The following is a 113865-nucleotide window of genomic DNA, read 5'->3' as shown; positions in this document are numbered from 1 at the left end:
GCCCCGGTGGATCTACCTGGCGGTCGGCGGGCTCGCGCTGATCGGGCTCGCCGCCACGTACGAGCGGCGGCGGCGGGACCTGGCCCGGCTCCGGGCCGCGGTGGGTCGGATGAGCTGAGCGCGCCGGGCCGGCTGGTAGGGCTTCCCCTACCTCCGATCGGGGGGTTTTCAGGGTTACTCAGCGCAACCGTTCTGCGGAGACTCGGTGGTGGGGGTCGTTCCGCTCGGCGCGGCCCGAACCGAGGGACGGGAGCGGGAGACGATGCTCGGAGCGGTGGCGGATCCGCCGGTACGGCGGGGCAGTGACTACGCGGAGTTGTCTCGACGGATCAGCGGGGCCGGGCTGCTGGAGCGGCGGCCGGGCTGGTACGCGGTGCGGATCGGGCTCACCCTGGGCGCTTTCCTGGCCGGCTGGGCGGCGGTGGTGCTGGTGGGGGACAGCTGGGCCCAGTTGCTGGTGGCCGCCGGGCTGGCGGTGGCCACCACCCAGGTGGCGTTCCTCGGCCACGACGCCGGCCACCGGCAGATGTTCCGCCGGCGCGGACCGAGCGAGCTGATCGGCCTGCTCGCCGGCAACCTGGCGGTGGGGCTCAGCTACGGCTGGTGGGTCGACAAGCACAACCGGCACCACGCCAACCCGAACCACGAGGACGAGGACCCGGACGTCGGGGCGGGCGCGCTGGTCTGGACGTACGAGCAGGCCGTCGCGACGCGCGGTTTCGCCCGGTGGCTGGCCCGCCGGCAAGCCTGGCTGTTCTTCCCGATGCTGCTGCTGGAGGGGCTGAACCTGCACGTGGCGAGCGTCCGGGCGATCGTGGGACGGGAACCGGACGGCCGGTACCGGACCCCGATGCGGCACCGGGGGATCGAGGCGCTGCTGCTCGCCGCGCACACCGCCGGCTACCTCGGCGTGCTGCTGCTGGCCATGTCGCCGGCGAAGGCGCTGCTCTTCGTCGCCGTCCACCAGGGACTGTGGGGTCTCTACATGGGCTGCTCGTTCGCGCCGAACCACAAGGGCATGCCGATGCCGACCGCGGCGGACCGGCTCGACTTCCTGCGCAAGCAGGTGCTCACCTCGCGCAACGTCCGGGGCGGCCGGTTCGTCGACCTCGCGCTGGGCGGGCTCAACTACCAGATCGAGCACCACCTGTTCCCGAACATGCCCCGGGCGAACCTGCGCCGGGCGGTGCCGATCGTGCGCGCGTACTGCGCCGAGCGGGGCATCGCGTACGCGGAGACCGGGCTGGTCGAGTCGTACCGGCAGGCGCTCGCGCACCTGCACGAGGTGGGCCGGCCGCTACGCGGCTGAGACGCGGACGGGGGCGACGCCGAGCGGCGTCGCCCCCGTGCGTGCGGGGTCGGATCAGGCGCCGAACGCCTTGATCAGCTCCTCCGGAGCCTCCTGGGTCTCGCTCGCCGCCGGCTTGCGGACGCTCACCGGGGTGCCGAAGTCCGAGTAGGTGGTGGTCATCGTGCCCAGCGACTCGTGCAGCACGCTGACGTCGATGGCGATCTCGGTGAGCCGGCCCTGGTCGTCCACCTTGGCGGTGAACGGCACGGCCTTGGCCTTCTCGCCCAGCGCCGCGATGTCCTTGTCCTTGGCCATCGTGCGGGTGTAGTCGAGCGTGCCGGCGTAGTTGCCCTCGCTGGTCTCCTCGACCTGGGCGACCGCGTCGATCAGCTTCTTGGCGCCGCCCGGGTCGCCCTCCGGCATCAGGTTGAGCTGGCCGCTCTCGCCGAGCTTGGTGGCGTCCATGTGCAGCCACTTGTTCGGCAGCCCGGCCATGCCGCTGACCTTCAGGTACGCGTCGTCGCCGACCATCACGACCCGGAACTTGCCCGCCGTGCCCATGTTCAGCGTCATGTCACCGGTCTTGGTGGACGGGTCCAGGACGCCGCCACCGTTCATCACGGACGACTTCAGGTTCATCCGGACGCTCTGCTCGTTCAGCTTCTGCGCGGCGGCGCTCAGCTCGCCCAGCGCGTCGGCCGGGGCGCTGCTCGCCGGCGCCGCGGTGGCGCCGTTGCCGGCCGGTGTGTCCTCGCCCGTCTTGTTGCCGCAGCCGGTCAGTGCGAGACCGAGCGTGGCGACGAGCGCGACCCCCGTGGTCGCCAGCCGTCGAGTCTTCATGCTGGATGTCTCCTCGTGTTGGTTGGGCCGGGGTGATGACGACTGTCGATCCCCTGGCCGGGCCGTTGGTCAGCCTAACCCGTGCCCTCCACAGCCCGGCGTCGATACCCGCCCCACCCCCGCGGGGCGCGTCGCCATCCCCGCCGCACCCGCCCGGGTGGCGGCCCGGTCGCGCGGGGCCGCCACACCCCGCCCCGCTGGTCGGCGTCGTCCCGATCTGCCCCGGTAGGGTCACCCCATGGCAGACGTGCTCACCGCGGAGGCGGTGCGAGACGAGCTGGGTGCGCTGGCGGACTGGTCGGGAGACCCCGCCGGCATCACCCGCACCGTGGAGCTGGCCAGCTTCCCGGACGCCATCGCGGTGGTGGACCGGGTCGCGGCGACGGCCGAGGAACTCGACCACCACCCCGACATCGACATCCGCTGGCGGACCCTCACCTTCCGCTGCGTGACCCACTCCGCCGGCGGCGTGACGGTGCGTGACCTTGAGCTGGCCCGGCGGATCGACGAGATCGTACGGAGCGCCCGATGAGATTCGAGATCAGCAAGGTGCTGGACGCCATCGAGGGCCGGGTCTGCACCGACCCGTCGTTGGCCCGCGCGGTCGTCGACCTCGCCGAGGTGATCCGCTACCAGGACCTCGACGGCGGGCGGCCGGCCAGCCTGCTGCGCCTCGGCATGGTCATCGACGCGCTGGCCCGGCAACTGGAGGAGGACAGCGTGCCGGTCTACGCGATCGTGCACCGGGCGCTGCTCTCCGACGCCGACCTCACCTCCAACGAGCGGATGGTGGTCCGCCGCTGGGCCGACGACGGGCTGGTCGAGGTGCTGGACAATCCGGGCGACCGGATGTTCGAGGTGGCCGACCTGCTCGGCCTGCCGGTGCTCACCCGGGCCCGGGCCGACGGCCTGCGCGGGCGGTACCCGTGGCTGGCCGAGCAGCCGGGCCGGGTGCTCGCCCCGGTGCCCGGTCCCGGCGGGCCGGCCTTTGTGGCCCACGTCGGCAAGGGGGACACCCCGGTGGCCGGCGAGCGGTCGCCGGTCGGCGTCAAGCTGCTCGCCCGCCAGTGGCGCTGCCCGGAGCCGGGCTGCGCGCTCTTCGGCGGCGGTGGGGGCGGTGGCGCCTTCGCCGACCTGGCCCGGGTGGACCGCAGCCCGGCCGGCCAGCCGCCACCCTCGCTGCGCGGCGGGGCGCCGACCTGCCCCCGGCACGGCGCCCGGCTCGGCGACGCCGGCCCGCGGCCGCGTACCGAGGTGCTCGCGGTCCGCATCGGCGGGCTGATCCGGCGTCGTTTCGTGCTCAGCGAGGAGCAGCCGGTGGTGGTGGGCCGCGCGCCCGAGCAGAGCGACGGGATCACCCTGGGTCAGTGGCTCAACGACGAGGCGCGGCGCTGGATCAGCCGCAGCCACGTGCGGTTCGAGCTACGGGTCGGCGAGGTGATCGTGACCGACGTGAGCACCAACGGCTCCGGCATCCGGCCGGGCGGCTCGATGGCCGAGTCGGAGCGGATCGCGCTCTCCCCCCAGCAGTCCCGGGTGCTCGACGCCGGCGACATGGTCGAGCTCTACCCGGGGGTCCAGGTGGGCCGGCCCGGCGAGCTGCCGGCCGGCGCCCCGTACACCCCGACCTCGGTGATGGCCGAGGCGCCGACCATGGCGATGCGCCTGCCGCGCGCCTGACCGCCGGGCCGCCGCGCCGGGTGGTCGCGGGGGCGCCGTGACGACGGCGGGCGCCGGGACCGTGGTCCCGACGCCCGCCGCTGTCGTACGTGAACTCAGCCGGCCAGGACGGCGGCGAGCTGGGCGATCGCGTGGTCGATCTCCTCCTCGGTGACCACCAGCGGCGGGGCGAGCCGGATGGTGGAACCGTGGGTGTCCTTGGCCAGGACGCCGCGCTCGGCCAGCCGCTCGCACGCCTGCCGGCCGGTCATCAGCGCCGGGTCGATGTCGAGCCCGGCCCACAGGCCCCGGCCCCGGACGGCGACCAGGCCCTTACCGATCAGCCCGCGCAGGCCGGCGTGCAGCCGCTCGCCCAGCTCCGCCGAGCGGAGCTGGAACTCGCCGGTGGCCAGCAGCCGGACCACCTCGGTGGCCACCGCGCAGGCCAGCGGGTTGCCGCCGAAGGTGGAGCCGTGCTGACCCGGCTTGAGCACGCCGAGCACGTCGGCGTCCGCGGCCACCGCGGAGACCGGCACGATCCCGCCGCCGAGCGCCTTGCCTAGCAGGTACATGTCCGGCGTGACGCCCTCGTGGTCGCAGGCGAAGGTGCTGCCGGTCCGGCCCAAACCGGACTGGATCTCGTCGGCGATGAAGAGCACGTTGCGCTCGGTGCAGACCCGGCGGACGCCGGTCAGGTAGCCCTCCGGCGGCACCACGACGCCCTGCTCGCCCTGGATCGGCTCGAGCAGCACCGCCACGGTGTTCTCGTCGATCGCCGCGGTCAGCGCCGCCAGGTCGCCGTACGGCACGACGGTGAAGCCCGGGGTGTACGGCCCGAAGTCGGCGCGGGCGTCCTCGTCGGTGGAGAAGCTGACGATGGTGGTGGTCCGGCCGTGGAAGTTGCCCTCGGCGACCACGATGTTGGCCTGCCCGGCCGGCACGCCCTTGACCTGGTAGCCCCACTTGCGGGCGACCTTGATGCCGGTCTCCACCGCCTCGGCCCCGGTGTTCATCGGCAGGACCAGGTCCTTGCCGCAGAGCTCGGCCAGTTCCCGGCAGAAGTCGGCGAACTGGTCGTGGATGAACGCCCGGCTGGTGAGGGTGAGCCGGTCGAGCTGGGCGTGCGCCGCCTCGATCAGCTTGGGGTGCCGGTGGCCGAAGTTCAGCGCCGAGTAGCCGGCCAGGAAGTCGAGGTAGCGGCGGCCGTCCACGTCGGTCAGCCAGGCGCCCTCGGCCGAGGAGATCACCACCGGCAGCGGGTGGTAGTTGTGCGCGGTCCAGCGTTCCGCGTCCCGGACCGCTCCCGGCGTCCGCAGCATGTCGTCGACGATCACTTGCTTGCCTTTCCCTGACGGAGTCGCAACGTGCAGCACTTCGGTCCACCGCCGGCCTTGCGCAGCTCGGACAGGTCGACACCGATGGTCTCGTAGCCCCGGTCGCGCAGCTTCGCGGCCAGGTCGGTGGCCTGGGCGGGCAGCACCACGTGCCGCCCGTCGCTGACCGCGTTGAGCCCCAGCACCTCGGCGTCGGCCATGGTGGCGTGCACCGCGTCCGGGAAGAGCCGGCGCAACACGGCCTGGCTGCCGGGCGAGAACGCCTCCGGCAGGTACGCCACGGTCCGCTCGTCGAGCACGGTCAGCGCGGTGTCCAGGTGGTAGAAGCGCGGGTCGACCAGCTGCATGGTGATCACCGGGTAGCCGAAGACCTCCTGCAACTGGGCGTGCGAGGCGTGCGCGGTGCGGAACCCGGTGCCGGCCAGCAGCAGGTCACCGGCGAGCAGGATGTCGCCCTCGCCCTCGTTGACGTGCTTCGGGTCGTACATCTCGAAGCCGGCGGCCTCGAACCAGGCGCGGTAGGCGGGGGCCTCGTCGGCGCGCTGCGGGTCGCGGAACTGCACGGCCATCGCCTTGCCGTCGATCACCGTGCCGCCGTTGGCGGCGAAGACCATGTCGGGCAGGCCGGGCAGCGGAGCGATCTCCTCGACGGTGTGGCCCAGGTCGCGGTAGACCTGCCGGAGCGCCTCCCACTGCCGGATCGCGAGGTCGGCGTCGACCGGCGCGGTGGGGTCCATCCACGGATTGATCGCGTAGTCCACGGCGAAGTACGTCGGCCGGCACATCAGGAAGCGCTGGCTGGTGGCGTCCATCGTCATTGTCCTGCTCCCAGGGGTCGGGCGCGCCCGGCCACCTTCGGCCCACGGGCTGGCGCCGTTGCTCAACGTTATGCGGCGCCGCCCGGAAGGATCCACCGTCGAGGCTTGCACAGCTCGGTTGTTCGTTGCGTCTGACCCCTGTTCGACGGCAGATCGTTGCGTTCACGCCTGCCGGAGCCGGACGGCGCCCCCACGCCACGGGACGGGTCCTGGAAACGCTTCGGGGGCGGCGAGACCGCCGCCCCCGAAAGAGGGTGCCCGGCTGGTGAACCACCAGGCTGGTCGGGCTGCCACCGGTGAACCACCGGTGAGTCGGCCGGCGCACCGCCGGCGAGCCGGACAGTGCCCGCTAGAAGCGATCCACAAACTGTGAGTCAAGCCACTCCCGGAACCGCTGCACCCAGTCCCCGTCGGTGGTCGGCCAGTCGAACTGGCCGGTCATCGCCAGCACGCCGAGGACCACCGCGCCGAGCCCGAAGGCGACGCCGAACAGCGCGTCGGTCTTGCCGGCGATGTGCCGGCGGCGGGTGGCGACCAGACCCAGCACGGCGAGCACCGCGCCGACCGCGCCGAGCCCGATGCCGTACCCGGCGAGGGTGCCGGTGAGCACGAAGAGCGCCCCGGCCACGCCGACGATCAGGCCGAGCGTGGCGAGCAGGCTGGCCCGCGGCTTCGGGCCGGCGACCACCGGACGCTCCGCCCGGTCGGGCACCCCGTCGCCGTCCCGGTCGACCCCGGCGGGCCGCACCGCCGTGCCGTCCCGGTCCCGGTCCCGGTCCCGGTCGACGGTGCGCTCCAGGGTCGGGTCGGCCGGCCGCCGGGTGTCCTCGTCGGTCGGTCGCCCGGTGGCGGCCCGGGCGACGGCGGCCCGCTCCGTGGCCCGGCGCTCGGCGTCCGCGTCCCGGTCGTCGACCGTGCCGGTGGCCGCACCGCCGCGGTAGGTCGTCGCCCCGTCCCGGTCGCTCACCGCCGACCGGTTCGATCCGTCGGCGCCGTCGAGCCGGCCGGCGGAGTTCGACGGCCGGTCGCCGGCAGCGGCGGTATCCCGGTCGTCCAGGTTCTCGTCCCGCTGCGGCGCCTCCGACCGGCGCGACAGCGAAGGAATCTTGACCACAACACACCTCCTGGTGAATGCGTGGTCGCCGAGGTGACGGACGGCATCCACGCGGTATCCCTCCGGGATACCCAGCTGGCCGTTTTCCGACACCGAGCGCTGGTCAGCCGGTTCGGGCCCGCCCCCACCGGTTCGCTCGCCGGCCGGGGCTAGGGTTGGTGGTCGTGCCAGAGGGACACACCATCCACCGCCTGGCGGCCCGCCACGCCGACCTGTTCGCCGGCGACAAGGTGCACGCCACCAGCCCGCAGGGCCGGTTCGCCGAGGGCGCCGCCCGGCTCACCGGCACCGTGCTGGAGGCCACCGAGGCGTACGGCAAGCACCTGCTGCACCACCACGCCGGCGGGCTGACCCTGCACGTGCACCTCGGGCTGTACGGGAAGTTCGCCGACGGCGCGGAGGAGCCGCCGGAGCCGGTCGGCCAGGTGCGGCTGCGGCTGACCAGCGACCGGCACTGGCTCGACCTGCGCGGCCCCACCGCCTGCGAGCTGCTCACCCCGCCCGAGGTGGCGGCGCTGCGCGACCGGCTCGGCCCGGATCCGCTGCGCGCCGACGCCGACCCGGAGCGGGCGTACGCCCGGATCTCGCGCAGCCCGACGCCGCTGGCGGCGCTGCTGCTCGACCAGTCGGTGGTGGCCGGCACCGGGCTGATCTTCGTCACCGAGGCGCTGTTCCGGGCCGGACTGTCGCCGACCATGGCCGGCCGGGAGCTGACCCGGGCCGGCTGGGAGCGGCTCTGGGCGGACCTGGTGGCGCTGATGCGCCGCGCCGTGCTGAGCGGCCGGATCGACACCGTCCGGGACGCCCACCTGCCCGAGGTGATGGGGCGGCCGGCCCGGGTGGACCGGCACGGCGGCGAGGTGTACGTCTACCGCCGCCCCGGCGCGCCCTGCCACGTCTGCGGCACGACGGTGAGCCGCGGCGCGCTGGCCGGTCGCAACCTCTACTGGTGCGCCACCTGCCAACCCGCCTGACCCGCCCCGGCTGGTCAGTCGCCGTCGAGCAGCCAGCGGACCACCTCGACCTGGCGGGGGAAGACCTGGTCCTCGCCGATGCTCCAGGCGAGCGTCTGCCCGATGGTCCAGCCGCGTACCCGGTCCCGGTCCAGACCCAGCTCCGCGCTGAGCCGGTCGAGGCGGTGGCGGACGGCGGCGGGGGAGTGGCCCAGCTCGCCGCCCCGGACCATCGGCGCGACCCCGAACTCCCGCTCGCCGGCCAGCGGCTTCGGGTCGATGACCAGCCACGGTTCCCGGGTCGCCCGGAGCACGTTGCCGGCATGCAGGTCCTGGTTGACCAGCACCTGCTCGCCCTGGCTCGGGACCAGCTCGGCCAGCAGCCCGAGCGCCGCGTCGAGCAGTCGCCGCTCGTACGGGCGGCCGGTGCGCGCCCACTTCACGGGCAGCCGTTCCGCCCAGCCGGCCGCCTCCTCGGCCAGCGGGGTGAACGGCGCCCCGGCGGGGCGCCAGAGCCGGGGCAGCATCCCGACCACCACGTCGAGCGCCTGCTCGGACGGCACGGCGTGCAGCGGCGTGCCGGGTACGCAGCGCTCCACCAGCAGCGCCCGCCGGGCCGGGTCGTGCCCGAGCAGCCGGACCGCCCCGTCGCCCGCCCACCGGTCGAGCGCGGTCGCCTCGTGCACGCTGTCCGGGTCCGGGTACTGCAGCTTGAGCACCGCCGGTGTGCCGTCGGGCAGCTCGGCCGGCAGGGCCAGCGAGGCGAACGCGTACGGGAAGGGCGGGCCGACCCGCAGCGACCACCGCTTTACGCAGGCGGCCAGCAGCTCGGGCAGGGTCGACAGCCACCGCCGTCCGGCCGGGGTGCCGCGCACCCAGTCCAACCCGTCCGGTATCCGCAGCGCCCCGTCCACCGGGTCATCCTGGCCGGGACCGCCCGGACCGGACAACTGGTTCCGGCCGCCGTACCTCGGCGGCCGGCTGTGGTAGCGGGAGCGGCGTGACGAGAAGGACTGGGTGCATCTGTTGTCGCTGGAGCGACCACAGATGCACCCAAACGTGCGGACCGGCGGTCAGGGGATCCAACCGGCTGCCGACAGGGCGGCGCGGAGTTGTGCCGCCACCTCGTCCGGGCGGTGCCGGACGTCGATGGCGGTGAACCGGAGGATCCGGTCGCCCTCGATCCACACCTTGTTCTGCCGCCGCAGGTCCGCCGCCCAGTGCCGGACGTCCATGTGGTGTGCCCCGTCGACCTCGACGTGCAGCCGCCACCGCCGCCAGTACGCGTCGAGGTAGCGCACCCGTCCGTCGGCGTCGCGGCGGCGCACCTGCGTCTCCGGAGGCGGCAGCCGGTGCCGCCGGCAGAGCCGGACGAAATCGATCTCGGAGAGCGCCTCGGCCCCGCCGGCGACGTCCCGTACGGTCGCGGCGATGAGTCGCCGACGGCGGATCCGGGGCAACCGCTCCAGCACCGCGCCGATCTCGGCCGGCGTGACGCGGCGCTGCTGACATCCGGCGGCCAGGATCTGCTGCGCCAGCTCGTCCGAGCGGGCCCACTGTGCCGCGTCCACCAGCGACCGGGCCAGGCCGGTACGGTCGGGTCGGCCCCATTGACGGTCCTCGTCGGACAGGTGCCGGACCCGCCGGACCCATACCGCCGGCAGGCCCGGCGGCAGCCGGCGGGGCAGCTCCGACGCCCGTCGCTGGTGGGGGACCAGCACGTCGACCACGTCGTGACGCCAGGTGCCGCGCAGGCCGGCGGCGGTCGCGGCGGTCAGGCCGGCGAGCACAGCGCCCGGACCGGCCGCGAGCACCGCCACCCACCACTGCTGGTCCCGGCTGAATCCGGCATCGGTGGGTACGGCGCACAGCACGCCCCGGCAGATCCGCTGCCAGCGCCCGGTGGCCACCAGATGACGCACCCTCGCCGGGCTCAGCTCGGCGGTGGCCTGTGCCCAGGTGAGCATCCCCGACTGCTCGAACAGCAGCCACCGCAACGCCGACGCGTCGTCCCCCGGTATTCGCACCGGCTCATTGCACCGGCGTGTGGGTGCACCTGTTGTCGCGCCAACGACAACAGGTGCACCCAAAGCCGACAGCGCCGGTGCAGGCCGGCGACGGCCCCGGATCAGCGCCCGGAGCCGACCAGGGCGTCCACGGCCTTGCGGGCCGCGATCAGCACCGGGTCCCAGACCGGCGCGAACGGGGGCGCGTAGCCCAGGTCCAGCGCCGTCATGTCGTCCACCGTCATCTTGTTCCAGAGCGCCACGGCGAGGGTGTCGATCCGCTTGGCCGCCTCGGACCAGCCGACGATCTGCGCGCCGAGCAACCGGCCGCTGGGCTTCTCGGCGATCAGCTTCACCGTCATCGGCCGGGCGCCCGGGTAGTAGCCCGCGCGGTTGGTCGACTGGGCGATCACCGAGACGAACTCGAAGCCGGCGGCGACGGCGTCCCGCTCGCGCAGGCCGGTGCGGCCCACCTCCAGGTCGCAGACCTTGGTCACCGCGGTGCCGATCACCCCGGCGAAGGTGGCGTAGCCGCCACCGATGTTGATCCCGGCGACCCGGCCCTGCTTGTTGGCGTAGGTGCCCAGCGGCACGTGCACCGGCATCCCGCTGACCCGGTGCAGCGTCTCCACGCAGTCGCCGGCCGCCCAGACGCCCGGCACCCCGGGCACCCGCATCCGGCGGTCCACCCGCACCCCGCCGCTGGGGCCCAGCGGCAGGCCGGCGGCCCGGGCCAGCGCCACGTTGGGGCGTACGCCGAGACCGAGGACCACGACGTCGGCGGGGATCGGCCCCTCCTCGGTGACCACCGCGGACACCCGGCCGTCCCGCTGCTCCAGCCCGCTCACCGACAGCCCGGTACGGATCTGCATGCCCAGCGCGCGCATCGCGTCGACGACGAGTTCGGCCATGTCGGGGTCGACGGTGGACATCGGCTGCTCGTCCCGCTCGACCAGGGTGACCGAGAGCCCGCGCTGGATCAGCGCCTCGGCCATCTCCACCCCGATGTAGCCGCCGCCGACCACCACCGCGCGGCGCGGCGCCGGGTCGGCGTCCAGCCACTCCAGCAGCGCCGCCCCGTCGTCGAGGGTCTGCATGCCGAACACCCCGCCGACGTCACCGCGGGCCCAGTCCGGCCGTACCGGCTCCGCGCCGGTGGCGTACATCAGGATGTCGAACCCGGTGCGGTGCTCACCGCCGCGCTCCAGGTCGCGGGCGACCACCTCGCGGCGGTCCAGGTCGATGGCGGTCACCTCATGCCGGAGCCGCACGTCGATGTCGTACGACTCGCGGAACGTCTCCGGCGAGCGGGCGATCAACTGGTCCCGTTCCGGCACCACGCCGCTGACCCAGTACGGGATGCCGCACGCCGAGTACGAGGTGAAGTGGCCCCGCTCGAAGGCCACGATCTCCAGGTCGTCGCGTTTGCGGCGGCGCCGGGCCTGGGACGCCGCCGCCATGCCGGCGGCGTCCGCCCCGATCACCACGAGCCGTTGCGCCACGCGCCTCATCCTGTCACGAACCGTTCAGCCGCGGGTTTGCCGCGCGACGTCCGCCACCACGTCGGCCAGTTGGCCGGTGCGGGCGAAGACGGCCCGTTGCCGGGCGGCGCCGCTGCCGTGCCGGCGCAGCGCGCCCAGCAGGTCGGTCACCTCGGCCAGGTCGCCGTGCCGCTCCAGGGCCGGGCGGACCCGCGCCACGAGGTCGTCCAGCAACTGCCAGGCCGGGCGCAGCTCGCCGTCGGTCAGGTCCACCCCGTCGCCCTCCAGCCCGTCGTGGGCGGCCCGCCAGTGCGCGCCGACCAGGAGGTGGTGATCGGCGCGGATGGCCGGGCGGCCGGCCGCGATGTCCTCCATCGCGGTCGCCACCAGGGCCCGGACCAGCGCCGCGACCAGCACCGCGTCGTCCACCGACGGGCAGACGTCACCGATCCGGATCTCCACCGTGGGGTACTTCGCGGAGAGCCGGGCGTACCAGTAGAGCATCCCCTCGTCGAGCATCACCCCGCTGGCGATCAGTTGGCGGATCAGCCGCTGGTAGTGCTCGTGGGACTCCAGGTAGGGGGTGGGCGCGACCGACGGCCAGCGCTCCCACTCCACCGAACGCCAGCTCGCGTACCCGGTGTCCTCGCCGCGGGCGAACGGGGAGTTGGCGGTCACCGCGTGCAGCGTGGGCAGCCAGGGCCGGACGTGGTTGAGCACCTGCACGCCGGTCTCCGCGTCGGGCACCCCCACGTGCACGTGCATGCCGTTGTTGCCGGGGCCCGGGACCAGCAGCCGGAACCGTTCGATCATCCGGTCGAACCGGGGCTTGTCGACCACCGGCGGCACCGGCCCGTCGACCGGCCCGGTGCCGATGGCGAGCAGGCGTACGCCGGCCCGCTCCGCCGCGTCGGCGAGCGCGGCGCGCAGCAGGCTCAGCGAGTGCCGGATCGAGCTCAGCTCCAGCCCGGGCGGGCTGCCGATCTCGATCTGGCTGGTCTGGAACTCCCGCTCCACCTGCCCGCGCAGCTCCGCCGGCACCTGGTCGAGGACCAGGTCGACGGCGGGCACCGCGGTCCCGGTGTGCGGGTCGACGAGCAGGAACTCCTCCTCGACGCCCACCGTCAGCAGGTCGGTTCCCTCCGCCGCCGCGCCCGGGGCCGTCGCCACCTGGCCGCTCATCGTGACCACCATCCGTTTCCGCACCGTCGACGGCCGTCCGGCCGCCGTGCCGGCAGTGGTTACCCACCGTGGTCACGGCCGGAAACGCCGCCCCGGGCGCGTCGGCGGCGTGTCGCGGCCACCCGCGGGAGAGCGCGCCGCGATGGCCGGCGGCGGGGTGACAACGGGTCCTAGGCTGAGCCCGTGCCGGGAGCGTTCGGATTGGTGCTGGGGACGTGGGCGTACGCCCTCGCCGAGCTGACCCTGCTCGCGGACCGCCCGGCCGAGCTGCTCGCCGGCGCCGCGCTGGTGCTGCTGACCGCGCTGCTCGCCGTGCACGCCGTTGCCGGCGCCGGCGCACCGGCGGCCTTCGGGCGGGCGACAGCGCTGCGCGCCCGGGCCCGGCGTCGCCGGGTGCCCCGCCAGGTCGACCCCGACGCGCCCGGCCGGCCCCGGCCGCGGGCGCCCGGGGTGTGCCCCTCGGCCGCGTAGCCGCCCGCCGCGCGGCCGATTCCGCAGTCATCCGCGCCCGACCCGGACCAGTCCGGCGGGCGCCCACCCGGAATCGACCGAGGGGTCCCACCATGCTCGCCTTCGCACCGCTGCACGATGCCGTCGGCGCCGCCGGCGCTGCCCTGTCCTGGCTCGCCGGTTTGCTCGAACCGCTGGCCGGCGGCGCGGCCACCGCGGCCGCCATCGTCCTGCTCACCGTCGCCGTCCGGCTGCTGATCTCACCGCTCACCGTCGCGCAGGTCCGCGGCGAGCGGCGCCGCGCGGCGCTCGCTCCCCAGGTCCGCGACCTTCAGCGACGGTACGCCGACGATCCGGCCCGGTTGCAGTCCGAACTGTTCGGGCTCTACCGCTCGGCCGGCGCCAGCCCGGTCACCGGCTGCCTGCCGGCGTTGCTCCAGGCGCCGTTCCTGCTGGTGATGTACCGGCTCTTCACCACCACCGAGGGCGGCACCGGGCTGCTCGACGAGCGGCTCGCCGGGGTGCGGCTGGGGCACCACCTGACCGACGGGCTGGCCGGCGCGGCCGGGCCGCTGTTCGCCGTCCTGCTGGCGCTGCTGGTGGTGCTGGCCTGGTGGATGTCGCGCCGGATCCGGCGCACGGCCGCCGAGACCGGGACGGTGGCCGGCGCCCCGGCGGCGGGGCCGGGCGCGGCGACCCTGGCCCGGCTGCTGCCGCTGCTGCCGTACGCGACGGTGCTGGTGGCGCTGGTGCTGCCGCTGGCCGCAGTGATCTACCTGGTCACCACCACCGCCTGGTCGGCGCTGGAGCAGGCGGTGCTGCGGCGGCCCCGGCCGGCGCCGGCCGGGGCCGACATCGATCGACGTTGACAACTTCGTCCGATGCCCGTACAACTCCTGAGAGAGCGCTCTCTCGCCCCGTCCCCGCAGAGAGGCATGCCCATGCGACCTGCCCCGGCGGCTCCTGCCGCCCTGCCCGCACGACGCCGGCTCCCGCTGGCGTTGGCCCTGCTCACCGCCACCACCACCGTCCTGGCCGGGGTCACCGTGACCGCGAACGCCGCGGTGCCGCCACCGCCCTCGGGCTGGAGTCTGGTGTGGAGCGACGACTTCACCGGCGCGGCCGGCACGCTGCCGTCCGCCAGCAACTGGATCATCGACACCGGCACCAGCTACCCCGGCGGGCCGCCCAACTGGGGCACCGGTGAGATCCAGACGTACACCAACAGCACCGCCAACGTCAGCCACGACGGCGGCGGCAACCTGCGGATCACCCCGTTGCGGGACGGCTCCGGCCGGTGGACCTCCGCGCGGATCGAGACCGTCCGCAGCAACTTCAAGCCGCCCTCCGGCGGCGTGCTCGCCATCGAGGGCCGGATCCAGATGCCCAACGTGACCGGGGCGCAGGCGGCCGGCTACTGGCCGGCGTTCTGGGCGCTCGGCTCGCCCTACCGCGGCAACTACCAGAACTGGCCCGGGATCGGCGAGTTCGACGTGATGGAGAACGTCAACGGCATCAACTCGGTGTGGGGGGTGCTGCACTGCGGCGTCGCCCCGGGCGGGCCGTGCGACGAGTTCAACGGCATCGGCGCGTCCCGGGCCTGCCCCGGCAGCACCTGCCAGTCCGCGTTCCACACCTACCGGTTCGAGTGGGACGCCTCGGTCAGCCCGCAGCAGCTGCGCTGGTACGTCGACGGGCAGCTCTACCACACGGTGAACCAGTCCCGGGTCGGCGAGCCGTACTGGTCGCAGATGACCAGCCACGCCGGCTACTTCCTGCTGCTCAACGTGGCAATGGGGGGCGCGTTCCCGAACGGGGTGGCGGGTTCCGCCACGCCGACGGCGGCCACCGTCCCGGGCCGGCCGATGCTGGTCGACTACGTCGCCGTCTACAGCCGCGGTGGTGGCGGCACCCCGCCGCCGACCACCCCGCCGCCGGGCGGGACGCGGGACGCGTACGCGACCATCCAGGCGGAGTCGTTCAACGCCCAGAACGGCGTCATCGTCGAGGCCTGCGCCGAGGGCGGGCAGAACATCGGCGCGCTGCGCACCGGCGACTGGGTGCGCTTCGACGACGTCGAGTTCGGCGCCACCCCGCCCCGCGACTTCCTGGCCCGGGTCGCCTCCGGCGCGGGCGCCGGGGTGAGCGGCCTGGTGGAGGTCCGGGTGGACAGCCCGACCAGCCCGCCGATCGGCAGCTTCGCGATCGCCAACACCGGCGGCTGGCAGAGCTGGCGCTCGGTCCCCGGCAACGTCGCCGGGGTCACCGGCCGGCACACCGTCTACCTGACGTTCAGCAGCGGCCAGCCGAACGACTTCGTCAACGTCAACTGGTTCACCTTCCGCCGCTGAGCCGCACCGGGCCGGGCCCATGGCATGGGGCCCGGCCCGGTGCCTCGCTGCCGGCCGGGCGGCGCCCACTCTGGACAAGAACAGTTAACAGTCTTAATAATAAGCGCCAACGTTGATGGCTGTTGATGTCGCCCGGGTGTGGAGGATGCCGTGAAACGTTCCAGAGCTCTGGTCTTGTCGCTGGTCACCGCGCTGACCGCGGCGGTGGGGGCGGTGTGGGTCGCGTTGCCGGCGTTCGCCGCCGGGGCCACCGCGAGCTTCGTGAAGACGTCCGACTGGGGGTCGGGCTGGGAGGGGAAGTACACCATCACCAACGGCGGCGGCTCCACCGTCAACGGCTGGAGCGTCAGCTTCGACCTGCCGGCCGGCACCACCCTCGGCAGCTACTGGGACGCCCTGCTGACCTCCTCCGGCCAGCGCCACACGTTCACCAACCGGTCCTGGAACGGCAGCATCGCGCCCGGCGCCTCGGTCTCCTTCGGCTTCCTGGGCAGCGGCCCCGGCGCCCCGACCAACTGCCTGCTCAACGGCGCGCCCTGCGGCGGCGGCACCCCGACCACCCCGCCGCCGACCACCACCCCGCCGCCGACGACCCCGCCGCCGACGACGCCGCCCCCGACCACGCCGCCGCCGACCACCGGCCTGCCGAAGCACATCCTCACCGGCTACTGGCACAACTTCGACAATCCGGCGGTCGAGCTGCGGCTGCGCGACGTGCCCGCCGAGTACGACGTGGTCGCGGTCGCCTTCGCCGAGGCCACCGCCACGCCCGGCGCGGTCACCTTCGCGGTCGACCCGGGGCTGTCGGCGGCGCTCGGCGGCTACACCGACGCCGACTTCTCCGCCGACGTGCGCACGCTGCAGAGCCGGGGCAAGAAGGTGATCATCTCGGTCGGCGGCGAGACCGGCCGCGTCGCGGTCAACGACGCCGCCTCCGCGGTCGCCTTCAGCAACTCGGTGTACGCGCTGATCCAGCGCTACGGGTTCGACGGGGTCGACATCGACCTGGAGAACGGCCTCAACCCGACCTACATGGCCCAGGCGCTGCGCTCGCTGCGGTCACGGGTCGGCGCCAACCTGATCATCGCGATGGCCCCGCAGACCATCGACATGCAGTCGCCCGGCGCCAGCTACTTCAAGCTGGCGCTGGACATCAAGGACATCCTCACCGTGGTCAACACCCAGTTCTACAACTCCGGGGCGATGCTCGGCTGCGACAACAACGCCGCGTACGCCCAGGGCACGGTGAACTTCATCGTCGCGCTGGCCTGCATCCAGTTGGAGGCCGGGCTGCGCCCGGACCAGGTGGGCCTGGGCCTGCCGGCCGGCCCGGGCGCGGCCGGCGGGGGAGTGGTCGCGCCGAGCGTGGTCAACGCCGCGCTGGACTGCCTGACCCGGGGCACCAACTGCGGCAGCTTCCGCCCGCCGCGCACCTACCCCGGCCTGCGTGGCGCGATGACCTGGTCGGTCAACTGGGACGTGACCAACAACAACGCCTTCGCCCGTACCGTCGCCCCACACCTCGACACGCTGCCCTGACCCGGAGCACGCGGGAGCGCTGCCCCGCGGCCGGTCTCCGGTCGCGGGGCAGCGCGCCCGATGGGTTCAGCGGGTGGCGTCGGCGGGGTGCCGGCGGGAGCGGCGACGCCGGGTCTTCTTCACCACCCACCAGGCGATCATGACCACGAAGACGGCGATGATGCCGTAGTCGAACCAGTTGCTGTACTTCTCGATCTGCTGCCAGCGGGAGCCCAGCGCGAAGCCGAGCCCGACGAAGAGCGAGTTCCAGATGCCGCTGCCCAGCGTGGTGAGCACGACGAACTCGGTCAGCGGCATCCGGTTGGCCCCGGCGGGGATGGAGACCAGGCTGCGGACCACCGGCACCATCCGGCCGAAGAACACCGCCCACCGGCCGTGCCGCTCGAACCAGCGGTCCGCCTTCTCCAGGTCGTCCAGGTCGACCAGGGGCAGCCGGTCCAGCCAGCGCTTGAGCCGGTCCTCGCCGACCCCCGCGCCCAGCCAGTACAGGACGAGCGCGCCGAGCAGCGAGCCGGCGGTGGCGGCGAGCACCACCAGCACGACGTTGAACCGGCCTTCGCCGGCCAGGTAGCCGGCCATCGCCAGGACGATCTCGCTCGGGATCGGCGGGATGATGCTCTCCAGGGCGACCAGCAGGGCCACCCCGAGGGCACCGGCCGCGTCGATCACCCCCGCCACCCAGCCGGTGAGCCCGCCGAGTCGGGTCGGGTCGACGTTCTCGGCGAGTGCCATGAGGATCCTTTCCGCCGGCCGGGAAGGGGGATCCGGTTTCTCTACCCGATGCCCCGGCGGTCACACCTCACCGTGACCGCGCCCACCACCGCCGGTTTCACTCCGGGTGCAGCGCGGCGTCCGCCGGGCCCCGGCGCCAGCCGGTGAACCGGACCCGCAGCCCGGCCCGGGTCGGCGCGCAGCAGTACGGCCCGGCCGTCGCCGCCGCCTCCGGCGTCAGCGGGGCGAGCCGGACCAGCCGCCACGGCTGCCCGCCCGCCCGGGCCCGGACGGTCAGCGCGTCGCCGACCCGGCTGGCCCGGACGGTGATCTCCCGCCCGACCCACTCCGGCACCGGGGCGACCGACCAGTCCGAGAACTCCCGGGTCACCACCGCGCCGACCTGCGGCTGGCCGTCGCTGACCTCCACCCCGGCCTTGACCCAGGTCCGCTCGTCCACCCGGACCAGCACGCCCGCCTGGTCGAACTGTTCGGTGTAGTCGAGCCGGAAGCTCACCTCCACCGCGCTGCCGGCGGGGAACGGGGCGAGCAGCGCCGGGGCGTCGTCGTGCACGAAGCCGTAGCTGGTGTGCCGCCACAGGTCGCTGCCCTCGGCCGGCTCGACGACCAGGTCGCCGCCCGGCTCCTCGGTGGACCGGACGGGCGGGTTCAGCCAGTCCCCGGTGGACCAGTCGACCGGGACGAGGGTGGAGTCCATGACCGGCACCGTACCGCCGGACGGGGGCGCGGTGCGGGCCCGCCGGGGTTTGCCGGGTGGACGGATCGGAGAAGGTAGTCGGGCATGGCTGACCGGTGGTACTCGGAGGCGGTCGTCTACTGCCTCGACATCGACACGTACGCGGACTCCGACGGCGACGGCGTCGGCGACATCCGGGGGCTGCTCGGCCGGCTGGACTACCTGGCCCGGCTGGGCGTGACCTGCCTGTGGCTGCACCCGATCCACCCGTCGCCCAACCGCGACGACGGCTACGACGCCACCGACTTCTACAACGTGGATCCCCGGTTCGGCACCCTCGGCGACTTCGCCGAGCTGCTGCACCAGGCGCAGAACCGGGGCATCCGCGTGATCATCGACCTGGTGGTGAACCACACCTCGGACCAGCACCCGTGGTTCCAGTCCGCCCGATCCTCGCCGGACTCGCCGTACCGGGACTGGTTCGTCTGGTCCGAGCACGAGCCGGACGACCGCCACCAGGGCATGGTCTTCCCCGGCGAGCAGAACGAGACCTGGACCTACGACAAGACCGCCAAGGCCTGGTACTACCACCGGTTCTACAAGTTCCAGCCGGACCTCAACTTCGCCAACCCGCGGGTGCGCGAGGAGGTCAAGAAGATCATGTCGTTCTGGCTCCAGCTCGGCGTCTCCGGGTTCCGGATGGACGCGGTGCCGTTCATCATCGAGCTGACCGAGCCGGGCAACCCGAACTCGCCGAAGGACTTCGAGTTCCTCACCGAGCTGCGCCAGCACGTGCAGTGGCGGCGCGGCGACGCCGTCCTGCTGGCCGAGGCGAACGTCGAACCCGACCAGCTGCCGACCTTCTTCGGCGACGCCGGCGGCTCGGCGAACCGGCTGCACATGCTCTTCGACTTCATGCTCAACGGCCGGCTGATGCTGGCCCTGGCCCGGCAGGACCCGGAACCGATCATCGAGGCGCTGCGGGACACCCCGGCCCTGCCGGAGGGCGGGCAGTGGGCCACCTTCCTGCGCAACCACGACGAGATCGACCTCTCCCGGCTCACCGCCGAGCAGCGCAACCAGGTGTACGCCGAGTTCGGACCGGACGAGAACATGCGCATCTACGACCGGGGCATCCGCCGCCGGCTCGCCCCGATGCTCGGCAACGACCGCCGCCGGATCGAGCTGGCGTACTCGCTCCAGTTCTCGCTGCGCGGCACGCCGGTGCTGCGCTACGGCGAGGAGATCGGCATGGGGGAGGACCTCTCGCTGCCCGGCCGGGAGGCGATCCGCACCCCGATGCAGTGGTCGTACCAGCCGAACGCCGGGTTCTCCACCGCCGACCCGGAGAAGCTGGTCCGCCCGGTGATCGACAAGGGCGACTACCGCTACGACCAGGTCAACGTGACCGCCCAGCGCAGCGACCCGAAGTCGCTGCTGGCCTGGTTCGAGCGCATGATCCGTACGCTCCGGGAGGCCCCGGAGGTCGGCTCCGGCTCGACCACCCACATCGACGTGCCGATGCCGCCCGGGGTGCTGGCGCACCGGGCCGACGGCCCGACCGGGACGATGGTCTTCCTGCACAACCTCGGCACCGCCGACGCCGAGGTGGACCTCGGCATGCTGGCCGCGGAGGCGGACCTGCCGATCGACGTGCTCGCCGACCGCAACTACCAGCCGGTGGGCAAGCTCGACCGGCTCAAGCTGGCCGGCTACGGCTACCGCTGGATCCGGCTGTGCCGCGGCCGGGGTCTCTGACGGCGGGCCGGGCCCGGCCGAACGGGTCGGGGCCGGCCCGCGTACGCCTGGGTTAAGCTCCTTCGATCGAGCCCAAGTTACCGGGAGGTAATCATGTCGGAGGAGCCCCGCGTCGCCATCGTCACCGGAGCCGCGCGCGGTATCGGCGCGGCCACCGCGCGCCGGCTGGCCGCCGACGGGATGGCGGTCGCCGTGGTCGACATCGAGGAGTCGGCGACGAAGGAGACCGTGGACGCCATCGCCGCCGCCGGTGGCCGCGCGCTCGGCGTGGGCGCCGACGTGGCCGACCGGGCGCAGGTCGAGGCGGCCGTCGAGCGGGTCGCCGCCGAGCTGGGCGCGCCGACCGTGCTGGTCAACAACGCCGGCGTGCTCCGCGACAACCTGCTGTTCAAGATGACCGACGGCGACTGGGACACGGTCATGGGCGTGCACCTGCGCGGCGCGTTCCTGTTCAGCCAGGCCGCCCAGAAGCACATGGTCGACCGCAAGTGGGGCCGGATCGTCAACCTCTCCAGCACCTCGGCGCTGGGCAACCGGGGGCAGGCGAACTACTCCGCGGCCAAGGCCGGCCTGCAGGGCTTCACCAAGACCCTCGCCATCGAGCTGGGCCCGTTCGGGGTGACCGTCAACGCGGTCGCGCCCGGCTTCATCGTCACCGACATGACCGCGGCCACCGCGGCCCGGATGAAGGTGGACTTCGAGGCGCTCCAGCAGCACGCCGCCGCCGAGATCCCGGTGCGCCGCACCGGTCGGCCGGAGGACGTCGCGCACACCATCTCGTTCCTGGCCAGCGAGGGCGCGTCCTTCGTCTCCGGCCAGGTCATCTACGTCGCCGGCGGTCCCAAGGACTGACCCCCCGGATGCCACGAATGGCCACGCTCCCCGGCGGAGCGTGGCCATTCGGCCTTCCTTGATGGTCAGGCGGGGTCGTGGCGGGTGCGCCAGAGCCAGAGCAGGCCGAGCACCGGGAGCACCAGCGGGATGTAGCCGTAGCCGCTGCCGAACTGCGACCAGACCGTCTCGTCGGGAAAGAGCTCCGGGTCGACCAGGCTGAGCACGCCGACACCGACCACCCCGACCAGCTCCACCGAGCAGCAGGCCAGCGCCAGCCGCCGGCCGGCGGCGCCGGCCCGGGCCAGCCCGACCGCCGCCACGATGTAGACCAGCGCGGCCAGCGCGGAGAGCAGGTACGCCACCGGCGCCTCGCCGAACTTCGTGGCGATCTGCAACCCGGCGCGGCTGGTCGCGGCGATCGCGAAGAGCAGGTAGACGGCGATCAGCAACCGGCCGGGGCCGGTGTTGGTGCGGTTGCGGGTCGCGGTGCGCGCCTCACCCACCGAGCACCTCCCAGGTCTGCTGGAGCCGGACCACCACGACCGGCGTGACCAGACAGACCGCGCAGACGATCGCCGACCCCCAGCGGGTCGGCTCCATCCGGGCCAGCACCCAGGCCAGCGGCGGCAGGCAGACCAGCGTCACCAGGTAGCCGGCGAACGCGCCGGGCTCGCCGGGCCGGTCCCCGCCGCCGAGCGCGACCAGCGCCACCACCGTCAGCGCGAGCAGCGCCACCTCCAGCACGGCCAGCCCGATCAGCTGTACGCGGTCCGGCGCGCGGTGCCGCAGCGTCGCGACCAGGGCCCAGGCCGCGACGAGCAGCGACAGCACGATGGCGGCGGTGGCGAGGATCCCGTCCACCGGCGAGCCGGCCGCGGCGGCCGCGGTCATCGGCGGGTGCTCGATTCGGTCACCGGGACAGCCTACTAACCCCTGTAGTACTGACTGCCGTCACGGTCGCCCGTCGTGGGTGTCGAGGGGGCGGGCGGTGGGCGCGGCGACTAGCGTGGACCAGGGCCGCGGGGCTCGCCGCGGCCGGCGACGACACCGGGGGTTCTCGTGCTGCGGTTCGGCTTGTTCGGCACCGGTCACTGGGCGGCGGAGACGCACGCCGCGGCGCTCGACGCGCACCCGAAGGCCACCCTCGTCGGGGTCTGGGGGCGCAACCCGGAGAACGCCACGACCCTGGCGAACCGGTTCGGGGTGCCCACCTTCGACGACGTCGACGCGCTGATCGACGCCTGCGACGCGATCGCCGTCGCCCTGCCGCCGGACGTGCAGGCCGGCATCGCGGCCCGGGCCGCCACCGCCGGCCGGCACCTGCTGCTGGACAAGCCGCTCGCGCTCAGCCTGGCCGACGCCGACCGGGTGGTCGAGGCCGCCCAGCAGTCCGGGGTGGCCTCGGTGGTGTTCTTCACCCAGCGCTACCACCCGAACGTGACGGCGTTCCTCGCCTCGACGGCCGCGGCCGGCGGCTGGCAGCACGCCCGGGCCACCATGTTCGCCTCGATCTACCAGCCCGGCAGCCCGTACGGGGAGTCGCTGTGGCGGCGGGAGCACGGCGCGCTGTGGGACATCGGGCCGCACGCGCTGTCGATCCTGCTGCCGGTGCTGGGCCGGGTGGACCGGGTGGCGGCCGCCGACGGCCCGAGCGGGATCGTGCACCTGCTGCTGACCCACGCGGGCGGGGCCACCAGCACCGTCTCGCTCACCCTGGAGGGGCCGGCCGAGGCGATCACCCGCGAGTTCGTCTTCTACGGCGAGAACGGCATCGAGACGCTGCCGCCCGGGCAGGGGAGCGCGGTGGAGGCGTACGGGGTGGCTATCGACCAGCTGCTGGAGGAGATCGAGGCGGGCACCCGGGACCACCGCTGCGACGTCCGCTTCGGCCGCGACGTGGTCGCCGTCCTCACCGCCGCCGAAACCGCCCGCCGCAACTCCTGCACCGTAACCGTCCCCGCCTGACAGTGAGGATGTAGGTGGGGTCGCCCGCCCCGGCGGGTCGCGTCACCGACGTCATGATCGACCGGGGAGAAGTCGGTGGTGGGGTGGGCAGGGTGGGGGTTAGGGTGGCCGGCATGTGTACGCATGCGCTGATCGAGGGGGTCGGTGCGCCGGCCGCCTTCGGGCCGTTGCTGTCGGCCCGTCCGCGAGTCCGGCGTCCGGCCCTGGCCGGCCGGGACGCGACCCGCGCCTGATCGATCCTCCGCACGCTCCGGCACCCACCCGGGAGCTACCCGCGCCGTCGGGTGCCGCTCGGGGTGACCACCTCCGCTCCACGCGGCGGGGTGACCGCCTTCCCCGGCAGGGTCCGGGAGCGCTGCTGTCCGCGCCGAACCGTCCCGCGTCACCGCACCAGGGCCGTCCGAGTCCCCGACCGACCGGACAGGCTCCGCTCTCGCGTGCCCGCCTGTCCGTACCGTCGCCGACCGGCGACAGACAGGACGACGACCCGTGGCGCCCCGCCGCACCCGAGCAACCGAACGCGACCGGTCCCGTCGCGTGCTCTCCCAGAACTTCCTCGCCGACCCGGCCGTGATCGCCCGGCTGGTCCGGGCGGCCCGCCCCGACCCCGACCGGCTCGTGCTGGAGGTGGGCGCGGGTCGGGGCCAACTGACCCGGCCGCTGGCCGCCCGCTGCCGGCACCTGATCGCGTACGAGGTGGATCCGGTCGCCGGCGCGGAACTGGCAGCGGTCTGCGCGGCCCTGCCCGGCGTGACCCACCGGCAGGCCGACTTCCTGGCCACCGACCCGCCGCCGGAGCCGTTCGACGTGATCGGCAACATCCCCTGGTCGCTCACCTCGGCGGTGGTCCGCTGGTGCCTGGCCGCGCCCCGGCTGCGCGCGGCGACGCTGCTCACCCAGCTGGAGTACGCCCGGCGGCGCAGCGGCGACTACGGCCGGTGGACCCGGCTCACGGTGCTCACCTGGCCCGAGTTCGGGTGGCGGCTGGCGGGGCGGGTGCCGCGCACCGCGTTCCGCCCGGTACCGCGGGTGGACGCCGGCATCCTGCGGTTGGAGCGGCGGCCCGAACCGCTGCTGGCCCCGGCCGCGCTGCCCGCGTACCGCCGGATGGTGGAGACCGGGTTCGACGGCGTCGGCGGCTCGCTCGCGGCCTCGCTGGCGCGGCACCACCCGCGGGCCCGGCTGGCCGCGGCGCTGCGCGCGACCCGGCTCGACCCGGCCACCCCGGTCGGGCACGTCTGGCCGGAGCAGTGGCTGGTGCTGTTCCGCCTGCTGCACGCGCGCTGACCGGCGACCCGGCCGGCCCCACGGGCACGTCGTGGGGCCGGCCGGCGTCAGGCCAGCGTGTTCAGCGCCTCGCTGAGCTCGGCCGGGTCGTCGAACTGCTCCGCCGGCAGCGCCCGCAGCATCTGGAGCATCTCGGTGCTGGCCCCGTTCTCCTGACCCCAGCGGACCAGGTCCTCGCGGGAGACCGGGTAGTCGAGCCCGGCCAGGTACTCCTGCAACTGCACCCCGGTGACGGTCATGTCCGCCGCCTACCCGGCCAGGGGCCCGACACACCACCGGCCGGGCGGCTGGCCGGGCGGTTTGCCCGCCCGACCCGCCGGGTAGCCGCTCACATGCTGGTTCAGCGGCTCGGCGCACCGAGCGACTTCGACCCGTTGCTGGAACGCGTCCGGGACGCCCGGATAGTGATGATCGGCGAGGCGACCCACGGCAGTTACGACTACTACCGGCTCCGTGAGCAGCTCACCCGGCGGTTGATCGCCGAGTGCGGGTTCTCCTTCGTGGCCGTGGAGGGGGACTGGCCGGACTGCGACCGGGTGCACCGTTCGGTCACCGGCGCGCCGGGCGGCGCCGCCGAGCCGGTGGCCGCGCTGGATCGCTTCGAGCGCTGGCCGACCTGGATGTGGGCGAACGCCGAGGTGGCCCGCTTCTGCCGGTGGCTGCGGGCGTGGAACCTGGAGCGCCCCGAGCCGGCCCGGGCCGGCTTCCACGGCCTGGACGTCTACAGCCTGTGGGAGTCGATGCAGGCGATCTTCGACTACCTGGGCGAGGAGGACCCGGCGTCGCTGGAGGCGGCGCAGGACGCGTACCGCTGCTTCGAGCCGTACGGCAAGCGGGTCGAGGAGTACGGGGCGGCCAGCCGGTTCGTCTCCGCCCGGTGCGAGGACGAGGTGGTGCGGCTGCTCGCGCGGACCCGGGAGCAGGCCGCCACGGACGGCGCGGACAGCTTCTCGGCCTGGCAGAACGCCGAGGTGATGGCCGGCGCCGAGCGCTACTACCGGGCGATGGTCGCCGGCGGCCCGGAGTCCTGGAACATCCGGGACATCCACATGGCGGACACCCTGGACCGGCTGCTGGAGCGCTATGGTCCGGACGCCCGGGGCATCGTCTGGGCGCACAACACCCACGTCGGCGACGCCCGGGCCACCGACATGGCCGCCGACGGGATGGTCAACATCGGCCAGCTGGGCCGGGAGCGGCACGGCGCCGACGCGGTGGTGCTGGTCGGCTTCGGCAGCTACCGGGGCACCGTGGTCGCCGCGCCCCGCTGGGGCTCGCCGGCCGAGGCGATGGTGGTGCCGCCGGCCCGCGCCGGATCGATCGAGCGGCGGCTGCACGAGCTGCTGCCGGAGCGGGCGGTGCTGGTCTTCGGTGGGGACGACCAGCCCGGCTGGGTCACCGACTCGGTGGACCACCGGGCGATCGGGGTGGTCTACGACCCGTCCTTCGAGTCGTGGGGCAACTACGTGCCGACCCGGCTGGGCCAGCGGTACGACGCGTTCATCTGGTGCGACGAGGCGACCGCCCTGCACCCGTTGCCCGCGCTGAGCGCGCCGGGCGAGATGGAGACCTACCCGGCCGGCGTCTGACCGGGCGGACCCCACCTCCGGCGGCTACCCGGCGGACGATCCGGCCGGCGGGGGCGCGGCGCGCAGCGCGCCGGCCCGGGCGGCGGCCAGCGCGGCGTCGGCGGCCCGGTCGGCCACCGCCGCGTCGACCGGCTCGCCGCTGACGAAGAGCCGGTAGTAGAGCGGGGCGACGGCCACCCGGACCACCTCGGCGGGATCGGTGTCGGCGGGCAGTTCGCCCCGCGCCATCGCGCGCCGCACCACCGGCGCGGACTGTTCGTGCCGGGCGGCGAAGAAGGCGTGCAGGGCGCGCGCGGCGGCCGGGTTCTGCACCGCCGCCGAGACGAAGGCGGTGGCGACCGGCCCGCTCTCCGGGTCGGTGAAGCCGGCCAGCACCTCCCGGGTGAGCGCCCGCAGGTCGGTGTCCAGGGCGCCGGTGTCCGGCACCGGCCACGGTTCGCCGCTGGCCAGCTCCAGGGCGTCGGCGATCAGCCCCTCCACGTTGCCCCACCGCCGGTAGACGGTGGTCTTGTGGACCCCGGAGCGTTCGGCGACCGCCTCGACGGTCAGCCCCTGGTAGCCCTTCTCACCCAGTTCCGCCAGGGTCGCCGCGCGGACGGCGGCCCGGACCCGGGCGGTACGGCCGCCGGGGCGGGTGGCGCGATCAGGGCGATCCCCGTGCTCGGCGTGCTCGGCGTGGTCGGTGTGATCGGCGTGGTCGGCAGGCAAAAGCAACTCCAGTTGCATTACGACGCGGACGGTGGCATGCTGATGTTATCGCAACCAGAGTTGCGTTTACGTACACGCCGCGCCCCGCGCGGAGAGGAGTCGCATGACCGCCGCCATCCCGGACCCGATGACCCGCCACCCGCTGCCCGGCTTCGACCGGGTCGCCTTCCTCAAGCCCGTGGTCACCTCGCCGACCATCGAGGTGGGGGAGTTCACCTACTACGACGACCCCGCCGGCCCGGACGACTTCGAGCGCACCAACGTGCTCTACGCGTACGGGCCGGAGCGGCTGGTCATCGGGCGGTACTGCGCCATCGCCGCCGGCACCCGGTTCCTGATGGCCGGCGGCGCCCACCCGACGGTCGGGGTCTCCACCTTCCCGTTCGCCATGTTCGAGGGCGCCTGGCGGGACGCCACGCTGGATCTCGCCATGGGCATGCCGAGCCGGGGCGACACGGTGGTCGGCAACGACGTCTGGTTCGGCTACGGCTGCCTGGTGATGCCGGGCGTGCGGATCGGCGACGGGGCGATCATCGCGGCCGGCTCGGTGGTGACCGCCGACGTCGAGCCGTACACGGTGGTCGGCGGGAACCCGGCGCGGCTGATCCGGCGGCGCTTCGACGCGGACGACGTACGGCGGCTGCTCGACCTGGCCTGGTGGGACTGGCCGGTGGAGCAGGTGGCCCGGCACGCCCGGACCATCATGGCCGGCACCCCGGCCGACCTGGAACGCGCGGCCCGCGGCTGACCCCCGCCGCCCTCACCCCGCCCCCGTGCCGACCGCCGGCCCCACGCCGCCGCGTCCCCGGCAGCACCCGGCCGCGCGCCGCGGATTCACCGAATCAGTGGCTTCGGGGTGCGAAATGGCCACTCTCTCGGCGAAAGAGTGGCCATTTCCAGGGTGGCGGCGCGGGGCCGCACGGGGTCAGCCGCGGGGGGCGGCCGGGGCGGGCTCGGCCAGGTGGGCGCGCAGGCCCTCGCCCTCGATGTCCACGTTCGGCAGGGCCCGGTCCAGCCAGCGCGGCAGCCACCAGGCGCCCCGGCCGAGCAGGGACATCACCGCGGGCACGATGGTCATCCGCACCACGAACGCGTCGATGGCCACGCCCACCGCGAGCGCGAAGCCCATCGACTTGATCACCGGGTCGTCGAGGAACACGAAGCCGCCGAAGACCGAGATCATGATGAGCGCGGCGGCGGTGACCACCCGGGCCCCGTGCCCCATCCCGTTGATGGTGGCCTGCTGCGCGGTGTCGCCGTGCACGAAGTCCTCCCGCATCCGGGAGACCAGGAAGACCTCGTAGTCCATCGCCAGGCCGAACAGGATGCCGATCAGCAGGATCGGCAGGAAGCTGACCAGCGGACCGGGCGTGTCCAGGCCGACCAGGTCGGCGAGGTGACCCTGCTGGAACACCGCCACCGTGATGCCGAACGTGGCGGCCACCGTGAGCAGGAAGCCCAGCGCGGCCTTGACCGGCACCAGCAGCGAACGGAAGACGAGCATCAGCAGCAGCACCGAGAGCCCGACCACCAGCAGCAGGTAGACCGGCAGGGCGTCGGAGAGCTTCTCGGAGACGTCGATGCCGATGGCGGTCGCGCCGGTCAGCAGCACGTCCACGTCACGGAACTCGCCCACCGAGCCGCGTACGTCGTTGACCAGGGTCTCGGTGGCCTCGTCGGTCGGTCCCGTCTTCGGCACCACGCCGAGCAGTGCGGTGCGGCCGTCCGGGCTGAGCTGCGGCGGGGCCACCGCGAGGACGTTGTCGGTGCGCTGGAGCAGCGCGGTAACCTGCGGGATCGCGGCCGACGTGGCCTGCTGGTCGTCCCCGGCGACCACCACCGCGAGCCGGCCGGTGAACCCCGGCCCGAAGCCCTCGGTGATCAGGTCGTTCGACGTCCGGGCGGGCGAGCCGGCCGGCGCGGTGCCCGCGTCGGGCAGGGCCAGCCGCATGTCCGGCGCGGGCAGCGCGAGCAGGCCCAGCCCGAGCAGCCCGACCAGGATCACCGGCACCCGGAACCGGGTCACGGCGCGCGCCCAGCGGAAGCCGAAGCCGGACCGGTCCTCGGCGGCCCCGGCGAGGGCGTCCGCCCGGGTCCCGGCGTCGTCCGCCCGCTCCCCGGCCGACACCGCGGCGCGCAGCTTGCGGGGGAGCACCCGGGGGCCGGCGAAGCCGAGCAGGGCGGGCTGGAGAGTGATCGCGACCAGCACGGCGACGGTGACCGTGGCGGCGGCGGCCAGACCCATGACGGTCAGGAACGGGATGTTCACCACGGCCAGGCCGGCCAGCGCGATGACCACGGTGGCGCCGGCGAAGAGCACGGCCGATCCGGCGGTGCCCACCGCGCGGCCCACCGCCTCGTCCGGTGGCAGCCCCTCGATCAGGTTCTGCCGGTAGCGCGAGGTGATGAACAGCGAGTAGTCGATGCCGACCGCGAGGCCGAGCATCAGGGCGAGGATCGGGGCGGTGCTGCTCAGGTCGACCACGCTGCTGATGGCGAAGAGGCCGGCCATGCCGACGCCCACGCCGATCAGCGCGTTGAGCATCGTCATCCCGGCCGCCACCAGCGAGCCGAACGTGACCACCAGGACGATCGCGGCGACCGCCACACCGATCGCCTCGGTCGAGCCGACCTCCGGCACGCTGCTGAGCACCTCGCCGCCGGGCGCGACCTCCCAGCCCTGGGCCTCGACCCGCTCGCCGACCTTCTCGTACGCGTCGCGCTGGGCGTCGGTCACCTCGTCGGCGCCGGTGGCGAACTGCACCTGGACCAGCGCGTACCGGCCGTCGGGGGAGACCGCCCCGACCTGGAACGGGTCGACGGCGCCGACCACGCCGGGCAGCGTCGCGGCCTCCTGGGTGAGCTCCTTCACCACGGCCTGCCCCTGTGGGCCGCCGAGCGCGCCGTCGGCCGGCGCCTTGACGGCGATGGTGCCGGTCGCGCCGCTGGCCGCCGGGAACTGCTCGGCGAGCAGGTCGAGGGCCTGCTGGGATTCCGTGCCGGGCATGGTGAAGTTGTCGGCGATCGGGCCGCGCAGGGTCCCGGCGGCCAGGCCGAGACCGACGAGCACGACGAGCCAGATCGCCGCGACGAGTCGCCGCCGGCGCATCGAGCCCCGACCGAGCCGGTAGAGCAGGGTGGCCATGAGTTCCTTGTCCTCGTCTCGTGGATGGTTGGGAACGAGTCAGTCGACGGGCTCCAACGCCCGCCGGACGAGCGCCAGCAGCGCCGGGCGCAGTTCCTCGTCGGGGATGTCGGCGAACTCGCCGCACGCCTCGGAGATGCCGGCGAGCACCACCAGCGCCGCGATCCGGGCGGCGGGGCGCTCCGGGTGCCCGGCGAGCGCCTCGATCAGCCGCTCCGAGATCCGCTGGATGTGCGCGAAGGCCGGCTGCTGGAGCAGCTCCGGGAACTCCCCCCGGAGCAGGGCGATCTCGCGCCGGAACCGGACCGCGAGATCGACGAAGCCCTCGCCGGCCACCCGCTGGGCGGCCGCGCCGCTGTGCGCGGCGATCCGCTCGTCGAGCGCCTGGAGCATCCCGATCGCCGGAGCCATCAGCTCGGTGAGGATGGCGTCCTTGTTGGCGAAGTGGTAGAGCACTGCCGCCTTGGAGCAGCCGACCTCGCCGGCGATGTCCTGTAGCGAGGTGCCCCGGTAGCCGCTGACCGCGAACCGCCGCGCCGCCGCGGCCAGGATCTCGTCCCGCGTCTCCGGTACCACCCGCGCCATGCCGGTCACCCCCCGAACCAGCATGCCTGACCGATCGGTCAGATGCTGACCGATCGGTCAGATCGATCCGGTGGCGTTCGCCACAGGCCGCCGGTTCGGCTCGCCACCGCACCGGCCCGCCCGTCGCCGCCGGCTCAGCTCGGGGCGCCGTGCTCCCGGTCGTACGCCGCCCGCGCCTCGGCGATCGCCGTGCGGTGCCGCTCGGCCCAGCTGGTGAGGCTGACCAGCGACTCGTAGAGCTCCAGGGCCATCGGGGTGGCGGTGTACTCCACCTTCGGCGGCACCGTCGGGTACACCCGGCGGTGCAGCAGCCCGTCCCGCTCCAGGTTGCGCAGGGTCAGCGTGAGCATCCGCCGGCTGATCCCCTCCACGCAGCGCTCCAGCTCGGTGAAGCGCACCGGGCCCTGGGAGGCCGCGACCAGGATGCCGATGCTCCACTTGCCGCCCACCCGGTCGAGCACCTCACGGACGGTGCACGCCCTGGCCTGCCCGGGGGTGAACGGTTCGGCGCCGGCGGCGCACGCCTGGCCGAGGTCGTCGCTCACGGACACATCGCTGTTCCCCTGGGACATCAAAGTGCCTCCTTACGCTCCGCCTCATAGTCACAGAGGATGGCATCGGTAACAAACCATGCACCTAGGGGGATCCCGATGACCCGTCCCGTCCCGTCCCGCTGGCCGGCGCTGCTGGTGCTCTGCGCCGGCAGCCTCATGATCATCCTGGATGGCAGCATCGTCGCGGTGGCGCTTCCCGCGATCCAGCGCGACCTCGGCTTCACCGCCACCGGGCTGGCCTGGGTGGTCAACGCCTACCTGGTCGCCTTCGGCGGGCTGCTGCTGCTCGCCGGGCGGCTCGGCGACCTGCTCGGCCGCCGGCAGGTCTTCCTCGCCGGCGTGGCGCTGTTCACCCTGGCCTCGCTGCTCTGCGCGGTGGCGACCGGGCCGGCGGTGCTGGTCGCCGCCCGCTTCGCCCAGGGGGTGGGCGGGGCGCTCACCATGGCGGTGAGCCTCGGCATGATCGTCCGGCTCTTTCCCGAGCCGGCCGAGCGGGCCCGGGCGATCGCGGTGTTCAGCTTCACCGGGGCCGCCGGCTCCTCGATCGGCATGCTGGCCGGCGGCGTGCTCACCGACCTCGCCGGCTGGCCCGCGATCTTCCTGATCAACCTGCCGATCGGCCTGGTCATCCTGGTCGCCGCGGTGCGCCGGATCGCGCCGGACCGGGGCGTCGGGCTGCGCGCCGGCCTGGACCTGCTCGGCGCGGTGCTGGTCACCGCCGGGCTGATGGCCGCCGTGCTGGCGATCGTCGGCACCGGCGAGCACGGCTGGACCTCGGCCCGCACGCTCGGCGCGGCCGGGCTCGCCGCCGCCCTGCTCGGCGGCTTCGCGCTCCGGCAGCGGACGACCGCCACCCCCTTGCTGCCGCCCCGGCTGCTCCGCGCGCCCGACCTGGTCGCCGCGAACACTGTCCAGTTCCTCATGGTCGCCGCGTTCTTCGGCTTCCAGTTCCTGCTCGCCCTGGACCTCCAGCTGGTGCTCGGTTTGGACGCGTCCGCCACCGGGCTGGCCTTCCTGCCCACCCCGGTGATGATCGCGGTGGTCTCGCTCGGCCTCGCCGGCCGGCTGATGGCCCGGTTCGGCGCCCGGGCCGTGCTGCTCACCGGGCTGGCGCTCGCCGTGGTCGGGTTCCTGCTGCTGTCCCGGCTGCCGGTCGACGGCAGCTACCCGGTCGACGTGCTCCCCGCGCTGCTGGTCTTCGGCGCCGCCGGCGGGCTGACCCTGCCGGCGGTGACCACGCTGGCCATGGCCGGCGCCGCCGAGGCCGACGCCGGCCTCGCGTCGGGGCTGGTCAACACCACCCAGCAGGTCGGCGGCGCGCTCGGGTTGGCCGCGCTCGCCACCCTGGCCGCCACCCGTACCGACGGCCTGCGCTCCGCCGGCTGGGCCGAGACCGCCGCCCTGGCGGCCGGCTACCGGACCGCCTTCGGCGTGGCCGCCGCCCTGGTCACCGCCGCCCTCCTGGTCGCGGTCGCCACCCTGACCCGCCGACCCGCCCCGCCGCCGCGGCCCGGCCCGGACCCGGCGGACCCCCGCGATCTTGCACTTCGCGCCCCGGCATCTCGGACGAAGGTCGCTAACTGAGGACCGCAAGTGCAAGATCGCGGGGGACTGGGGCGCGGGATCAGCTCGGCTCGGCGGCGTGCAGGACGGCGAGCAGCGCGTCGAGGGCGGCGGAGTAGGCGTGGCCGGGCGGGGTGGCGTAGCCGACCACCAGGCCCGGTGGGTAGCTACCCGGGCGGTGCCGGTGGGCGGCCAGGCCGCCCAGGGCCAGCCCGTGCCGCGCCGCCCCGGCCAGCAGTTCCGCCTCGCCGGGGCCGTCCGGCGGCAGGTGCAGCAGCGCGTGCAGGCCGGCGGAGACGCCACCCACCCGGTACCGCCCGCCGGCGAGCCGGTCGAGCAGCAGGTCGCGGCGGCGGCGGTAGTGCCGGCGGACCGCCCGGATCTGCCGGTCGTAGCCGTGACCGGTGATCAGGTCGGCGAGCGCCAGCTGGCCGATCGTCTCCGAGTGCAGGTCCAGGTGCCGCTTCGCCTCCACCACCGGCTCGACCAGCCGGGCGGGCAGCACCAGCCAGGCCAGCCGCAGCGCCGGCCCGAGGGTCTTGGCGGCGGTGCCCACATAGGCCACCTGCTCGGGTGCGGTGCCCTGCACCGCACCCACCGGCTGCCGGTCGTAGCGGAACTCGCCGTCGTAGTCGTCCTCGACCACCAGCGCGTCCCGGTCCCGCGCCCAGCGGGTCAGCGCGTGCCGGCGCTCGGGCGCCAGGGTCACCCCGGTCGGGTACTGGTGGGCCGGGGTGACCACCGCGGCGGCCACCCCGGCCAGCTCGCCGGCGCCGAGCAGGTCGGTGCGGGCGCCGCGGTCGTCGACCGGCAGCGGCAGCACGGTGCCGCCGTGCCGGCGGGCCACCTCCCGGTGGAAGGCGAGCCCCGGGTCCTCCATCGCCAGCACCGGCCGGCCCGCGTCGCGCAGCACGCCGACCAGCAACGCCAGCGCCTGCACGTACCCGGTGGTGACGACGATCCGGTCGGGGTCGGCCAGCACCCCCCGGGCCCGGCCCAGGTAGCCGGCGAGCGCGCTGCGCAGCTCGATCCGCCCGCGCGGGTCGCCGTAGCCGTAGGCGGTCGCCGGGGCGGCGGCCAGCGCCCGCCGGGTCGCGCGCAGCCAGGCGGTCACCGGGAAGGCGGCCACGTCGGGGCTGCCCGGGCGCAGGTCGTGGCGGGGCGCGGCCGGGCCCGGCGGGGCGGCGGCCGGCGGGGGCGCGGCGCGCAGCAGCGGGCTCACCTCGGTGCCGGCGCCCACCCGGGCCACCAGCCAGCCCTCGGCGACCAGTTGGTCGTACGCCGCGCTGACCGTGCCCCGGGACAGGCCCAGCTCGGCGGCGAGGGTGCGGGTGGCGGGCAGCCGGGTGGCCGGGGCCAGCCGCCCGTCCCGGATCGCCTCCCGGAGCGCGCGTTCCAGCCCGGCCCGGCGGCCGGCCGTCGCGTCCAGCTCCAGGTGCAGGTCGACCCCGAAAGCGGCCCAGTCCATCGGCACGGAATTGGAGCTTAGAGCGGGCCGCCGACGGGTCGAGAATCGGCGCATGACCGCCACCCCGACGGGTCGGGCGGCGGCGCTGCGCGCGCTGCACCGCCCCGGTGACCCGCTGATCCTGCCCAACGCCTGGGACGCCGGCTCGGCCCGGGCCGTGGCCGCCGCCGGTTTCCCGGCCGTGGCGACCAGCAGCGCCGCCGTCGCCGAGTCGCTCGGCCACACCGACGGCGAGACCACCCCGGTCGACGAGCTGTTCGCCGCGGTCGCCCGGATCGCCCGGGCGGTCGCCGTCCCGGTCACCGCCGACCTGGAGCGGGGGTACGGGCTACGCCCGGCCGAACTGGTCGAGCGGCTGCTCGCCGCCGGCGCGGTGGGGCTGAACCTGGAGGACTCCGACCCGCGTACCGGGGTGCTGGTCGACGTCGGCGCGCAGGCCGACCTGCTGGCCGAGGTGCGGGCCGCGGCGGACGCGGCGGGGGTGCCGGTGGTGCTCAACGCCCGGGTGGACGTCTTCCTCCAGCCGGCCGGGGATCCGGCCGAACGGTTGGCCGAGGCGGTCCGCCGGGGCCGGCGCTACCTGGCCGCCGGCGCGGACTGCGTCTACCCGATCCGGCTCGCCGAGCCCGCCGAGGTGCGCAGCTTCGTCGACGCGGTGGGCGGGCCGGTGAACGTGCTCGCCGGTCCGGGTACCGCGGCGCCGGCCGGGCTGGCCGCGCTCGGGGTGGCCCGGGTGAGCTACGGCCACCACCTGCACGCGGCCGTCGCGGCGCGTACCGCCGAACTGCTGGCGGCGGTGCGGGCCGGCGCGGACCCGTTCGGGTGACCCGCCCCGCCGCGTCCGGTTGACCGCCGGGCGCCGGGCCGGGAAGGTGAGCTGATGAGCGGGGCTGACGAGAACCGAGCCGGGGTGGCGCTGACCAATCTGGACCAGGCGCTGTTCGACGGGGCCGACGCGACCAAGCGGGACCTGGTCGACTACCTCGACGCGGTCCGCGACCGGCTGCTGCCGCAGCTGCGGGACCGCCCGCTGTCGGTGATCCGGGCGCTGCGCGGGCAGGCGCCGTTCATGCAGAAGAACCTGCCGAAGTACACCCCGGACTGGGTGCGCCGCACCTCGGTGTGGGCCGAGGCGTCGCACCGCGAGGTCTCGTACGCGCTCTGCGACGATCGCCGTACCCTGCTCTGGTTCGCCAACCAGCGGGCGATCGAGTACCACCCCACCCTGGCCACCGTGGCCGACCTGCACCGGCCCACGCACCTGGTGCTCGACCTCGACCCGCCGGAGGGGGACTCGTTCGCCCTGGCGGTGGCCGCCGCCCGGCTGGTCCGGCAGGCGCTCGCCGACTGCGGGCTCGCCGGGGCGGTCAAGACCAGCGGGGCCAAGGGGGTGCACGTCTTCGTGCCGGTGCGGGCCGGCGCGTCCGCGGTGGACATGGCCGCGGCGACCCGGGCCGTCGCGGCCCGCGCCGAACGGCTCGACCCGGCGCTGGCCACCACCGCCTTCATCCGCGAGGACCGGGGCGGCAAGGTCTTCGTGGACTCCACCCGCGCCGGCGGGGCCACGGTGGTGGCCGCGTACAGCCCGCGGCTGCGGCCGGGGGTGCCGGTGTCGTACCCGGTCGGCTGGGCCGACCTGGGCGACGTCACCCCGGCCGACTTCACCATCCGCACGGTGCCCGGCCTGGTCGCCGACCGCGACCCGTGGGCCGAGCAACTGCCGGCGCCGCAGGCGCTCCCGGCGGACCTGGTCGCCGAGGGCCACACCATCCCGGTCGCCCGGGTCCAGGCCATGCACGAGGGCAAGCGCCGGGCCCGCGCCCGCCGCGCCGCCGGCTGAGCGACCCTGGTCCGTCGCCGGTCGCCGGTCCCGGCGTGGCGGCGGCCGGTTGGCGGGTCACGGGTGGCGCGCCGCCTTCGTATCCTGGGCCGATGCCGCACGACACGGTGTTCGCCGAGCACCGCCCGCTCCTGGTGGCCGTCGCCTACCGGGTGCTGGGCCGGGCCAGCGATGCCGAGGACGTGGTGCAGGACGCCTGGCTGCGCTGGAGCGGTGTCGACCTCGAACAGGTCGAGGACCCGGAGGGCTACCTGGTGCGGGTGACCACCCGGCTGGCCATCGACCGGCTGCGCAGCGCGGTCGCCCGGCGCGAGTCGTACGTCGGGCCGTGGCTGCCCGAGCCGGTGCTCACCGCGCCCGACGTCGCCGACGACGTGGCCCGGTCCGAGTCGGTGTCGCTGGCCATGCTGCTCGTCCTGGAGTCGCTGTCGCCGCTGGAGCGGGCGGTCTTCGTGCTGCACGAGGCGTTCGGCTACGCGTACAACGAGATCGCCGGCATCGTCGACCGGAGCCCGGAGTCGGTACGCCAGACGGCGGTCCGGGCGCGCGAGCACGTGAGCAGACGCCGCCGGCGCTACGACACCGACCGGGCGACCCGGCGCAAGGTCACCGAGTCGTTCCTGGCGGCCAGCACCGGTGGCGACCTGACCGCCCTGATGGCGGTCCTCGCGCCGGACGTCCGGTTGGTCTGCGACGGTGGCGGCCTGGCCCCCGCGCCGCGCAGGGCGATCGACGGCATCGAGCTGGTGGCGCGGGCGCTGGTCACGTTCGCCGGACGCATGCCGGAGTCGCCGCGGGTGGTGATCGCGGAGGTGAACGGCGGTCCCGGCGCGATCATCTACTCCGCCGAGACCCCGGTGGCGGTCATCGTGCTGCACCTGGTGGACGGGCGCGCCCGGGAGATCCATCTGGTCAGCAACCCGGAGAAACTCACCGCCGTCGGCGGGATGTGACGCCGGTCACGCCACCTCACGCGCCGGGGCGCGCCCTCGTCCGTGGGGCATGACGAACACACGGCAGACGCGAATCGTGGTTATCGGCGCCGGATACACCGGCATGCTGGCGGCGCTCGGCGTGGCCCGCCGGGCCCGGGGTCGGGTGACGGTGACCCTGGTCAACCCGTGGGAGCGGTTCACCGAACGGCTGCGGATGCACCAGCTCGCGACCGGGCAGGCGCTCGCGCGGCACCGCATCCCGGAGCTGGTGGCCGGCACCGGGATCACCTTCGTCCAGGGCTGGGCGACCGGCGTCGACACCGCCGCGCGCACGGTCCGGGTGTCCGGCTCGGACGGTGAGGTCGCGCTGGACTACGACACCCTCGTCTACGCGATCGGCAGTGCCACCGACACCGCCCGCGTTCCGGGCGCCGAGCACGCCTTCACCCTGAACAGCCCGGCGGAGGCGCGGCGGATGGCCGCGCACCTCGCGGCCGCGGGCCGGAGCACCTTCCTGGTGTGCGGGGGTGGGCTGACCGGAATCGAGGCGGCGGCCGAGATCGCCGAGTCCTACCCGGACGTCACGGTGACGCTGCTGACCCGGGGCGAGCCGGGCGCGATGATGGGCGACCGGGCCCGCGGCTATCTGCGGGCGTCGCTCGACCGGTTGGGCGTGATCGTCCGCGCCGGTGTCGAGATCGCCAGAGTGCTGCCGGAGGGCGTGGAACTGGCCGGGGGCGAGGTCGTGCCGGCCGACGGCACGCTGTGGACGACCGGGGTGCGGGTGGCGCCGCTGGCCACGAAGGCCGGGATCGCCACCGACGACACCGGCCGGATCGTCACCGACGCCACCCTGCGCTCCGTGTCGCACCCGGAGATCTACGCCGTCGGCGATGCCGCCGCGGTCCGGCAGGCGTACGGCGTCCTCCACGGCACCTGCCAGAGCGGCCTGCCGACCGCCGCCCACGTCGCCGGGAACATCGCCCGCCAGGTGCGCGGCAAGGCGCTCCGGCCGTTCCGGTTCGGCTACCTGCACCAGCCGGTCAGCCTCGGGCGTCGGGACGCGGTGATCCAGTTCACCCACCCCGACGACACGCCGCGGCGGTGGCTGCTCACCGGTCGGGCGGCCGTGCTCTACAAGGAGACCGTCAGCAGCAGCCCGATCACGACGTACGGGCTGGCGAAACGGATCGGCATCCCGGCCCGGATGCTGAGCACCAGCGGCGGCCGGCGCAACCGACCGGTGACGGCCCGGGTCCGGTGACAGACGCCGGACGGAATGCGCCCGGCGGCGCCTTCGACGGAGGGTGGCGTCACTCGGCTCCGGCGCTGGGCGTGGCGGGGGTGGGACGACCACCGCGTTGATCGTCAATCGTCGCGAGGGCGACCGGGATCACGCGGTGTCGCAGCTGGGCGCGAACGGGTGGCGGGGCACCCTGGGCGAGCCAGTGGCGTGTGTCGCTGCCGGAAACCCTTCGACCGGGGACGACGATCATGAAAGAGTCGCTCTCTCGCAAAAGGACAGAGGAGAGATCATGCGAACTCGCGCACGGGTGGGCATCGTCGCGGCGCTGGCCACCGCGCTGGTCGGAGGGACGTCCACCGCCGCCTACGCCGACTACCACACCTACGGTTGCCGGGCCGGGTACAACGACGCCGGCGGCCGGGACTGCTGGACCATGTTCTGGGACGAGGGTGTCGTTCTGGGTGAAGGCACCTTCTACGCCTACGGCGAAAGGCTGACCGCGTACGACACGACGGCGGACGGCCGGGGCATCTACGTGGGGGCCACCTGGTGGGAGGGCAGCACCCGGCACGAGAACGGCTTCAGGTTGACCACCGGCGCGGGCACCAACCGCAGTCTGGACCTGGGAAACATCCCCGAGGGAACGAGCGTGACCGTCACGGCGTGCCAGACCGACAACGGAAACCTGTACACCTGCCGCACCCAGACGGCAATCGCCTAGTCCCCCGACGGGCACTCGGTTCGGAGTCGGGCGTGGGCGCTCCGCGTACCCCCGCCCCGCCCGACGCCGAAGCCAGGTGACGCAGGAGCATCAGTCGCATCACGATCGCACGGCGGCCCTGCCGAGCCCTACAGCCACTGCTCGTCCTCACGCTCCAGGTCGGGGGTCGGCCCGCGGAGCGTCCACCCCGGCTCCAGAGCCCGGGTGCTCCGAAACCCGCGCTCCGCTGCGACGCCTCCACGTCCGTGGCCGGGGGCGTGGAGGATCGTGTAGCGCGGCGGGTCGAACCGTCGGTCGTCGAAGCCGCTGCCGAAATGTGCCTTCGGCGACAGGAAGACGGCGACCCCGCAGGCCAGGAAGAGCGTCACCACGACGATCAGCCACCGAGGGTCGGACGCGGCACGATGAAGGCCCCTGACCGGTTTCCCTGGTCAGAGGCCTTTTCGTGCTGATTGTCAAGGGTGCCCCCGGCAGGATTCGAACCTGCGCCCCCGCCTCCGGAGGGCGGTGCTCTATCCCCTGAGCTACGGGGGCTCAGCGACTGGAGAAGACTAGCAAACCTCCTCCGCGAACGGCGAATCGGTATCCGGGCCGCGCGTCGCGCCGGTCCGGACGGGGTCTCCAGCGGGCTCGCATTCGGTGCGGGTGCCCGCAGCCACGGGGGAAACGCGTCCCCGTGGCGTCGGCCGCCCGACCAGCCCGGAGCACCCGACGTCGGCGAGATCGCGCCCGACCGTGACCGGCGGGCCGCGGACGCTCCCGTCCGCCTCGGCGGGAGGTGGACGGGAGCGTCCGCGGCGGTCAGGCGGCGACGGCGCGACCGCAGCTCGGCAGGGGGTGCAGCACGATCCGGCGCGGCAGCCGGCGGGGCCACTCGTTGCGGGGCCACGAGCCGTCCACAATGAGATGCACCGTCCGCTGCTCCTCGCCGCTGAGCCGGAGCACGAACTCGCGGGGCAGTGGCGGGTCGACCGACGGTGTCGTGATCATGAAGCGCACCCGGCCGCGGGACGAGACCGCGGAGATCACGTCGGCCGCCGGCATGGTGCCGCGCAGCCGGACCCGGCCGATCCAGTAGACCTCGGCGAGGTGCTCCTGGGCCGCCCGGGTGATCGCCGGGTACTCGCTGCGTACCCACCGCTCGACCGCGCCCACGCAGAGCCCGCAGGCCCGCTCCCGGGGCTCCCGCGGACCCAACCCCCAGGCCCGCAGGTACGCCCCGACCGCGCCGGCGTCCAGCGACAGGTCGAACCGGCGCTGGATGAGCGTCTGGAGGCTCTGCCGCGTCCACAGCTCCTCGTCCAGGCCGAACTCGTCGGGGTGGACGCCCCGCAGCAGGTCGATCAGTTCGAGTTCCTGTTCGCGGCTGAGCGTTCCCGGCTCGCCCGGCCGCTGTCCGCGACGGGCGGCTGCCACCGCCCCGTCACCGCCGATGGTGTGGCGCCGGCACCAGCTGGTGACCGACCGCCGCGCGTCTCTGAGTGCAACCCCCACGTCCTGCGCAACGAGCCCGAATCGCAACTGGTCACGATATGTGTGGAGAAAACTCCCTTAGCCACGCAATCGCCCACACGCCCTAAACAGGGGCTAAACGCCCATATCTACCCTGACCTGCCCAGTCGAAGAACGAGCAAGAGGTTCGCGTCGGCCGGCGGGCCGGTGACGACGCGAACCTCTTGCTCGGCAGGCAGGGCGGGGGTGGTCAGCCGTTGAGGCGTTTGAGGGCGTTCTGCAGGTTGGTGAGGTCGGTCTGCTGGGTGTTCTTCATGGTCTGGGCGGTGCGGACCACGTCCGGCTCGTCGGTGGTGTCCAGCACGGCGTCGATCATGTGGATGCCGCCCAGGTGATGCTTGATCATCATGTTCAGGAAGCGGACGTCCAGGTCACGCCCCTGGGCCGCGCGCAGCGCCGCCATCTCCTCCGGCGTCGCCATCCCCGGCATCAGCCCGTTCTTCACGGTCATCGCGCCGTCGGGCATCCACGACATCGGCGGCCGCGAGCCGGTCGGGTCGAGCCCCCAGGACCGCAGCCAGGACTGCATCGCGCCCATCTCGCCCTGCTGGCCGAGGGCGATGTCGCCGCCGATGCTGCGGACCTCCGGGTCGGTGGCCCGCTGGAAGGCGATCAGGCCCATCTCCACCGCCTGGGCGTGGTGGGTGGTCATGTCCCGGGCGAAGCCGGCCTCCACCGACGCGTCACCGGGGCGGGTCAGCCGGGGGGTCAGCAGGCCCCCGGCGTAGCCGAGGAGCAGCCCGACCACGACGGCGAGAGCCAGCGCGGCCACGCCCCACCGGCGTCCGGTGTCCGGACGCTCCGGCGGGGTCGGGTCGCCGAGGCTCGCGGTCTCGGTCGTGGTCGGTGCGCTCATCGTCCCCTCAGCCCTGCGGCGTCGTCGCGCCGTCGCGCGGCGTGGTGCCGGTCGCGGTGATGCCCTGGTTGCACAGCGCCGTCGGCCCCTCGATCGAGGCGTTCACCCGCAGCGTCTTGATGAACTCGTCGATCCGGCTGTCGTCGGCGTTGTCGACCTTGAGTTGGTAGCCCCAGGCCTGCAGCGAGATCGGCTTGTCCAGGCCCTCGTACGGGCTGAGCATGGTCTTCTCCACGCCCTCGACCTTGCTGCGCAGCTTGGCCACCTGGTCGGCGGGCAGGTCCGGCCGGTAGGTGATCCACACAGTGCCGTGCTCCAGGCTGTGCACCGCGTGCTCGTTGGCGATCGGGGCGTCGTAGACGTCGCCCATGCAGTTCTGCCAGGAGGCGTTGTGCGGGCCGGCGACCGGCGGGCTGATCTCGTACTTGATCGGGCCGGCCTGGTGGTTGCTGCCCTTGACCAGTTCCTTGTCCAGTTCGCGGTAGTTCACGATGCCGGAGATGTCGGCCGCCCGGTCCTCCCACGGCTTCGAGCCCTGGAACGCCGCCCAGGCGCCGTAGCCGATGATCGACGCGGCGAGCACGCCCACGGCGACGAAGAGCGCGATCGGGCCCCAGGACCGACCCTGGCTGACCTTGACCGGGGTGACCGGCTTGCGGCCCTTGCCACCGGCGCCCGGACGGGGACCGGTCGACTTGCCGGAGCCGGCCTTGCCGCCGGCCGGCTTGCCGGCAGCGGCCGGCCGGGCCGCCGGCTTCTTGCCGGTGCTGACCACGGTCGGACGGCGCTGCTCGCCGCCCGGGGTGCTGATGCTCATCGTGCCTCGTCAGGTCGGTCGGTCAGGGGAGCCGGCGGTGGAAGTTCACATGCTGGGTCGCCGCCGCGGGGACCGAGTCTACCCCCGATAACATGGTTCGGTGACTCCCGCAGAACTCGCCGAGGTCGTCCTCTCCGCAGCCCACGCCGTCTTCACCGAGCGGGGCCTGGATCGCTCCGCCCTGCCGGAGCGGACGGCGGTGGAGCGACCCCGCAACCCCGAGCACGGCGACTACGCCTCGACGCTGGCGTTGCAGCTCAGCAAGAAGGTGGGCGTCCCGCCGCGGGAGCTCGCCGCCGCCCTCGCCGAGCAGCTCGGCCGGGCCGCCGGGGTCAAGTCGGTGGAGATCGCCGGCCCGGGCTTCCTCAACATCCGGCTCGACGCCGCCGCCGCCGGCCAGCTCGCCCGCTCGATCGTCGAGGCCGGCCCGGAGTACGGCCGCAGCGACCGGCTCGCCGGGCAGAGCATCAACCTCGAGTTCGTCTCGGCCAACCCGACCGGCCCGGTGCACATCGGCGGGGTCCGCTGGGCCGCCGTGGGCGACGCGCTGGGTCGGCTGCTGCGCGCCACCGGCGCCCGGGTCGGCACCGAGTACTACTTCAACGACGCCGGCTCCCAGATCGACCGGTTCGCCCGCTCGCTGCTCGCCGCCGCCCGGGGCGAGCCGACCCCGGAGGACGGCTACGCCGGGGCGTACCTCGGGGAGATCGTCGCGGCGGTCCAGGCCCGCCGGCCGGACGTGCTCACGCTGGACGACGCGGCCGCCCAGGAGGTCTTCCGGGTCGAGGGCGTGGCGCTGATGTTCGACGAGATCCGCTCGTCGCTGCGCGACTTCGGGGTCGAGTTCGACACCTACTTCAACGAGAAGGACCTGCACGACCGGGGTGAACTCGACCTGGCGCTGAGCCGGCTGCGGGAGCAGGGGCACGTCTTCGAGACCGAGGGCGCCACCTGGCTGCGCACCACCGAGTTCGGCGACGACAAGGACCGGGTGCTGCGCAAGTCCAACGGCGAGTGGACCTACTTCGCCGCCGACTGCGCCTACTACCTCGACAAGCGCGAGCGCGGCTTCGACCGGGTGGTCATCATGCTCGGCGCCGACCACCACGGCTACATCGGCCGGATGAAGGCGATGGCCGCCTGCTTCGGCGACGACCCGGAGCGCAACCTGGAGATCCTCATCGGCCAGCTGGTCAACCTGGTCCGCGACGGCGCCCCGATGCGGATGAGCAAGCGGGCCGGCACGGTGGTCACCCTGGAGGACCTGGTCGACGCGATCGGGGTGGACGCCGCCCGCTACGCGCTGGCCCGCTACTCCAGCGACTCGCCAATCGACATCGACGTGGAGCTGTGGACCCGGGCCACCCGCGACAACCCGGTCTACTACGTGCAGTACGTGGCCGCCCGGACGGCCAGCGTCGGGCGCAACGCCGCCGAGGTCGGGCTCACCCGGGGTGACGCGGCCGCGTTCCGCCCCGAGCTGCTCGACCACGAGAAGGAGAACGAGCTGCTCAAGGCGCTCGCCGAGTTCCCCGCCGTGGTGTCCACCGCGGCCGAGCTGCGCGAGCCGCACCGGGTGGCCCGCTACCTGGAGGACCTCGCCGGGGCCTACCACCGGTTCTACGACAACTGCCGGATCCTGCCGCGCGGCGACGAGGAGGTCACCGACCTGCACCGGGCCCGGCTCTGGCTCAACGACGCGACCCGCACGGTGATCGCCAACGGGCTCAACCTGCTCGGCGTCTCCGCGCCCGAGAGGATGTGACATGCGAGCGCGAGGAGTGAGCTTGCGAGCCCCGCAGTCGCGAAGCGGAGACGAGTGATGCGGGCCCACGAGGCCGGTGCGCTGCACGGCGACATCGGCAACCGCGGTCCGGCCTGGCTGCGTACGCCGGCCGACGTCAACGACCTGGTGCCGCAGCTGTGGCCGCGCAACGTGGCGCGCGGCGCGGACGGCACGCTCGCCGTGGCGGGCCTGGACGTGCGCGCCCTGGCCGCCGAGTTCGGCACCCCGGTCTACGTGCTGGACGAGGACGACCTACGCTCGCGCTGCCGCGACTTCCGGGCCGCCTTCCCGGACGTCGACGTCTACTACGCCGGCAAGGCGTTCCTCTGCCGCGCGGTGGTGCGGATGATCGACGAGGAGGGCCTGCACCTCGACGTGTGCAGCGGCGGCGAGCTGGCCACCGCGCTGGCCGCCGGGATGCCGGCGGAGCGGATCGGCTTCCACGGCAACAACAAGTCGGTCGCCGAGCTGACCCGGGCGCTCGACGCCGGGGTGGGGCGGATCATCGTCGACTCGTTCACCGAGATCGACCGGCTCAGCGCGTTGGCCCGCGAGCGGGGCGTCCGGCCGAAGGTGCTGATCCGGGTCACCGTCGGCGTGGAGGCGCACACCCACGAGTTCATCGCCACCGCGCACGAGGACCAGAAGTTCGGGTTCTCGCTGGCCGGCGGGGCCGCCGCGGCGGCCGCCTTCAAGATCCTCGACGAGGACGTGCTGGAGCTGCGCGGCCTGCACTCGCACATCGGGTCGCAGATCTTCGACGCCAGCGGCTTCGAGGTCTCCGCCCGCCGGGTGCTCGCCCTGCAGGCCCAGATCCGTGACGCGCGCGGGGTGGAACTGCCCGAGCTCGACCTCGGTGGCGGCTTCGGCATCGCGTACACCACCCAGGACGACCCGGCCGCGCCGCACGACCTGGCCAAGCGGCTGCGCAAGATCGTCGACGGGGAGTGCGCGGCCGAGCGGCTGGCCGTGCCCCGGCTCTCCATCGAGCCGGGCCGGGCCATCGTCGGGCCGGCCGTGTTCACCCTCTACGAGGTCGGCACGGTCAAGGACGTGGACGGCATCCGGACGTACGTCAGCGTCGACGGCGGGATGAGCGACAACATCCGCACCGCGCTCTACGACGCGTCCTACTCGGCCACCCTGGCGTCCCGGGCGTCGGCCGCCGAGCCGATGCTCGCCCGCGTGGTGGGAAAGCATTGTGAGTCCGGGGACATCGTGGTGAAGGATGAATTCCTGCCCGCCGACGTGCAGCCCGGAGATCTTGTCGCGGTGCCCGGCACCGGTGCCTACTGCCGGAGCATGGCCAGCAACTACAACCACGTGCCCCGCCCCCCGGTGGTCGCGGTGCGCGGTGGCCAGGCGCGTGTGATCGTCCGGCGGGAGACCGAAGAGGACCTGCTCGCATTGGATGTTGGATGACGTCACCTGTGCGCTTGGCGCTGCTCGGCTGCGGCACGGTCGGTGGTGAGGTGGTCCGGCTGCTGCACGAGCAGTCGGCCGACCTCGCCGCCCGGATCGGCGCCCCGATCGAGATCGCCGGCATCGCCGTCCGTCGGCCCGGCCGCGACCGCGGCGACCTGCCGGTCGATCCGGCGCTGTTCACCACCGACGCGCTCGGCCTGGTCAAGCGCGACGACGTCGACGTGGTGGTCGAGGTGGTCGGCGGCATCGAGCCGGCCCGCGGCTGGCTGGTGGAGGCGCTGCGCGCCGGCAAGAGCGTGGTGACCGCGAACAAGGCGCTGCTCGCCGAGGACGGCGCGGCACTGCACGACGCGGCGGCCGAGGGCGGCGGCGATCTCTACTACGAGGCGTCCGTGGCCGGCGCCATCCCGCTGCTGCGCCCGCTGCGCGAGTCGCTGCACGGCGACCGGATCACCCGGGTCACCGGCATCGTCAACGGCACCACCAACTTCATCCTCTCGGCCATGGACGCCACCGGCGCCGGCTTCGCCGAGGCGCTGGAGGAGGCGACCGAGCTGGGGTACGCCGAGGCCGACCCGACCGCCGACGTGGAGGGCTTCGACGCCGCGGCCAAGGCGGCCATCCTCGCCTCGCTGGCCTTCCACACCCGGGTCGGCGCTGCCGACGTGCACCGGGAGGGCATCACCGAGGTGACCGCCGCCGACGTGGCCAGCGCGAAGGCGATGGGCTGCACGATCAAGCTGCTCTGCATCGCGGCCCGGGGCGCGGACGCCGCCGGCCGGGAGACGGTCAGCGTGCGGGTGCACCCGGCGATGATCCCGCGGACCCACCCGCTGGCCGGCGTCGGCGACGCGTTCAACGCGGTCTTCGTCGAGGCGGAGGCGGCCGGCCAGCTGATGTTCTACGGCCGGGGCGCCGGCGGCGCGCCGACCGCCAGCGCGGTGCTCGGCGACGTGGTGGCGGTCGCCCGCAACCGGCTCGCCGGGGTCCGCGCGGCCAGCGAGAGCGCGTACGCCGACCTGTCGGTGCGGCCGATGGGGGAGGCGCTGACCCGCTACCACATCAGCCTCGACGTGACCGACCGTCCCGGCGTGCTGGCCGCGGTGGCCGGGGTGTTCGCCCGGCACGACGTCTCGATCGCGACCGTCCGGCAGGGCTCGGCGGCGGCCGGCACCTCCGGCGCGGGCCGGGGCGACGACGCGGAGCTGGTCATCGTCACCCACGTGGCGCCGGACGCCGCGCTCGCCGCGACCGTTGGGGAGCTGCGCGGGCTGGACATCGTCCGCTCGGTGACCAGCGTGCTGCGGGTCGAGGGCGGCCTCTGACCGGTGCGGCCGGCGTGTGGGCTGGCGCTCCCGTCTCGCCAGGTGGTTAATGGCGGGTGTGCCGCGGCCGACCCGGCGAGGCTGGTCCAGGCTGGAGGCGCCCCCGGTTGGGCGGGGCGGTAGAGGCGAGGAGAGCGACATGTGGCGGGGCCTGATCGACGCCTTCCGGGACCGGCTGCCGGTCACCGACGCCACTCCGGTCGTCACCCTGCACGAGGGGAACACCCCGCTGCTGCCCGCACCGGTGCTCTCCGCCCGGCTCGGCTGCGACGTCCACCTGAAGGTGGAGGGGGCCAACCCGACCGGCTCGTTCAAGGACCGGGGCATGACGCTCGCCGTCTCCAAGGCGGTCGAGGCCGGCAACAAGGCGATCATCTGCGCCTCCACCGGCAACACCAGCGCCTCGGCCGCGGCGTACGCGGCCCGGGCCGGGCTGACCTGCGCGGTGCTGGTGCCGCAGGGCAAGATCGCGCTGGGCAAGCTGGCCCAGGCGCTGGTGCACGGCGCGAAGCTGCTCCAGGTCAACGGCAACTTCGACGACTGCCTGTCGCTGGCCGCGAAGCTCGCCCAGGACTACCCGGTCGCCCTGGTCAACTCGGTCAACATCGACCGGCTGCACGGCCAGAAGACCGCGGCGTTCGAGATCGTCGAGGCGCTCGGCGACGCGCCGGACATCCACTGCCTGCCGGTCGGCAACGCCGGCAACATCTCGGCCTACTGGATGGGCTACGAGGAGGACCTCCGGGACGGCAACGCCACCCGGGCCCCGAAGATGTACGGCTTCCAGGCCGCCGGCGCGGCGCCGATCGTGACCGGTGAGGTGGTGCGGGAGCCGTCCACCATCGCCACCGCCATCCGGATCGGCAACCCGGCGAGCTGGACCAAGGCCCTGGACGCCCGGGACGCCTCCGGCGGCCTCATCGAGGCGGTCACCGACCGGGACATCCTGGCCGCGTACCGGCTGCTGGCCCGGGAGGTCGGCGTCTTCGTGGAACTCGGCAGCGCGGCGAGCGTGGCCGGCCTGCTCCAGCAGGCGGCGGCCGGCCGGGTGCCGGCCGGCTCCACGGTGGTCTGCACGGTCACCGGGCACGGCCTGAAGGACCCGGAGTGGGCGATCTCCACCGCCCCGGCCCCGGTCACCATCGCCAACGACCCGCTCGCCGCCGCCCGCTCCCTCGACCTCGCCTGACCCCCCCCGCGCCGCCCTGCGGGCGTCGCGCCGGACGGAGCGTGATCCACACGAGTTCCCCGAAATGGGGCCATCCGTCCGCGACCGACACACCCGTGTCCGGGACATGGGGTGGCTCACCGAGGCGGGGAACGGCGGCCTGAGCAGGGCGTTGGTGGGAGCGGTCCCGTGAGTGGGACGGTGGCGGGGGCGCGCGGGGCGGGAAAGATCGGGTCCGGCACACTCTCCGTATCCACTGACCCTCTTCCAGGAGCCGAGCCGATGTCGCTGCTCGCCAGATTCAGCCTCGCCAACCGAGGGCTGGTCGCCCTCATCGCGGTGGTGGCCACGGCGTTCGGAGCGTTCGCCGTACCGTCGCTCAAGCAGCAGCTGCTGCCGTCGCTGGAGTTCCCGGCGGCGTTCGTGGTGGCCGCCTACCCCGGCGCCGGCCCGGAGATCGTCGAGAACCAGGTCACCGAGCCCATCGAGAACAGCCTCCAGGGCATCCCGGGGCTGGAGGAGGTCACCTCGACCTCCCGCGAGGGCTTCGCGACCGTCCAGGTGCTCTACGAGTTCGGCACCGACCTGGACGACGTGGTCAACAAGATGCAGACCGCGCTGACCCGGATCGACACGCAGTTGCCGGAGAACGTCGACCCGCAGGTCATCGCGGGCAGCACGGACGACCTGCCGGCCGTGGTGCTGGCCGCGTCGGGCGGCGACGACCAGCGCGTGCTCGCCGAGCGGCTGCGCGGCACGGTGGTGTCGGAGCTGGAGGCGATCGACGGGGTCCGGTCGGTCGACGTCACCGGCACCCAGGACCAGGTCGTGGTGATCACCCCGAACCCGGCGAAGCTGGCGGCGGCGAAGCTCCAGCCCACCGCGATCGGCACGGCGCTGAAGACCAACGGCGTGACGATCCCGGTCGGCACGGTCACCGACGGCACCGAGGCGCTGCCGGTGCAGGTCGGCACCCCGCTTGGCACGCTGGACGACCTGCGCGGCATCGTGGTCGCCCCGGCGGCGGGCAAGGCCGCCCCGGTGCTGCTGGGTGACGTGGCCACCGTCACCGAGCAGACCGCTGCGGCCACCGCGATCACCCGGACCAACGGCAAGGACAGCCTGGGCATCGCGATCACCGCGAGCCCGGACGGCAACGCGGTGGAGATCTCCCACGAGATCCGGGACCGGCTCGCCGAGCTGCGCGAGGCCTCCGGCGCCGAGCTGACCATCGTCTTCGACCAGGCGCCGTTCGTCGAGAAGTCCATCGAGAGCCTGACCACCGAGGGCCTGCTCGGCCTGGTGATGGCGGTCGTGGTGATCCTGGTCTTCCTGCTGTCGGTACGGTCCACCCTGGTGACCGCGGTCTCCATCCCGCTGTCGGTGGTGGTCGCGCTGATCGCGCTCTGGATCGGCGACTACTCGCTCAACCTGCTCACCCTGGGCGCGCTGACCATCGCCGTCGGCCGGGTGGTGGACGACTCGATCGTGGTGCTGGAGAACATCAAACGGCACCTGGAGTACGGCGAGGAGAAGATCCACGCGATCCGGGCCGCGGTGCGCGAGGTGGCCGGCGCGGTGACCGCGTCCACCCTGACCACGGTCGCCGTCTTCGCCCCCATCGCCCTGGTCGGCGGGTTCGTCGGGCAGCTCTTCGCGCCGTTCGCGATCACCGTCACGGTGGCCCTGCTCGCCTCGCTGCTGGTCTCGCTGACCGTCATCCCGGTGCTCGCCTACTGGTTCCTGAAGCCCAAGGGCGGCACCCCGGACGACGAGGCGGTCCGCCGGGCGGCGGAGGAGAAGGAGCTGCGCAGCCCGTTGCAGCGGGCGTACCTGCCCGTGATCGGGTTCGCCACCCGCAAGCGGGCCACCCGCTGGATCACCCTGGGGCTCGGTGTGCTGGTGCTGTTCGGCACCTTCGGCCTGTCCCGGCAGCTGGAGACCAACTTCCTGGACGACTCCGGTCAGGACACCCTGAGCATCCGCCAGGAGCTGCCGGTCGGCACCGGACTGGCCGCCACCGACGCGGCGGCCCGCCAGGTGGAGGCGGTGCTGGAGCGGACCGAGGGCGTCGAGACGTACCAGCTGACCGCCGGCGCCGGCGACACCCCGTGGGCGGGCGGCGGCGGCAACAACGTCGCCACCTGGTCCCTCTCGCTCGGCGACGACACCGACGCCAAGGAGATGCGGGACGTCCTGCGCAAGGAGTTCGACGCCCTCGGCGCCGGGGCGGGCGAGTTCAGCTTCGGCGGCGGGCAGGGCGCGGCCGCCAACCAGGTCGAGGTGGTCGTCCAGGCCAGCGACCCGGCGACGCTGGACCGGGCCGCCAAGGAGGCCGAGGCGGCGCTGGCCGGGATCGCCGGCGTGGAGGACGTCGCCAGCAGCCTGGCCGCCGAGGTGGAGCGGGTGGAGGTGACTGTCGACCGGGCCGCCGCCGGCCGGTTCGGCCTCACCGAGGCGGCCGTCGGCCAACTGGTGTCGCAGGCCTTCCGCGGCGCGCCGCTGGGCCAGGTGACGCTCGACGGCGGGCAGCGGGACGTGGTGCTGCGGCTGTCGGACGTGCCGCCGACCACCGTGGAGCAGTTGCGCGCGCTGCCGGTCGGCCCGGTGAAGCTGGACGACATCGCCGACATCCAGACCACCGCGGGCCCGCAGCAGGTGACCCGGATCGACGGCGCGCGCAGCGTCTCGGTGACCGGCACCGCCACCGGCTCCAACCTGGGCGCGACCAGCCAGGAGTTGCAGCGCAAGCTCGACGGCATCGACGTGCCGGGCGCGACGTTCCGCATCGGCGGTGTCAGCGCCGACCAGGAGGAGGCCTTCGCCGACCTCGGGCTGGCGGTGCTGGCGGCGATCGCGATCGTCTTCCTGATCATGGTGGCGACGTTCCGGAGCATCACCCAGGCGCTGATCCTGCTGATCTCCATCCCGTTCGCCGCCACCGGGGCGATCGCGCTGCTGCTGGGCACCGGCACCCCGCTCGGCGTGCCGGCGCTGATCGGCGTGCTCATGCTGGTCGGCATCGTGGTGACCAACGCGATCGTGCTGCTGGACCTGGTCAACCAGTACCGGGCCCAGGGCCTCGGGGTGGCCGAGGCGGTGGTCGAGGGCGGCCGGCGGCGGCTGCGGCCGATCCTGATGACCGCGGTGGCCACCATCTTCGCGCTGCTGCCGATGGCGTTCGGGCTCACCGGGGAGGGCGGCTTCATCTCCAAGCCGCTGGCCATCGTGGTGATCGGCGGTCTGCTCAGCTCCACGCTGCTGACCCTGATCCTGGTGCCGACGCTCTACGCCATGGTGGAGCACACCAAGGAGTCGATCCGGCAGCGGCGCCGGCGCCGCCGCGGCGGGTCCGCCCCGGCCGCCCCGGCCGAGTCGACCGAGCCGGGCGACGGCGGGCAGCCCGCGGTGGAGCGGGAGCCGGCCCCGGTACCGGCCGGCCGGGCCGCTGACCGGGAGCGCGCCGAGCCGGCGCCCCGCCCGGCGCCGTCGGCCGCACTGGTGGACGGCACCGACCAGTTCGAGGTGCTGCGGCTGCCGAAGAGCCGTACCTCGCCGCTGCCGCCGACCGAGTGAGCCGGTAGCACCACGGACGCCCTCGACGGGTCACCTGTCGGGGGCGTCCGCTGTCCGCGCTCCGACGGTTCGGCGGTGGCCCGGCGGGTAGGGTCCGGTCCGTGGCGTCCACCCTCTCGGTCCTCACCGGCAACCGGAACTTCCGCAACCTCTTCCTGGCCGAGCTGGTGGTCTTCGGCGCCGACTGGTTCGTCATGGTGCCGCTGCTGGTGCTCCTGCCGACGTTGACCGGCAGCGGGGTGTGGGGCGCGCTGGTGCTCGCGGTGGACACCGGGATCGTGGCGCTGCTGCTGCCGTACACCGGCACCGTGGCCGACCGGTTCGACCGGCGGAAGATCATGATCGCGTCGAACGTCGCGGCGCTGCTCGGCGTGCTGCTGCTGCTCGGCGTCCGCAGCGCCGGCACCGCCTGGCTGGCCATGCTGGGCATCGGCGTGGTGGCGGTGGCGAAGGCGTTCTACTCCCCGGCGGCCCAGGCCGCCCTGCCCAACGTCCTCGAACCGGAGGAGCTGGCCGCCGGCAATGCCGTGGCCGGGTCGGCCTGGGGCACCATGACCGTCGTCGGCGCCTCGCTCGGCGGCGTGCTCAGCGGGGAGGTCGGCCCGTACGCCTGCTTCTGGGTGGCAGCGGTCGGCCTGGTGCTCGCGGCCGGCCTGGCCGGGTTCATCCGCCGGCCGTTGCAGGCGCCGCGGGAGAGCGGTCGGCCGACGCCGCAGACCTGGGCCGCGGTCGGCGAGGCGCTGCACTACATCGGGCACCGGCCGCGGGTGCTGGCCCTGGTGACCGTGAAGTCGGCGGTGGGTCTCGGCAACGGCGTGCTGACCGTCTTCCCGCTGCTGGCCGGGCTGTACGGGGCCGGACCGGCGGGGACCGGCCTGCTCTTCGCGGTCCGCGGGGCCGGCGCGCTGGTCGGGCCGATCCTGATGCGCCGGGTGCTGACCAACCGGTCCTGGCTGCTGCCGGGCCTGGCCCTGTCGATGTCGCTGTACGGGCTGTCCTACCTCGGCATCTCGCTGGTCGACTGGTTCCCGCTGGTGCTGGTCCTGGTCTTCGTCGCCCACTTCGCGGGCGGCAGCAACTGGGTGATGTCGAACTTCGCCCTGCAGGGCGAGGTGCCGGACCGGTTGCGGGGACGGGTCTTCGCCACCGACATGATGCTGGCGACGCTGGCCATCTCGGTCAGCCAACTGGTGGTGGCCGCCGTGGTCGACACGGTGGACGAGCGGGTGGTGCTGGCCGGCTGCGGCCTGGTCACGCTGGTGTACGCGGTGGGCTGGCGGATCGCCACCCGGCGGCTCTCGCTCTCCGACCCGGTCGCCGAGCCGGACCCGACCGCCGTCCGGTGACCGCCGGACTCAGGCGCGCGCGGCGGGGCCGGGCCCGTCCGGTCGGGAGTGCCCGCCCCACTGCGCCGGCTCCCGCCGCCCGCCGGTGCCGCCGTCCCCGTCGGCCACCCCCGGCGCCTCGGGCGCCTCGGGCGCGGGCGGGTCGCCAGCCGGCGGCCAGCCGTGCCACGGCCCGGCCGGCGCCCCCTCGGTCGCCCGCCGCCCGGCGAGCGCCGCGGCCACCAGCAGGGCCAGCCCGATCGGGTACGCCAACGCCTGGAGCAGGCCGGACGCCATGGTCATCAGTTGGACCTGGGAGAAGTCCCGGCTCCCGTCGATCACGCGCGGCAACAGCATCGCCCAGGTGAGGCCGAGCAGTGCGACCCCCAGCAGTACGCCGAGCCCGGAGAGGAGCAGCAGCCGGGCCGGCCGGGGCAGCCGGCGCCGGGCGTTCCCGGCCAGGACCAGCCCGACCAGCAGCACGAGCAGCGCGGGCACGTCGTTCACGGCTGCCGCCACCAGGTAGCTGAGATCCCGCATGCCGCCTCCCGCCGCCGTAGGTCGGGTCAGGCTAGCGGACCCGGTACGACCGCGGGCGCCCGTCGGTCCCAGGGTGCGGACGACGATCCGTCCTGTCGGTACCGGGCCATAGCATGAGCCCGTGCCGACGACATTCGCCCCCGGGCCGGTCCGGGTCCGGGTTCCCGCCACCAGCGCCAACCTCGGGCCGGGCTTCGACGCGCTCGGGCTGGCCCTGACGCTCTACGACGACGTGGCGGCCGAAGTCACCTCGGGCGGCGTGGCGGTGACCGTGACCGGGCAGGGCGCCGGCGAGTTGCCGGCCGACGACCGGCACCTGGTGGTGCGGGCCATGCGGGTCGCCTTCGACGCGCTCGGCGCGCAGCCGCCCGGCCTGGCGGTCGAGTGCGTCAACCGCATCCCGCAGGCCCGCGGGCTCGGCTCCTCCTCGGCGGCGATCGTGGCCGGGGTGCTGCTGGCCCGGGCGCTGGTGGTCGACGGCGAGCGGCGGCTCGACGACGCCGGCGCGCTGCGGCTGGCCGCCGAGATCGAGGGCCACCCCGACAACGTGGCCCCCTGCTTGCTCGGCGGGTTCACCCTGGCCTGGACGGAGCCGTCCGGCGCCCGGGCGGTCGCGCTGCCGGTCGCCGAGGGCGTCCGCCCCACCGCCTTCATACCCGGGGAGCGGGGCCTGACCGCCACCGCGCGGGCGGCGCTGCCGGCGACCGTGCCGCACGGCGACGCGGCGTTCAACGCCGGCCGGGCGGCCCTGCTGGTGCACGCGCTGACCACGGATCCCGCGCTGCTGCTGCCGGCCACCGCCGACCGGCTGCACCAGGAATACCGCGCGCCCGGCATGCCCGGCACCGCCACCCTGGTCGATGCGCTGCGTGCGGCCGGTGTGGCGGCTGTGGTCAGTGGGGCGGGGCCGACGGTGCTGGCGCTGACCGAGCCGCCGGAGAGCTTCCGGGCGGGAACAGGTTGGCAGGTTCTGCGGTTGCAGTCAGACGTGGGCGGCGCACAGGTCGCTCGGGGTAGACTTGGACACGCGGAGCGGGACCCTGTTGCCGCAGGTCGGAAGAGTTGATTACGCTCTAGACCTAGCACAGCCGCGAAGCATGCGATCTCCTGCGGGTCGGCGCACCCCCGAAGCTCTCGGCGGTAAGCCCGTCACCCCTGCCTAGGCCCACGCCGCACCGCAGTTTCCACAGGTCGCCGCAGACGGCGAGACCTGCTCACCGACGCTGGTGAGTCGGGAGACCGACCGGCTGCTGTGTCACAGACTCCCGCGACGCGTCCATGCGAGGCGGGTGCACCGAGGCCGCCCGGCCACCTGCTGTTCGACTCCGGGCAGTCCCGGCCTATCGAGGGAAGGAATCCATTGAGCGACACCACCGACGTGACGTCGGATGTTTCCAACGTCGCTGGCGATGCCACCACCGCCGCTCCCGCCCGTCGTCGGCGCAGCGGCACCGGTCTGTCGGCGATGCTGCTGCCGGAGCTGCAGAGCCTGGCCGCGTCGCTCGGCATCTCCGGTACGGCTCGCATGCGCAAGGGCGAGCTGATCAGCGCGATCTCCGAGCGGCAGGGCGGCGCCGCCGCCGGGACCCCTCGACCGCGGGCCGAGGTCGCGGCCGCGGCCGCTCCCGCCCGTGACGAGGTCCACGCCGAGGTACGGGAGACCGGCGAGCGGCCGGAGGCCGAGCGGCGCACCGCGGAGACCCCCGCGGCGCCGGCGGCCGCCGAGTCCGAGGGTCGGAGCCGGTCCCGGCGCAGCCGGGCCGCCGCCGAGACGCGGGCCGAGACGCGGGCCGAGACGCGGGCCGAGGAGGCCCCCGCCGAGACCGGTGAGCGGGCCGAGCGCGGCGAGGTCCGCGGCGGTCGCGACCGGGCCGAGCGCGGCGAGCGGACCGCCGACCGTGCCGAGCGCGGCGAGCGGACCGCCGACCGTGCCGAGCGCGGCGAGCGGACCGCCGACCGTGCCGAGCGCGGTGAGCGGGCCGAGCGTGGCGAGCGGGCCGAGCGCAACGACCGGGGCGAGCGGGCCGAGCGGGGCGAGCGGGCCGAGCGGGGCGAGCGGGCCGAGCGCGGCGACCGCAACGAGCGCGGTGAGCGCGGCGAGCGGGGCGACCGCAACGAGCGGGGCGAGCGCGCCGACCGGGGCGAGCGCAACGACCGGGGCGACCGTGGCCAGCGTGCCGAGCGTGCCGAGCGGGACAACGACTCCGACGACGAGGGCGAGGGCGGCGGCCGGCGTGGCCGGCGCAGCCGGTTCCGCGACCGTCGGCGGGGCCGTGGCGAGCGGGCCGAGGGCGGCGAGGGCGGGCGCGAGCCGCAGGTCAGCGAGGACGACGTGCTCGTCCCGGTGGCCGGCATCATCGACGTGCTCGACAACTACGCCTTCGTGCGGACCACCGGCTACCTGGCCGGCCCGAACGACGTCTACGTCTCGATGTCCCAGATCAAGAAGTACGGCCTGCGGCGCGGTGACGCGATCACCGGTGCGGTTCGCGCGGCCCGGGACGGCGAGCAGCGGCGGGACAAGTACAACCCGCTGGTCCGGCTGGACACCATCAACGGGATGGAGCCCGAGGAGGCCAAGCGCCGGCCAGAGTTCTACAAGCTGACCCCGCTGTACCCGCAGGAGCGGCTGCGGCTGGAGACCGAGCCGCACATCCTCACCACCCGGGTGATCGACCTGGTCATGCCGATCGGCAAGGGCCAGCGGGCGCTCATCGTCTCGCCGCCGAAGGCGGGTAAGACGATGGTGCTGCAGGCGATCGCGAACGCGATCACCCACAACAACCCGGAGTGCCACCTGATGGTGGTGCTGGTCGACGAGCGGCCCGAAGAGGTCACCGACATGCAGCGGTCGGTGAAGGGTGAGGTCATCGCGGCGACGTTCGACCGTCCGCCGCAGGACCACACCACGGTGGCGGAGCTGGCGATCGAGCGGGCGAAGCGCCTGGTCGAGCTGGGCCACGACGTGGTCGTGCTGCTCGACTCGGTGACCCGGCTCGGTCGGTCGTACAACCTGGCGGCGCCGGCCAGCGGCCGGATCATGTCGGGTGGTATCGACTCCACCGCGCTCTACCCGCCGAAGCGCTTCCTCGGCGCGGCCCGCAACATCGAGAACGGCGGCTCGCTGACCATCCTCGCCACCGCGCTGGTGGAGACCGGGTCCATGGCTGACACGGTCATCTTCGAGGAGTTCAAGGGCACCGGTAACGCGGAGCTGAAGCTGGACCGGAAGATCGCCGACAAGCGGACCTTCCCGGCCATCGACATCCACCCGTCCGGCACCCGCAAGGAGGAGATCCTCCTCGCGCCGGAGGAACTGGCCATCGTCCACAAGCTCCGCAAGGTGCTGCACTCGCTGGACTCGCAGGCGGCCCTGGACCTGCTGCTCGACAAGCTCAAGCAGACCCGGACCAACATCGAGTTCCTGATGCAGATCGCCAAGTCGACGCCGGGGGAGTGACCCTCCCCGGGTGACTGACGACAAGGGGCACGGCCACCGGGCCGTGCCCCTTCGTCGTACGGTCGCCGAGACACGAAGTTTTCCTTCGCTTCAAGCGGTAGGTATTGAAACTTCTATTCACTGTCCGGTTGACTGTCGTCCATGCGTACCCGCAGACGATCCGCCCGGCTCGCCGGCGTCCTGCTGCTGACGCCGTTGCTCACCATGGCCGGCCCGGTGCCGGCGACCGCCGGGACACCGGCCCCGGCTCCCGACCGCTTCGCCACCGCCGCCGAGGACGCGCCGCGCGCCTCCTCCCATCCCGCGGACTCCGTGACGCTGGCCGGCGACCCGGCCGCGAGCACGGCGACCGCCGGGGCGCCGACCGGGGTGGAGCCGGCCGGCGGCCTGGAGACCACGAAGACCACCCGCCCGGTCGCCCCCGGGCTGGAGCTCACCTCGTTCGACCGGTACGACGCGGACGGCTGGCTGCGCGCCGACGCGCTCACCGCCGACCTGACCGGCGGCGTCACCGTCGACTACGTCAACTCCGGCGTGGTCAGCCGCGCCGAGCCGCTGCGCGGGGCGGTGGACGCGTCTCGCGCCGTCGCCGCGGTCAACGGCGACTTCTTCGACATCAACAACTCCGGCGCCGCCCAGGGCGTCGGCATCCAGAGCGGCAAGCTGGTGCAGTCCGCGGTCAGCGGGCACCGCAACGCCGTCGGGATCACCACCGAGGGGCTCGGCCGGGTGATCGAGGTGAACTTCGACGGCACCGCCACGCTGCCCACCGGGCCGGTGCCGCTGACCCAGTTCAACAACATGGTCCAGGCCAACGGCATCGGCGTGTTCACCGCGCTCTGGGGTTCGTACACCCGGGAGCGGACGGTCGCCGGGGCGGCCCGGGTCACCGAGGTCGTGGTGGTGGACGGCCGGGTGGCGAGCGTCGGCACGACGGCCGGCAGCGGGTCGATCCCGGCCGGCACCACCATCCTGCTGGGCCGGGAGGCCGGCGCCGACGCGCTCGCCGGGCTGCGCCCCGGTGACCCGGTGGACGTCGCCTACCAGCCCAAGCCGGCCGACGGCAGCACCCTGCACGCGGCCGTCGGCGGCGGCAACGTGCTGGTCCGCGACGGCGTGGTGCAGAGCATCGCCGACGCGTCGCTGGCGCCGCGGACGGCTGTCGGGTTCTCCGCCGACGGCCGCCGCATGATCATGCTCACCGTGGACGGCCGGCAGGTCGACAGCCGCGGCGTCACGCAGACCGAGATGGGCCGGATGATGGCCGAACTCGGCGCGCACCACGCGCTGAACCTCGACGGCGGCGGCTCCTCCACGCTGCTCGCCCGGGAACCCGGCGCGGCCGCCGTGCAGGTCGAGAACAGTCCGTCGGACGGCACCGAACGGGCCGTGCCCAACGGCCTCGCGCTCTACGCGCCGCGGGGCAGCGGCCGGCTCACCGGCTACTGGCTGGAGACCGCCAGCGACCCGACCACCGCGCCGGGCGTCTCGCCGGTGCGCGGCGGCCGGCCCGACCGGGTCTTCCCGGGCCTCACCCGGCGGCTCACCGCCGCCGGCCACGACGAGACGTACGGCCCGGCGGCCGGCACGCCGCGGTGGCGGGCCAACCCGGCGGTGCACGGCGTGGTCGACGGCGAGGGCCGCTTCCGGGCCGGGCTGCCCGGCCGTACCACCGTCACCGCCTGGCGCGGCGCGGCCAGCGGCACCCTCGACCTGACAGTGCTCGGGCCGCTGGCCCGGATCGACTCCACGGTGGACCGGGTCGGGCTGACCGCCGCCGGCGGCACCGCGCTGTTCGGCGTGGTCGGCTACGACGCCGAGGGCAACACCGCCCCGATCGAGCCCGCCGACCTGCGGCTGGACTACGACCGGGAGCTGCTGACCATCACCCCGACCGGGGACGGCAACCTCTCCGTGACCGCCCGGCGGGACACCGGCTCCGGCCTGGTAACCGTCCACGTCGGCCGGAGCAGCACCGTCGTGCCGGTCACCGTCGGGCTCACCGACGTGCCGGTGGCCCCCTTCGACGACGCGGCGTCCTGGCGGTTCAGCCAGGCCCGGGCCAGCGGCGCGGTCGCCCCGGCGCCCGGCCACACCGGCACCGGCCTGCGGATGACGTACGACTTCAGCCAGTCCACCGGCACCCGGGCCGCGTACGCGGACCCGCCGGCCTGGATCCCGGTGGCCGGCCAGCCGCAGGCGTTCGGCATGTGGATCCACGGCAACGGCACCGGCGAGTGGCCCAGCCTGCACCTGCACGACGCGCAGGACACCCAGCACGTGCTGCGCGGCCCCTACATCACCTGGACCGGCTGGCGCTACGTCGAGTTCACCGTTCCGGCCGGGGTGCAGTACCCGGTGCGGATCCGCCGCTTCTACGTCGCGGAGACCAACGCCGCCGCGCAGTACAGGAGCGAGGTCATCATCGACGACCTGGTGGCCCGGGTGCCCCCGACGGTCGACGTGCCGGCCGAGGCGCCGCGCACCGACCGGGTGGTGCTGCGCGACGGCGGCGTCGACGGCGCGCCGTGGCGGTTCGCGGTGCTGTCCGACGCGCAGTTCGTCGCGGCGAACCCGGACAGCGACCTGGTCGCCCAGGCCCGCCGTACGCTGCGCGAGGTCAAGGCGGCCCGGCCGGACTTCCTGGTGATCAACGGTGACTTCGTGGACACCGCGTACCCGGCGGACTTCGCGCTGGCCAAGCGGGTGCTGGACGAGGAACTCGGCGGGGAGCTGCCGTACTACTACGTGCCGGGCAACCACGAGATCATGGGCGCCCCGATCAGCAACTTCCGGGCCGTCTTCGGCGACACCGAGCGGGTCTTCGACCACAAGGGCACCCGGTTCGTCACGCTGAACTCGTCCACCGGCTCGCTGCGGGGCGGCGGCTTCGACCAGGTCCGGATGCTGCGCGAGGCGCTGGACTCGGCGGCCGGCGACCCGGCCGTCGGCTCGGTGGTGGTGCTGCACCACCACCCGCCGCGCGACCCGAGCCCGGCCAAGGCGAGCCAGCTCGGCGACCGGAAGGAGGCGGCGCTGCTGGAGCAGTGGCTGGCCGACTTCCAGCACCGCACCGGCAAGGGGGCGCTCTTCGTCGGCGGGCACGTCGGCACCTTCCACGCCGACCGGGTCGACGGCGTGCCGTACGTGATCAACGGCAACTCGGGCAAGAACCCGTCCACCCCGGCCGACCAGGGCGGCTTCACCGGCTGGACGGAGTTCGGGGTGGACCCGGTGAGCCCGGCCGAGGCCGACCGGGCCCGCCGCGACCCGCTGGCCGAGGGGCCGCGCTGGGTGAGTGCCGAGACGCACGCGCACGTCGACCAGCTCGCGCTGGCGGCGCCGGCGACCGTCGCGGTCGGCGCACCGGCGACCGTCACCGCCACGGTGACCCAGCCCGGTGGGCGTACGGTGCCGGTGGCCGCGCCGGTGAGCGCGGACTGGTCCGCCTCGCCGAACCTGCACATCGGCCCGGTCACCGGGCTGCGGCCGTGGCACGTGGCCCGCTTCGACCCGGCCACCGGGCGGCTCACCGCGCTGCGCCCGGGCGCCCAGATCACCCTCGCCGTCGAGGTCAACGGCGAACGGGCCCAGGCGAGCATCGTCCTGACCGCGGCGACGGCGGCGGAGGCGCCCGCCGCCTGACCGCCCGCCGGTGGGCTCCCCGCGGACCGTGGGGAGCCCACCGGGGTCAGAAGTCGCCCTCGGCCACCTGGAAGACGGTCAGGCCGAGCTCGCGCCACATCCGCACCACCTGCTGGCGGTCGTCGAAGACGCCCACCACCCGGTACCGGTCCCGGATCTCGCGCTCGTAGATCTCCCGCTTGACGATCGAGTCCTTCCGCGAGTCGCCGATCGCTCGCAGGTGCAGGGCCAGGTACGGCACCCGCACGTGCCGGGCCAGCCACGCCTCGGTGTCGGCCCGGGCGGAGGCGTCCCGGCCGGAACAGAAGACCACCCCGTGGCCGGCGGCGTGCATCGCCCGCACCGCCGCGATCACCGCCGGGTTCGGCGCGTCCTCGCCCACCCGGGTCATGTCGTACGGGCTGCGCGAGACGTTCAGCGCCACGGTGCCGTCGATGTCGACCAGCACGATCTCGGGCGGCTCGGCGGACGGCGGGTGCACCCGGGCGGGGCGGCCGGTGCGGGCCTGCGGCACCGGCAGCGGCAGGGTGCGCCCCTCCAGGTAGCGCTCGTGCAGCCGGCGGATCGCCGCCTCGCCGACCCGGTCGGCCTCCGGCCGCTCGGCGTCGCGGCGCAGGCACTCGGCCAGCGGCACGTCGGTGAAGTCGTGCACCTCGAACCCGGCGCCGTACCGGGCGGCCAGGTCGGCCCAGTCCCGCAGGGTCCGGGAGCGCAGGTTGGTGTCGTCCACGCAGACGTCCGCCCCGGCCCGCAGCAGCGTCTCCACCTGGGCCCGCTGCACCAGCGTCACCTGCCACTCCGCCCGCTGGGTGAAGAGCCGCTCACCGTGCAGCATCCGGCGCAGGTCGTCCCGGTTGACCCGGACCACCCCGGGCTGCAGGGTGCGGGCGAAGGTGGTCTTGCCCGAGGCGGGCAGTCCCCGGGTCGCGATCAGGCGAGCCATCACTCACTCCGTTCGCTCGGACGGGCGGGCCGCAAGCGCCGGTCGGCGGGGTGCCCGGCCGGTGGGCCGCGCGCCGGTCGTACCCCGTTCGGGGCACGGCCGCGCCGCGCGGTCTTCAGGGTGAATGCCCCGCCAGGCGGCGGGAATGCGACGGGGCGGGCCGGTGTTGTCGATGCCGGACCCACTGTGCGGCCCGGTTTCCGGGCCGGCGTACGCCCATGGCACACTGGTCAATCGGCCACCGGTTCCGGTTCACGCCCGAGTCCGTCGCGCGTAGCGGCGGGTGGCGACGGCGACCCGGCGACCACCGACGAGAGGACCGAGGCGACATGAAGCCCAACATCCACCCGGAGTACGTGACCACCGAGGTCACCTGCTCCTGCGGCAACACCTTCACGACCCGCAGCACCGCCAAGGGCGGCTCGATCCACGTCGAGACCTGCAGCGCCTGCCACCCGTTCTACACCGGCAAGCAGCGCGTGCTCGACACCGCCGGTCGGGTCGCGAAGTTCCAGCAGAAGTACGCCAAGGTTCAGGCCAAGAAGGGCAAGTAACTTCTCGTTCGGCGCCCGCGTCCGGTTTCGTGCCGGACGCGGGCGCCGTCCGTATGTCCCCGGTCCGTCGCGTCGAAGGAGCAACCGCAGCATGAGCAGTGAGCGCCTGGCCGCCCTCCTCGACGAGTACGCCGAGCTGGAGAAGCGGCTGGCCGACCCGGCCATCCACGCCGACCAGGGCACCGCCCGGCGGGTCGGCCGGCGCTACGCCGAGCTGGTGCCGCTGCACAAGGCCGCCGGCGAACTGGAGCAGGCCCGGGCCGACCTGGCCGCCGCCCGCGAACTGGCCGCCGAGGACCCCGCCTTCGCGGCCGAGGCCGAGGCCATCGCGGCGTCCCTGCCGGCGCTCGAGGAGCGCCTGGCCGAGCTGCTGATCCCGCGCGACCCGCACGACGCCAAGGACGTGATCGTCGAGATCAAGGCCGGCGAGGGTGGCGAGGAGTCCGCGCTCTTCGCCGCCGACCTGCTGCGGATGTACACCCGCTACGCCGAGCGGCGCGGCTGGCTGACCGAGGTGATCGACGCCCAGGACTCCGACCTGGGCGGGGTGAAGGACGTCTCGCTGGCGATCAAGACCAAGGGCGTGCCCGAGGGGGGCAACGGCGTCTGGTCGCGGCTGAAGTGGGAGGGCGGCGTGCACCGGGTGCAGCGCGTCCCGGTCACCGAGTCGCAGGGCCGGATCCACACCAGCGCGGCCGGCGTGCTGGTGCTGCCGGAGGCCGAGGACGTCGACGTCACCATCGACCCGAACGAGCTGCGGATCGACGTGTTCCGCTCGTCCGGCCCCGGCGGGCAGTCGGTGAACACCACCGACTCGGCGGTGCGGATCACCCACCTGCCGACCGGCATCGTGGTCTCCTGCCAGAACGAGAAGTCCCAGTTGCAGAACCGCGAGCAGGCCCTGCGGATCCTGCGCGCCCGGCTGCTGGCGGCGGCCCAGGAGCAGGCCGACGCGGCCGCCTCGGACGCCCGCAAGGCGCAGGTGCGCACGGTGGACCGCTCGGAGCGGATCCGCACCTACAACTTCCCGCAGAACCGGATCACCGACCACCGGATCGGCTACACCGCGTACAACCTGGACCTGGCTCTCGCCGGTGACCTGGACGGCGTGCTGGACGCCCTGACCGAGGCCGACCGGGCCGCCCGGCTGGCCGGCGACACCGAACTCGCCCGCCGCTGACCCCGGGGGGCAACCGCCTCAGGAGGCGCGGGGACGGGCCTTGGCGCGCAGCATCTCCCGGTCGGCGATCTCGAAGGCGGTGCCCAGCGCGTCGCGCAGGCCGGCGCCCGAGCCGGAGACCTCGGCGAACCCGATGCTGACCCCGACCGGGGTGCCCGGCACCAGCGACTCCCAGTCCTCGGTGCGCACGGCGGCCTCGATCCGGCGGGCCACCTCGGCGGCCTCGGCCATCCCCGCGCCGGGCAGCACCACCACGAACTCGTCGCCGCCGTAGCGGGCCACGAAGTCGCCCCGGCGCATCACCCGGTTGATCACCCCGGCCACCCGTTGCAGCACCAGGTCGCCGGAGTGGTGCCCGTGCCGGGTGTTGACCGCCTTGAAGCCGTCCAGGTCGCAGACGCCGATCACCACCTGTTCGCCGCGGGCGACCACGGCGGCGATGTAGCGCTCCAGGCGGCGGCGGTTGGGCAGCCCGGTCAGCGGGTCGGTCAGCGCCTCGCCCTCGTAGCGGGCCGCCTCGCGGCGCATCTCCTCGTGGTCGATGCGGGCGGCGATGCCGTCGATGTAGACGTCCCGCAGCCGGTCGTTGCGCTGGGCGGCGAGCCGGAACGCCAGCCGGTCGGCCCGGTGCGCCGCCGCGTGGTCGCCGGCCCGGGCCAGGGCGATGCTGCGCAGCCGGGCCGGTTCGGCGGCGCCGAGCGTCTCGCTGGAGACCCGGACCGACTCCAGCCGGGTGACCGCCTCGATCGGCCGCCCCTCCGCGATGGCCAGGCAGACCTGGCCGAGCTCGCGCATGTCCCGGGCGCGGGCGCTGTCCCCGCCGTGGCCGAGCAGCCGGGCCGGGGCGGCGTCGGTGCCCACCTCCAGCCGGTCGCCCAGCGACGCCTGCCGGGCGGCGGCGTAACCGTACGCGGCCAGGCTGCTCGGGCGCAGCCGCCCGGCCCGCCCGCCCCGGATGAACCGGCCGAGGTCGGCGGCGACGTCGCGGAGCACCCGCAGGCACCCGTCGCTGTCCCCGTTGTGGTCCAGCGCCACCGCGTTGCGCAGCCGGATGCCCGGCGCGGCGAACGTCTCCTCGGGGATCCCGGCCACCTGCCCGAGCTGGCGGGCCCGCTCGATGGCCCCGAGGGCGTAGCCGTGGAAGCTGAGGTAGGAGTAGGCCATCGCCAGGTCGTGCCAGCCCCAGGCGGTGTCCCGGTCGGGGTCGTCGACCGCGCTGAGCGCCCGGGCGGACTTGACCAGGTGGGTGACGCAGCGGTCCAGCGCGCCCTGGTGGTGCGCGGCGAGCGCGGCCAGCGCGTTCAGGTGCCCGTGCAGGTAGGGCTCGGCGAGGTCGCGGACCGCGCCGGAGGCCTCCTCGATGGCCCGGGTGAACTCCGCGGTACGACCGAGATTGATCAGTGCGGAGAGCCGCTGCACCAGCGCGTCGGCGCGGGCGTACGGGTCGCTGGTGCTCCGGATCACCCGGTCCACCACGGCGTACGCCTCGGCCGACCGGCTCGCCTCCTGCAGCGCCCGGGACTGCCTCAGGGCGTCAACCTGGTCGGTGACCCGGTCGAGCCAGCCCACTGGCGACCTCCTGTCGGTGTGCGTCCGCACGCACCCGCTCGTAATGTGAACCGCGACGCTTCATGATTATGTCGTGACCATCGTGCCGCAACACCCGTCCGAAGGGACGAACCGGGAGCGTCCGTCAGTGGCGGTGGTCCGGGCGGCCCGCGTGCTGGCCGAGGCCGGGGTCGCGGCGGCGCGGGCGGAGGCCGAGCTGCTGGCCGCGTACGTGCTGGACGTGCCGCGCGGCCGGCTGGCCCTGGCCGACGGGTTCACCCCGGCGCAGCGCGAGCGGTACGCGGCGCTGGTCGCCCGCCGGGCGGACCGGGAGCCGTTGCAGCACCTCACCGGCCGGGCCGCCTTCCGGCACCTGGAGCTGGCCGTCGGCCCCGGGGTGTTCGTGCCCCGCCCGGAGACCGAGCTGCTCGCCGGCTGGGGCGTCGAGCAGGCCGGCACGGTGGCCGACCCGCTGGTGGTGGACCTGTGCAGCGGCTCCGGCGCGATCGCCCTCGCGGTCGCCCAGGAGCTGCCCTCGGCCCGGGTGGTGGCGGTGGAGGGCTCGCCGGCGGCGCTGCCCTGGCTGCGCCGCAACGCGGCCGAGCGGGCCGCGGCGGGGGACCGGCCGATCGAGGTGGTCGCGGCCGACGTCACCGCGCCGGACCTGCTGGCCGGGCTGGCCGGGCGGGTGGACGTGCTGCTCTGCAACCCGCCGTACGTGCCGGCCGAGGTGGCCGTGCCGCCCGAGGTGGCCCGGCACGACCCGGCGGAGGCGGTCTTCGGCGGGCCGGACGGGCTGGCGGTGATCCGCCCGGTGGTGGCGCGGGCGGCGGCGCTGCTGCGGCCGGGCGGGGCGCTCGGCGTCGAGCACGACGACACCCACGGCCGGACGGTGCCGGAGCTGCTCGCCGCCGACGGCCGGTACACCGCCGTCACCGACCACCCAGACCTCACCGGCCGGCCCCGGTTCGCCACCGCGTCCCGCCGGGCGGACGGTCGGCACCGGTTCACCGGCGCGACGTGGCAGACTGGCTCCTCGTGATGCTCTACGACTGCCGGTCGCCCGCCGACCGGGACCGCGGCATCGCTGCGGCCATCGAGGCGGTCAAGAACGGCGAACTGGTCGTCCTGCCGACGGACACGGTCTACGGAATCGGCGCGGACGCGTTCACCCCGTACGCGGTCAAGGCGCTGCTCGACGCCAAGGGGCGGGGCCGGCAGATGCCGCCACCGGTGCTGATCGGCTCCCGGCACACCCTCGACGGGCTGGTCTTCTCGCTGCCCCAGGCGGCCCGGGACCTGGTCGAGGCGTTCTGGCCGGGTGCGCTGACCATCGTGGTCGAGCACTCGCCGAGCCTGCAGTGGGACCTCGGGGACAAGACCGGCACGGTGGCGGTGCGGATGCCGCTGCACCCGGTGGCCCTGGAGGTGCTGCGCGAGACCGGCCCGATGGCCGTCTCGTCGGCGAACAAGACCGGCCAGCCGGCCGCGGTCACCGCCGAGGAGGCGCGCGACCAGCTCGGCTACTCGGTGCGCGCGTACCTGGAGGCCGGACCCTGCCCGGACCCGGTGCCGAGCACGATCGTGGACCTCACCGGCGAGGTGCCGCAGCTGCTCCGGCTGGGCGCCATCCCGCTGGAGAAGCTGCGCGACGTGGTGCCGGACATCGTCGAGAGCCAGGTGGCCTGAGTGCCCCCGTTCACCGTGCTGCACGTCTGCATGGGCAACATCTGCCGGTCGCCGATGGCCGAGCGGCTGCTCGCCCTCGCCGTCGCGCAACGGCTGTCCCGGCGCGGGGTCGACCCGGCCCGCGCGGACGAACTGCTGCACAGCCACAGCGCCGGCACCGGCGGCTGGCACGCCGGCGAGGAGATGAACCCGCCGGCGGCCCGCCAGGTCACCACCCGCGGTGGCAGCACCGAGGGGTTCGCCGCCCGCAAGCTGCGCTCGGATCTCATCGACGCGGCCGACCTGGTCCTCACCGCCACCGCCGACCAGCAGGAGTACGTGGTGGCGCTGCGCCCGGACGCCGCCGCGCGCACCTTCGTGCTCGGTGAGTTCGGCCGGCTGCTGGCCGCGGTGGACACCGCCGCGCTGCCCCCGGCCGAGGCCACCGGCGAGGCGGTGTACGCCCGCGGGGTGGCGCTGGTCGAGGCCGCCCACGCCGCCCGGCAGGGCGCCAGCCCGCTGCCCACCGACGATCTCGACGACCCGTGGGGCCGGGGCGACCAGTGCTTCAGCCGGGTCGCCGACGAGATCGAGGAAACCGTCCACCCCCTGGCCACCGCCCTACTGCCCTAACCTCCTGCCGGGTCGCCCACCCGTCGATCATGAAGTTGTTGACCCGACACGCCGATGCACGGGTCGACGACTTCATGATCAACCATCTCGGTGGTGTGTCCGGCCGTGGGAGCGGTGTCCGCCTCGCGAATTTCCTGCGGGTTTGCCGAAACGCAGGGGCGAAAGGGGCGTTTCGGGTCATTCTGAACGGGTCCTAGCGCGATCCGGCTCCTGCGGGGAGAGCTGATGACCCGGGCCCATCTGCACCGAGTGCTGACCATCCTGATCGCCGGCGTACTGGCCGGCCTGGCGCTGGCGGCGGCGGCCCTGCCGGCCGCGCTGGTGTTCGGGATCGGCTTCTCGGCGCTCGCCGCGCCGTACGCGGAGCTGCCGAACACCCTGCGCACCCCGCCCACCGCCCAGCGGTCCAACCTGTACGCCAGCGACGGCACCACCCTGATCACCTCCTTCTACCAGGAGGACCGGGTGGACGTACCGCTGGCCGAGGTGGCCCCGGTGATGCGCCAGGCCATCGTCGCCGCCGAGGACGCCCGGTTCCACCAGCACAGCGGGGTGGACCTGCGGGGCGTGGCCCGGGCCTTCACCGTCAACCAGGGATCCGGCGAGACCCGCCAGGGCGCCTCCACGCTGACCATGCAGTACGTCCGCAACGTGCTGAGCAGCGACCCCCGGCTCAGCGAGGCGCAGCGCGCCGCGGCCACCGAGATCACCACCGCCCGCAAGGTCCAGGAGATGCGGTACGCGCTGGCGCTGGAGCGGGAGTTGAGCAAGGACCAGATCCTCGCCCGCTACCTGAACATCGCGTACTTCGGCGCCGGGGCGTACGGGGTGGCGGCCGCCAGCAAGCGGTACTTCTCCAAGGCGCCGGCCGACCTCACCCTCGGCGAGGCGGCGCTGCTGGCCGGCCTGGTCCGCTCCCCGCACACCGACGACCCGATCAACGGGGACGCGGACAGCGCCCTGCGCCGCCGGGCGTACGTGCTGGACCGGCTGGTGGCGGCGGGGCAGGTGCCGGCCGAGGAGGCCGCCCGGGCCGGGGCCGAGCCGCTGAAGCTGCGCCCCAGCGAGACGCCGAACGACTGCACGGCGGTGCCCGAGGGGCACAACGACTGGGGCTACTTCTGTGACTGGTTCACCCGCTGGTGGAACGCCCAGCCGGCGTTCGGCGCCAGCGTCGACGAGCGGCAGCGCACGCTGCGCCGGGGGGGCTTCTCCATCGTCTCCTCGCTCGACCTCGCGGTGCAGCGCGCCGCCGTCGAGCAGGTGCACCGGATCTACCGGGCGAGCGACCGCCGGGCGATGCCGACGGCGGTGGTGCAGCCCGGCACCGGCCGGGTGCTCGCGATGGCGGTGAACCGGAACTACCGGGTGGACGCCAACCCGCCCGGGCAGAAGAACCACCCGAACACTGTCAACCAGCTCGTCGCCGGCGGCGGGGCGATCTCGGGCTACCAGGCCGGCTCGACGTTCAAGCTCTTCGCCGTGCTGGCCGCCCTGGAGTCCGGGCTGCCGCTGCGGACCGAGTTCGACTCGCCGGACCGCTTCGTCACCCGTTACCCGGCCTCCGGCGAGGCGAGCTGCGACGGCTACTGGTGCCCGCGGAACGCCAGCCCGTCGATGGAGGGCTGGCACGACATGTGGACCGCCTTCGGCGAGTCGGTGAACACGTACTTCGCCTGGCTGACCGAGCGGGTCGGCGCGGACCGGGTGGTGGAGATGGCCGAGCGGCTCGGCATCGTGCTGCGCGCCCCGGACGACGCCCGGCTGGCCCGCCACGGCGCCCGGACCTGGGGCCCGTTCGTGCTCGGCGTGGCCACCACCACGCCGCTCGACCTGGCCGGCGCGTACGCCACGCTGGCGGCCGAGGGGACGTGGTGCGCGCCGCTGCCGGTCACCTCGATCACCGACGCGGCCGGTCGCCCGGTCGACGCGGCCAAGCCGGACTGCCGCCAGGTGCTCGACACCGAGGTGGCCCGCGCGGCGGCGGACGTGGCCCGCTGCCCGGTCGGCGACCAGTCCATGTACAACCGCTGCGACGGAGCCACCGCGAGCCGGCTCCGGGACCGGCTGGGCCGGCCGGTGGCCGGCAAGACGGGCAGCTCGGAGCGGTACGCCACGGAGACCGTGGTGGCGTTCACCCCGCAGCTGGCGGTCGCCGCCATCGCCGCCAACCCGGACGACCCGCGGGACGCGGTGGGTCAGGCGGTGCAGAGCCGGATGGTGGACGCGGTGGCCCAGTTGATGTCGTTCGCCCTGCGCGACCAGCCGATCCGCGACTTCGTGCCACCGAGCGAGGCGACCGCCTTCGAGGTCAGCGGGGCGCGGACCGGGAACTGACCGGCCCGGCCAGCTGCTCCGCGCCGCGGGCGATGTTGCGGGCCATCCCGCCGAAGACCACCGCGTGGAACGGCGCCACCGACCCCCAGTACGCGTGCCCGGACAGGCCGCGCGGGAGGAAGACCGCCCGCTGGTGGTAGCGGCTGTGCCCGTCGGAGCCGGGCAGCACCCGCATCTCCAACCAGGCGCGGCCGGGCAGCCGCATCTCGGCGCGCAGCCGCAGCAGCTCACCCGGGACGATCTCCTCCACCCGCCAGAAGTCCAGCGCCTCGCCGACCTGGAGCCGGTGCGGGTCGCGCCGCCCCCGGCGCAGCCCCACCCCGCCGACCAGCCGGTCCAGCCAGCCGCGCACCGACCAGGCGAGCGGGAAGGAGTACCAGCCGTGCTCCCCGCCGACCCCCTCGATCACCCGCCAGAGCACGTCCGGCGGGGCGGCCACCGCCCGTTCCCGCTCGTCGGTGTAGGTGGTGCCGCCGGACCACTTCGGGTCGCTGGGCAGCGGTTCGGCCGGCGCGTCCGGGCCGCTCGCGTTCGACCACCGGGTCTCCACCGCGGCGTCGCGGACCTTGGCCAGCGCCAGCTCCACCGCCTGGTCGAAGCCGGTGAGCCCGGCCGGCGGGTCGGGCACGTACCGGGCGATGTCGTGCTCGCGGGCGACCGCCTCGTGCACCAGGCTCTCCACCAGCGGCCGGGCGATCGCGTTCGGCACCGGGGTGATCAGCCCGACCCAGAGCGAGGAGAGCGCCGGGGTCAGCGGCCGCACCGGCACGATGAACCGCCGGGGCAACCCGGCGACCCGGGCGTAGCGCTGCATCATCTCCTGGAAGGTGAGCACGTCCGGCCCGCCGATGTCGAAGCCCCGGTCGACCTCCGGCGGCAGGTGCGCGCATGCGACCAGGTAGTGGAGCACGTCGCGGACCGCGATCGGCTGGATCCGGTTGCGCACCCAGCGCGGGGTGACCATCACCGGCAGCCGCTCGGTGAGGTGGCGCAGCATCTCGAACGACGCCGAGCCGGACCCGATGATCACCGCGGCCCGCAGCACTGCGGTCGGCACCCCGCTGTCCAGCAGGATCCGCCCCACCTCGGCGCGGGACCGCAGGTGCGCCGACCCGGCCGACCGGCCGGCCGCCGGCTCCGGCCCGCCCAGGTAGACGATCCGGCGTACGCCGGCGGCGCGGGCGGCCGCCGCGAAGTTCTCCGCCGCCTCCCGGTCGGCCGCCTCGAAACCGGCCTGGCCGAGCGAGTGCACCAGGTAGTACGCGACGTCCACGCCGGCGAACGCGGCCGGCAGCGTCTCCGGCCGGCGCAGGTCGCCCTCGGCGATCTCGACCCGGCTCGCCCACGGCACGTCCCGCAGCCGGCCGGCCTTGCGGGCCAGGCAGCGTACGGTGTGTCCGGCGGCCAGCAGCCGGGGCGCGAGCCGCCCGCCGATGTACCCCGTGGCTCCGGTGACCAGGCATCTCACGATCCCCAGTCTGCGGCCCAATAGACTCTGGCGCTGTGGACACCGCGCAAAGCACCTTCTGGGGGCCGGACTTCGACCAGCTCCGGGCCACCGACCCGGAGATCGCCGGGGTGGTGCTCGGCGAGCTGGACCGGCTGCGCGGCGGCCTCCAGCTGATCGCCAGCGAGAACCTCACCTCGCCGGCCGTGCTCGCCGCGCTCGGCTCGACGCTGACCAACAAGTACGCCGAGGGCTACCCGGGCCGGCGCTACTACGGCGGCTGCGCCGAGGTGGACCGGGCCGAGGAGATCGGCATCGCCCGGGCGAAGGAGCTCTTCGGGGCCGAGCACGCCAACCTCCAGCCGCACTCCGGGGCGAGTGCCAACCTGGCCGCGTACGCGGCGCTGGTGCAGCCGGGCGACACGGTGCTCGCCATGGACCTGCCGCACGGCGGGCACCTGACGCACGGCAGCCGGGTGAACTTCTCCGGCAAGTGGTTCCACACCGTCGGCTACACGGTGCGCCGGGACACCGAGCTGATCGACTACGACGAGGTGCGCGACCTGGCCCTGGCGCACCGGCCCAAGATGATCATCTGTGGCGCGACCGCGTACCCGCGGCTGATCGACTTCGCCCGGTTCCGGGAGATCGCCGACGAGGTCGACGCGTACCTCATGGTGGACGCCGCGCACTTCATCGGGCTGGTCGCCGGCAAGGCCATCCCCTCCCCGGTCCCGCACGCCGACGTCGTCTGCGCCACCACGCACAAGGTGCTGCGCGGGCCGCGTGGCGGGATGATCCTGTGCCGGGAGTCGCTGGCCCAGCGGATCGACAAGGCGGTCTTCCCGTTCACCCAGGGCGGCCCGCTGATGCACGCCGTCGCGGCCAAGGCCGTCGCGCTGCGCGAGGCCGCGCAGACCGAGTTCCAGGCGTACGCGACCCAGGTGGTGCGCAACGCGCAGGCGCTCGCCGCCGGGCTGGCCGCCGAGGGCATGCGCCCGGTCTCCGGCGGCACCGACACCCACCTCGCCCTGATCGACCTGCGCGAGGTGGGGGTGACCGGCGCCGACGCCGAGGCGCGCTGCGACGCCGCCGGCATCACGCTGAACAAGAACGCCATCCCGTACGACCCGGAGAAGCCGATGGTGGCCTCCGGGATCCGGGTCGGCACGCCCGCCGTGACCACCCAGGGCATGCGGGAGGGCGAGCTGCGCCGGGTCGCCGGGCTGATCGCCCGGGCGGTGCGCACCGATCCCGCCGATCCGGGCGGCAGCGACCGGCTGGCCGCTATCGCGTCCGAGGTGACCGAGCTGGTCACCGAGTTCCCGGCGTACCCCCGTGGCTGAGCCCGGGGTGCGCGAGCCGGCGCCGGCCGCGGCGACCGACCGGCGCTGGCGGCTGCGCCACCTGCCGGTGCTGCTGGCCGCGAGCGGCCTGCTGGCCGCCGCGGCCGCGCTGCTCGGCGCGGTCACCGGCGGCGCCGACGCGGCGCTCGGCGCGGCGGCCGGGGTGGGTGTCACGGTGGCCAGCTACACCCTGACCACCGTGGTGCTGGCCTGGGCCGACTCGGTGAACCCGCAGCTGGTTCTCCCCTTCGGACTCGGCCTCTACGCGGCCAAGTTCACCCTGCTCGGGGTGGTGATGGTGGCCGTGGCGTCGACCGGCTGGGCCGGCCTGATCCCGCTCTGCCTGGGCATCGCCGCGGGCGTCGTGGTCTGGACCGGGGTGCACATCTGGTGGCTCACCGCCGTGCATGCCCGCGGCACTCGCTGACCGCGGGAATCCCACCCCTCGGACGACGCGGAAATGTGTCCGCCATCGGTCATTTCCAGGCTGGCGGAAGGGGAGTAGCGTGCCCACAGACGCGCCTGCCCGCCCGACGCCCACACAACGACGGTTGTGCGGGGGGTGAGGCACAGCCTCGTCTTCCCGACTGATATCGTTCGCCCCGTCATGGCTGATGACCAAACCCCCCGACCCAGCGGCGACCGGGACGACGTTCCGTCCGGTGCCGGCCAGGGCTGGACTGCGCTCGCGTACCTGATCGCGGGCATGGGGGTGTGGGGCTTCATCGGCTGGCTGGTCGACCAGTGGCTCGACACCGGGGGCATCGCCCTCGGGATCGGCGCCGTGCTCGGCATGGCCGGGGGGATCATCCTGGTCGTCCGCCGACTCGGCACGCCTACTTAGGAAGGGACGCAGGTGTTCGGAGCGGCGAACGTTCTGGCTCAGGGCGAGGCAGCATTCCCACCCAGCGTGGAGGACTTCTACCTGCCCGGCATCCTGCCCTGGGGTGCGGAGAACTCCTACTGGTTCACCAAGATCACCGCGATGGTCTGGCTGGCCGTCGGCGTTCTGATCATCTTCTTCCTGGCGACCTACCGGAAGCCGCAGCTGGTGCCGACGAAGAAGCAGTGGCTGGCCGAGTCGATCTACGGCTTCGTGCGGAACAACATCGCGGTCGACATGATCGGGCACGCGGGGGTGCGGTTCGCGCCGTACTTCACCACGCTCTTCTGCTTCATCCTGCTGACCAACCTCTTCGCGATCGTGCCGTTCTTCCAGATCTCGCCGAACTCGCACATCGCCTTCCCGACGATCCTCGCCGTGATCAGCTACGTGCTCTTCATCTACGCGGGCATCCGGCACCACGGCGCCGGCAAGTTCTTCAAGAACTCCCTCATCCCGCCGGCGCCCTGGTACATCCTGCCGCTGCTGATTCCGATCGAGTTCGCTTCGACCTTCCTCTTCCGGCCGTTCACGCTGGCCGTCCGTCTCTTCGCGAACATGTTCGCCGGCCACATGATCCTGCTGGTCTTCACGCTCGGCGGCTTCGCGATGCTCAACGCCAACGCCTGGCTGGCGCCGGTGTCGGTCCTGTCGTGGGTGATGACCGTGGCGCTCACCTTCCTCGAGTTCCTGGTGATCGTCCTGCAGGCGTACGTCTTCACGGTGCTGACCGCGAGCTACGTGCAGGGCTCGCTCGCCGACGAACACTGATCCACCTCGCACCAACCGTTGTCGTCCCGCGTGACCGTCACGCGTGATAACCAGGAGGAACCACACCAATGGACGCTAGCGTTCTCGCCGAAGTCACCGGCAGCACTGCCGCCATCGGCTACGGCCTCGCCGCCATCGGCCCGGGCATCGGCGTCGGCCTGGTCTTCGCCGCCTACATCCAGTCGACCGCCCGCCAGCCGGAGTCCTCGCGGATGACCCTGCCCTACGTCTGGATCGGCTTCGCCGTCATCGAGGCGCTCGCCCTGCTGGGCGTCGCCTTCGGCTTCGTCTGGGCTGGTCAGGCCTGATCCCGCCATTCGACCGGGAGGTTGCCATGTTCCAGCTCGCTGCCGAGGGAGGGACGGAGCACAACCCGATCCTGCCGGTCTGGCAGGAGATCGTGGTCGGCTCCATCGCGTTCGCGATTCTCTGCTTCGTGCTGATGAAGTTCGTCTTCCCGCGCATGGAGCAGACGTTCCAGGCTCGGGTGGACGCGATCGAGGGCGGCATCAAGCGCGCCGAGGCCGCCCAGGCCGAGGCCAACCAGCTGCTCGAGCAGTACCGCGCGCAGCTCGCCGAGGCGCGTACCGACGCTGCCAAGATCCGGGACGACGCCCGGGCCGACGCCGAGGGCATCCGGCAGGACATCCTCGCCAAGGCGCGGGAGGAGTCCGACCGGATCATCGCGGCCGGCAAGGAGCAGCTCGCCGCGGAGCGGGCCACCATCGTGCGCGAGCTGCGCACCGAGGTCGGCACCATCGCGGTCGACCTGGCCAGCAAGATCGTCGGTGAGTCGCTCGCCGACGAGGCGCGCCGCAAGGGCACCGTCGACCGGTTCCTGAGCGGTCTCGAGAGCACGGGGGCCCGCTGATGCAGGCCGCCAGCCGGGAGTCGTACAAGATCGCGGCCGAGCGCCTCGACGCGTACGTCCGCGGCGCGGAGCCGTCGGCGGTGGCCACCACCGCCGACGACATCCTCTCCGTCGCCGCCCTGCTGCGGCGGGAGCCGCGGCTGCGCCGGGCGCTCTCCGACCCGGCCCGCTCCGGCGAGGACCGGGTCGCCCTGCTGACCGGGATCCTCGGCGGCAAGGTCGGCGCGGACGCGATCGAGCTGCTCACCGCGCTGGTCTCCGGCCGGTGGTCGGCGCCGTCGGAACTGCTCGACGGCACCGAGCGGCTCGGCGTGGAGGCGCTCCTGGCCGCCGCCGACTCGGCCGGCGAGCTGGGGGAGGTCGAGGACGAGCTGTTCCGTTTCGGGCAGGTCGTCTCCGGTTCGCCCGAGCTGTCCAACGCGCTCTCCGACGGGATGGCGCCGGTCAAGCAGCGGGCCGCCCTGGCCGACCAGTTGCTCACCGGCAAGACCCGACCGATCACCGGCTACCTCGTCGGGGTTGCGCTCGCCGGCTTCGGGGGACGCTCCTTCACCGGGGCGCTCACCCGGCTGGTCGAGCTCGCCGCCGACCGGCGCGACCGGCAGGTGGCGTACGTGACGGTGGCGGCCCCGTTGAGTGAAGAGGAGGAGCGCCGACTGGGCGCCAGCCTCTCCGCGATATACGGTCGGGAGGTATCCGTCAAGCAGACGGTGAACCCCGAGGTCCTCGGTGGCGCGAGCGTGCGGGTCGGCTCCGACCTGTACGACGGCACCGTCCTGCGCCGCCTCAACGAGACCCGCAACGCGCTCGCGAAGCGCTGAGGCGGCTCCGCCGCGCAGCGCCTGAGAATAGACGCCATTCGGACCGGTCGGTACTAGGTATCCCGGGCCCCTGATACTTAAGGAAGCAGAGGATGGCCGAGCTGACCATCTCGACGGAGGAGATCCGCGGCGCCCTGGAGCGCTACGTCTCCTCCTACACGTCCGACGTCTCCCGCGAGGAGGTCGGCACCGTCGCCGACGCCGGCGACGGCATCGCCCACGTCGAGGGCCTCCCCTCGACCATGACCAACGAGCTCCTGGAGTTCGAGGACGGCACGCTCGGCGTGGCGCTGAACCTCGACGTCCGGGACATCGGTGTCGTCGTCCTCGGTGACTACGCCGGCATCGAGGAGGGGCAGCGCGTCAAGCGCACCGGCCGGGTGCTCTCCGTGCCGGTCGGCGACGCCTTCCTCGGCCGCGTGGTCAACGCGCTCGGCCAGCCGATCGACGGCCTCGGCGACATCGCCAACGAGGGCTACCGCGAGCTGGAGCTGCAGGCTCCGAACGTGATGGCCCGGCAGTCCGTCTTCGAGCCGATGCAGACCGGCATCAAGGCGGTCGACGCGATGACCCCGATCGGCCGGGGTCAGCGGCAGCTGATCATCGGTGACCGGAAGACCGGCAAGACCACCGTCGCCCTGGACACCATCCTCAACCAGCGGGACAACTGGCGCTCCGGCGACCCGACGAAGCAGGTCCGCTGCATCTACGTCGCCGTCGGCCAGAAGGCCTCCACGATCGCCTCGATCAAGGGCCTCCTGGAGGAGGCGGGCGCGATGGAGTACACCACCATCGTCGCGTCCCCGGCCTCCGACCCGGCCGGCTTCAAGTACCTCGCCCCCTACACCGGCTCGTCCATCGGGCAGCACTGGATGTACGGCGGCAAGCACGTCCTGATCGTCTTCGACGACCTGAGCAAGCAGGCCGAGGCGTACCGCGCCGTGTCGCTGCTGCTGCGCCGCCCGCCGGGCCGCGAGGCGTACCCGGGTGACGTCTTCTACCTGCACTCCCGGCTGCTGGAGCGCTGCGCGAAGCTGTCGGACGAGATGGGCGGCGGCTCGATGACCGGTCTGCCGATCATCGAGACCAAGGCCAACGACATCTCGGCCTTCATCCCGACCAACGTGATCTCGATCACCGACGGTCAGATCTTCCTCGAGACCGACCTGTTCAACCAGGGCGTCCGGCCGGCCATCAACGTCGGCACCTCGGTCTCCCGGGTCGGTGGCGCCGCGCAGGTGAAGCCGATGAAGAAGGTCGCCGGCTCGCTGCGGCTCAACCTGGCCCAGTACCGCGAGCTGGAGGCGTTCGCCGCCTTCGCCTCCGACCTGGACAAGGCCTCCCGGGCCCAGCTGGAGCGCGGTTCCCGCCTGGTCGAGCTGCTCAAGCAGCCGAACTACTCGCCGTTCCCGGTGCAGGAGCAGGTCGTCTCGGTCTGGGCCGGCACCGAGGGCAAGCTGGACGACATCCCGGTGGGCGAGATCCGGCGGTTCGAGTCGGAGTTCCTCCAGTACCTGCGGCACAAGCACGAGGGCGTCCTCGCGGCCATCGCCGACAACAAGTGGGACGACGACATCATCGCCTCGCTGGACACCGCCATCACGGAGTTCAAGCAGGTCTTCCTCGGCAAGGAGGACGAGCGCCGGATCAACGAGGCGCCGGCCGCCCCGCTGGAGGGTGACGAGGCCCGTGAGACGGTGACCCGCTTCCGCGACGGCACGACCGACCGCCCGGTCGAGAACCAGTAAGGGCTGACCATGGCGGCCCAGGTTCGCGTTCTTCGTCAACGGATCCGCTCGGCGAAGTCGATGAAGAAGATCACCAAGGCGATGGAGCTCGTGGCGACGAGCCGGATCGCCAAGGCCCAGGCCCGGGTGGAGGCGTCCCTGCCGTACGCCCAGGCCATCACCAACGTGCTCACGGCGCTGGCGTCCAACGCGCGGATCGACCACCCGCTGCTGACCCCGCGCCCGCGGGTGCGGCGGGCCGGCGTCCTGCTGGTCACCAGCGACCGGGGCCTGGCCGGCGGTTACAGCACCAACGCGATCAAGACCGCTGAGTCGCTGATCGCCCGGCTCAAGGCCGACGGCAAGGAGCCGGTGCTCTACGTGGTCGGGCGCAAGGGCGTGACGTTCTACCGGTTCCGCAACCGGCCGATCGAGGCGAACTGGACGGGCTTCAGCGAGCAGCCGTCGTTCACCGACGCCCGCGAGGTGGGCGAGACGCTGATCAAGGCGTTCTCGGCCGGCGCGGACGACGTGGACGGCGGCTCCGGCCCGGACGGGGTGCTCGGGATCGACGAGCTGCACATCGTCTACACCGAGTTCAAGTCCCTGATGACCCAGACCCCGGTCGCGAAGATCATCGGCCCGATGCAGGTGGAGGACCGTCCGCGGTCCGAGGGCCTGCTCCCGGCGTACGAGTTCGAGCCGGAGGCGGAGGCGCTGCTCGACGCGCTGCTGCCGAAGTACATCAACACGCGGATCTACGCGGCGTTGATCGAGTCGGCGGCGAGCGAGTCGGCGGCTCGGCGGCGGGCGATGAAGAGCGCCACCGACAACGCGGAAGAGATGATCGAGAAGTACACGCGTGAGATGAACTCGGCCCGCCAGGCCGGGATCACCCAGGAGATCAGCGAGATCGTCGGCGGCGCGAACGCGCTTGCCGCGTCGGGAAGTGAAGTGTGATGACTGCCCCAGTAGAGACCAAGACGGCCACGGGTCGCGTGGTCCGGGTCATCGGCCCGGTCGTCGACGCCGAGTTCCCGCGCGACGCCATGCCGGACCTGTTCAACGCCCTGCACGTCGACGTGACGCTCTCCGGCGGCGAGAAGACGCTGACCCTGGAGGTCGCCCAGCACCTGGGTGACAACCTGGTCCGCGCCATCTCGATGCAGCCGACCGACGGCCTGGTCCGCGGCGCGGAGGTGCGTGACTCCGGCTCGCCGATCACCGTTCCGGTGGGCGACGCGGTCAAGGGCCACGTGTTCAACGCGATCGGCGAGGTCCTCAACCTCACCGAGGGCGAGACGCTCCAGGCCGACGACCGCTGGAGCATCCACCGCAAGGCCCCGGCCTTCGCGGACCTGGAGCCGAAGACCGAGATGCTGGAGACCGGCATCAAGGTCATCGACCTGCTCGCCCCGTACGTCAAGGGTGGCAAGATCGGCCTGTTCGGCGGCGCCGGCGTGGGCAAGACGGTGCTCATCCAGGAGATGATCACCCGGGTCGCCCGGAACTTCGGTGGTACCTCGGTCTTCGCCGGCGTGGGTGAGCGCACCCGTGAGGGCAACGACCTCATCGCCGAGATGACCGAGTCCGGCGTCATCGACAAGACCGCGCTGGTCTACGGCCAGATGGACGAGCCGCCGGGCACCCGGCTGCGGGTCGCCCTCTCCGCGCTGACCATGGCGGAGTACTTCCGCGACGTGAAGAAGCAGGAGGTGCTGCTCTTCATCGACAACATCTTCCGCTTCACCCAGGCCGGCTCCGAGGTCTCCACCCTGCTCGGCCGCATGCCGAGCGCGGTGGGCTACCAGCCGACCCTGGCCGACGAGATGGGCGAACTCCAGGAGCGGATCACCTCCGTCCGGGGCCAGGCCATCACCTCGATGCAGGCGATCTACGTGCCGGCGGACGACTACACCGACCCCGCTCCGGCCACCACGTTCGCCCACCTCGACGCGACCACCAACCTGGAGCGGTCGATCTCCGACAAGGGCATCTACCCGGCCGTGGACCCGCTGGCGTCCTCGTCCCGGATCCTCGCCCCGGAGTTCGTCGGCCAGGAGCACTTCCAGGTCGCCACCGAGGTGAAGCGGATCCTGCAGCGCTACAAGGACCTGCAGGACATCATCGCCATCCTCGGTATCGAGGAGCTCTCCGAGGAGGACAAGGTCACGGTCGGCCGGGCCCGCCGGATCGAGCGCTTCCTGTCGCAGAACACCTACGCGGCGGAGCAGTTCACCGGTGTGCCGGGCTCGACGGTCCCGATCAAGGAGACCATCGAGGCGTTCCGCAAGATCAGCGAGGGCGAGTACGACCACTTCCCCGAGCAGGCCTTCTTCATGTGCGGCGGTCTGGAGGACCTGGAGCGCAAGGCCAAGGAGCTGATGGCGGAGGGCTGAGCCCATCCGTTGTGAGCAAGAAAAAGGCCGCCCCGGCAATGCCGGGGCGGCCTTTTGTTCATCTTCACGCCGTATCGTGCCCGCTGGCCGGTTTCCCGCGCTCGGCGATCGTGCCGCACGCGAGGTACCGTCGGTTCGCGCGCTCACCGAGATGAGCGTCGGTCTATGGCAACCATTCGGCTGGGTGCGCCCGTCTCCTGATCGTGGGCGTGACGAACGGAGATGATCGTGGGTAAGGCCGGCAAGGGTGGCAAGCGGCCGTCCATCTGGGCGGGTGTGCCGCGGTGGGCCCGCGTCTGCACCGTGTTCGGCGCCGTGCTGATGCTGCTCAGCGGGGCGGTGCTGGTCGGCACCGAGGCGCTGATGGCCCGCTACGAGGGCGCGGTGGGCAAGGCCGACCTCTTCGGCGACCAGGCCGCCGGCGCCAAGGAGCGCAAGAGCGACATCAAGGGCCCGCTGAACATCCTGCTGGTCGGCATCGATCCCCGCAACCCGGAGACGCCGCCGCTGGCCGACTCGATCATGGTGCTGCACGTGCCCGCCACGATGGACCGGGCCTACCTCTTCTCCATGCCCCGCGACCTCATCGTGGAGATCCCCAAGTTCAGCAAGGCCGACTTCAACGGGGGCACCGACAAGCTCAACGCCGCCATGTCGTACGGCAGCCGGGTGCCGGGGCAGAACCCGGACGCCGCCCGCGGCTTCGAGCTGCTCGCGATGACAGTGCAGGACGTGACCGGGATCAAGCGCTTCGACGCCGGGGCGATCATCAACTTCACCGGCTTCCAGAAGATCGTCGACGCGATGGGTGGCGTCGACATGTACATCGAGCGCGAGGTGCGCTCCGAGCACCGGGAGCCGGACGGCAAGCACCGCAAGGGCAACCCGAACGGCGAGGGCTACATCGGGCCGCAGGCGGTCTACAAGAAGGGCAACCAGCACCTCAAGGGCTGGCAGGCGCTGGACTACGTCCGGCAGCGCTACCCGAAGAACGGCGTCCCGGACGGCGACTACGGCCGGCAGCGCCACCAGCAGCAGTTCGTCAAGGCCATGGTCGGCCAGGCGTTCAGCGCCGACGTGGTGACCAACCCGCTCAAGCTGGACCGGGTGCTCCGGGCCGCCGGGCAGTCGCTGATCTTCAACGGTCGCGGCCACAGCGTGGTGGACTTCGGTCTCGCGCTGAAGAACATCCGCCCGGAGACGATCCAGATGGTCAAGCTGCCCGGCGGCGGGGTGATCGAGAACGGCAAGTACCGCGGCGAGGCATTCAAGCCCGAGGTGGACGACTTCTTCACCGCGCTGCACAACGAGCAGCTGGACGCGTTCCTGCTGGAGCACCCGGACTTCCAGAACAAGACCAAGTAGGGTGGCGTAGCTCTCGCCACCCGCCTTGGGGGCGCTTCGGCGGCGGGACTAGACTTTCGACAATCCGCCGCCGCAGCAAGGAGACAGCGTGGCACAGCAGCTTCACGTCGAGCTCGTAGCCGTCGAGGAGAAGGTCTGGTCCGGCGAGGCCGAGATGGTCGTCGCCCGGACGACCGAGGGTGAGCTGGGTGTGCTGCCGGGGCACGCGCCGCTGCTCGGTCAGCTCGCCGAGCCCGGGCAGGTACGCATCAAGCTCGCCGGCGGCGAGCAGGTCTCCTACGAGGTGGCCGGCGGCTTCCTGTCGGTGAGCGCCGAGGGCGTGACCGTCCTGGCCGAGAGCGCCACCCCGGTTTCCGCCGCGCAGAGCCGCTGAGCCGTACCGTCGATGGAGATCGTCGAAGGGATCGGAATCGGCATCGCCGTGATCCTCGGCGCGCTGCTGATCCTCTTCGTCCGGCGAGCGGTGGTCACCCGTAGCGGTGGCATCATCCGACTCAGCGTCCGGGTCTCCACCATGCTCGACGGCCGGGGCTGGTCGCCCGGCTTCGGCCGCTTCGTCGGCGACGAACTCCGCTGGTACCGGATGTTCAGCTTCGCCCTGCGTCCCAAGCGGGTGCTGTCGCGCAAGGGGCTCGCGGTGGAGCGGCGTCGCCTCCCCGAGGGGCAGGAGCGCCTCTCCATGCCCGCCGACTGGGTGATCCTCCGGTGTACCAGTCACCACGCTCCGGTCGAGATCGCCATGGCGCGGTCCACCGTCACCGGATTCCTCTCCTGGCTCGAGGCCGCCCCACCCGGGGCGGTCTCGCCGCGTCTGGCCTCGCAGGACTGGCCCGCCGCCTGACCGGGGTCGCCCCCGACGGCAGGTGATCGCCGCGCCGGGAGCGGATCCGGCTCAGAGCAGCATGTCCGCCACGAAGCAGGCCACCCGGCCCTCGGCATCCCGCCCGACCCAGGTCGGGTACGCGCCGTCGCCCCACCCACTGAGCCAGAGCACCGTCCCGCCGTCCCCGGCACGCAGGTACGGCTCGTCGCCGAGCCCGAGGGTCCGCCACGCGTCGATCCGGCCGGCGACCTCGTCGGCGTCCACGAAGCAGGCCATCCCGGCGTCCACGCCGAACCCGAAGAACTCGTCGTGGCCCAGGTCGAGCAGGTCCTGTCCGGGTCGCAACGCCATCTCCCAGCCGCGCACCGGCCGGTCGGTGACGTCCAACCGGGCGGCCGCCACCCGGACGTGGCGCGGGTCGTCGCCGATCCGGGCCAGGCTGAGCGTCACCGGGTAGCTGCCCGGCGGGACGGTGACGGTGTACGGGACGGCGGCGTGCTCCAGCCACGCCGGGTCGGCCGCGACCAGCCGCCCGGACGGCAGGCGGAGGTCGCCCACGTGGCGCACCTGGAGCCGGGCCCGCTCGGCGCCGCCGGCGACGGTCCGCGTCGAGCCGTCGATGAACAGGTTCTCGAGGTCGCCGGGCGGCATCGGCCGTGGCGGCCGCCACGGCGGTTCGTCCTCCGACGTCACGGGCAACCCGTGGCCGGCGGTCTCGACGAGCCGGACACCGCCGTCCAGGCCGAGCAGCGCGTGCCAGCGTCCGAAGGCCGGCCGGGGTGTCCGGGGCGGTGCCTCGACCCGGGAGGTGTCCCGCCGGCCTCCCCGGTCACCCTGCGGCTCGTCGATGTCGTGCCGGCGGCCGTCCAGCCGGTACGTCGTGCGGCGCCGGGCCGCCACGTGCGGGAACTCGTGCTCGCCGACGCCGTCCGGGCCGTGCCAGGTGCGGCGGCAACGCAGGAACAGGTCGCCGTCGGGGGTCCGGCGCCACTCGTCGGTGGCCACCCGCCGCCCCCGGTGGTCGTAGCGGGTGGTGCCGCAGTAGCCGTCGCCCCAGGACACGGCCAGCACGTGTTCCGGCCGGCCGTCGGCCAGCACCAGCACCGCGTACGGCGTGCCCGCCGCGTCCCGGGCCTCGGCCTCCGCCCGGCTCAGCGGGTTGACGACTGACCCGTCCCAGCCGTCCGCGTACACAACGTTTCGGGTGTTCGTCACCGGCGCACCATAGCGACGCCGCACCGCCGTCGCCGCCCCCGGCCTAGTCGACGGAGGTGACCAGCTCGACCTCGTACCCCTGGTTGTCGGTGAGGTAGGCGGCGTAGGTCCCCGGCCCGCCGGCGTGCGGGTGGCGGTCGGGGAAGAGCAGCGTCCAGCCGTGCGCCGGTGCCGCCGCCACCAGCCGGTCCACGGCCGCCGGCGGGCCGGCGTGGAAGGCCAGGTGGTTGAGGCCCGGGGCGAGCCGGTCGTGCCGCCGCCCGGAGAGCGCGGGGGACTCCTCCAGCACCAGGTACGTCGGGCCGAGCCGCCAGGAGCGGCCGGCCGGCCACTCCTGGAACGGCGTCCAGCCCAGCTCACCCAGGAGCCAGCCCCAGCTCCGGCGGGCGGCCGCCAGGTCGGGTACCCAGATCTCGACGTGGTGCAACCCGCCCACGCGGGGGAGGGGCGGCGCCGGCGGTTGCCCGGTCAGCGCCTACCGCCGGGAACCCATAGCACATCTCCGTTCGGATTTGCCGTTCTTGCCAGGATGAAGAGCAAGTCGGAGAGCCGGTTGAGATACTTGGCCGGGAGAGTGCTGGTCCGCTCGGAGTCATGGCTGACCAGGGCCCACGCCGCACGCTCGGCGCGCCGGGCGGTCGTCCGCGCCACGTGCAGCAGCGCCGCGCCCGCGGTGCCGCCGGGGAGGATGAAGGAGTCGAGCTTGCTCAGGCGTGCGTTGTACTCGTCGCACCAGCCCTCGAGGCGCTCGACGTACTCCTCGGTCACCCGCAGCGGCGGGTACTTCGGATCCGGTTCGACCGGGGTGGCCAGGTCGGCGCCCACGTCGAACAGGTCGTTCTGGACGACGGCGAGCACCGCCCGCAGCTCCTCGTCGAGCTGGCCCAGCGCCAGCGCCACGCCGATCGCCGCGTTGCACTCGTCGACGTCGGCGTACGCGGCGATCCGCGGATCGGTCTTCGGCACCTGCTCGTTGTTGCTCAGCCTGGTCATGCCGGCGTCGCCGGCCTTGGTGTAGATGCGCGTGAGGTGGACGGCCATGACGCACAGCCTACGGATACCGGACCTGACGATCCCGGCGCGGCCGGACACCGCCGCCGGCTGGCCGGCCGGGGTCGGCCCCGGCGACGCGGGCGATCCCGCGGTCAACGACGTCGATGTGATCCGGGTGAACGGCGGCGCCCGGCTGGCCGGCACGGTGCACGTGGTGGGCGCCAAGAACTCCGCTCTGAAGCTGATGGCGGCGGCGCTGCTCGCCCCGGGCCCCAGCGTGATCACCAACGTGCCCCGGATCACCGACATCGCGATCATGGGGGAGGTGCTCCGCCGGCTCGGCTGCGCGGTGCGCTTCGACGCCGACGACCCGGTCGACCCGATGGTCGCCCACGGCGGGGTCGCCCGCTCCCGGTCGGTCACCATCGACGTGCCCGACCAGCCGGGCACGGAGGCCGACTACGACCTGGTCCGCCGGCTGCGCGCGTCGATCTGCGTGCTCGGCCCGCTGCTGGCCCGGCGCGGGTACGTGCGGGTGGCCCACCCCGGCGGTGACGCGATCGGCTCCCGCGGCCTGGACATGCACATCTCCGGGCTGACCCGGATGGGCGCCGAGATCTCCGGCGAACACGGCTTCGTGATCGCCGCCGCGCCGCACGGCCTGCACGGGGCCGACATCGTGCTCGACTTCCCCAGCGTGGGGGCGACCGAGAACCTGGTGATGGCGGCGGTGCTGGCCCGCGGGTCGAGCGTGATCGACAACGCGGCCCGGGAACCGGAGATCGTCGACATCTGCACCATGCTCAACCAGATGGGCGCGCACATCTCCGGTGCCGGCACCTCGACCCTGCACATCGAGGGTGTGACCGAGCTGCGCCCGGTGCGGCACGCCACGGTGGGGGACCGGATCGTCGCCGGCACCTGGGCCTTCGGCGCGGCGATGACCTGCGGCGACGTGACAGTGACCGGGGTGGATCCGGCGTTCCTGGAGGTCGCGCTGGACAAGGTGGTCTCGGCGGGCGGCCTGGTCGAGACCCGGGCGGACGCCTTCCGGGTCCGGATGGACGACCGGCCGAACGCGGTGGACGTGGTGACCCTGCCGTACCCCGGCTTCGCCACCGACCTGCTGCCGATGGCGATCGGGCTGGCCGCGGTCAGCGACGGCGCCTCGCTGATCACCGAGAACATCTTCGACGGGCGGTTCATGTTCGCCAACGAGATGATGCGGCTCGGCGCGGACATCAAGACCGACGGCCACCACGCCGTGGTCCGGGGCCGGGAGCGGCTCTCCGGCGCCCCGGTACGCGCCACCGACATCCGGGCCGGCGCCGGCCTGATCATCGCCGGGCTCTGCGCCGACGGGGTCACCGAGGTCTCCCACGTGCACCACGTGGACCGCGGCTACCCGGACTTCGTGGCCGACCTGCGGGCGCTCGGCGTCGAGGTGGAGCGGGGCGTCGCGCCGGAGGAGCCGGCGGTCACCATCTAGGGCCTTAGCAGTTGTTCAGCCTCGCCGACAGGACTGGCTGGTCACGCCCTCACGGCCCTCGCTGCGCTCGGTGCGTTCGGTCATGACTAGGGTGCACCACAGACACTCATTCAGGGCGAGGGAGTAAGCAATGGCGGGTCGACTCGCGGTCGTCGGGGCCGGGCTGATGGGCTCGGGGATCGCCCAGGTGGCGGCGCAGGCGGGCTGGCAGGTGACGCTGCGGGACCTGGACGACGCGGCCACCCGGCGCGGCCTGGACGGCATCCGGAAGTCGCTGGAGAAGTTCGCCGAGAAGGGCAAGATCGAGGCGTCCGAGGTCGAGGCGACGCTGGGGCGGATCACCCCGACCACCGACCTGGAAGCGGCCGCCGACGCCGACATCGTGGTCGAGGCGGTCTTCGAGCGGCTGGACGTCAAGCACGAGGTGTTCCGGGCGCTGGACAAGATCTGCAAGTCGGACGCGGTACTGGCCACCAACACCTCGGCCATCCCGGTCACCCAGATCGCCGCGGTCACCGCGCGCCCCGAGGCAGTGGTCGGCACGCACTTCTTCTCGCCGGTGCCGATGATGAAGCTCTGCGAGCTGGTCCGCGGCTACAAGACCAGCGACGGGACGCTCGCCACCGCGAGGACGTTCGCCGAGGAGATCGGCAAGACGGTGGTCGTGGTCAACCGGGACATCGCCGGCTTCGTCACCACCCGGCTGATCGCCGCGCTGGTGATGGAGGCGGTCAAGCTGGTCGAGTCCGGCGTGGTGTCGGCGGAGGACCTGGACACCGCGTGCCGGCTCGGCTTCGGCCACGCCATGGGCCCGCTGGCCACCACCGACCTGACCGGCGTGGACGTGCTGCTGCACGCCGCGAAGAACATCTACACCGACACCGCTGACGAGAAGTTCTTCCCGCCGGAGCTGCTCCAGCGCATGGTGACCGCGGGCGACCTGGGCCGCAAGACCGGCAAGGGTTTCTACACCTACTGACGGGGCGCGGCGGCCTCCCGGCCGTCAGCGGACCGCTCCCGCCGGCGCGGGGGCGGTCCGCCGCAGCCCGGCGGTGAGCACCAGGGTGGCCGCCAGTGACGCCGCGGCGAGCAGCGCGACGGCCCAGCTCGCCGGGACCAGGTCCGCGACCGCGCCGGCGAGCGCGGCGCACACCGCCTGCCCGGCCAGCATGCCGTTGTGGTGCAGGCCGAGCACCTGACCCCGGGCCTGCGCCGGGGAGTGGGCGATCAGCCGCTCCTGCAACGGCAGCCCGGCGGCGAAGCCGGCCGAGGCGACGACCGCGACGAGCATGGCCAGCGGCAGCGCCGGCGACAGCGCGAAGGCCAGGTAGGGCACGGCGAGCAGCAGCCGCAGGGCGGGCACCAGCCGGTCCCGCCAGGCCGGCGGCAGGAACCGCCCCACCACGACGTCGCCCGCCAGCATGCCGAGGGCCGCGGCGGCGTACAGGAAACCGGCCCGGTCCCCGGCGTAGGGGACGAACAGCGCCTCGCAGCCGACGACCAGGCCGTTCGGCACCCACAGGTTGAGCAGCAGGGACCGGCGGCCCGGATCCGCCCACAGCTCCCGGTTCACCCGCAGCGTGCGCCCGACCGTCGTCCGGGCGGTGGCCCGGGCCGGGCGTTCCGACAGCCCAAACCAGCCCACCGCGGCGGCCACCGCCCGGAGCACCGCGGCGAGCAGGAACACCTGGTACGGGCTCAGCCAGACGAGCAGGGCGCCGGCCAGCCCGAAGCCGGCGATCTGCATCACCCCGACGCTCGTGTTCATGGTGCCCCGGGCCAGTACGTAGGAGTCGGCCGGCAGGATGTCGGTGAGCAGCGCCCACCTCGCCCCACCGGTGATCGAGCCGACGTACGCGCCGGCGAAGATGATCGCGAAGCGGGCCCACAGCGGCAGACCCGGCACGGCCTGCAGGGCCGCGCCGGCGGCGACCAGCACGGCGGCGAGGGTGAGCGCCCGGCGGGGCGGCACGCTGTCCGCGGCCGACAGCAACGTCAGGCTGCCGAGCACGCCGGCGAGCGGTGCGCCGAACATGCTCAGGGCGGTGAGCAGCGCCGAGCCGGTCGACGCGTAGGTCAACGCGCCCAGCGCCAGCGAGGACGTCGTGTGCGCCGCGATCCCGGCACAGTTCGCCAGGAACAGGTTGCGGAACTCCCGGACCGCGAACAGGTCTGCGTACGTTCTCACGGGCACGATCGTGTGGGACGTGGCGGTGGATCTCGTAGAGTTACGTCTGGAGGCGAAACGTGGGCGTCTGGCAGGTGCCGTCGGATCTGCTCGCGCGGAGCCGCTTCACGGTCTCGCCGATGGTCGACACGGTCGCCGCGCTGCGCGCGCTGTACGACCCGCGTACGCCCTGGCAGCGGACCTGGCGGGGGCCGCACGTCGAGGCGTTCCGGCGGATGCTGGACAACCGGCCCGTGCTCCGGGCGCTGCTGCCCGCGTCGTTCAACCCCCGGTGGGTCGCGGACTTCCTCACCATCGCGCCCGCCTCGCCGGAACCGACGTTCGCGGCGGAGCTGGCCGCCGTCGGTCGGTTGTCCGACGAGCGGATCCGGGCCGACCTGCGGGCCACCCGTCCGGAGCCGCTCGCCGCCGAGCTGCTGGCCGACGGTCTCGTCGGGCAGGTGGTGGACCTTCTCGACTGGGTCTGGACGCACACCGTCGAGCCGGAGTGGCCGGAGCGGGAACGCCGGCTGCGGGCGGACATCGTGGCCCGCACCGCCGCGTTGAGCAGGGGCGGCTGGGCCGGGGTGTTCGCCGACCTCAACCGCAACATGGGCTGGCTGGGCGACGGACGGCTCCAGGTCAACGACTACCCGGAGCCGCCACTGTCGCTGCACGCGGCCGAGCAGCTGTTCTTCCTCCCGGCGCACTGCCGGCGCGGCTGGGTGGTCTGGGACAGGCCGACCCGGTTCGGGATGGTCTACCCGGCGCGCGGGATCCTGGTCGATCCCACCTCACCGGCGCCCGACGGGCTGGCCCGGCTGATCGGCGCGAACCGGGCCGACATCCTCGCCCGGCTGGACACCCCGCTGAGCACCTCCCAGCTCGTGGTGGTGACCGGGCTGTCCCTCGGCACGGTGAGCGACCACCTGCGGGTGCTGCTGGACGCCGGCGCCGTCAGCAAGCGGCGGTCCGGACGCGAGGTGCTCTACTGGCGTACGCCACTGGGCGACGCGCTCGCCGCCGGCGGCTGAGCGGGGCCGCCCGGCCGGGCCCGCCCCGCCGGGTCAGCCGTCGCGCTTGGTGGTCCAGCGGAAGGTGGTCAGGCAGAGCACCAGGCCGACCACGCACCACGCGGCGAGCACCAGGGCGACCCGCCCCAGCTCGAACGATCCGGCCGGTTCCTGCGCGCCGAAGCTCTCCGGCAGGAAGACCGAGCGCAGCCCCTGGCACATCCACTTCAGCGGGAAGAGCGCCGCCACCTGCTGCATCCAGGAGGGCAGCTGGGTGAAGACGAAGAACACCCCGGAGATGAACTGGAGCACCAGCGCCACCGGGGTGACCACGGCGGAACCGCTGCGCGCGGTGCGGGCCAGCGACGAGATGGCGATGCCGCAGAGGGTGCAGGCGGTCACGCCGAGCACCGACACCCAACCGAAGGTCAGCCACTTCGCGGCGGTGCCGGGCAGGTCCAGGTCGAACAGCGCCACCGAGACGGCGAGCAGCAGCACCGTCTCCGCGACGCCGATGGCGACCACCATCAGCACCTTGCCGGCGAACCACACCCACTTCGGCATCGGCGTGCCCCGGTAGCGCTTGAGCACCCCCCGGTCGCGCTCGATCGGGATCCAGATGCCGAGGTTCTGGAAGCTCACCGTCATCAGGCCGGTGGCGATCATGCCGGTGATGAAGTACTGGGTGTAGCTGACCCCGGGGGCGATCTCGTCGCTGAAGATCGCCGCGAAGATCAGGATCATGATGACCGGGAAGCCCATCGTGAACACGACGGACTCCCGGCTGCGCAGGAACTGGGTGATCTCCAGCCGGCCCTGTCGCAGCGCGAGGGCCACCGGGCCCCGCCGCCGCGCCGGTGCCGCGGCGGCCGGCGCGGCCGGCTTCATGGTGGCGGTCATGCGTGTCCGATCATCGTGAGGTAGATGTCCTCCAGGGTCGGCCGGGTCACCGTGAGGCCGGGGACCTCGCCGCCGAAGCGCGCGGCCAGCTCCGCCACCAGCGCCGTCGGCGTCGCGCTCTCGACGCTCTCCAGCGCCCCCTCCGGCGTACGCCAGGAGACAGTGGCCAGGGCCTCCTGGCGGTTGCCCAGCCGGTTCGGCGCGGCGACCTCGACCAGCCGGCCGCCCGCGATCACCCCGACCCGGTCGGCCAGCGCCTCGGCCTCGTCCAGGTAGTGGGTGGTCAGCACGATGGTGGTGCCGGCCGCGGCCAGGTCCCGGATCAGCTCCCAGAACTCGCGCCGCGCCTCCGGGTCGAAACCGGTGGTCGGCTCGTCCAGGAAGAGCAGCTCGGGCCGGCCGACGATGCCGAGCGCCACGTCGAGCCGGCGCTTCTGGCCGCCGGAGAGGGTGTGCGTCCGGGCCTTCGCCTTGCCGGCCAGGCCGACCCGCTCGACGACCTTGTCCGGGTCGTCGGCGTCGGCGTAGAACCCGGCGAAGTGCCGGACCACCTCGCCGACGGTCAGCTCGTCGAACTCGCCGGTGCCCTGGAGCACGATGCCCACCCGGGAGCGCCAGTCCGCGGCCGGCCGCGCCGGGTCGCTGCCGAGCACCGAGACCTCGCCGGCGTCGCGGCGCCGGAAGCCCTCCAGGATCTCCACCGTGGTGGTCTTGCCCGCGCCGTTCGGGCCCAGCAGGGCGAACACCTCACCCCGGCGCACGTCGAGGTCGACGCCCGCCACCGCGACGGTGTCCCCGTACGCCTTGCGCAGCCCTCGCACGGAGATCGCGAGCTCGTCATCCATGCCGTCAAGTGTGCGACCTGGCCGGCGACGCCGGCCGGCCGGGGTGTGGCGGTCGCCGCCATGCCGGGCGGTTGGCACCCGGACGTCCCCTCCATGGAGCTGTGTGGTTTTCCACAGCGCCGGTGACTGAACGGTAACTTAGACTCCGGCCATGGACGAGAAGGCTCCCCCCGGCCGGCTGCCCGAGCGCGACCGCCCCTGGGTGATGCGCACCTACGCCGGGCACTCCTCGGCCGCCGCGACCAACGCGCTCTTCCGCCGCAACCTGGCCAAGGGACAGACCGGCCTGTCGGTCGCCTTCGATCTGCCCACCCAGACCGGGTACGACCCGGACCACGAACTGGCCGCCGGCGAGGTCGGCCGGGTCGGCGTGCCGGTCGCCCACCTCGGCGACATGCGGGCCCTCTTCGACGGCATCCCGCTGGCCGAGATGAACACCTCGATGACCATCAACGCGCCGGCGATGTGGCTGCTCGCCCTCTACGGCACCGTCGGCGCCGAGCAGGGGGCCGAGCTGGCCCGCTGCGCCGGCACGACGCAGAACGACATCATCAAGGAGTACCTGTCCCGGGGTACCTACATCTTCCCGCCGGCCGCGTCGCTGCGGCTCACCGCTGACGTCATCGCGTACACGCTGCGCGAGATGCCGCGCTGGAACCCGGTCAACATCTGCTCGTACCACCTCCAGGAGGCCGGCGCGACGCCGGTGCAGGAGGTCGGCTTCGCGCTGGCCACCGCGGTCGCCGTGCTCGACGCGGTACGCGACTCCGGCCAGGTGCCCGCCGAGCGGATGGGCGACGTGGTGCAGCGGATCTCGTTCTTCGTCAACGCCGGTGTGCGCTTCGTCGAGGAGATCGCCAAGATGCGCGCCTTCGGCGCGCTCTGGGACGAGATCACCCGCGACCGCTACGGCGTCACCGACCCGAAGCAGCGCCGGTTCCGCTACGGCGTGCAGGTCAACTCGCTCGGGCTGACCGAGGCGCAGCCGGAGAACAACATCCAGCGGATCGTGCTGGAGATGCTCGGCGTCACCCTCTCCCGCGACGCCCGGGCCCGCGCCGTGCAGCTGCCGGCCTGGAACGAGGCGCTCGGCCTGCCCCGGCCGTGGGACCAGCAGTGGTCGCTGCGCATGCAGCAGGTCCTGGCGTACGAGTCGGACCTGCTCGAATACCCCGACCTGTTCGCCGGCTCGCACGTGATGACCGCACTGGTCGACGAGATCGTCACCGGCGCCCGGGTCGAGCTGGAGAAGGTGCTGGAGATGGGCGGCGTGGTGACCGCCGTGGAGACCGGTTACCTCAAGAGCGCCCTGGTCGCCTCGCTGGCCGAGCGCCGGCGCCGGATGGAGGCCGGCACCGACGTGGTGGTCGGCGTCAACCGGTTCACCGAGACCGAGCCGTCGCCGCTGACCGCGGCCGGCGCCGAGGCGATCGAGCAGGTGGACCCGGCCGTGGAGAAGTCCGCCGCGGCCGCCGTACGCCAATGGCGGGCCAACCGGGACACCGCGGCCGTCGACGCCGCCCTGGCCCGGCTCCGTTCGGACGCCGCGACCAGCACGAACCTGATGCCGGCGACGCTGGAGTGCGTGCGGGCCGGGGTGACCACCGGCGAGTGGGCCGGCGCGCTGCGGCAGGTCTTCGGCGAGTACCGGGCGCCGACCGGGCTGGCCGGCGGCGCCGGGGCCGGCGCGGACGCCGGGCTCGCCGGGGTGCGGGAGCGGGTCGCCGCCACTGCCCGCGAGCTGGGCAGCGCCCGGCTGCGGCTGCTGGTCGGCAAGCCGGGCCTGGACGGGCACTCCAACGGTGCCGAGCAGATCGCGGTGCGCGCCCGGGACGCCGGCTTCGAGGTGGTCTACCAGGGCATCCGGCTGACCGCCGGGCAGATCGTCGCCGCCGCCGTCGAGGAGGACGTGGACCTGGTCGGGCTCTCGGTGCTCTCCGGCTCGCACCTGGCCGCGGTGCCCGCGGTGCTGGACGGGCTGCGCGCCGCCGGGCGGCCGGACCTGCCGGTGGTGGTCGGCGGCATCATCCCGGCGGCCGACGCCGAGCAGTTGCGCGCCGCCGGGGTGGCCCGGGTGTTCACGCCGAAGGACTTCGCCCTGACCGGCATCATCGACGAACTCGTCACCGTGGTGCGGCAGGCCAACGGGCTGCGCTGAGGCCCCCGCCGTCACCGACCACCGGGGCGGTGGCGGCGGGCCAGCGCCCTGTTCCGCCGATGTCGTGCGGTGGGGTCAGCGCTGGTCGTAGGTGATGCAGTCGGCCATGTCGTTGTCCGGGCCGACCTTGATCGCCGGCGCGTGGCACTCCAACTGGTCGTTGTGCCGGCAGTCGGCCCGCTGGCAGGCGCCGACCTGGGCGATGAGGCCGTCCACGCCGGCCTGGACGGTCGGCAGTTCGATGAACGTCCGGCAGTGCGCGTGGTCCATGCTGCCGATCGTGATGGCGAACGCGTGGCAGTCGCCGGTGTGGTTGTACCCGCAGGCCACCACCACGCACTCCTGAACCCGGGGCATCTCCATCGCTGCGGTCATGCCGACCTCCTCTAGTCCTGCGTAGATTCTACTGATTTGCCGGCCTTCCTGGCCCGGATTCAGCCCTGCCCGAGCACCTCCGAGAGCGGGGCCGGCTCCAGGCCGCGCTCAGCCAGCCCGGCCAGGATGTGCGGCAGCGCCTCGTCCGTCATCGGCGCGTTCGCCTCCGTCACGTGCAGGATGATCACCGAACCCGGGCGGACCCCGTCCAGCGCCGCCCGCACCACCGGCCGCCAGGACTTCGCGAACGGGTCGCCGCTGACCACGTCCCCGTCCACCACTGTCAGCCCCAGCGGCGCCAGCGCCTCGAGCGCCTGCCGGTCGTGGCACAGGCCGGGAAAGCGGAAGTACCGGGTCTGCCGCCCGCCGTACTCGGCCACCAGGTCGAACGTCCGGGCCACATCGGCGGTCATCTTCCGGTCCGCGATGCGGGGCAGGCCGTAGCAGTCCGGGGTGAAGGCCAGATGCCCGTACGTGTGGTTGGCCAGCTCGAAGCGCGGGTTCGCGGCCAGGCGGCGGGTGAGCGCCGGGTACTGCTCGACCCACATGCCGGTGAGGAAGAAGGTGGCCGGCACCCGCTCCCGCTCCAGCCGCTCGATGATCTTCAGGTTCGCGTACGACCGCACCGCGCCGCTGCGCAGTTGGTGCCGCATCGCCTCGGTCATGTCCGCGTCGAAGGTGAGCGCCACCTTGTTCCCGGTACGCGGCCCGTGGTCGACGACGGGAGGCAGACTCCCGATCGGGGTGGCACCCGGCAGGTCCGGGCCGCCTCCGGGCCGGGCGGTGCCCGACGGTGCCGAGGTCGGTGCCGTCGCCGGCGGCGCCGGGGACTGCGCCGCCGGCTCAGTCGCCGGTATCCGGACAATGCCGGCGCTGGCCGGCGTACGGAGCGGGCTGGGGGCGGTCAGCAGGGCGGCCGCCGCGGCGGCGGCGCCGAGGAGCGCGACGAGTGAAACGCGGGAGATCTTCACGGGCACCGCAAGATGATCGCAGCGCGGCCTCGGCTCATGTGGACCGCTGTCCGGCTGGTGCGTCCCGTGAGGGTGATGCCTCTGAGTCACCAATATGCCGCTGAGGTATCAGGGGTGCTGCGTGGTGGCCGCACGTCGGCGGCGTGCGCGCATCCCGGTCGCCGCGCAGGGGCCGGGCGTCCCGCGCGCTCGTTCCTCACAGGGCCGGGGCGTCCCGCGCGCTCGTTCCGCCGGGACCCGTCCCGCCGCGGGACCCGACGGCACTCCGTGCCCCGGTGGGCTGATCGACGAGCGCCAACCGAGTTCACCCCGTTCGCGGAACCCGGACGGCCGGGTCATCCGGGCGTCTCGCGCAGTGAGTCGGCTGGGTGTGTGAGGGCTGCGCTGTTCGCCAATGTGGCGGTATCCGCCTGGGGCCTGCGCCGTGTCGGCGATGTGGCGGTGTCAGCCGGGTCGGGATGGCCCCATATCGGCGGTATGGAGTCGATCATGCGTCGGCTGCGGCCGGCACATGGGCCGCCGCCGTGCCGGTGTGGGGTGTTTGTCGGGTTCGTGGGTGTGATCGGTGGCATCCGGGTGGTGGAATCGGGCCCGGGTCGGGGGCGTTATATCGTGCGGACGATCGAGCAAGGGGTTCCGGCGCTGGCATTGCCGGCGTGAGACCCCGGGCCTGGCGGAATGATGGCGGGCGGCCGGTCGTTGCATCTCCCTGACGATCGCAGGACCGGTCCCGCCGGCACCCGCCGGTTGAGGATCGTGGCCCCGGAATGACGGCGGCCCGGTGGTCGTTGCATCCCCCCGAACGATCGCCGCACCGGTCCCCACTGGCACACGCCGGTGAGGGTTGAGGGCCCCGGAATGATGGTGGCCCGGTGGTCGTTACACACAGTCCGGCACCGCGAAGGACACGTCTCGCGGCTCTGGCCGGGCATCCCGGTACCAGGGCATCCTCCGCCCGCATGCCGGATCCCCCGAAGTCTTTCTGAGCGCCCTGATGGTGCTTGCGCCCCTGTGCCCGTTCCCCCTGTGGGCTTGGTGGCGTTGACCCCCGAAGGAGCTTTTGTGATGAACACGATCATGCGTAAGAGCGTTCTGGGTATCGCTGGTCTGGCGTTCGCCGGTGGCGTCGTCGCCGGCCCCGCCACCGCCGACGCTGCTCCGGTTGAGGCGGTCAAGCCGGTCGCCGTGACCGTGCAGGCCGACAAGCCGGACAAGGCGAAGCTGATCCCGCATGGTGTGCAGGGCGAGCAGTCGCGCATCGAGCTGAACGATGAGCAGACCGCGAATGTGAAGGCGATCATCGCGGCGACGAAGAAGTCCGGCATGGACGAGCGGGCCGCCGTGGTGGCCATCGCCACCAGCCTCCAGGAGTCGAAGCTGGAGAACCTGGGTCACCTGGGTGAGCGCAACGACCACGACTCGCAGGGCCTGTTCCAGCAGCGCCCGTCCTCGGGTTGGGGCACGGTCGAGCAGATCACCGACCCCGAGTACTCCACCATGGCGTTCCTCAAGGGCCTCAAGCAGGTCGACGGCTGGCAGGACATGCCCCTGACCGTCGCCGCGCAGACGGTGCAGGTGTCGGCCTACCCCGACCACTACGCCCAGTGGGAACAGCAGGCCGCCGACCTCGTCGCCGAGCACTGGAACAACTGACAACCGAACACGCACACGGACTGACTTTCCTCGCTAGGGGGACTGCTGGCCGGCACCCACATGGGTGCCGGCCAGCAGCACATCCACCACCGCAGGGCCGACACCCACCACCGGGTGCCGGCCCTGCGGCATATCTGCACGGGCCGCTCGACGTCGGCCACCCGGGCGGAGGAGAAGGCGTCGGAACCGGCCCGAGAGATCTTGGACAGTTACCGTCAGCCACGAACGGCACCTGTCCGAGATCCGAACCCCGACGGACCGCGCACGGCAACGCGCACACGGCCAGGCCCCCGCCGGCGACCGCGACCAGGCGTCGGCGGCTCAACCCGGTCCGGGGTGTGGCCCGCCGTGACCGGCGCAGGGATCAAGCCTGACCGCTTGGAGCCGTCACGGCGGGCCACACCCCAAAAGCCGGCGGTGGCGCTGTCACCGCGCCCCCGACAGCCGCCGAAGAGCGACGCAGCACCCGACAGGCCCAGGCCACCGGCACTCTGCCACCGGCGCCCGGGCAGAACCCTGAGGCGCGGAGGTGCGGAGGGTCAGACGCGGTACCCGGCGGCGCGGGCGGCGCGGCGTTCCCGACGGCGGTCGGACCGGCGGCGCAGGAACCAGAACAGGAAGAGCACCAGCCCGGCCAGGAACGCCAGCACCAGCACCGGCAGGATGATCGCCACCACGGACATCACCACGCTGGTGGCGTCCTCGGCGGTGCTCGCCACCGGCGCGCCCACCCCGGCGGTGGTCGCGTTGATGACCGGGCGGGCGGCGGACTTGAGCAGGTGTACGCCGAGCGCGATCAGCACCCCGGTCATCACGGGGACCCAGTCGTTGGAGGCGAAGAAGCTTCCCGGATCGCTCACCGTGACGGTCTCCGAACTCGACCCGGCGCCGAACGCCAGGCCGCCGGCCGTCGGTCGGACCACTGTCTGCACCACGTCGTTGACGTGGTCGACCACCGGCACCTTGTCGGCCACCACCTCGACGGCGAGCAGCACGGCGAGGATGAGGACCACCCAACCGTTGCCGAGCCACTGCCAGCCGCTGGGCAGGTCGATGAGGTCGGTGTAGCGGGCCAGCAGCCCCATGGTGAGCAGGGGGATGTAGGCGTTCAGACCCGCCGAGGCGGCGAGGCCGGTGCCGGTGAGGACTTCGAACACCGTCACAGCATCGCACCGGCGCGCCAGTGCCGCTCGGTGGCGCCGGCCGGGGTCTCCGCTACCCTCGTCGGGTGCGGTTGGTGATTGCGAAGTGCTCGGTGGACTACGTCGGACGGCTCTCGGCCCACCTGCCGCCGGCCACCCGGTTGCTCATGGTGAAGGCGGACGGGTCGGTGTCCATCCACGCCGACGACCGGGCGTACAAGCCGCTCAACTGGATGAGCCCGCCGTGCCGGCTGGAGGAGGCACCGGGCGTCTGGCGGGTGGTCAACAAGGCCGGCGAGGAGCTGCGGATCACCCTGGAGGAGATCTTCCAGGACACCTCGTACGACCTGGGTGTCGATCCGGGCCTGCGCAAGGACGGCGTGGAGGCGCACCTGCAGGAGTTGCTGGCGGCCAACCCGACGGCGCTGGGCGAGGGGTTCACGCTGATCCGGCGGGAGTACATGACCGCTATCGGCCCGGTCGACCTGCTCTGCCGGGACGGGCAGAACGCCACGGTCGCCGTCGAGGTGAAGCGCCGGGGCGAGATCGACGGCGTCGAGCAGCTCACCCGCTACCTGGAACTGCTCAACCGCGACCCGCTGCTGACCCCGGTGACCGGGGTCTTCGCGGCGCAGGAGATCAAGCCGCAGGCCCGGGTGCTCGCCACCGACCGGGGGATCCGCTGCGTGGTGGTGGACTACGACAAGCTGCGCGGCATCGAGCGGGACGAGCTGACCCTGTTCTGACCGCCAGCGGGCGACCCGCGGCGGCCACCCGCGCGCGGCGGCCCGGCGAAGCTCGCCGGTCAGCGGCCGTACATCACCTTGATGGCCTTGACCAGGCGGGCGACGTCGGCGGGCGTCCGCTCGAAGGTGGTCGACGCGAGCAGCGAGCGGGCCCGGCGGCGGGTGATCGCCTTGGCCCGGCCGAACTCGCGCAACCCGTCCTCGCCGTGGATCCGGCCGAAGCCCGACTCGCCCACCCCGCCGAACGGCAGGGTGGACATCCCGGCGAAGGTCAGCGTGGAGTTGACCGAGGCCATGCCCGAGCGCAGCCGGCGGGCGATCGCCACCGCGCGCCGTCGCCCGAAGACCGAACCCCCCAGGCCGTACGGCAGGGCGTTGGCGCGGCTGACCGCCTCGTCGGCGTCGCGCACCCGGTTGATGGTCAGCGTCGGGCCGAACGTCTCCTCGCGTACGGCGGCCGAGTCCTCGGGCACGTCGACCAGCACGGTCGGCCGCACGTACGGCGGCTGCACCGCGTCCGCGCCGCCGAGCACCGCGCGCCCGCCCCGGGCCAGCGCGTCGTCGATGTGCCGGCGGATCACGTCGAGCTGGCTCGGCATGGTGATCGGCCCGATGTCGGCACCGTCCGCGCCGACGGTCAGCCGGCCGGCCCGCTCCACCACCTTGCCGACGAAGGCGTCGAAGACCGGCTCGACGGCGTACACCCGCTCGATGCCGATGCAGGTCTGGCCGGCGTTGGTCAGCCCGCCCCAGACGCACGCCTCGGCGGCGGCGTCCAGGTCGGCGTCCGCGTCCACGATCATGGCGTCCTTGCCGCCGGCCTCCAGCAGCACCGGGGTCAGCGACTCGGCGCAGGCGGTCATCACCTTCCTCGCCGTGGCCGTGGAACCGGTGAACGCGATCTTGTCGACCCCGGCCCGGCAGAGCGCCGCGCCGACGTCGCCGAGGCCGTGCACCGCGGTGAGCACCGGGTGCTCCGGCACCACCTCGGCGAAGCTGTCGACCAGCCACTGCCCGACGGCGGGGGTGTACTCGCTGGGCTTGAAGACCACCGCGTTGCCGGCGGCCAGCGCGTACGCGGTGGACCCGATCGGGGTGAAGACGGGGTAGTTCCACGGGCCGATCACGCCGATCACCCCGTACGGCTGGTATTCGAGGTGGGCGGAGAACTCGGCGAGCACGAGCCGCGAACGGACCCGGCGCGGGCCGAGTACCCGGCGGGCGTTGCGGGCCGCCCAGTCGACGTGCTCGACGGCGGTGACGATCTCGACGACGGCGTCGGCGACCGGCTTGCCGCCCTCGGCGTGGATCAGCTCGGCGAGCTGCTCGATCCGCTGGGCGAGCAGGGCCCGCCAGCGCAGCAGCCGCTGCCGCCGCCCGGCGAAGCCGAGCCCGGCCCACCACTCGCCGGCCGCCCGGGCCCGTTCGACCGCTCCGGTCACCTCGGCCGCGGTGGCGATCGGGTAGCGCCCGGCCTCGACGCCGGTCGCGGGGCTGGTCGAGACCAGGAGACCGTCCTCGATGCGGGGGGCGCCCGGGACCTGCACTGCCGTCATGGCGGAAGTCTAGACCCGAGGATTACTCGCCGGTAGGGGTCGCGTCGCCTCCCGGTCCAGCACCGCGGCCATGCCGGCGGCCCGCCGGTGCCGGCCCGTCCGCCCGGCCGCTGCCGGCACTGCCACGCGCCAGCGCGTCCACCTCCGCGGTGCCGCACTCTCGTACGGCCCCGGGCCTGCCGGGCTGGCGCGCACATCGTCCGGCAGACGCCGGCACGTCCACCGCTCGGCCGGAGTTGGCCGGGCGTCGCTGAACCGGACGGGCCGCCGGGTTCGTTGAACGGGCGGAGGGGGCCGTCCGGCCCGCGGGAGGCCCTTGCCGTTCCGGGGACGCACGGATGACCGCCCGGGGGCGCGGAGTTGACCGCGTGGGCGGTGGAGACAACTACTTTCTGATGGCAGGCTGACGCGCGGGGTGACCGTGCGGGTGGAGGGCTGACTGTCCATGGAGGAACATCCGAACCTCTTGCCGTTGTTGACCGTGGCCGGTGGGGCGATGCGCGGGGCGAGTTTCCGGGTGCGCCGGACGCCGCTGGTGATCGGCCGCGCGCCGACCGTCGACGTGGTGCTGAACGACCTGCACCTGAGCCGGCGGCACGCCCAGGTGTGGCTCACCCCGGAGGGGGTGTCGCTGGCGGACCTGGGCTCGACGAACGGCACCTGGCTAAACGACCGGCGGATCACCGGCGTGGAGCGGCTCAGCGACGGGGACGTGCTCCGGCTCGGCCGTACCGAACTGCGGTTCTTCGACCCGGGGGTGGCCGTCACCGACCCGGTGGGGCTGCTGTTCGGCGCGCCGCGGCGGGACCACCGGCCGACCCTGCCGCTGCCGGTGGCGGCCCCGCCCGCCGTCGCCCTGCCGGCGGAACGCACCGTGCCGGCCGCACCTGTCGTCGGGGACGGCCCGGCGGTGCCGGGCGGGCCGGCCGAACCGGCGGTCCCGCCCGCGCCCGCGGTGCCGAGCGCGCCGTAGGTCCGCGCGACGGCCGGGCGGACCGCCACCTCTCCGCGCCCGGTCATGGCGGCCGGACACATGGACGCCCCGGCGGCCGGCTGGCAGCATGCCGCGGATGGAGAGCGTGCGGCAGGTCGTCACGGCGAACGGGATCACCCAGGCGGTACGGGTGGCCGGGCCGCCGGACGGCGTACCGGTGCTGCTGATCCACGGCAACTGCTCGTCGGCCCTGTTCTGGGAGCCGCTGGTGCGCCGGCTGCCGGCCACGCTCCGGGTGGTCGCACCCGACCTGCGCGGCTACGGCGAGACGGACACCGCCCCGGTGGACGCCACCCGGGGGCTGCGCGACTTCGCCGACGACGTGGCCGCCCTGCTGGACGAGGAGTCGCTCTTCCCGACCGGCGCCCGGGCGGTGCTGGCCGGCCACTCGCTCGGCGGGGGAGTGGCCATGCAGGTGCTGGTCGACCACCCCGACCGGGTGGCCGCGCTGCTGCTCTCCGCGCCCGTCTCACCCTACGGTTACGGGGGCACCCGCGACCTGGCCGGGACGCCCACCACCGCCGACTTCGCCGGCACCGGCGGGGGCACCGCCAACCAGGACTTCGTCAAGCGGCTGGCCGCCGGCGACCGCGGCGCGGACGTCCCGACCAGCCCGCGCAACGTGCTGCGGGCCACCTACGTGGCCGACCCGGCGGCCCTCGGCGAGGACGAGGAACTGCTGCTGGACAGCGTGCTCTCCACGGCCACCGGCGACGACAACTACCCGGGCACGGCGGTCGCCTCGGCGCACTGGCCGGGCACCGCGCCCGGCCGCCGGGGCGTGCTCAACGCGCTCTCCCCGGCGCACTTCCGGATCGCCGACGACCTCGTCGCGGTCGCCGACAAGCCGCCGGTCACCTGGGTGCACGGAGACGCGGACGTGATCGTCTCGGACACCGCGCTGATGGACCTGGCGTACCTCGGATCACTGGGCGCGGTGCCCGGCTGGCCCGGCGAGGTGGACTGCCCGCCGCAGCCGATGGTCGGCCAGACCCGGGCGGTGCTCGACCGGTACGCGGCCGCCGGCGGCCGCTACCGCGAGGTGCTGCTCCCCGGCTGCGGGCACAGCCCGCACCTGGAGCGGCCAGCCGAGTTCGTCGCCGAACTGCTCGCCCTGACCGGCGGCCCGACCGCCTGAGCCGCCCGTCGGCACCGCCCGGAGCGGACATCGACCGACGTGAGCGCGGACGGTGGTGAAATATCCCACGGCGTCTCGACAACCGACGGTCACGTGGCAGACTCGCGCGCATAACCTTAGTGGCCGTTCACGCGGCCGTGCGGAGCATTGGGGAGGCCGGTCGTGGCGCGCGAGTTCAGCAGCGTGGGCGTGGTGGGACTGGGCACCATGGGTGCCGGGATCGTCGAGGTCTTCGCCCGCAACGGCATCGACGTGGTCGCGGTCGAGATCTCCGACGCCGCGCTGGAGCGCGGCCGGGCCACCCTGACCGGCTCCACCGACCGCGCGGTGGCCAAGGGCAAGCTCGCCGAGGCCGACCGGGACGCCCTGCTGGCCCGCGTCGACTGGCAGGTGGGGCTGGACGCGCTGCACTCGGTCGACCTGGTCATCGAGGCGGTGCCCGAGCACCTCGACCTGAAGCAGCGGATCTTCGCCGAGCTGGACCGGGTCTGCAAGCCCGAGGCGATCCTCGCCACCAACACCTCGTCGCTGAGCGTCACCGAGATCTCGGTCGCCACCACCCGGCCCAACCAGGTCATCGGCATCCACTTCTTCAACCCGGCGCCGGTCATGAAGCTGGTCGAGGTGGTCCGGACGGTGGTCACCTCGGCCGACGTGGTCGCCGACGTGGAGGCGCTCTGCAAGCGGCTGGGCAAGGTCGACGTCACCATCAACGACCGGGCCGGTTTCATCGCCAACGCGCTGCTCTTCGGCTACCTCAACCACGCGGTCGGCATGTTCGAGGCCCGCTACGCCAGCCGCGAGGACATCGACGCGGCGATGAAGCTCGGCTGTGGCCTGCCCATGGGCCCGCTCGCCCTGATGGACCTGATCGGCCTGGACACCGCGTACGAGATCCTGGACACCATGTACCGGCGCGGCGGCCGGGACCGCCGGCACGCCCCGGTGCCGCTGATCAAGCAGATGGTCACCGCGGGGCTGCTCGGCCGCAAGTCCGGCCGCGGCTTCTACACCTACGAGCGGCCGGGCTCGCCGGCGGTCGTACCGGACGAGCAGACGCCGGTGGCGACGGGGGCGGCGCTCGCCGACGGCGCCCGGGCCATCGCCAAGGTCGGCGTGGTCGGCTCCGGGACGATGGCGACCGGCATCATCGAGGTCTTCGCCAAGGCCGGCTACGAGGTCGTCTCGGTGACCCGGGGCGCGGAGAAGTCGGCCAAGGTCTGCGAGACGGTCAAGACCTCGCTGAACAAGGGCGTGGTGCGGGGCAAGCTCAGCGAGGCCGACCGGGACGCGGCGCTGGGCCGGGTCACCTGGTCCGCCGTGCTGGACCACCTCGCCGACGTCGACCTGGTGGTCGAGGCGGTGGTCGAGGAACTGAGCGTCAAGAAGGCCCTCTTCGCCAGCCTCGACGAGATCTGCAAGCCGGGCGTGGTGCTCGCCACCACCACGTCGTCGCTGCCGGTGATCGACGTCGCGATGGCCACCCAGCGGCCGGCCGACGTGGTCGGGCTGCACTTCTTCAACCCGGCCCCGATCATGCCGCTGGTGGAGATCGTGCAGACCATCCGCACCTCGGCGGAGACCACCGCCACCGCCCGCGCGGTCTGCGCCGCGCTGGGCAAGACCGGCGTGGTCTGCGGCGACCGGTCCGGCTTCATCGTCAACGCGCTGCTCTTCCCGTACCTGAACGACGCGGTGAAGATGCTGGAGGCGAGCTACTCCACCGCCGACGACATCGACCACGCCATGAAGCTCGGCTGCGGTTACCCGATGGGCCCGTTCGAACTGCTCGACGTGGTCGGCCTGGACGTCTCGCTGGCCATCCAGCGCGAGCTCTACCTGGAACTGCGCGAGCCCGGCTTCGCGCCCGCGCCGCTGCTGGAGCACCTGGTCACCGCCGGCTACCTGGGCCGCAAGAGCGGTCGCGGGTTCCGCGACCACACCAACCGCTGAGCCGGTCAACGCCCGCCGGTGCCGGCGGCGTCTGGAGGATGTGACCTTCGAGGAGTACGTCGGCAGCCGCGGCCCGGCCCTGATCCGGCTGGCCCGGCTGCTGACCGGCGACGCGCACCGGGCCGAGGACCTCACCCAGGACGTGCTGGCCCGGGCGTACGTGCACTGGCGCCGGATCGCCCGCACCGACCGGCCCGACGTGTACGTGCGCCGGATGCTGGTGAACGCGAACACGTCCTGGTGGCGGCGGCGGTCCAGCCGCGAGGTGGCGGTGGCCAGCTTCACCGAACGCCCCCAGCACGGCGACCTCGGTGGCGAGGCGGCCGACCGGGACGAGATGTGGCGGCTGATCCGCGCCCTGCCCGACCGCCAGCGCGCCGTGCTGGTGCTGCGCTACTACGAGGACCTGGACGACGTCACGATCGCCCAGATCCTGGACTGCTCCCCGGTCACCGTCCGCACCCACGCGGCGCCTTCACCGAGCAGGACGCGGCGATCCTGCTGGCCGGGGCGCGGCTGGCGGAGGACCCGACCCGACCGCAGACCTGGCCCTGACCGACGGCCGCCGGCCGGAGCCGCCCGACGTGGGCCGCTCCGGCCGCCGGCCCGTACGCTTGGTGACCGTGAGCCCCCGTCGCAACCGCCCCCGCCGGGACGAGAGCCCCGGCCTGGACGCCGAGCGCGCCCGACACGGCGTGCCGACCGTGCAGCAGTGGCGGGACGGCGACTGGCAGGTACGCGGGATCTCCGGCGGTGCGTCCGTCAAGACGTACCGTTGTCCCGGCTGTGACCAGGAGATCCCTCCGGGCGTGGCGCACGTGGTGGCCTGGCCGGCCGACGGCCGGGGCGACCTGACCGACCGCCGGCACTGGCACAGCGGCTGCTGGCGGGCCCGGGACCGGCGCGGCCCCAACCTCCAGCGCGGCCGCGGCGCCCCCCGGTACGGCTGAGCGATCTGGATCACCCGGTTCCCGCCCCGCCCGGCGGCGAACCCGGCGGCGCGCGAGACTGGGACGGTGAGCACACCGATCCGCGCGTCGTCGATCCTGCCCGGCCGCCGGGAGGACATCGAGCTGCACACCGCCGACGGGCTACGCCTGGTCGGTGAGCTGGCCCGCCCGCTGGACCGGGAGCCGGTGGCCACCCTGGTCTGCCTGCACCCGCTGCCCACCCACGGCGGGATGATGGACAGCCACGTGTTCCGCAAGGCGGCCTGGCGGCTGCCCGCCCTGGCCGACCTGGCCGTCCTGCGGTTCAACACCCGGGGCACCAGCAGCCTGCGGGGCACCAGCGAGGGCGCGTTCGACAACGCGGTCGGCGAGCGCTTCGACGTCGCCGCCGCCATCGAGTACGCCGAGTTCCACGAGCTGCCCGACATCTGGCTGCTCGGCTGGTCGTTCGGCACCGACCTGACCCTCAAGTACGGCTGCGACCCGGCGGTGACCGGGGCCATCCTGCTCTCCCCGCCGCTGCGCTTCTCCACCCCGGCCGACCTGGCCCAGTGGGCCGACGCCGGCAAGCCGTTGGTCGCGCTCGTCCCCGAGTTCGACGACTACCTGCGCCCGGACGAGGCCCGGGAGCGCTTCGCGGCGGTGCCGCAGGCCGAGGTGGTCGGCGTGCCGGGGGCCAAGCACCTCTGGGTCGGTGACGCCGAGACCGCACTGGACGAGGTGGTCCGCCGGGTCAACCCCGCCGTCACGGTGCCGCTGCCGACCACCTGGGACGGCCCGATGGAATCCGGCGACGTGAGCGCGTACGCCGACCGGACGATGGCCTCGTTCGCCGACCGTCCGGTGCCCGGACCGCCCGCCGGTCAGGCCGACTGAGCGGGCCGGCCGGTCGGGCCGGGGCAGGCCGGGCGGGTCAGCGGGACTCCTGCCGGGGGAGCACCACCTCGCGCAGGATCAGCTGGACCGCCGCGACCAGCGGGATGGCCAGCAGCGCGCCCACCACGCCCATCAGCGCCACCCCGAGCAGCGCGGCGACCAGCGCGGCGACCTCGTTGACCTCCACCGACCGTCGCATGATCTTCGGGTAGATGAGGTAGTTCTCCACCTGCTGGTAGATCACGAAGAACACCACGCAGGCGATGCCGACCGGCAGGTCGGTGGCGAAGCCGACCAGGCTCACGATGACCGCGCCGAGGGTGGCGCCGATCTGCGGGATCAGGTCGGCCACCGCGACCACCACGGCCAGGGCGAACGGGTACGGCAGCCCGGCGATCAGCGCGAAGACGAAGGTGCTCACCCCGGCCAGCACCGCGATGGTGAGCGCGCCGACCATGTACGCGCCCACCTTGGTGAGGATCTCGTCGCCGATCAGCCGCACCCGCTCCCGCCGGGAGGCCGGCACCACCGCGTAGCCGAGCGCCCGGAGCTTGTCGAAGTAGACCAGGAAGTAGATGGTCAGCACGAGCACGGTGAGGGCCCGGAAGATGGTGCCGAAGATGAGCTGGGCGCCGCCGAGCACGCCACCGAGCGCCCGGCCCACGGTCTCCGCGTTGGCCGCGCTCTGCACCCGCTCCATCAGGTCGTACCGCTCGACCAGGTCGTTGACGGCCTCGTTGCGGCGCAGCGCCTCGACGTAGCTCGGCAGCTGCTCGACGAACTGGCCGGACTGGGTGACGATCGGCGGCACCAGCGCCAGCACGCCGCCGCAGAGCAGCAGTAGCACGGTCAGCGCGACCACCGCCACGGCCAGGCCGCGGGGCAATCCGAACCGTCGTAGCCGGAGCACCGCCGGGTTCAGGCCGACCGCCAGGAAGAGCGCGATGACCACCAGGACCAGGATCCCGGCCGCGTTGCGCAGCCCCAGGTAGACGGTGTACGCGAGCAGCACGCCGAGCCCGCCGGTGAACCCGACCAGGAAGCTGTTGCGGCGCAGCGGCCGCCCCGGCCGGCCGAACCGCCCGGACACGGTGAAGACCGGCGGATCGTCGTCGTCGGGCGCGTCGGCGGATCCGGCTGGCGGGCCGTCCTCGTCCGCCGCGTCCGGCCGCCCGCCCGGTCCCCGTGCCGGCGCGCCGGCCGGTGCCGTCGCCGGAGGCCGGTCCGGTTCCTCGCCGGGGCGGGGCGCGTCCGGCCGCTCCGGGTCCGGTCCGTGCGTCGTCGGCTCGCCCTGCGCCACCAGGACCTCCTCCGGTCACCTCCGGCGGATCCGCCGGACACCGCTGCCGACCCGCGCGAGCGGGTTCCCGCCAGGAGCGTAGCGGGCGCAGCGGACGGTACGGCGACCCGGCGGGTGCTCGGGCTGCGCCGGCGAGCCACGCCGCGCGCCGACCGGCGGGCGTGCCGGGCCGGCCGACGGGCGTGGACGCACGGGCCCAGGTGCTCACCGGGGGCACGCCATCGGCGGGGTCGCCCGCAGGTGGCGCGGAGTTCCGGGCGGCCCGGGTGCGCGTGGACGGTCGCCGCGGCGGGGAGAGCGCCGTCCGCGGGCTCTCCCCGCCGGCGCGGCCGCCACTGACTGGCCGCGGGGCTCCCGGTGGCCGGGTGGGCGGGGCGGCCGGGTCAGTCCTTCTCGGCGCTGACCGTGCTGGGCTTGGCGCTGCGCTCGTCGGTGGTCGGCTTGGTGGGCCGCTTGCCGTTCTCGCCGGTGCTGGTGATCTTCGTCGGGGTGGCCCCCCGACCGCCGGCACCGGGCACCGCGGCCACCGTCGGTTCGCCGTCCACACCGGCCGCGGCGGCGCTGCCGTCCGCCGTGGTCACCGGCTCGGCGACCGGGCGCGCCTCGGCCTGGCCCGCCTCGGCCGGCTTGCCGCCCGGCGCGGCGCCGGCCGGCTTACCCTCCGGCTTCGCCCCGGAGACGGCCGCCGCGGCGGCGCCGGTCGGCTTCGCGCCGCCGGTGTCCACCGTCTGCTTCCGACCCGCGTCCACCGTCTGCTTCGGGCCGCCGGCGTCCACTGTCTGCTTCTGGTTGGGGTTCGGCGCGCTGGTCGGCTTCGCGCTCGCCTCGGCCGCGGTGGCCGGTCGCGCCGCGGCGCCCGCCGGGATCCCGGACGCCGGCTTGGCGTCGGCCCCCGGCTTCCCACCGGCGCCGGCCGGCTTCGCCGGGGCGTCGGCCCGCTTCGCCGTCCCGGCCTTCGGGCCGGTCGCCGGCGCGGCCACGGTGGCGCCGTCGGTGCCCGTCGGGCGGCCACCGGACGTGGCCAGTTGCAGCCGCAGCTCGGCCACCTGCCGCTGGAGCTCGTCGGACTCCTGCCGGGACTGCCAGGTCTCCTGGCGCAGGTCGGCGAGCTGCTGCTGGGCCTGGGCGATCTCCAGCATCACCTGGGCGAGCTGCTGCCGGCTGGCGGCCGCCTCCTGCTGGGTGGCGGCGAGGTGCTGCTGGGTGGTGGCCAGGTGCTGCTGGGTGGTGGCGGCGTACTCCTCGAACTGCCGGCGGGAGGTCGCCACGTACTCGTCGGCCGTGCGCCGCTTCTCGGCCGCCTCCGACTCGGCCCGGCTGAGCAGCGTCGCGGCCTCCTCCTCGGCCTGCTGGCGCATGGTGAGCGCGTCCCGCTCGGCGGCCTCGCGGATCGCGGCGGCGCCCTGCTCGATCTCGTTCTTCCGGGTGCGGTACTCGGTCTCCAGCTGGGTGCGTCGCTTGGTGTACGTCGACTCCAGCTCGTCCTGCCGCGTCTTGTGCTGCTTCTCCAGCTCGGCGTTGCGGGTCTTGTACTGCTTCTCCAGCTCGGTGCGGCGGCTGGTGAACTCCTGCTCGGCGGCGGCCCGCCGCTGGGCCAGCTCCCGGTCGGCCGCCTCGCGCCGGCCGTTCACCTCCTTCTCCACACCGGCCCGCCAGGCGCCCAGCTCCTGCTGCGTCTGCGCCCGGGCGTGCTGCACGTACGCCTCGGTCTCGCTGCGCATCCGCTGCACGTACGCCTCGGTCTCGGCCCGGCTGCGCCGGGCGGACTCGGCCGCCTGCGTGGTCAGCCGCTCCGCCTCCTGGCGGGCCTTCTCCCGGGTGGCCCGGCCGGCGGTGCTGGCGTCGTCGATGATCTGCTTGGCCTCGCGCTGGGCCTTGGCGTGGGTGGCCCGGCCGGCCTCGGTGGCCTGCTCGACCAGGCGGCGGGCCTCCTGCTGGGCCTTGGCGTGCACCTCCTTGGCGGCCTCGCGCAGCTCGGTCGCCTCCTGCTGGGCCTTGGCGTGCGCCTCCTTGGCGGCCTCGCGCAGCTTGGTCGCCTCCTGCTGGGCCCGGGTGTGGATCTCCTTCGCCGCGTCGCGCAGCTGGGTGGCCTCCTGCTGGGCCTTGTTCAGCGCCTCCTGGGCGGCCTTGCGGAGCCGCTCGGCCTCCGCCTTGGCGGCCTTGACGGCGGCGTCCGCCTCGGCCTTGCGGGCGGCGGTGTGCCGCTCCTCCTCGGCCCGGCGCGCGGCCAGCGCGATCTCGAAGTCCTTGAGCGCCTTGGCGGCCTCGGCGCGGGCCTCCTCGATGATGTGCTCGGCGGCGGCGCGGCGGGCCTCGATCTCCTCGTTGGCCTCCCGCAGGATCGCCTCGGCCTGCTCCTCGGCGAGGGTGAGGATCTGTTCGACCCGGGGGCCGAGGTGCCGGAACGAGGCGCGGTCGACCACCCCGACCTGCTTGCGCACCTGGGCGAGATCCCGCTGGAGCACCTCGACCTGGCCGGCCAGCTTGTGGATCTGTGTGTAGGCCTGCTCCCGCTCAGCCGCGAGGGTCGCGATCTCGTGCTCCGCACGCGCGACGTACCGGTCGACCTGTCGTTTCTCGTACCCCCGCAGAGCGGACTCGAAGCTGGGCTCCGTGGTCACGTCCCCGCCGAGAGCGAACAGTTCCTCGCCGTGCGACATGCCCCCATCCTCACACGCATCGGGCCCTCCTGGGGCGATACGGACGCCCCTGTTGGGACCTGTTTCACCGCGTTGCGGCGCTCGGCTCCCACTGGCCGGGAAACGCACACGGCGCGGGGAGGCACCGGTCACCCGGTGTCACCCCGCGCCGTCTCATGCCCCGGCCGGGCGGGTCAGCTGGCGGCCTCCGCGGCCACCTTGTCACCGCTGCCGTCGGCGGCCTTCTTCGCGTCGGTCTGCGCGGGCGCGGCCGCCCCGGGCACGCCCGGCACGATGCCGGCGAGGCCGGAGAGCATCTGGCCCAGCTGCGCGGTGACCGCGTCCTTCTGGCGGGTGAGGTCCTCCACCTCGCGGCGGGCGGCCTGGGTGGTCAGCTCGGCCTCGGTGCGCGCCTCGCTGAGCAGTCGCTGCGACTCGGCCCGCGCCTCGTTGAGCGTCTTCTCGGCCAGCGCCTTGGCCTTCTCCACCGTCTCGTTCGCGGTGCGCTCGGACTCGACCCGGCGGGCCTCGGCGCGCTGCTCGATCTCCTTGGCCCGCTCCTGGGCCGCCCGGGCGCGCTGCTCGGCCTCGCTGACCAGCTTCTGGGTCTGCGCCACCTGGGCGGCGTGCCGCTCGGACTCCTCGCGCTCGGCCTTCTCCCGGCGCTCGGCGAGCTGCAGCTCCAGGGCCTGGAGGTCCTTGTCGCGCTTGTCGCGGGCGTCGGTGAGCAGCTTGGTCGCCTCGGCGCGCTTCTCCTCGGCCTCGCGGGCGGCCTTGGCCCGCTGCTGGGTGATCTCCCGCTCGGCGGTGGCGCGCAGCGTGGCGACCTCCCGCTCGACGGTGGACTTCAGCTCGGCCACCTCGTGCGCGGTGACCGTGCGCAGCTGCTTGGTCTCGCGGTCGGCGTCGGCGCGCAGGGTGTCGGCCTCGCGGCGGGCCTGCACCCGGACCTCGGCGGCCTCCCGCTCGGCGGCGGTACGGACGTTGCCCGCCTCCCGCTCCGCGGTGGCCTTCATCGCGGCCGCCTCGGCGCGGGCCTTGTCGGTGATCTCCCGCGCTTCGAGGCGGGCGGCGGAGAGGATGCCCTCCGACTCGCGCTTGGCCTCGTTGCGGTGGTCGTTGGCCTGCTCCTCGGCGAGGCGGAGGATCTGCTCGACGCGGGTGCCGAGGCCGGAGAGGGTCGGCCGGCTGTTCTCCTCGAGCTGCTTGTTGGTGTCCGCGAGCTTCTGCTCCAGCGCGGCCATGCGCTGCTCGGCCTGGCGGAGCCGACGCTGCGCGTCGTTCATCCGCTGCTCGGCCTCGGCGCGGGCCTGCTCGGACTGGGTCAGCGCGGCGGTCATCCGGCCGATGAAGTCATCGACCTGGTGAGTGTTGTATCCGCGCAGGCCAACGGTGAAATCTGGCTGCGAGTTCGCGTTATCGAAGAACGCGAGAGGGGAGGACTGCTGCTGGGGCATTGGGACATACTCGCAGACGCCCCAGGGTCCTTCGCAAGAGCGGTGCCGAGCTTTGGTGTCCTGTTTACATGGTCAACTTCGGCGGTCGCCGGACACCGGACCAATCGGCGATCTTGGCAGCTCCCGGGCGGGTCGGACGGCCCGGGCCGGAACGCGGAAAAGGGCCGCGGGGCGAGCGCCCGCGGCCCTTTGTCGCCGCCCGCTCGCGGGCACTCGAATGGGTGCCCGCGAGCGGTGCGGAATGGCGATCGACCGTTGCGGCAATCGTCGCCGGCGGCCGCTGTCGGGTCAGTGGCCGCGGAACCGGTTGATCGCGTCCTCGTGCCGGGACCGCAGCTCCGGGTCGCGGACGCCGAGCCCGTCGGTCGGGGCGAGGCAGCGGACGCCGACCTTGCCCTGGTGCGCGTTGCGGTGCACCTCGTACGCGGCCTGGCCGGTCTGCTCCAGCGGGTAGGTCCTCGACACCGTCGGGTGGATCTTCCCGAGCGCCACCAGCCGGTTGGCCTCCCACGCCTCGCGGTAGTTGGCGAAGTGGCTGCCGACGATCCGCTTGAGGTGCATCCAGAGGTAGCGGTTGTCGTACTGGTGCTGGAAGCCGCTGGTGGAGGCGCAGGTGACGATGGTGCCGCCGCGCTTGGTCACGTAGACGCTCGCGCCGAAGGTCTCCCGGCCCGGGTGCTCGAAGACGATGTCCGGGTCCTCCCCGCCGGTCAGTTCCCGGATCCGCTCGCCGAAGCGCCGCCACTCGTCCTGGTCCTGGGTCTGCTCGTCCTTCCAGAACCGAAAGCCCTCGGCGGCCCGGTCGATGACCAGCTCGGCGCCCATCCTGCGGCACAGCTCGGCCTTGTCCGGACTGGACACCACGCAGACCGGGATGGCGCCGCCGTTGAGCGCCATCTGGGTGGCGTAGCTGCCCAGCCCGCCGGAGGCGCCCCAGATCAGCACCACGTCGCCCTGCTTCATGTTCGCCCCGTGGTGCGAGACCAGCTGCCGGTACGCGGTGGAGTTCACCAGCCCGGGGCTGGCCGCCTCCTCCCAGCTCAGGTGCCGCGGCTTGGGCATCAGCTGGTTGGCCTTCACCACCGCCAGCTCGGCGAGGCCGCCGAAGTTGGTCTCGAAGCCCCAGATCCGCTGCTGCGGGTCGAGCATGGTGTCGTCGTGCCCGGCCGCGTCCTCCAGCTCCACCGAGAGGCAGTGCGCGACCACCTCGTCGCCGGCGGACCACCGGGTCACCCCCGGCCCGGTCCGCAGCACCACGCCGGCGGCGTCCGACCCGACCACGTGGTACGGCAGGTCGTGCCGCCGGGTCAGCTCGGAGAGCCGGCCGTAGCGCTGGAGGAACTTGAAGGTGGACAGCGGCTCGAAGATGCTGGTCCAGACGGTGTTGTAGTTGATCGCGCTGGCCATCACCGCGATCAGCGCCTCACCCGGGCCGAGCTCCGGCGTCGGCACCTCCTGCACGTGCAGCGCCTTGCGCGGGTCCTTGTCCCGGGTGGCCATGCCGTCGAACATCCGGGTCTCGTCCGCGCGCACCACCACGCCGCGGTAGGACTCGGGTACGGGCAGCCCGGCGAGACCGGCGAGTTCCCGCTCCGGTTGCGCGGAGCCTTCCGCCGACATGATCGCTTCGAGGATGTCCTGCACGGTGACCTCCGGTTCGTCCGCACCCGCGCGCACGGGCCTGGGTGCTGCCATCGTCGGCGCCGGTGCGGGCCGTCCACCATGTCGACGTCCGACACATCCGGGACCGACCGCGTTCCGATGGGGCGGACGTTACTGAACGGTAGCTAGGGCCGGAAGTCCTGTGTGAAAAACCGCATCGACCGATGCGTGAAGGTGCCCGGGTGAACGTTGAACCGCGCAGTGCCGTGCTCCGCGGCGGTGCGCGGGGCCTCGGGCGGCGGTGCGCGCGCGTCCCGCCGGCGGCGCCGGGTGGGTCCGCGCGGCGCGCCTCGGGGGTGCCGGGCGAGGCTGTGCCGCCCCGCCGCCCCGCCGCCCCGCCGCCGGGGCGCGCGGCGGGGCGGCCCGTGGGCTAGTGCGCGGCCGGCTCGACCAGCTCGACCAGCACGCCCCCGGCGTCCTTCGGGTGCACGAAGTTGATCCGGGAGTCGGCGGTGCCGCGCTTCGGCGTCTCGTAGAGCAGCCGTACGCCGCGCTCGCGCAGCGCCGCGCAGGCCGCGTCGATGTCCGTCACGGTGTACGCCACCTGCTGCACCCCGGGGCCGTTGCGGTCCAGGAACTTGGCGATGGTCGACTCCGGCGTCAGCGGCGCGAGCAGTTGCACGCAGCCGCCCTCGGTGGTCGGCCCGACGGCCAGCATCGCCTCGCGGACGCCCTGCTCGGTGTTGGTCTCGGTGTGCACGCAGCGCATCCCGAACGTCCGCTGGTAGAAGTCGATCGCGGCGTCCAGGTCGGCCACGGCGATCCCGACGTGGTCGATGCGCCGCAGCCCGATGTCTGTGACATAGTCGGCAGCGGTCTCGACGGGGGAGTTCTCAGCCATGGCGCTAGTCTGGCCGAACAATCGTTAAGGCGTACAGGTCGGCACCCCCCTCGGAGGCAGGTATGGCTTCGGTGATCGTCAGCGGCGCGCGGACCCCGATGGGGCGCCTGCTGGGCAACCTCAAGGACCTCCCGGCGACCAAGCTCGGCGGCGTGGCGATCAAGGCGGCGCTGGAGCGCGCCGGCGTCGCCCCCGACCAGGTGCAGTACGTGATCATGGGCCAGGTGCTCCAGGCCGGCGCCGGGCAGATCCCGGCCCGGCAGGCGGCGGTCGAGGCGGGCATCCCGATGTCCGTACCGGCCCTGACCATCAACAAGGTCTGCCTCTCCGGCCTGGACGCGATCGCCCTGGCCGACCAGCTGATCCGGGCCGGCGAGTTCGACATCGTGGTGGCCGGCGGCATGGAGTCGATGACCAACGCCCCGCACCTGCTGCTCGGCCAGCGCGGCGGCTACAAGTACGGCGACGTGGTGGTCAAGGACCACATGGCGCTGGACGGCCTCACCGACGCCTGGGACTGCTGCTCGATGGGCGAGTCGACCGAGCGGCTCGGCGCCAAGCACGGCATCAGCCGCGCCGAGCAGGACGAGTTCGCCGCGGCCAGCCACCAGCGGGCCGCCGCCGCGCAGAAGAACGGGCACTTCGCCGAGGAGATCGCCCCGGTGGTCATCCCGCAGCGCAAGGGCGACCCGCTGGTGATCAGCGAGGACGAGGGCGTGCGGCCGGACACCACCGCCGAGACGCTGGCCAAGCTGCGCCCGGCGTTCACCAAGGACGGCACCATCACCGCCGGCAGCTCCTCGCCGATCTCCGACGGCGCCGCCGCGGTGGTCGTGATGAGCAAGGCCAAGGCGAAGGAGCTGGGGTTGACCTGGCTGGCCGAGATCGGCGCGCACGGCAACGTCGCCGGCCCGGACAACTCCCTGCACTCGCAGCCGTCCAACGCCATCCAGCACGCGCTGCGCAAGGGCGGGCTGAGCGTCGACGACCTGGACCTCATCGAGATCAACGAGGCGTTCGCCCAGGTCGGCATCCAGTCCATGCGTGACCTCGGGGTGGGCCCGGAGAAGGTCAACGTCAACGGCGGGGCGATCGCGCTGGGCCACCCGATCGGCATGTCCGGCGCCCGGCTGGTGCTCACCCTGGCGCTGGAGCTCAAGCGCCGGGGCGGCGGCACCGGCGCGGCCGCCCTCTGCGGCGGCGGTGGCCAGGGCGACGCGCTGATCATCCACGTGCCGGCCGTCGGCGAGAGCGGTCAGTGAGCGAACCGACAGTGAGCGAGACCGTCGACAGCGTCCCGGCGGCGGGCACCGGATCGGTGCGCCGCAGCCGGGACGTGCCGATGCTGGTCGAGCGGGCCCGCGCGGGTGACCCCCGCGCGGTGGCCCGGCTGATCACCCTGGTCGAGTCCGGCGACGAGACGCTGCCGCGGATCGCCGAGGCGCTGGCCCCGTACG

The 113865-nt window shown here is 73.6% G+C and carries 102 protein-coding genes, 1 tRNA gene and 1 pseudogene (2 of these 104 cut by a window edge); 63 read left to right on the top strand and 41 right to left on the bottom strand.

Features of this window, described 5'->3' with window-relative positions:
- Together Q3W71_RS11455 and Q3W71_RS11450 are read left to right on the top strand one after the other, a co-directional pair.
- On the top strand, nucleotides 1–118 hold the end of the coding sequence (locus tag Q3W71_RS11455; protein ID WP_302919275.1) for an SCO7613 C-terminal domain-containing membrane protein. 3482 nt of this gene lie to the left of the window's left edge; only the last 118 of its 3600 coding nucleotides appear in the window; the start codon falls outside the window, past its left edge; it ends in the stop codon at nucleotides 116–118.
- A gap of 144 nt (nucleotides 119–262) precedes the next feature.
- Nucleotides 263–1309, top strand: a complete 1047-nt coding sequence (locus Q3W71_RS11450; protein WP_302919675.1) for an acyl-CoA desaturase — start codon at nucleotides 263–265, stop codon at nucleotides 1307–1309.
- Between the two features lie 54 nt (nucleotides 1310–1363).
- Here Q3W71_RS11450 and Q3W71_RS11445 read toward each other — a convergent pair whose 3' ends face one another.
- Nucleotides 1364–2131, bottom strand: coding sequence for a hypothetical protein (locus Q3W71_RS11445; protein ID WP_302919274.1), 768 nt, complete (start codon nucleotides 2129–2131; stop codon nucleotides 1364–1366).
- A 238-nt stretch (nucleotides 2132–2369) separates the two neighbouring features.
- Here Q3W71_RS11445 and Q3W71_RS11440 point away from each other — a divergent pair, with 238 nt between their 5' ends.
- The gene (locus Q3W71_RS11440) at nucleotides 2370–2663 is read left to right on the top strand and encodes a 4a-hydroxytetrahydrobiopterin dehydratase (RefSeq protein WP_302919273.1); all 294 of its coding nucleotides are present in this window, start codon (nucleotides 2370–2372) and stop codon (nucleotides 2661–2663) included.
- Nucleotides 2660–3811: an FHA domain-containing protein gene (locus tag Q3W71_RS11435; protein ID WP_302919272.1), complete on the top strand. Its 1152-nt coding sequence runs from the start codon at nucleotides 2660–2662 to the stop codon at nucleotides 3809–3811. The genes Q3W71_RS11440 and Q3W71_RS11435 overlap by 4 nt, the downstream gene beginning before the upstream one ends.
- Before the next feature lie 95 nt (nucleotides 3812–3906).
- On the opposite strand, the gene rocD is transcribed toward Q3W71_RS11435, so the two are convergent.
- The 3 genes from rocD to Q3W71_RS11420 form a co-directional block, all read right to left on the bottom strand.
- On the bottom strand, nucleotides 3907–5121 hold the full coding sequence (rocD, locus tag Q3W71_RS11430) for an ornithine--oxo-acid transaminase (RefSeq protein WP_302919674.1): 1215 nt from the start codon (nucleotides 5119–5121) through the stop codon (nucleotides 3907–3909).
- Nucleotides 5121–5936: a dimethylargininase gene (gene ddaH / locus Q3W71_RS11425; protein ID WP_302919673.1), complete on the bottom strand. Its 816-nt coding sequence runs from the start codon at nucleotides 5934–5936 to the stop codon at nucleotides 5121–5123. The genes rocD and ddaH overlap by 1 nt, the downstream gene beginning before the upstream one ends.
- A gap of 355 nt (nucleotides 5937–6291) precedes the next feature.
- Entirely contained in the window at nucleotides 6292–7056 is a 765-nt protein-coding gene (locus Q3W71_RS11420) for a DUF308 domain-containing protein (protein WP_302919271.1), read from the bottom strand.
- A gap of 164 nt (nucleotides 7057–7220) precedes the next feature.
- Here Q3W71_RS11420 and Q3W71_RS11415 point away from each other — a divergent pair, with 164 nt between their 5' ends.
- Nucleotides 7221–8030: an Fpg/Nei family DNA glycosylase gene (locus Q3W71_RS11415; RefSeq protein ID WP_302919270.1), complete on the top strand. Its 810-nt coding sequence runs from the start codon at nucleotides 7221–7223 to the stop codon at nucleotides 8028–8030.
- 14 nt (nucleotides 8031–8044) lie between these two features.
- Here the strand turns inward: Q3W71_RS11415 and Q3W71_RS11410 are convergent, their stop codons facing one another.
- From Q3W71_RS11410 to Q3W71_RS11395, 4 genes are all read right to left on the bottom strand, one after another.
- Nucleotides 8045–8923 carry an aminoglycoside phosphotransferase family protein gene (locus Q3W71_RS11410; RefSeq protein ID WP_302919269.1) on the bottom strand — a complete coding sequence of 293 codons (879 nt, stop codon included), beginning with the start codon at nucleotides 8921–8923 and terminating at the stop codon, nucleotides 8045–8047.
- A 159-nt stretch (nucleotides 8924–9082) separates the two neighbouring features.
- The gene (locus tag Q3W71_RS11405) at nucleotides 9083–10036 is read right to left on the bottom strand and encodes a DUF559 domain-containing protein (RefSeq protein ID WP_302919268.1); all 954 of its coding nucleotides are present in this window, start codon (nucleotides 10034–10036) and stop codon (nucleotides 9083–9085) included.
- 101 nt (nucleotides 10037–10137) lie between these two features.
- Nucleotides 10138–11517: an FAD-dependent oxidoreductase gene (locus Q3W71_RS11400; protein ID WP_302919267.1), complete on the bottom strand. Its 1380-nt coding sequence runs from the start codon at nucleotides 11515–11517 to the stop codon at nucleotides 10138–10140.
- Nucleotides 11518–11541: 24 nt separating this feature from the next.
- Entirely contained in the window at nucleotides 11542–12678 is a 1137-nt protein-coding gene (locus Q3W71_RS11395) for a glutamate--cysteine ligase (RefSeq protein ID WP_302919266.1), read from the bottom strand.
- Between the two features lie 183 nt (nucleotides 12679–12861).
- Between Q3W71_RS11395 and Q3W71_RS11390 the strand changes: the two genes are divergently transcribed.
- The 4 genes from Q3W71_RS11390 (at nucleotide 12862) to Q3W71_RS11375 (ending at nucleotide 17018) form a co-directional block, all read left to right on the top strand.
- A complete protein-coding gene (locus Q3W71_RS11390; protein WP_302919265.1) occupies nucleotides 12862–13149 on the top strand; it encodes a DUF6412 domain-containing protein in 288 nt (95 codons plus the stop codon).
- 92 nt (nucleotides 13150–13241) lie between these two features.
- The gene (locus Q3W71_RS11385; RefSeq protein WP_302919264.1) at nucleotides 13242–13997 is read left to right on the top strand and encodes a membrane protein insertase YidC; all 756 of its coding nucleotides are present in this window, start codon (nucleotides 13242–13244) and stop codon (nucleotides 13995–13997) included.
- A gap of 72 nt (nucleotides 13998–14069) precedes the next feature.
- Entirely contained in the window at nucleotides 14070–15479 is a 1410-nt protein-coding gene (locus tag Q3W71_RS11380; RefSeq protein WP_302919263.1) for a carbohydrate-binding protein, read from the top strand.
- A gap of 150 nt (nucleotides 15480–15629) precedes the next feature.
- The gene (locus Q3W71_RS11375; protein WP_302919262.1) at nucleotides 15630–17018 is read left to right on the top strand and encodes a chitinase; all 1389 of its coding nucleotides are present in this window, start codon (nucleotides 15630–15632) and stop codon (nucleotides 17016–17018) included.
- Between the two features lie 66 nt (nucleotides 17019–17084).
- Here the strand turns inward: Q3W71_RS11375 and Q3W71_RS11370 are convergent, their stop codons facing one another.
- Both Q3W71_RS11370 and Q3W71_RS11365 read right to left on the bottom strand, forming a co-directional pair.
- Nucleotides 17085–17750 (bottom strand): DedA family protein, encoded by a 666-nt coding sequence (locus Q3W71_RS11370; protein WP_302919261.1) that lies wholly within the window; start codon nucleotides 17748–17750, stop codon nucleotides 17085–17087.
- A gap of 97 nt (nucleotides 17751–17847) precedes the next feature.
- The gene (locus tag Q3W71_RS11365) at nucleotides 17848–18447 is read right to left on the bottom strand and encodes a DUF1349 domain-containing protein (RefSeq protein WP_302919260.1); all 600 of its coding nucleotides are present in this window, start codon (nucleotides 18445–18447) and stop codon (nucleotides 17848–17850) included.
- 84 nt (nucleotides 18448–18531) lie between these two features.
- On the opposite strand from Q3W71_RS11365, the gene Q3W71_RS11360 reads away from it, so the two are divergent.
- Together Q3W71_RS11360 and fabG are read left to right on the top strand one after the other, a co-directional pair.
- A complete protein-coding gene (locus Q3W71_RS11360; protein ID WP_302919259.1) occupies nucleotides 18532–20184 on the top strand; it encodes an alpha-amylase family protein in 1653 nt (550 codons plus the stop codon).
- Between the two features lie 93 nt (nucleotides 20185–20277).
- The gene (gene fabG / locus Q3W71_RS11355; RefSeq protein ID WP_302919258.1) at nucleotides 20278–21036 is read left to right on the top strand and encodes a 3-oxoacyl-ACP reductase FabG; all 759 of its coding nucleotides are present in this window, start codon (nucleotides 20278–20280) and stop codon (nucleotides 21034–21036) included.
- Nucleotides 21037–21101: 65 nt separating this feature from the next.
- On the opposite strand, the gene Q3W71_RS11350 is transcribed toward fabG, so the two are convergent.
- Together Q3W71_RS11350 and Q3W71_RS11345 are read right to left on the bottom strand one after the other, a co-directional pair.
- On the bottom strand, nucleotides 21102–21521 hold the full coding sequence (locus Q3W71_RS11350) for a hypothetical protein (protein WP_302919257.1): 420 nt from the start codon (nucleotides 21519–21521) through the stop codon (nucleotides 21102–21104).
- A complete protein-coding gene (locus Q3W71_RS11345; RefSeq protein WP_302919256.1) occupies nucleotides 21514–21909 on the bottom strand; it encodes a hypothetical protein in 396 nt (131 codons plus the stop codon). Before Q3W71_RS11345 ends, Q3W71_RS11350 begins: the two co-directional genes overlap by 8 nt.
- Before the next feature lie 168 nt (nucleotides 21910–22077).
- On the opposite strand from Q3W71_RS11345, the gene Q3W71_RS11340 reads away from it, so the two are divergent.
- Both Q3W71_RS11340 and erm read left to right on the top strand, forming a co-directional pair.
- Entirely contained in the window at nucleotides 22078–22983 is a 906-nt protein-coding gene (locus Q3W71_RS11340; protein ID WP_302919255.1) for a Gfo/Idh/MocA family protein, read from the top strand.
- A gap of 489 nt (nucleotides 22984–23472) precedes the next feature.
- A complete protein-coding gene (gene erm / locus Q3W71_RS11335; RefSeq protein ID WP_302919254.1) occupies nucleotides 23473–24270 on the top strand; it encodes an ErmE/ErmH/ErmO/ErmR family 23S rRNA (adenine(2058)-N(6))-methyltransferase in 798 nt (265 codons plus the stop codon).
- Nucleotides 24271–24317: 47 nt separating this feature from the next.
- Here the strand turns inward: erm and Q3W71_RS11330 are convergent, their stop codons facing one another.
- On the bottom strand, nucleotides 24318–24509 hold the full coding sequence (locus Q3W71_RS11330; RefSeq protein WP_302919253.1) for a DUF2795 domain-containing protein: 192 nt from the start codon (nucleotides 24507–24509) through the stop codon (nucleotides 24318–24320).
- A gap of 93 nt (nucleotides 24510–24602) precedes the next feature.
- Here Q3W71_RS11330 and Q3W71_RS11325 point away from each other — a divergent pair, with 93 nt between their 5' ends.
- Nucleotides 24603–25859 (top strand): erythromycin esterase family protein, encoded by a 1257-nt coding sequence (locus Q3W71_RS11325; RefSeq protein ID WP_302919252.1) that lies wholly within the window; start codon nucleotides 24603–24605, stop codon nucleotides 25857–25859.
- Between the two features lie 24 nt (nucleotides 25860–25883).
- On the opposite strand, the gene Q3W71_RS11320 is transcribed toward Q3W71_RS11325, so the two are convergent.
- Entirely contained in the window at nucleotides 25884–26585 is a 702-nt protein-coding gene (locus tag Q3W71_RS11320) for a TetR/AcrR family transcriptional regulator (RefSeq protein ID WP_302919251.1), read from the bottom strand.
- Nucleotides 26586–26670: 85 nt separating this feature from the next.
- On the opposite strand from Q3W71_RS11320, the gene Q3W71_RS11315 reads away from it, so the two are divergent.
- Entirely contained in the window at nucleotides 26671–27315 is a 645-nt protein-coding gene (locus tag Q3W71_RS11315) for a CatB-related O-acetyltransferase (protein ID WP_302919250.1), read from the top strand.
- A 177-nt stretch (nucleotides 27316–27492) separates the two neighbouring features.
- Here Q3W71_RS11315 and Q3W71_RS11310 read toward each other — a convergent pair whose 3' ends face one another.
- From Q3W71_RS11310 to Q3W71_RS11300, 3 genes are all read right to left on the bottom strand, one after another.
- Complete coding sequence (locus Q3W71_RS11310) at nucleotides 27493–29712, bottom strand: MMPL family transporter (RefSeq protein ID WP_302919249.1); 2220 nt, start codon at nucleotides 29710–29712, stop codon at nucleotides 27493–27495.
- Between the two features lie 39 nt (nucleotides 29713–29751).
- Nucleotides 29752–30297 carry a TetR/AcrR family transcriptional regulator gene (locus Q3W71_RS11305; RefSeq protein WP_302919248.1) on the bottom strand — a complete coding sequence of 182 codons (546 nt, stop codon included), beginning with the start codon at nucleotides 30295–30297 and terminating at the stop codon, nucleotides 29752–29754.
- Nucleotides 30298–30431: 134 nt separating this feature from the next.
- The gene (locus Q3W71_RS11300) at nucleotides 30432–30872 is read right to left on the bottom strand and encodes a helix-turn-helix domain-containing protein (protein ID WP_302919247.1); all 441 of its coding nucleotides are present in this window, start codon (nucleotides 30870–30872) and stop codon (nucleotides 30432–30434) included.
- A gap of 75 nt (nucleotides 30873–30947) precedes the next feature.
- Here Q3W71_RS11300 and Q3W71_RS11295 point away from each other — a divergent pair, with 75 nt between their 5' ends.
- A complete protein-coding gene (locus Q3W71_RS11295; protein WP_302919246.1) occupies nucleotides 30948–32435 on the top strand; it encodes an MFS transporter in 1488 nt (495 codons plus the stop codon).
- Between the two features lie 40 nt (nucleotides 32436–32475).
- Here the strand turns inward: Q3W71_RS11295 and Q3W71_RS11290 are convergent, their stop codons facing one another.
- Nucleotides 32476–33882: a PLP-dependent aminotransferase family protein gene (locus Q3W71_RS11290; RefSeq protein ID WP_302919672.1), complete on the bottom strand. Its 1407-nt coding sequence runs from the start codon at nucleotides 33880–33882 to the stop codon at nucleotides 32476–32478.
- 52 nt (nucleotides 33883–33934) lie between these two features.
- Here Q3W71_RS11290 and Q3W71_RS11285 point away from each other — a divergent pair, with 52 nt between their 5' ends.
- The 5 genes from Q3W71_RS11285 (at nucleotide 33935) to Q3W71_RS11265 (ending at nucleotide 38624) form a co-directional block, all read left to right on the top strand.
- Nucleotides 33935–34708 carry an isocitrate lyase/phosphoenolpyruvate mutase family protein gene (locus Q3W71_RS11285; RefSeq protein WP_302919245.1) on the top strand — a complete coding sequence of 258 codons (774 nt, stop codon included), beginning with the start codon at nucleotides 33935–33937 and terminating at the stop codon, nucleotides 34706–34708.
- 54 nt (nucleotides 34709–34762) lie between these two features.
- Nucleotides 34763–35722 (top strand): non-homologous end-joining DNA ligase, encoded by a 960-nt coding sequence (gene ligD, locus Q3W71_RS11280; protein ID WP_302919244.1) that lies wholly within the window; start codon nucleotides 34763–34765, stop codon nucleotides 35720–35722.
- Nucleotides 35723–35814: 92 nt separating this feature from the next.
- The gene (gene sigJ / locus Q3W71_RS11275) at nucleotides 35815–36675 is read left to right on the top strand and encodes an RNA polymerase sigma factor SigJ (protein WP_302919243.1); all 861 of its coding nucleotides are present in this window, start codon (nucleotides 35815–35817) and stop codon (nucleotides 36673–36675) included.
- Nucleotides 36676–36751: 76 nt separating this feature from the next.
- Nucleotides 36752–37921: an NAD(P)/FAD-dependent oxidoreductase gene (locus tag Q3W71_RS11270; protein ID WP_302919242.1), complete on the top strand. Its 1170-nt coding sequence runs from the start codon at nucleotides 36752–36754 to the stop codon at nucleotides 37919–37921.
- Between the two features lie 271 nt (nucleotides 37922–38192).
- Nucleotides 38193–38624: a hypothetical protein gene (locus tag Q3W71_RS11265; RefSeq protein WP_302919241.1), complete on the top strand. Its 432-nt coding sequence runs from the start codon at nucleotides 38193–38195 to the stop codon at nucleotides 38622–38624.
- A 462-nt stretch (nucleotides 38625–39086) separates the two neighbouring features.
- On the opposite strand, the gene Q3W71_RS11260 is transcribed toward Q3W71_RS11265, so the two are convergent.
- The 4 genes from Q3W71_RS11260 to Q3W71_RS11245 form a co-directional block, all read right to left on the bottom strand.
- Nucleotides 39087–39158: transfer RNA gene (locus Q3W71_RS11260), tRNA-Arg, on the bottom strand.
- Nucleotides 39159–39425: 267 nt separating this feature from the next.
- Nucleotides 39426–40118 carry a winged helix-turn-helix domain-containing protein gene (locus Q3W71_RS11255; protein WP_088992174.1) on the bottom strand — a complete coding sequence of 231 codons (693 nt, stop codon included), beginning with the start codon at nucleotides 40116–40118 and terminating at the stop codon, nucleotides 39426–39428.
- A gap of 208 nt (nucleotides 40119–40326) precedes the next feature.
- The gene (locus Q3W71_RS11250) at nucleotides 40327–40992 is read right to left on the bottom strand and encodes a DUF305 domain-containing protein (RefSeq protein ID WP_302919240.1); all 666 of its coding nucleotides are present in this window, start codon (nucleotides 40990–40992) and stop codon (nucleotides 40327–40329) included.
- Nucleotides 40993–40999: 7 nt separating this feature from the next.
- Complete coding sequence (locus tag Q3W71_RS11245; protein ID WP_302919239.1) at nucleotides 41000–41809, bottom strand: DUF3105 domain-containing protein; 810 nt, start codon at nucleotides 41807–41809, stop codon at nucleotides 41000–41002.
- 100 nt (nucleotides 41810–41909) lie between these two features.
- Here Q3W71_RS11245 and argS point away from each other — a divergent pair, with 100 nt between their 5' ends.
- The 6 genes from argS (at nucleotide 41910) to Q3W71_RS11215 (ending at nucleotide 52435) form a co-directional block, all read left to right on the top strand.
- Nucleotides 41910–43574, top strand: a complete 1665-nt coding sequence (argS, locus tag Q3W71_RS11240; RefSeq protein WP_302919238.1) for an arginine--tRNA ligase — start codon at nucleotides 41910–41912, stop codon at nucleotides 43572–43574.
- A 57-nt stretch (nucleotides 43575–43631) separates the two neighbouring features.
- Nucleotides 43632–45017 (top strand): diaminopimelate decarboxylase, encoded by a 1386-nt coding sequence (gene lysA / locus Q3W71_RS11235; RefSeq protein ID WP_302919237.1) that lies wholly within the window; start codon nucleotides 43632–43634, stop codon nucleotides 45015–45017.
- A gap of 8 nt (nucleotides 45018–45025) precedes the next feature.
- Nucleotides 45026–46345, top strand: a complete 1320-nt coding sequence (locus Q3W71_RS11230) for a homoserine dehydrogenase (protein ID WP_302919671.1) — start codon at nucleotides 45026–45028, stop codon at nucleotides 46343–46345.
- A gap of 139 nt (nucleotides 46346–46484) precedes the next feature.
- Nucleotides 46485–47534 carry a threonine synthase gene (thrC, locus tag Q3W71_RS11225; protein ID WP_302919236.1) on the top strand — a complete coding sequence of 350 codons (1050 nt, stop codon included), beginning with the start codon at nucleotides 46485–46487 and terminating at the stop codon, nucleotides 47532–47534.
- Nucleotides 47535–47795: 261 nt separating this feature from the next.
- On the top strand, nucleotides 47796–51089 hold the full coding sequence (locus Q3W71_RS11220; protein ID WP_302919235.1) for an efflux RND transporter permease subunit: 3294 nt from the start codon (nucleotides 47796–47798) through the stop codon (nucleotides 51087–51089).
- 101 nt (nucleotides 51090–51190) lie between these two features.
- Nucleotides 51191–52435, top strand: coding sequence for an MFS transporter (locus Q3W71_RS11215; protein ID WP_302919234.1), 1245 nt, complete (start codon nucleotides 51191–51193; stop codon nucleotides 52433–52435).
- A gap of 9 nt (nucleotides 52436–52444) precedes the next feature.
- Here the strand turns inward: Q3W71_RS11215 and Q3W71_RS11210 are convergent, their stop codons facing one another.
- Entirely contained in the window at nucleotides 52445–52954 is a 510-nt protein-coding gene (locus tag Q3W71_RS11210; protein WP_302919233.1) for a hypothetical protein, read from the bottom strand.
- A 121-nt stretch (nucleotides 52955–53075) separates the two neighbouring features.
- Between Q3W71_RS11210 and thrB the strand changes: the two genes are divergently transcribed.
- The 3 genes from thrB to Q3W71_RS11195 all read left to right on the top strand — a co-directional run bounded on the left by thrB (nucleotide 53076) and on the right by Q3W71_RS11195 (nucleotide 60059).
- Complete coding sequence (thrB, locus tag Q3W71_RS11205; RefSeq protein ID WP_302919232.1) at nucleotides 53076–54020, top strand: homoserine kinase; 945 nt, start codon at nucleotides 53076–53078, stop codon at nucleotides 54018–54020.
- Between the two features lie 294 nt (nucleotides 54021–54314).
- A complete protein-coding gene (gene rho / locus Q3W71_RS11200) occupies nucleotides 54315–56414 on the top strand; it encodes a transcription termination factor Rho (RefSeq protein WP_302919231.1) in 2100 nt (699 codons plus the stop codon).
- 141 nt (nucleotides 56415–56555) lie between these two features.
- Nucleotides 56556–60059, top strand: coding sequence for a phosphodiester glycosidase family protein (locus Q3W71_RS11195; RefSeq protein ID WP_302919230.1), 3504 nt, complete (start codon nucleotides 56556–56558; stop codon nucleotides 60057–60059).
- A gap of 46 nt (nucleotides 60060–60105) precedes the next feature.
- On the opposite strand, the gene Q3W71_RS11190 is transcribed toward Q3W71_RS11195, so the two are convergent.
- Nucleotides 60106–61002 carry an AAA family ATPase gene (locus Q3W71_RS11190; RefSeq protein ID WP_302919229.1) on the bottom strand — a complete coding sequence of 299 codons (897 nt, stop codon included), beginning with the start codon at nucleotides 61000–61002 and terminating at the stop codon, nucleotides 60106–60108.
- Nucleotides 61003–61331: 329 nt separating this feature from the next.
- Between Q3W71_RS11190 and rpmE the strand changes: the two genes are divergently transcribed.
- Nucleotides 61332–61556, top strand: coding sequence for a 50S ribosomal protein L31 (gene rpmE, locus Q3W71_RS11185; protein WP_012184056.1), 225 nt, complete (start codon nucleotides 61332–61334; stop codon nucleotides 61554–61556).
- A 91-nt stretch (nucleotides 61557–61647) separates the two neighbouring features.
- Nucleotides 61648–62736, top strand: a complete 1089-nt coding sequence (gene prfA, locus Q3W71_RS11180; RefSeq protein WP_302919228.1) for a peptide chain release factor 1 — start codon at nucleotides 61648–61650, stop codon at nucleotides 62734–62736.
- Between the two features lie 18 nt (nucleotides 62737–62754).
- On the opposite strand, the gene Q3W71_RS11175 is transcribed toward prfA, so the two are convergent.
- Nucleotides 62755–64305: a diguanylate cyclase gene (locus tag Q3W71_RS11175; protein WP_302919227.1), complete on the bottom strand. Its 1551-nt coding sequence runs from the start codon at nucleotides 64303–64305 to the stop codon at nucleotides 62755–62757.
- Nucleotides 64306–64378: 73 nt separating this feature from the next.
- Here Q3W71_RS11175 and prmC point away from each other — a divergent pair, with 73 nt between their 5' ends.
- The 4 genes from prmC (at nucleotide 64379) to Q3W71_RS11155 (ending at nucleotide 68922) form a co-directional block, all read left to right on the top strand.
- The gene (prmC, locus tag Q3W71_RS11170; RefSeq protein ID WP_302919226.1) at nucleotides 64379–65326 is read left to right on the top strand and encodes a peptide chain release factor N(5)-glutamine methyltransferase; all 948 of its coding nucleotides are present in this window, start codon (nucleotides 64379–64381) and stop codon (nucleotides 65324–65326) included.
- On the top strand, nucleotides 65326–65973 hold the full coding sequence (locus tag Q3W71_RS11165; RefSeq protein WP_088997429.1) for an L-threonylcarbamoyladenylate synthase: 648 nt from the start codon (nucleotides 65326–65328) through the stop codon (nucleotides 65971–65973). Before prmC ends, Q3W71_RS11165 begins: the two co-directional genes overlap by 1 nt.
- Nucleotides 65974–66585 carry a phosphotyrosine protein phosphatase gene (locus Q3W71_RS11160; RefSeq protein WP_302919225.1) on the top strand — a complete coding sequence of 204 codons (612 nt, stop codon included), beginning with the start codon at nucleotides 65974–65976 and terminating at the stop codon, nucleotides 66583–66585. It begins immediately after the preceding gene.
- A 225-nt stretch (nucleotides 66586–66810) separates the two neighbouring features.
- Nucleotides 66811–68922 (top strand): transglycosylase domain-containing protein, encoded by a 2112-nt coding sequence (locus Q3W71_RS11155; RefSeq protein ID WP_302919224.1) that lies wholly within the window; start codon nucleotides 66811–66813, stop codon nucleotides 68920–68922.
- Here Q3W71_RS11155 and Q3W71_RS11150 read toward each other — a convergent pair.
- Nucleotides 68897–70390 carry an SDR family oxidoreductase gene (locus Q3W71_RS11150; protein WP_302919223.1) on the bottom strand — a complete coding sequence of 498 codons (1494 nt, stop codon included), beginning with the start codon at nucleotides 70388–70390 and terminating at the stop codon, nucleotides 68897–68899. The two genes, Q3W71_RS11155 and Q3W71_RS11150, sit on opposite strands and share 26 nt — an antisense overlap.
- Before the next feature lie 35 nt (nucleotides 70391–70425).
- On the opposite strand from Q3W71_RS11150, the gene glyA reads away from it, so the two are divergent.
- The 13 genes from glyA to Q3W71_RS11085 all read left to right on the top strand — a co-directional run bounded on the left by glyA (nucleotide 70426) and on the right by Q3W71_RS11085 (nucleotide 81393).
- Complete coding sequence (glyA, locus tag Q3W71_RS11145; RefSeq protein WP_302919222.1) at nucleotides 70426–71715, top strand: serine hydroxymethyltransferase; 1290 nt, start codon at nucleotides 70426–70428, stop codon at nucleotides 71713–71715.
- A complete protein-coding gene (locus Q3W71_RS11140; protein ID WP_302919221.1) occupies nucleotides 71708–72142 on the top strand; it encodes a hypothetical protein in 435 nt (144 codons plus the stop codon). Before glyA ends, Q3W71_RS11140 begins: the two co-directional genes overlap by 8 nt.
- 180 nt (nucleotides 72143–72322) lie before the next feature.
- Nucleotides 72323–72559: an AtpZ/AtpI family protein gene (locus Q3W71_RS11135; RefSeq protein WP_302919220.1), complete on the top strand. Its 237-nt coding sequence runs from the start codon at nucleotides 72323–72325 to the stop codon at nucleotides 72557–72559.
- A 12-nt stretch (nucleotides 72560–72571) separates the two neighbouring features.
- Nucleotides 72572–73369 carry a F0F1 ATP synthase subunit A gene (gene atpB / locus Q3W71_RS11130; protein ID WP_302919219.1) on the top strand — a complete coding sequence of 266 codons (798 nt, stop codon included), beginning with the start codon at nucleotides 72572–72574 and terminating at the stop codon, nucleotides 73367–73369.
- A gap of 68 nt (nucleotides 73370–73437) precedes the next feature.
- Nucleotides 73438–73677 (top strand): ATP synthase F0 subunit C, encoded by a 240-nt coding sequence (locus tag Q3W71_RS11125; RefSeq protein ID WP_302919218.1) that lies wholly within the window; start codon nucleotides 73438–73440, stop codon nucleotides 73675–73677.
- A gap of 26 nt (nucleotides 73678–73703) precedes the next feature.
- Nucleotides 73704–74240 (top strand): F0F1 ATP synthase subunit B, encoded by a 537-nt coding sequence (locus Q3W71_RS11120; RefSeq protein WP_302919217.1) that lies wholly within the window; start codon nucleotides 73704–73706, stop codon nucleotides 74238–74240.
- Nucleotides 74240–75061, top strand: a complete 822-nt coding sequence (locus tag Q3W71_RS11115) for a F0F1 ATP synthase subunit delta (RefSeq protein ID WP_302919216.1) — start codon at nucleotides 74240–74242, stop codon at nucleotides 75059–75061. The genes Q3W71_RS11120 and Q3W71_RS11115 overlap by 1 nt, the downstream gene beginning before the upstream one ends.
- Nucleotides 75062–75153: 92 nt before the next feature.
- On the top strand, nucleotides 75154–76809 hold the full coding sequence (gene atpA, locus Q3W71_RS11110; RefSeq protein WP_302919215.1) for a F0F1 ATP synthase subunit alpha: 1656 nt from the start codon (nucleotides 75154–75156) through the stop codon (nucleotides 76807–76809).
- A gap of 9 nt (nucleotides 76810–76818) precedes the next feature.
- Nucleotides 76819–77748 (top strand): F0F1 ATP synthase subunit gamma, encoded by a 930-nt coding sequence (locus Q3W71_RS11105; RefSeq protein WP_302919214.1) that lies wholly within the window; start codon nucleotides 76819–76821, stop codon nucleotides 77746–77748.
- A complete protein-coding gene (gene atpD, locus Q3W71_RS11100) occupies nucleotides 77748–79187 on the top strand; it encodes a F0F1 ATP synthase subunit beta (RefSeq protein WP_302919213.1) in 1440 nt (479 codons plus the stop codon). The genes Q3W71_RS11105 and atpD overlap by 1 nt, the downstream gene beginning before the upstream one ends.
- 222 nt (nucleotides 79188–79409) lie before the next feature.
- Nucleotides 79410–80552, top strand: coding sequence for an LCP family protein (locus tag Q3W71_RS11095; protein ID WP_302919212.1), 1143 nt, complete (start codon nucleotides 79410–79412; stop codon nucleotides 80550–80552).
- A gap of 88 nt (nucleotides 80553–80640) precedes the next feature.
- A complete protein-coding gene (locus Q3W71_RS11090) occupies nucleotides 80641–80925 on the top strand; it encodes a F0F1 ATP synthase subunit epsilon (RefSeq protein WP_088992202.1) in 285 nt (94 codons plus the stop codon).
- A 12-nt stretch (nucleotides 80926–80937) separates the two neighbouring features.
- On the top strand, nucleotides 80938–81393 hold the full coding sequence (locus tag Q3W71_RS11085) for a DUF2550 domain-containing protein (protein WP_109900209.1): 456 nt from the start codon (nucleotides 80938–80940) through the stop codon (nucleotides 81391–81393).
- A 51-nt stretch (nucleotides 81394–81444) separates the two neighbouring features.
- On the opposite strand, the gene Q3W71_RS11080 is transcribed toward Q3W71_RS11085, so the two are convergent.
- Genes Q3W71_RS11080 through Q3W71_RS11070 form a run of 3 tightly spaced genes read right to left on the bottom strand, consistent with a single transcriptional unit; the run spans nucleotide 81445 to nucleotide 83631 of the window.
- Nucleotides 81445–82590 (bottom strand): DUF4241 domain-containing protein, encoded by a 1146-nt coding sequence (locus Q3W71_RS11080; protein ID WP_302919211.1) that lies wholly within the window; start codon nucleotides 82588–82590, stop codon nucleotides 81445–81447.
- A gap of 43 nt (nucleotides 82591–82633) precedes the next feature.
- Nucleotides 82634–83026 carry a VOC family protein gene (locus Q3W71_RS11075; RefSeq protein WP_302919210.1) on the bottom strand — a complete coding sequence of 131 codons (393 nt, stop codon included), beginning with the start codon at nucleotides 83024–83026 and terminating at the stop codon, nucleotides 82634–82636.
- Nucleotides 83027–83058: 32 nt separating this feature from the next.
- Nucleotides 83059–83631 (bottom strand): cob(I)yrinic acid a,c-diamide adenosyltransferase, encoded by a 573-nt coding sequence (locus tag Q3W71_RS11070; RefSeq protein WP_302919209.1) that lies wholly within the window; start codon nucleotides 83629–83631, stop codon nucleotides 83059–83061.
- On the opposite strand from Q3W71_RS11070, the gene murA reads away from it, so the two are divergent.
- Together murA and Q3W71_RS11060 are read left to right on the top strand one after the other, a co-directional pair.
- Nucleotides 83630–85072 carry a UDP-N-acetylglucosamine 1-carboxyvinyltransferase gene (gene murA, locus Q3W71_RS11065; RefSeq protein WP_302919208.1) on the top strand — a complete coding sequence of 481 codons (1443 nt, stop codon included), beginning with the start codon at nucleotides 83630–83632 and terminating at the stop codon, nucleotides 85070–85072. The two genes, Q3W71_RS11070 and murA, sit on opposite strands and share 2 nt — an antisense overlap.
- A gap of 130 nt (nucleotides 85073–85202) precedes the next feature.
- Entirely contained in the window at nucleotides 85203–86051 is an 849-nt protein-coding gene (locus tag Q3W71_RS11060) for a 3-hydroxyacyl-CoA dehydrogenase family protein (RefSeq protein WP_302919207.1), read from the top strand.
- A gap of 24 nt (nucleotides 86052–86075) precedes the next feature.
- On the opposite strand, the gene Q3W71_RS11055 is transcribed toward Q3W71_RS11060, so the two are convergent.
- Nucleotides 86076–87260, bottom strand: a complete 1185-nt coding sequence (locus tag Q3W71_RS11055; protein WP_302919206.1) for an MFS transporter — start codon at nucleotides 87258–87260, stop codon at nucleotides 86076–86078.
- 59 nt (nucleotides 87261–87319) lie between these two features.
- Between Q3W71_RS11055 and Q3W71_RS11050 the strand changes: the two genes are divergently transcribed.
- On the top strand, nucleotides 87320–88273 hold the full coding sequence (locus tag Q3W71_RS11050) for a helix-turn-helix domain-containing protein (RefSeq protein WP_302919205.1): 954 nt from the start codon (nucleotides 87320–87322) through the stop codon (nucleotides 88271–88273).
- A gap of 33 nt (nucleotides 88274–88306) precedes the next feature.
- Here Q3W71_RS11050 and Q3W71_RS11045 read toward each other — a convergent pair whose 3' ends face one another.
- Together Q3W71_RS11045 and Q3W71_RS11040 are read right to left on the bottom strand one after the other, a co-directional pair.
- Complete coding sequence (locus Q3W71_RS11045; protein WP_302919204.1) at nucleotides 88307–89152, bottom strand: ABC transporter permease; 846 nt, start codon at nucleotides 89150–89152, stop codon at nucleotides 88307–88309.
- Nucleotides 89149–89997 carry an ABC transporter ATP-binding protein gene (locus Q3W71_RS11040; protein WP_302919203.1) on the bottom strand — a complete coding sequence of 283 codons (849 nt, stop codon included), beginning with the start codon at nucleotides 89995–89997 and terminating at the stop codon, nucleotides 89149–89151. Before Q3W71_RS11040 ends, Q3W71_RS11045 begins: the two co-directional genes overlap by 4 nt.
- Nucleotides 89998–90148: 151 nt before the next feature.
- Between Q3W71_RS11040 and Q3W71_RS11035 the strand changes: the two genes are divergently transcribed.
- A complete protein-coding gene (locus tag Q3W71_RS11035) occupies nucleotides 90149–92155 on the top strand; it encodes a protein meaA (RefSeq protein ID WP_302919202.1) in 2007 nt (668 codons plus the stop codon).
- A 75-nt stretch (nucleotides 92156–92230) separates the two neighbouring features.
- Here Q3W71_RS11035 and Q3W71_RS11030 read toward each other — a convergent pair whose 3' ends face one another.
- Nucleotides 92231–92530, bottom strand: a complete 300-nt coding sequence (locus Q3W71_RS11030; RefSeq protein WP_088992213.1) for a DUF1540 domain-containing protein — start codon at nucleotides 92528–92530, stop codon at nucleotides 92231–92233.
- 59 nt (nucleotides 92531–92589) lie between these two features.
- Nucleotides 92590–93507 carry a polysaccharide deacetylase family protein gene (locus Q3W71_RS11025; protein ID WP_302919201.1) on the bottom strand — a complete coding sequence of 306 codons (918 nt, stop codon included), beginning with the start codon at nucleotides 93505–93507 and terminating at the stop codon, nucleotides 92590–92592.
- A gap of 1059 nt (nucleotides 93508–94566) precedes the next feature.
- Between Q3W71_RS11025 and Q3W71_RS11020 the strand changes: the two genes are divergently transcribed.
- On the top strand, nucleotides 94567–95154 hold the full coding sequence (locus Q3W71_RS11020; RefSeq protein ID WP_302919200.1) for a hypothetical protein: 588 nt from the start codon (nucleotides 94567–94569) through the stop codon (nucleotides 95152–95154).
- A gap of 539 nt (nucleotides 95155–95693) precedes the next feature.
- On the opposite strand, the gene Q3W71_RS11015 is transcribed toward Q3W71_RS11020, so the two are convergent.
- Nucleotides 95694–96311, bottom strand: coding sequence for a DUF4126 domain-containing protein (locus tag Q3W71_RS11015; protein ID WP_302919199.1), 618 nt, complete (start codon nucleotides 96309–96311; stop codon nucleotides 95694–95696).
- A 71-nt stretch (nucleotides 96312–96382) separates the two neighbouring features.
- Here Q3W71_RS11015 and nucS point away from each other — a divergent pair, with 71 nt between their 5' ends.
- Complete coding sequence (gene nucS, locus Q3W71_RS11010) at nucleotides 96383–97042, top strand: endonuclease NucS (RefSeq protein ID WP_302919198.1); 660 nt, start codon at nucleotides 96383–96385, stop codon at nucleotides 97040–97042.
- 59 nt (nucleotides 97043–97101) lie between these two features.
- Here nucS and Q3W71_RS11005 read toward each other — a convergent pair whose 3' ends face one another.
- Complete coding sequence (locus Q3W71_RS11005; RefSeq protein ID WP_302919197.1) at nucleotides 97102–98598, bottom strand: aldehyde dehydrogenase family protein; 1497 nt, start codon at nucleotides 98596–98598, stop codon at nucleotides 97102–97104.
- A 496-nt stretch (nucleotides 98599–99094) separates the two neighbouring features.
- Here Q3W71_RS11005 and Q3W71_RS11000 point away from each other — a divergent pair, with 496 nt between their 5' ends.
- The 6 genes and pseudogenes from Q3W71_RS11000 to Q3W71_RS10975 all read left to right on the top strand — a co-directional run bounded on the left by Q3W71_RS11000 (nucleotide 99095) and on the right by Q3W71_RS10975 (nucleotide 104509).
- On the top strand, nucleotides 99095–99571 hold the full coding sequence (locus Q3W71_RS11000) for an FHA domain-containing protein (RefSeq protein ID WP_302919196.1): 477 nt from the start codon (nucleotides 99095–99097) through the stop codon (nucleotides 99569–99571).
- A gap of 88 nt (nucleotides 99572–99659) precedes the next feature.
- Nucleotides 99660–100730, top strand: coding sequence for an alpha/beta hydrolase (locus tag Q3W71_RS10995; protein ID WP_302919195.1), 1071 nt, complete (start codon nucleotides 99660–99662; stop codon nucleotides 100728–100730).
- Nucleotides 100731–100892: 162 nt separating this feature from the next.
- Nucleotides 100893–102683 (top strand): 3-hydroxyacyl-CoA dehydrogenase family protein, encoded by a 1791-nt coding sequence (locus Q3W71_RS10990; RefSeq protein WP_302919194.1) that lies wholly within the window; start codon nucleotides 100893–100895, stop codon nucleotides 102681–102683.
- A 40-nt stretch (nucleotides 102684–102723) separates the two neighbouring features.
- Nucleotides 102724–103152, top strand: a pseudogene (locus Q3W71_RS10985) (SigE family RNA polymerase sigma factor); the annotation flags it as partial.
- 148 nt (nucleotides 103153–103300) lie between these two features.
- Nucleotides 103301–103633 carry a hypothetical protein gene (locus Q3W71_RS10980; protein WP_302919193.1) on the top strand — a complete coding sequence of 111 codons (333 nt, stop codon included), beginning with the start codon at nucleotides 103301–103303 and terminating at the stop codon, nucleotides 103631–103633.
- A 66-nt stretch (nucleotides 103634–103699) separates the two neighbouring features.
- On the top strand, nucleotides 103700–104509 hold the full coding sequence (locus tag Q3W71_RS10975) for an alpha/beta hydrolase (protein ID WP_302919192.1): 810 nt from the start codon (nucleotides 103700–103702) through the stop codon (nucleotides 104507–104509).
- A 37-nt stretch (nucleotides 104510–104546) separates the two neighbouring features.
- Here Q3W71_RS10975 and Q3W71_RS10970 read toward each other — a convergent pair whose 3' ends face one another.
- The 5 genes from Q3W71_RS10970 to mce all read right to left on the bottom strand — a co-directional run bounded on the left by Q3W71_RS10970 (nucleotide 104547) and on the right by mce (nucleotide 112408).
- Nucleotides 104547–105599, bottom strand: a complete 1053-nt coding sequence (locus Q3W71_RS10970) for an AI-2E family transporter (RefSeq protein ID WP_302919670.1) — start codon at nucleotides 105597–105599, stop codon at nucleotides 104547–104549.
- 593 nt (nucleotides 105600–106192) lie between these two features.
- Nucleotides 106193–108469 (bottom strand): hypothetical protein, encoded by a 2277-nt coding sequence (locus tag Q3W71_RS10965; protein WP_302919191.1) that lies wholly within the window; start codon nucleotides 108467–108469, stop codon nucleotides 106193–106195.
- Nucleotides 108470–108642: 173 nt separating this feature from the next.
- Nucleotides 108643–109905, bottom strand: a complete 1263-nt coding sequence (locus Q3W71_RS10960) for a cell division protein DivIVA (RefSeq protein WP_302919190.1) — start codon at nucleotides 109903–109905, stop codon at nucleotides 108643–108645.
- 288 nt (nucleotides 109906–110193) lie between these two features.
- Nucleotides 110194–111549 carry a crotonyl-CoA carboxylase/reductase gene (ccrA, locus tag Q3W71_RS10955; protein WP_302919669.1) on the bottom strand — a complete coding sequence of 452 codons (1356 nt, stop codon included), beginning with the start codon at nucleotides 111547–111549 and terminating at the stop codon, nucleotides 110194–110196.
- A gap of 388 nt (nucleotides 111550–111937) precedes the next feature.
- On the bottom strand, nucleotides 111938–112408 hold the full coding sequence (gene mce, locus Q3W71_RS10950; RefSeq protein WP_302919189.1) for a methylmalonyl-CoA epimerase: 471 nt from the start codon (nucleotides 112406–112408) through the stop codon (nucleotides 111938–111940).
- A gap of 62 nt (nucleotides 112409–112470) precedes the next feature.
- On the opposite strand from mce, the gene Q3W71_RS10945 reads away from it, so the two are divergent.
- Both Q3W71_RS10945 and meaB read left to right on the top strand, forming a co-directional pair.
- Nucleotides 112471–113670, top strand: coding sequence for an acetyl-CoA C-acetyltransferase (locus tag Q3W71_RS10945; protein WP_302919188.1), 1200 nt, complete (start codon nucleotides 112471–112473; stop codon nucleotides 113668–113670).
- An 11-nt stretch (nucleotides 113671–113681) separates the two neighbouring features.
- Nucleotides 113682–113865, top strand: the start of a protein-coding gene (gene meaB, locus Q3W71_RS10940) for a methylmalonyl Co-A mutase-associated GTPase MeaB (protein ID WP_302919668.1). The gene runs 821 nt beyond the window's last position; the window shows 184 of its 1005 coding nt (coding positions 1–184); the start codon lies at nucleotides 113682–113684; its stop codon lies off the right edge, out of view.

The sequence above is a fragment of the Micromonospora sp. C28SCA-DRY-2 genome, from assembly GCF_030519475.1.
Lineage (GTDB): Bacteria > Actinomycetota > Actinomycetes > Mycobacteriales > Micromonosporaceae > Micromonospora.
This window is presented reverse-complemented; position numbering and strand designations above follow the sequence as displayed.

Coding starts and splice junctions, on each gene's coding strand:
- Q3W71_RS11450 (WP_302919675.1), top strand. CDS start 263: ATGCTCGGAGCGGTGGCGGATCCGCCGGTACGGCGGGGCAGTGACTAC.
- Q3W71_RS11445 (WP_302919274.1), bottom strand. CDS start 2,131: ATGAAGACTCGACGGCTGGCGACCACGGGGGTCGCGCTCGTCGCCACG.
- Q3W71_RS11440 (WP_302919273.1), top strand. CDS start 2,370: ATGGCAGACGTGCTCACCGCGGAGGCGGTGCGAGACGAGCTGGGTGCG.
- Q3W71_RS11435 (WP_302919272.1), top strand. CDS start 2,660: ATGAGATTCGAGATCAGCAAGGTGCTGGACGCCATCGAGGGCCGGGTC.
- ddaH (WP_302919673.1), bottom strand. CDS start 5,936: ATGGACGCCACCAGCCAGCGCTTCCTGATGTGCCGGCCGACGTACTTC.
- Q3W71_RS11395 (WP_302919266.1), bottom strand. CDS start 12,678: ATGAGCGGCCAGGTGGCGACGGCCCCGGGCGCGGCGGCGGAGGGAACC.
- Q3W71_RS11385 (WP_302919264.1), top strand. CDS start 13,242: ATGCTCGCCTTCGCACCGCTGCACGATGCCGTCGGCGCCGCCGGCGCT.
- Q3W71_RS11380 (WP_302919263.1), top strand. CDS start 14,070: ATGCGACCTGCCCCGGCGGCTCCTGCCGCCCTGCCCGCACGACGCCGG.
- Q3W71_RS11370 (WP_302919261.1), bottom strand. CDS start 17,750: ATGGCACTCGCCGAGAACGTCGACCCGACCCGACTCGGCGGGCTCACC.
- Q3W71_RS11365 (WP_302919260.1), bottom strand. CDS start 18,447: ATGGACTCCACCCTCGTCCCGGTCGACTGGTCCACCGGGGACTGGCTG.
- Q3W71_RS11360 (WP_302919259.1), top strand. CDS start 18,532: ATGGCTGACCGGTGGTACTCGGAGGCGGTCGTCTACTGCCTCGACATC.
- fabG (WP_302919258.1), top strand. CDS start 20,278: ATGTCGGAGGAGCCCCGCGTCGCCATCGTCACCGGAGCCGCGCGCGGT.
- Q3W71_RS11345 (WP_302919256.1), bottom strand. CDS start 21,909: ATGACCGCGGCCGCCGCGGCCGGCTCGCCGGTGGACGGGATCCTCGCC.
- Q3W71_RS11330 (WP_302919253.1), bottom strand. CDS start 24,509: ATGACCGTCACCGGGGTGCAGTTGCAGGAGTACCTGGCCGGGCTCGAC.
- Q3W71_RS11325 (WP_302919252.1), top strand. CDS start 24,603: ATGCTGGTTCAGCGGCTCGGCGCACCGAGCGACTTCGACCCGTTGCTG.
- Q3W71_RS11320 (WP_302919251.1), bottom strand. CDS start 26,585: ATGCAACTGGAGTTGCTTTTGCCTGCCGACCACGCCGATCACACCGAC.
- Q3W71_RS11315 (WP_302919250.1), top strand. CDS start 26,671: ATGACCGCCGCCATCCCGGACCCGATGACCCGCCACCCGCTGCCCGGC.
- Q3W71_RS11310 (WP_302919249.1), bottom strand. CDS start 29,712: ATGGCCACCCTGCTCTACCGGCTCGGTCGGGGCTCGATGCGCCGGCGG.
- Q3W71_RS11305 (WP_302919248.1), bottom strand. CDS start 30,297: ATGGCGCGGGTGGTACCGGAGACGCGGGACGAGATCCTGGCCGCGGCG.
- Q3W71_RS11295 (WP_302919246.1), top strand. CDS start 30,948: ATGACCCGTCCCGTCCCGTCCCGCTGGCCGGCGCTGCTGGTGCTCTGC.
- Q3W71_RS11290 (WP_302919672.1), bottom strand. CDS start 33,882: ATGGACTGGGCCGCTTTCGGGGTCGACCTGCACCTGGAGCTGGACGCG.
- Q3W71_RS11285 (WP_302919245.1), top strand. CDS start 33,935: ATGACCGCCACCCCGACGGGTCGGGCGGCGGCGCTGCGCGCGCTGCAC.
- ligD (WP_302919244.1), top strand. CDS start 34,763: ATGAGCGGGGCTGACGAGAACCGAGCCGGGGTGGCGCTGACCAATCTG.
- sigJ (WP_302919243.1), top strand. CDS start 35,815: ATGCCGCACGACACGGTGTTCGCCGAGCACCGCCCGCTCCTGGTGGCC.
- Q3W71_RS11265 (WP_302919241.1), top strand. CDS start 38,193: ATGCGAACTCGCGCACGGGTGGGCATCGTCGCGGCGCTGGCCACCGCG.
- Q3W71_RS11250 (WP_302919240.1), bottom strand. CDS start 40,992: ATGAGCGCACCGACCACGACCGAGACCGCGAGCCTCGGCGACCCGACC.
- Q3W71_RS11245 (WP_302919239.1), bottom strand. CDS start 41,809: ATGAGCATCAGCACCCCGGGCGGCGAGCAGCGCCGTCCGACCGTGGTC.
- lysA (WP_302919237.1), top strand. CDS start 43,632: ATGCGGGCCCACGAGGCCGGTGCGCTGCACGGCGACATCGGCAACCGC.
- thrC (WP_302919236.1), top strand. CDS start 46,485: ATGTGGCGGGGCCTGATCGACGCCTTCCGGGACCGGCTGCCGGTCACC.
- Q3W71_RS11220 (WP_302919235.1), top strand. CDS start 47,796: ATGTCGCTGCTCGCCAGATTCAGCCTCGCCAACCGAGGGCTGGTCGCC.
- Q3W71_RS11210 (WP_302919233.1), bottom strand. CDS start 52,954: ATGCGGGATCTCAGCTACCTGGTGGCGGCAGCCGTGAACGACGTGCCC.
- Q3W71_RS11195 (WP_302919230.1), top strand. CDS start 56,556: ATGCGTACCCGCAGACGATCCGCCCGGCTCGCCGGCGTCCTGCTGCTG.
- Q3W71_RS11190 (WP_302919229.1), bottom strand. CDS start 61,002: ATGGCTCGCCTGATCGCGACCCGGGGACTGCCCGCCTCGGGCAAGACC.
- rpmE (WP_012184056.1), top strand. CDS start 61,332: ATGAAGCCCAACATCCACCCGGAGTACGTGACCACCGAGGTCACCTGC.
- prfA (WP_302919228.1), top strand. CDS start 61,648: ATGAGCAGTGAGCGCCTGGCCGCCCTCCTCGACGAGTACGCCGAGCTG.
- Q3W71_RS11165 (WP_088997429.1), top strand. CDS start 65,326: ATGCTCTACGACTGCCGGTCGCCCGCCGACCGGGACCGCGGCATCGCT.
- Q3W71_RS11155 (WP_302919224.1), top strand. CDS start 66,811: ATGACCCGGGCCCATCTGCACCGAGTGCTGACCATCCTGATCGCCGGC.
- Q3W71_RS11135 (WP_302919220.1), top strand. CDS start 72,323: ATGGCTGATGACCAAACCCCCCGACCCAGCGGCGACCGGGACGACGTT.
- Q3W71_RS11125 (WP_302919218.1), top strand. CDS start 73,438: ATGGACGCTAGCGTTCTCGCCGAAGTCACCGGCAGCACTGCCGCCATC.
- Q3W71_RS11120 (WP_302919217.1), top strand. CDS start 73,704: ATGTTCCAGCTCGCTGCCGAGGGAGGGACGGAGCACAACCCGATCCTG.
- Q3W71_RS11115 (WP_302919216.1), top strand. CDS start 74,240: ATGCAGGCCGCCAGCCGGGAGTCGTACAAGATCGCGGCCGAGCGCCTC.
- atpA (WP_302919215.1), top strand. CDS start 75,154: ATGGCCGAGCTGACCATCTCGACGGAGGAGATCCGCGGCGCCCTGGAG.
- Q3W71_RS11105 (WP_302919214.1), top strand. CDS start 76,819: ATGGCGGCCCAGGTTCGCGTTCTTCGTCAACGGATCCGCTCGGCGAAG.
- atpD (WP_302919213.1), top strand. CDS start 77,748: ATGACTGCCCCAGTAGAGACCAAGACGGCCACGGGTCGCGTGGTCCGG.
- Q3W71_RS11095 (WP_302919212.1), top strand. CDS start 79,410: ATGATCGTGGGTAAGGCCGGCAAGGGTGGCAAGCGGCCGTCCATCTGG.
- Q3W71_RS11085 (WP_109900209.1), top strand. CDS start 80,938: ATGGAGATCGTCGAAGGGATCGGAATCGGCATCGCCGTGATCCTCGGC.
- murA (WP_302919208.1), top strand. CDS start 83,630: ATGACGCACAGCCTACGGATACCGGACCTGACGATCCCGGCGCGGCCG.
- Q3W71_RS11070 (WP_302919209.1), bottom strand. CDS start 83,631: ATGGCCGTCCACCTCACGCGCATCTACACCAAGGCCGGCGACGCCGGC.
- Q3W71_RS11060 (WP_302919207.1), top strand. CDS start 85,203: ATGGCGGGTCGACTCGCGGTCGTCGGGGCCGGGCTGATGGGCTCGGGG.
- Q3W71_RS11045 (WP_302919204.1), bottom strand. CDS start 89,152: ATGACCGCCACCATGAAGCCGGCCGCGCCGGCCGCCGCGGCACCGGCG.
- Q3W71_RS11040 (WP_302919203.1), bottom strand. CDS start 89,997: ATGGATGACGAGCTCGCGATCTCCGTGCGAGGGCTGCGCAAGGCGTAC.
- Q3W71_RS11035 (WP_302919202.1), top strand. CDS start 90,149: ATGGACGAGAAGGCTCCCCCCGGCCGGCTGCCCGAGCGCGACCGCCCC.
- Q3W71_RS11030 (WP_088992213.1), bottom strand. CDS start 92,530: ATGACCGCAGCGATGGAGATGCCCCGGGTTCAGGAGTGCGTGGTGGTG.
- Q3W71_RS11020 (WP_302919200.1), top strand. CDS start 94,567: ATGAACACGATCATGCGTAAGAGCGTTCTGGGTATCGCTGGTCTGGCG.
- Q3W71_RS11005 (WP_302919197.1), bottom strand. CDS start 98,598: ATGACGGCAGTGCAGGTCCCGGGCGCCCCCCGCATCGAGGACGGTCTC.
- Q3W71_RS11000 (WP_302919196.1), top strand. CDS start 99,095: ATGCGCGGGGCGAGTTTCCGGGTGCGCCGGACGCCGCTGGTGATCGGC.
- Q3W71_RS10995 (WP_302919195.1), top strand. CDS start 99,660: ATGCCGCGGATGGAGAGCGTGCGGCAGGTCGTCACGGCGAACGGGATC.
- Q3W71_RS10965 (WP_302919191.1), bottom strand. CDS start 108,469: ATGTCGCACGGCGAGGAACTGTTCGCTCTCGGCGGGGACGTGACCACG.
- Q3W71_RS10960 (WP_302919190.1), bottom strand. CDS start 109,905: ATGCCCCAGCAGCAGTCCTCCCCTCTCGCGTTCTTCGATAACGCGAAC.
- mce (WP_302919189.1), bottom strand. CDS start 112,408: ATGGCTGAGAACTCCCCCGTCGAGACCGCTGCCGACTATGTCACAGAC.
- Q3W71_RS10945 (WP_302919188.1), top strand. CDS start 112,471: ATGGCTTCGGTGATCGTCAGCGGCGCGCGGACCCCGATGGGGCGCCTG.